The following is a 115343-nucleotide window of genomic DNA, read 5'->3' on the forward strand; positions in this document are numbered from 1 at the left end:
GAGAAACTGATTCAGATGACGCTGTTCGAGAGACTGCGCGGCAGGCTTTACCCCACCGCACAGGGGCTACAGCTGTTTGAAGAAGTGCAGCGTTCTTATTATGGATTGGATCGGATTATCAACGCCGCCAGCGATATTCGCCGTTTTCAGCAAGCGCAGCTTTCCGTTGCCTGTCTGCCCGTGTTTTCACAGTCGCTGCTGCCAGACGTCTGCAAACCGCTGCTGGCGCGCTATCCACGGCTTAATCTGCACATCATTCCGCAGGAATCACCGCTGCTGGAAGAGTGGCTGTCCGCCCAGCGCCACGATTTAGGCTTAACGGAAAACAGCCTCACGCCAGCCGGTACAGAACGGCAAACGCTGATGTTACTCAATGAGGTGTGCGTGCTACCTGCCGGACATCCGCTGGCGCAAAAAGCGGTGCTCACACCGCAGGATTTTGCCGATGAGCCCTTTATCAGCCTGTCGAGTGCCGACAGCTATCGCCAACTGCTGGACAAACTGTTTCAGGAACAGGGCGTGTCGCGTCGAATGGTACTGGAAACCCACAGCGCAGCGTCGGTATGTGCGATGGTACGAGCGGGTGTCGGGCTGTCCATCGTCAACCCGCTTACCGCGTTGGATTATGCCGCCTCCGCCGTGATCGTGCGGCCTTTCAGCATTGATGTGCCCTTTACGGTCAGCCTGATTCGCCCACTGCACCGTCCTGCGTCAGCGCTGGTCGATACTGTAATTGACCAACTCAGGCAGTACGCTGCTGGCGTGACTTCACGTCTGGAGCGGGTCTTGCGGCAGTAATCCTATCGACGTTGATTCGGCTCATTTAACCTGTCACTGCGTCAACGCACGCCAGCGCGGATCGTGAGCAAACCAGTCCACCAGAAAATCCAGCAGGGTACGCAGCGCGGCAGGCATCTGACGGCGTGAAGTGTAAATGCCATAAATCCCCATCGCCTGCGGACGGTATTCCGGCAACAGCGCCACCAGTTGTCCCGTTGCGAGATAAGGCGTCACAGAATAGCGTGGTTGTAGCGCGATCCCCGCCCCTTCCAGCGCGCCCGCCAGCAGCACCAGCGATTCATTGCCGCTCAGGTTACCGCTGACGGGAATCGTAAACTTTTCATCATCGCGGGAAAAATGCCACAGGCTTTTGCCGAAATAGGTATAGGTCAGGCAGTTGTGAATCGAGAGATCGGTCAGCTGTCGCGGAATACCGTGTTCATTCAGATAAGAGGGCGATGCACACAACACCGACTCACAGCGTGCCAGCGGTCGGGCAATCAGATTGGGATCCAGTTCGTTAGTAATGCGCAGCGCCAGATCGATACGCTCCTCGACCAAATTCACCGCGCGGTTATTCATTTGCAGATCGATAGCGACCCGAGGATGGTGCCTTAGAAACGTCGTGATCGCCATGCCGAGCGCCCCCTGCGCCAGCGATTGTGAGCAGCTAAGGCGCAGCAAACCGCTTAACGTGGCATCGTCGGTATCGGCCTCGATACGCATATCCGCCGTCAACGCCAGCATCTCCCGACAGCGCGCCAGCGTTTTTTCCCCGGCATCCGTCAGGCTCAGTTTGCGCGTCGTACGGTGCAATAACCGCGTCCCCGCCCACGCTTCCATCTCTGCCAGATAGCGCGTCACCATTGCCCGAGACATATCCAGCGTCTCTGCCGCCGCGATCATGCTGCCGCGGTCTATAATAGTCACAAATACTTCAGCCGCCGTAATGCGATCCATAGATTAGTCCGTTTTATGCAACAAACAATTGCCAGTTTTGCGGTTTTTCGTACGATTAATGCAACATAACATGAACCCACTTTCTGTCATACCTGTGGAGTATCACCATGTCTAAATCTATCGCTTTTACCGTATCTTTACTCGCTGCATCGCTGGGTCTGGCTTCTGCTGCTAACGCCGCAGAGTTAAAAATCGATGTGTTTAATCCAGGTGAAGCCAGCGTATTCCCAGTTTCCTCCGAAATTATCAGCGGAGATAAAGAAGTTGCTCTGATCGATGCACAGTTCCAGCGTAACGATGCTCAGACGCTGGTTGAACGCATCAAAGCCACCGGAAAAAAACTGACCACCGTTTATATCAGCCATTCCGACCCTGACTATTACTTCGGTCTGGACGTGATCAAAGCCGCTTTCCCGGATGCTAAAATCATTGCTACTCAGGCAACCATCGACGCAATCAACGCCAGCAAAGACGGCAAAGTAGCGCATTGGGGCCCCGTTCTGAAAGAAAACGCGCCGAAAGAGATCGTGGTTCCTCAACCGCTGGAAGGCGATAGCTTCACCGTTGACGGCAAAAAACTGGAAGTAAAAGGGCTGAAAGGGCCAACGCCAGATCGTACCTTCGTCTGGATCCCGTCGCTGAAAGCTGTTGTCGGTGGTATTCCAGTCTCTGCCAACATCCACGTCTGGCTTGCCGATACCCAAACGCCAGAATCTCGCGTTCACTGGCGTGAAACGCTGAAATCCATTGAAGCGCTGAAGCCGACCACCGTCGTACCGGGTCATTTCATCGCACCAACCGATTACACGCTGAAGAATGTGACCTTCACGCTGCAATATCTGGATACCGTGGAGAAAGAGCTGGCAAAAACCAAAAACTCTGCCGAGCTGATCGCTGCAATGAAAAAACACTACCCAACGCTGAAAGAAGAATCTGGTCTTGAACTGAGCGCCCAGGTTCTGAAAGGTGAAATGAAGTGGCCACAGTAAGACTGCATTACATTTACGATCCACTGTGCGGCTGGTGCTACGGCGCCGCCCCACTCGCGCTGGCTGCGCAGGAGATTGAGGGGCTGGATCTGATCCTCCACGGCGGCGGTATGATGACGGGCAGCAATAGCCGCACCATCACCCCCGAGTGGCACGATTATGTGATTCCTCACGATCGCCGCATCGCGCAAATGACTGGGCAGACCTTCGGGGAAAATTATTACGAAGGGTTGCTGCGCGACACCAGCGTCATACTGGATTCCGCGCCGCCGACGGCTGCCGTACTCGCTGCGGAAGCGATGGCTGACAAAGGCATGGAGATGTTGTACCAGATTGAGCAGGCGCACTACGTTTCCGGGCTCAAGATCGTCGACGCCGCCGTGCTACGTCAGTGTGCGGAAGCAATCGGTCTGGATGGCGACGCTTTCTGCACAGAATTCGCCTTTATTCAGGCAGAAGCGCTGTCAAAACACATCAGTGCCAGCCGGGAATTACTGGCGAAAGTACGCGGGCAAGGCTTCCCCACGTTCGCGCTGGAAGATGCCAACGGGAATTTCCAGCAAATTCCCGCAGCAAACTACCTCGGTCAGGTAGATGCATGGCGCAAGGTGCTGACACAGATGGTCAACCACGTCACCGCATAACGTTCTCGTCAACCTTCCAGGGAGCACGCCACGGCCTGCTCCCTTTTTTCGCTCCCGATATCGGCTGTATCTCATCCGCGTAAACCGCTAAAGTATTTCCTTCGTGATAAATCAACGCGCTACCGCGTTTATTCATCAATCTCGTTGAGAAGGAAGCAACATGAACGAACAGTGGTCTGTTTTTGAAATATGGCTGGAAACGCACTGGCCTGAAGGACGAAAAGGGCTCAATCCCCCCGCTACAGAACAAGAAATCGACGCGCTTGAACAGGCACTTGGCACTGCGCTGCCCGACGATTACAAAGCCTGCCTGCGTGTTCATAACGGGCAAGATACCTACTCAGGCGGCCTTTTCGAGAACGCAGAATTCTTATCCACACACGCGGTACTGGAACAATGGGAAATTTGGCAATCGCTGCTTAGCGATGGACAATTTGAGGGCATCCAGTCCAGCCCGGAAGACGGCATCAAAGACGACTGGTGGAACGCGAAGTGGATCCCCTTCACTCACAACGGCGGCGGCGATCACTACTGCCTCGATCTCGATCCGGCGACCGGAGGCCAGCACGGCCAGATTATTACCATGTGGCACGACATGGACGAGAGAGAGAAATTGTCTTCCTCGTTCGCAAACTGGTTCCAGAGCTATGTCTCTGACGTGATTGCCGGAAAGTACGTTTACTCTGATGAATACGGCGGGCTGACACCGATTGATGAGCTATAAATGCGTAAAGCAGTCAATAACAGGAGCGATTTACCATGAAATTAAGCCACAGTTTTAGCAGCGCATTAAGAACGTTTGCCTATTTCATGGCTAGCGGCACCCAAAATACGCTAGAAGGCATTGATTACCTTTCACTGTACGGTGAAGAGCCCAGCGCGTTTGAACAGGTCTTCGCTATCTACGCCAATGTGTTAGAGCTGGATGAAGACGGCAACGTACTGAACGCCAAATATGCCGAAAAACGGGCAACAGACTATTTACGACAATACTGCGACCCCAATTTCACCGTTGACCCTCCTTATGAGGACTGGGAAGTCGAGCTGCATTGATTTACCGACAGGATTGCTTGATCAAAAAAGCCTCGACGAAACGATCGAGGCTTAGAGAAAACCCAAATTAATGATGGATTATAACGAATGTAATCAGTCTGGTTGGCGAGTGAAAACAACGTCCTCAAACGAGAAACGCTGTTGGCCACCGGTAATCGTCGTGTACGAACGGCTACCGCTTAACGTGATCTGCTCGGGGTTATCCGTTGAGGTTCCCACCCAATAATCACGAATGACATAATTATAACCGCCCCCATCATTACGATAGGTACACGCAATGCCAAAATTAATCGTCGCCTGTCCCGCAGTATAAAGCCAGGAACCAACGAAGGATGCGCCCTGATAAATAAAATCCCCTACGGGCGTGTCTTTCGTTGTGAATGAACCTGTGAATTTAGCCCCCAAAAAATCTGGGTCGGTAATAACCAATGTATGTTTACCATCTGCGCTAGAATACGTTCCGGCTGATAACATAATTAACCTCTCTATATTAATTTATTTAGGAAACCGAATTAACTAACTGTCATATTCATAATAAAAAGATCCTGAGAGATTACCTATAATCAACAGTACTCTAAATATAATATGAGATATGCAGTACTTAGATAGTGTATAAAAAACACCGAAGATATTTTATTAAACTGATTTATAAATTCAGCTTAGAACACCAGCAACTAACCCACTCCTGCACTGACGAAAGAGCTCTTTTATTTCTGCCTTTTCGGTAGTGCGCTGCTCACAGATCAGCAATTCATTCAGCCAGAACATTCTAAGCCCTCAGTATCACACCATTTCTGAAACTGGCGGTGAGCAAGGCTTGATAAATCTGTTTCGATGCTGCTTTGTGTATTCCTCTGGCTACCCGTCATTTTTCGCTTTTAGAAATGATCACTATTTATTAATGATCATCACTTTTTGGAACGGTATTTAATTTACAACTCGGAAACATCATCGATTTTTTGCGATAATTTCGTCAGATATTTTATTCTGTGATTTTTATTTATATAAATATAATGAACTAAACAAATAACACCAATCTTATTTATGTTGTTTTTTTTCACCGCTCGTTAATAATGGCGGCATTCAGTTTTTTAGTAAAAAAATGGGTAAACAAGGGTTAAAGGAGAATTAACATGAATAAAGGAAAAGGTCTGCTGGCAGGAATTATTGGCAGTCTTATTATTATGCTGCCGTTTTCATCAGGAATAGCTGAAGAAGAGGTGTCAAGTGCCGCGGTATCGGCAGCTAAAATTGCGACCAAAGCAGATTTTTCTTACACCGCGAGTGTACTCTCCGTCGCATTTGATGGCGGTCTATCTTCTTTTGACCTCGATCGTGCTGGTACTTATCAATGGGATTTTGGTGATGGTGTGACCTCCACTGAAATCAGGCCACAGCATACCTATGCTAAAGACGGAAGCTATACCGTTTCTCTGACGGTGCAGGATATCAATGGCCGTACCAAAACTCTCAGGAAAAAAATATCTGTTCGTTCAGCCAAGACCGGATTCGAGAATGGGTGGCAATTAGGGAGTGAGCGCTCACATGAGGGCGCGATGCAACCCATGCACATGTGTACGACTCAATCTCCGAATTGGGTCAGCGTTGTGGATCTAAAAGATGAAGGGATTAGCACATCTGATATCGTGGGTACTAAGGCCATTAAAAGTTTTTGGACTGAGACAGGCTATGACTACACGACACATCCAAGACTGAGACGTGGTGCGGAAGCCTGCGCAGGACCGGATAATGGTACACAAAAAGAAGCGTGGATCGGGTTTATGGTGTACCTGCCATCGAAAGGTTACCCCATGGATAAAAGTGGCGGTATTTTCCAGTTGTTTAGTGGTAACGGCAGTTGCACATCGTGGGCAGGGATGTTGACTGTGGTCAACAATAGCCTGATGTTTTCACACCGTACTGGATGTGTTCCGCCAACGGAACCCATTCTCGTTAAGGATATTCCTCGAGATCGCTGGATTCCGGTGATTGTTCATGTAGTGGTATCACGTCAGCAGCAAGGTCAGGTCGAGTTATGGTTTGATGGCGCGCCGAAAAATAAGCCGACCTATAGCGCGAAAAACATCAATTTTGGTTTTGGCGTATGGCGTGATGATGACACCATTGAAGGCCGTATGCATTTTACTTTTGGGCAATATGCCTGGGATGACTCTAACTACACGCCCAACGAAACTCGGGTCAACTATTTTGACAATATCCATATTGTCAATGAAGGTCGTGACGATGGCTGGGAGAATGTCAACCCACTGACAGCTCATAACCAGTACACTGGTGCACAGGTATGGGCAAATAGGCAGTGGGAGGGCAGCGGTGTTCAGCGAGCATTTGATGTTGATATCAACACCAAGTATGCGGCAAATGAGAGCAATACACCGCTTTACTTGCAATATCGCTTCCCTAAAGGTGAATCATTACAAGCCGTTAGTTATAAGATCAGCAGCACCTACTCCTCCACAGACAAACGCTATCCGCGAGACTGGACGTTGCTAGGATCGAATGATGGCGTGACCTGGAATACGCTTGACCAACAGATGAAGCAGTACTTTGGTAAACGTGCAACCCGTGAATTTCAGGTTGCGACACCGGGGGAATATTCCTACTATCGATTGCGTATTGACGCCAATAACGGCGCTGATGCTACAGAAGTCGGCGATATTGTTTTTCTGGATAAGTAATTAATCAAACAGTTCATCGTCACCCGGGAAACAGGCCGCGTGACGATGTACTACAACTTGCACCTCATCAGCGTATTCTGTTTTCCTTTGTTGCATGGATGGTTTTTTCCGACAGTGCTTTTTGCTTATTAATAGCATGATGGCTGATCATGGTTATAGATGGACGTCGGCATGACAACATCAGCGTTGGCTCATGAAAAGAACATACATCTGGATAAACCGCTTCCGTCGCGTACTGACTGTTTAAAAGAAAAAGATCTAAATTTACAAAACGATACTACATTCTTCCTGTGCCATTATTGTCTGGAATAAAGTCCTGTTGGGAGCGGCTATTAGCCTTAGGCAAGTTGAGGACATGGTCAGACGGGTATAGTGAACGAAAGGCACACGTCCCCTGACGCAGGGTAAGATAACACTCAGTCACGACCCGTTCCCTGTGCTATAGTCGCCCCGCAACGATAGCCTCAGACCATACCGCCAGACACACACGAAACGATAACTGACAAATCATGACCGACGTAAAATCAGGTACACACCACACGGTATCTACCGACTCTCGCGCTTCTCGCCTTAACCGCTTCTCCATCGCGCCGATGTTGGACTGGACCGATCGTCATTGCCGTTACTTCCTTCGCCAGTTGAGCAGCCAGACGCTGCTGTATACCGAAATGGTGACGACAGGCGCGATTCTTCACGGTAAAGGCGACTATCTAGCTTATAGCGAAGAAGAACATCCGCTGGCGCTACAGCTCGGTGGGAGCGATCCGCAAGCGCTGGCGCAGTGTGCCAAACTGGCAGAACAGCGCGGCTATGATGAAGTTAACCTGAACGTCGGCTGCCCGTCTGACCGTGTACAGAATGGTCGTTTCGGCGCCTGTCTAATGGGCGAAGCAGCACTGGTCGCGGACTGTATCAAGGCGATGAAAGACAGCACCTCAATCCCGATTACGGTGAAAACCCGTATCGGCATTGACGATCAAGACAGCTATGCATTCCTGTGCGACTTTATTCAAACCGTTGCCGAACGCGGCGAATGTGAGACGTTTATCGTCCACGCGCGCAAAGCCTGGCTATCAGGTCTTAGCCCGAAAGAGAATCGGGAAATTCCGCCGCTGGATTATCCGCGCGTTTACCAGCTCAAGCGTGATTTTCCCGCGCTCACCATCGCCATCAACGGCGGTATCAAAACGCTGGAAGAAGCCAAAACGCACTTACAACATCTGGATGGCGTGATGATGGGGCGTGAAGCCTATCAGAACCCCGGTATTCTGGCGCAGGTCGACCGCGAGCTGTTTGGCATCGACGCTGCAACGCCGGATCTGGCTGGCGTGGTACGAACCATGTACCCCTATATCGAGCGCGAACTCTCCGGCGGCGCGGCATTAGGCCACATCACGCGCCACATGCTCGGCATGTTTCAGGGCATTCCCGGCGCGCGTCAATGGCGACGCTATCTCAGTGAAAATGCCCACAAACCCGGTGCCGATGCTGCAGTGGTAGAACGTGCATTAGCGCTGGTTAATCTGGTTTAAAAAACACTAATAGTTAGTCTTTTTCATCAACTTTCCTTCACTCCTTCTCCTGATGTCGCTGGTAAATCAACCACTTACCAGCGGCACATCTTGGCACGATTCTTGTTATAGCTTATGTATCACGCAGACCCACTTTTCCTGCGTCAGATGCGGTTTAACAGCTACAGGAGCGTACCATGTTGGAAATTTTCTTCGTTATTGGCTTTTTTATCATGCTGATGTTGACGGGCGTGTCATTGCTGGGCGTGATTGCAGCACTGTTTGTGGCGTCCCTTTTTATGCTGATTGGCGGGTTGTTTAGCATGGCGATAAAGGTGCTACCGTGGCTGATTTTGGCCGTTGCAGCGGTATGGCTGTGGCGCAAGTTTAGCGGCCGTCCCGTCTACAATTCACACCGCTATACCTATCGAAAATACACTTATCGCCAGCGTAACGGGAATGAGTGGTAATGCCAGACAGGGAAAAATCTGAATTACGCGCAAAAATGACGGGCAAGGCCGTATTTAACACCAACTTGTTTAATTCGGCCTGTCCAAATACGGCCAGCTTTAGTACAAAAGTGTGCGCCAGCAGATATTTTTTCCCTGATGTGGCTGCTAGGATGACGCCACTGTTTGGCACTCGATCGTCTTTTACAGAGTGAACAAACCAGGTAAATAAAACAGGGTGGCAAACAAGCCACACGATTTCATCGTCGTCAGGGAAATAATAGCCGCACAGCGGCACCTTCGTGACGATCACCACGCTGTACCCTACATACAGTCTGATGAAATTTGCGTAATGGCAAGAGCCTCCCACAGGGAGGCTTTTTGCTTTTCAGCGACAAACTAGGGTATGAGCAAACATGAGCCCTGCGTGCTGCGGCTTTCCAGCGCACGATGGGCCGCTTGCGCATCCGACAGCGCGAATTGCTGGTTCTTCGGCACATCTACCGTAATCGCTCCGCTGGCGATCAGTGAAAAGAGTTCATTGCTGGCCTGTTCCAGTTCAGCACGGTTCGTTACGTAACCAAATAAAGACGGGCGTGTGACGTACAGCGAGCCTTTCTGGTTCAGAATCCCCAGATTGACACCAGTAACCGGCCCAGATGCATTGCCGAAACTGACCATCAATCCACGGCGGCGCAGGCTATCGAGCGAGGCTTCCCAGGTATCTTTCCCGACCGAGTCATACACGACGTTGACCTTCTGCCCATCGGTCAACTCCGCAACACGCTGCGCAATATTCTCGGTACGGTAATTGATGGTCGCCCAGGCACCCGCCTGTGTCGCGCGCTCCGCTTTCTCATCAGATCCTACCGTCCCAATCAGCTTCGCCCCCAGCGCTTTCGCCCACTGGCAGGCAATCAGCCCAACGCCACCCGCCGCGGCATGGAACAGGAAGACCTCATTTGGCTTGATTTCATATGTCTGACGCAGAAGGTAATAAACCGTCAGCCCTTTCAGGAAAGAAGCCGCCGCCTGCTCAAAGCTGATGGCGTCCGGCAGCAGCGCAACCTTCTCCGCCACCACGTTATGCACATCGCTATACGCGCCCAGCCCGGACTGCGCATACACGACGCGATCGCCCACTTTCAGCACGCTAACCCCCGCGCCGACTTTGGTTACGACGCCCGCCGCTTCGGTTCCCAGCCCGGAGGGCAAATCAGGCACCGGATACAGGCCGCTACGAATATAGGTATCGATAAAATTAATGCCTATGGCGCGGTTCTCAACCTGAACCTCTCCCGCAGCGGGGTCAGCCGGTGTGAAATCCACATATTGCAGAACCTCTGGGCCACCATAAGCTCGGAACTGAACGCGTTTTGCCATGTTATCTCCTTAATCGTGACAGGTTCATCGTTTCACCATTATAGGTATCCGATTGTGTTATTTCGGACGAGTGGCATATACAATGCCCCCTAATCCAATGGCAAATCAACCGGTAAAGAACCCGTTTCATGGCAGAGAAAAGACCCACCAATAAATCGAATGAACCCCGTGACCGCCAGATGGAAGGTCTGAAACTTCCGCCACATTCGCTGGAAGCGGAGCAATCGGTATTGGGTGGCCTGATGCTCGACAATGAACGCTGGGATAATGTCGCCGAGCGTGTTGTCGCGAACGACTTCTATAACCGCGCCCACCGCCTGATTTTCACCGAGATGCAGCGTCTGCTCGAAATGAGCAAACCGATCGACCTGATTACCCTGTCCGAATCGCTCGAACTGCAAGGCTCGCTGGAATCCGCGGGTGGCTTCGCCTATCTGGCTGAGCTCGCTAAAAACACGCCGAGCGCCGCCAATATCGGTGCCTATGCCGATATCGTGCGCGAGCGTGCCGTGGTGCGTGAAATGATCTCCGTCGCCAATGAGATCGCCGATGCGGGTTACGATCCACAAGGGCGTAGCAGTGAAGATCTGCTCGATCTCGCGGAATCCCGCGTCTTCCAAATCGCCGAAAACCGCGCCAGCAAAGATGAAGGCCCCAAAAGCATCGACCGAATTCTGGAAGATACTGTTTCTCGTATCGAACAACTGTATCAGCGCCCACACGACGGCGTAACCGGTGTGTCTACCGGCTATCAGGATCTGGATAAAAAGACCGCAGGCTTGCAAAAATCTGACCTGATCATCGTCGCGGCGCGTCCATCGATGGGTAAAACCACCTTCGCCATGAACCTGTGTGAAAACGCGGCGATGATGCAGGATAAACCGGTGCTAATCTTCAGTCTGGAGATGCCCGGCGAGCAGATTATGATGCGTATGCTCGCGTCGCTGTCTCGCGTGGATCAGACCCGCATTCGTACCGGTCAGTTGGACGATGAAGACTGGGCGCGTATTTCCAGCACCATGGGGATCCTGCTGGAAAAGCGCAACATGTACATTGATGATTCCTCCGGTCTGACGCCGACCGAAGTGCGATCCCGCGCCCGCCGTGTGTTCCGTGAACATGACGGCCTGAGCCTGATCATGATCGACTACCTGCAATTGATGCGCGTGCCGTCGCTGTCCGATAACCGTACGCTGGAAATTGCCGAAATTTCCCGCTCACTCAAAGCGCTGGCAAAAGAATTGCAGGTTCCGGTCGTCGCTCTGTCGCAGCTTAACCGTAGTCTGGAACAGCGCGCCGATAAGCGCCCGGTTAACTCGGATCTGCGTGAATCCGGCTCCATCGAGCAGGATGCCGACCTGATTATGTTTATCTATCGTGATGAGGTGTATCACGAAAACAGCGATCTGAAAGGCATCGCTGAAATCATTTTGGGGAAACAGCGTAACGGCCCGATTGGTTCCGTTCGTTTGACCTTTAACGGGCAGTGGTCGCGCTTTGATAACTATGCCGGCCCACAATATGACGATGAATAACGCAGCGCTCAGCAATGACAACACTGCACTAAGGAACAAGAATGAAAACGGCAACTGCCGTCATTAACCGGCGTGCTTTGCGCCACAACCTGCAACGTATCCGCCAGCTCGCGCCTGACAGTCAGGTCGTTGCCATCGTGAAAGCCAACGCCTACGGCCACGGCATGATCGAAGCTGCCCATACCTTTTGCGACGCTGACTGCTACGGCGTCGCACGGCTCTCCGAGGCGCTGGCGTTGCGCGCGGCGGGCATCACCAAGCCTATCGTCCTGCTGGAGGGCTTTTTCTCCGCCGACGACCTCCCGCTTCTGGTAGAGCACCAGCTAGAAACCGCCATTCACAGCCCCGAACAGCTTGCCGCGCTGGAGCAGGCTACGCTGTCACAGCCGCTACGCGTGTGGATGAAGCTCGATACCGGTATGCACCGGCTTGGCGTTCTGCCGGAACACGCCGACGCGTTTTGGCAGCGTTTGACCGCATGTCGCAATGTGGTTCAGCCGGTCAATATCATGAGCCACTTTTCCCGCGCCGATGAGCCCGAGGCCGGAACTACCGAGCGCCAGTTGGCCTGCTTCGATGCCTTTACACAGGGTAAACCCGGCGCACAGTCCATCGCGGCTTCCGGCGGTGTTCTGCTGTGGCCGCAGTCGCACCGCGATCGCGTCCGCCCCGGTATCATTCTCTATGGCGTGTCGCCGTTGGATAACGAAGACGCCGCACATTTTGGCTTTCAGCCAGCAATGACCTTTACGTCTCACCTGATCGCCGTGCGTGAACACCACACGGGCGAAGCGGTCGGTTACGGCGGCACCTGGACCAGCCCGCGCAATACCCGTTTGGGCGTCGTGGCCGTCGGCTATGGCGATGGCTATCCGCGCTGCGCACCAGCCGGCACGCCCGTGCTCATCAACGGGCGTGAGGTGCCACTTTCCGGCCGCGTGTCGATGGATATGATTACGGTGGATTTAGGGCCGGATGCGCAGGATAAGGTTGGCGATGAAGTCATCCTGTGGGGACCGACGCTACCGGTTGAACGCATTGCCGCGCATACAGGCGCCAGCGCCTACGAACTGATCACGCGCTTAACGCAGCGCACCGCGTTGGAATACGTCGACGGTGAGTAAAAACGGACTAACGGGTTTTTATCGGCAAGCGCAAGGCTTGCCGACTTTCAGACGGGTTATCTACTATACGGCAAGCTGGCTTGCCGTAGCCGCGATCCTGACGCTGTTTGCCCTCATTAATTACTTTACCCTGAAACCGACGGATGTCGGCGGCACGCTGTTTGGCGGCATGTTTAGCGCGATGTTCGATCTGATTTACTGGTCTTTCGCGGCGTCAGGATTCTGCTTTCTGGCACTCTTTCGACTCTCGGGCTGGCGTGTTGCCTGGATACTCGCAGGACTGCTGCAAATCGGCATCAGCGCCCTGTGGCGGATTCAATATTGGCAAGAGTATGAAAACGACAATTTGATACTCTCCCCCATGCCCGGTGAACTGTATGTTTCCATGCTGGTAGGCGCAGGCATGGCCGCTATCGGCATCGTGAAATATCGACACGCGCGGCGCAACCAGATAGCACCACGCCCAACGTATACTAAAGCCGTCGCCGCATTGCTGCTCATCATGCTTTATCTGGCGCTTCCGCTACATCTCTATCAGCGTGAACCTCTCCCCTACTGCGCCTTTAGCCCCGACGGGCAGCAGCTCAGTATCTGTTTGGGAGACAATGACGAACGGATCATTGTGGAGTGATGCTACCCGGGATTGTGATCACGCGATCCCGATAACCATCATTAAAAGAATAAACATCAGGCACTCCACGACTGGAAGTGCCTTTTGACTTAATTAATAGTCAGTTTTTACTGCCAGCGCCGCCATCGCACTTTTCTTCTTTTTCACCATGTAGCTCACAGCCAACGCCAGAAGCCAGAACGGAATCAACAGCACCGAAATCTGAATACCCGGCGTCATCGCCATGATGACCAAAATCCCCGCCAGAAACAGCAGACAAATCACATTCGTCATCGGGTAACCGAGGCTTTTAAAGCGCGTTTCATGGCCTTCCTGCTTTTTCGCCGCTCGAAATTTCAGGTGAGTGATGCAAATCATCGCCCAGTTAATGACCAAGGCAGAGACCACGAGCGCCATCAGCAGCTCAAAGGCTCTACCCGGCATCAGGTAGTTGATCACGACACACAGCGCCGTCGCAAGTGCCGATACGCCGAGTGCCACCAACGGAATGCCGCGCTTATTGACATTCAGCAACGCACGCGGGGCGTTCCCCTGTTTCGCCAACCCGAATAGCATGCGACTGTTACAGTACACACAGCTGTTATAAACCGACAAAGCGGCAGACAGCACCACCAGATTCAAAACAGTAGCCACAACGTTGCTATCCAGCGCATGAAAAATCATGACGAACGGGCTACCGCCTTCCACAACTTTCCCCCACGGGTACAGCGACAGCAGCACAGCAAGCGCGCCAACGTAAAACAGCAGAATGCGATAAATAACCTGATTCGTCGCGCGTGGGATGCTGTTTTGCGGATCGTCAGCTTCAGCCGCAGTGATCCCTACCAGTTCCAGTCCACCGAAGGAGAACATGACCACCGCCATCGCCATGACCATACCGCTGATGCCGTTCGGGAAGAAACCACCGTGCTGCCATAGATTTGCGACGCTAGCGTCAGGGCCACCCGCCCCACTGAACAACAGATAGCAGCCAAATACAATCATCCCCATGATGGCCGCAACCTTAATGATCGAAAACCAAAATTCCATTTCACCGTACACTTTAACGCTCGTCAGATTGATGGCGTTAATCAGTACAAAGAATGCCCCCGCAGAGACCCAGGTAGGCACATCCGGCCACCAGTACTGAATATATATCCCGACCGCCGTTAACTCGGCCATACTGACCAGAACGTACAACACCCAGTAATTCCAACCGGACATAAACCCGGCGAACTCTCCCCAATATTTATACGCAAAGTGGCTGAACGAGCCAGCAACGGGCTCTTCCACCACCATTTCACCCAACTGGCGCATAATAAAGAATGCGATAACGCCCGCAATCGCATAGCCAAGCAGCACCGATGGCCCCGCCATTTTGATGGTCTGCGCGATGCCTAAAAACAGCCCGGTACCTACCGCGCCTCCCAGTGCGATCAGTTGAATATGGCGATTTTTCAATCCTCTTTTCAACTGCCCTTCTTCTTGTTGTGTCTCCATTTTTCCCCCGTCAGCAATAAAATTCGAATCGGGAGGATGTAGCAACTATCAGGCCAGATAACCCCTCAGCCCTGCCATCATGATCATCATTCACATAACGCAATGAAAAGTTAGAAAATTTATTTCCACTCCAATTTCACACATCACGCATAAATTCAGAAAATACGAACATTAAACGCGCGTTAATGACCAATAATGCACACAGTTGCATCGTATTTTGCCCTGAGATGCATGAATTGAACCATCATAGTGCAAGCTGCGATTGAGCGGCCGTGTAGCGATAAAAAACTCATAGGCAACACAGCCTAAAAAGCTGGTAGTCTGTTTGACTCACTATCTGACACGGTTTAGGGAACGCGATGTACAACATTGATGATTTCGATCTGAAAATCCTGACGCTGCTACAGACCAATGGCCGCCTGACCAATCAGGAATTGAGCGAACTGGTTGGGCTTTCCGCCTCGCAATGCTCTCGTCGCCGAATCGCACTGGAACAGGCACAACTGATCCTCGGTTATCATGCCCGCCTGTCGCCGAATGCCGTTGGATTGGAATGTCTGGGGTTAATTGAAGTACGGTTGATCAACCACACCAGCGAATACGTTGAACGCTTTCACCAGATGCTGGGGGAAGTGGATGCGATTATTGACGCCTATAAAACCACGGGTGATGCCGATTATCTGTTAAAAGTCGCCGTCGCGGATCTGCCCGGACTCAGCACGCTGATTAGCCAGATTCTGTCGCAGAATAAGAGCATCGCGCATCTGAAAACCTCGGTGGTATTAAACCGCCTTAAAGAGAACGGTTTGATCACGCCAGAACTGCCTGCGTTGCCCTGATTTGGGGCAATCGCGTCTATTTGGTGCAAAAAAACGAGAAACTCACGCAACAAATCACGATTTTTCGCACAAGATAACCAAATAAATGATCATTTACGCACAAATCACGCATTATTTTCATTTATATAATTCAATACGTTACTCTTATTACCGTAGGTATTTCACATAAACCAGCCGCTAACCGGCATCATCTGGTGTGATTCTTGCTTTGGTAAGCACATATTTTTACGACAGTCTATTGAGTGCTCACCATGGATAACGTTATTCCCACACAAAAAATATCACACACGCTGCTGGAAGACGTTTTGGCAATAGTGACCGGCACACTGATGGTGTCATTTGGCGTCATCCTGCTACGTCAGGCTGGCGCACTCACCGGCGGCACCGCAGGCATAGCTTTCCTTATCCACTATCTGACAAACGTTTCCTTTGGCGTCGCGTTTTTCCTGCTGAACCTGCCCTTCTACTATCTGGCCGTACGCCGTATGGGATGGGAATTCACGGTGAAAACGTTCTGCGCCGTCGGACTCGTGTCCCTGTTTTCCGATCTACATCCACTGTTCATTCATTTCGATCAGCTCAACCCGTTCTACGCCACGCTGTTCGGCAGTATCATCACCGGAATAGGTTTCATTGTCCTGTTCCGTCATAAGGCTAGCCTCGGCGGCGTGAATATTCTGGCGCTGTACCTTCAGGACAAATACGGCCTGCGGGCGGGAAAACTCCAGATGGGCGTTGACGTTGTGATTGTGCTGACTTCCCTGTTCGTGGTAAGCATACCTATGTTGATTGCTTCGATTCTGGGGGCAACCGTTCTGAACCTGATTATCGCGATGAATCATCGCCCTGGCCGTTATGCGGCCTGATTGCCCCCCACCATCGTCGGGGTTGCGGTACCCATAAAAATGACACACTCAGGAGAGCTACACTGTGTTTCAAAACGTTGATACCTATGCCGGAGATCCTATCCTGTCTCTGATGGAAAAATTCAAACAGGATCCAAGAGCGGATAAGATCAATTTGAGTATCGGGCTCTACTACAACGAGCAGAATATTATCCCGCAGTTGCGATCTGTGAGTGCGGCAGAAAGCAGCCTGAAACAGCCGGCTCAGAGCGCGAGTTCTTATCTGCCGATGGAAGGGTTACAGCCTTACCGTACCGCGATCCAGCAATTGCTGTTTGGTGCAAACCATACGGCGCTGGAAGCCGATCGCATCGCCACCATTCAGACGCTGGGCGGTTCCGGTGCGCTGAAAGTCGGTGCGGATTTCCTGAAACGTTACTTCCCGAATTCAGAAGTGTGGGTCAGCGATCCAACATGGGAAAACCATATTGCGATCTTTGAGGGCGCGGGCTTTAACGTTCACACCTATCCGTATTTCGATGGCGACAGCCTGGGCGTGAAATTTGATGCCATGCTGGCCACGCTGCAAACGCTGCCGGCGCGCAGCATCGTACTGCTGCACCCATGCTGCCACAACCCGACCGGTTCTGACCTCAGCACCGAACAGTGGGATCGCATCATTGAGGTCATCATTCAGCGCGAGCTGATTCCGTTTATGGACATCGCCTATCAGGGTTTTGGCCTCGGGATCGATCAGGATGCCTATGCGATTCGCGCCGTTGCCAGCGCGGGCGTTCCGGCACTCATCGCCAACTCGTTCTCCAAGATTTTCTCACTGTATAGCGAGCGCGTCGGCGGCCTTTCCGTGGTGTGTGACGATGCCGACAGCGCACAGCGCGTGCTGGGTCAGTTAAAAGCGACCGTCCGCCGCAACTACTCTTCCCCACCGAATTTCGGCGCACAGGTGGTCTCTAAAGTCCTGAATGACGCGCAGTTGAATGCTGACTGGAAAGCGGAAGTCGAAGAGATGCGCACCCGCATTCTGAGCATGCGTCAGGAACTGGTGTCGGCACTGAAAAACGCGCTGCCGAACCGTAACTTCGATTACCTGCTCACCCAGCGTGGCATGTTCAGCTACACCGGTTTCAGCCCGGAACAGGTTGATCGTCTGCGTGAAGAATTCGGCGTCTACCTGATCGCCAGCGGCCGTATGTGTATAGCGGGGCTGAACCACAGCAACGTCCAGCGCGTCGCTGCGGCTTTCGCCGCGATTCAGTAAATCGTAAAATAATAAAGCCACTGGCTTAACCGGCTCACCGTTGTGAACTCGCTTAACTCAGTGGCTTGTGTGATAAAAATTTCATGACCCAACTACGCTACCTGAACGGTTACCCTCCGGCGATTGTTGCCCAAGTACAAACGCTCCTCGATCAAGGCAAACTCGGCCCCTGGCTGGAAAAAAGATACCCTGACCGCCATCAGATTCAGAGTGACAAGTCGCTCTATCAGTTCGTCGCCGAGCTGAAACAGCGCTACCTGAAAAATGCCCCGGCAATATCAAAGGTGCTTTACGACAATAAACAGAACCCGATAAAAGGGACGCTAGGCACCAATACGTTTGTGGCGCGTGTGCAAGGTGGAAAATTAAAATCCAACAACGAAATCAGAATAGCGACGCTATTTCGTGACGGGCCAGAAGATTTCCTGCGGATGATCGTGGTACACGAACTCGCCCACCTCAAAGAAAAAGATCACAACAAGGCCTTCTATCAACTCTGCTGCCATATGGATCCTGACTACCATCAGTTGGAATTTGATATGCGCATCTGGCTAAACTGGCGAGAAATAAATTCAGGTTAGGATCTATATTCCCTGCAAAAGGAAAGGCGGATTCGTCAGAAAAACAGAGTAAATCTGATTTTATTTTAATACGTTGATTTTTATTATTTCATATCGCGTAAAAATAACGCTGAGGTGAACGAAACCGCCGGGTGAGCGGCAGGACGCCGCGAAAGTCAGCGCCGCGTCGGGAACGCGTCGCTGTCGGCCCGACAGCGGAGTCGATCGCCGAAGGCACCGCTAAGCGGCGTTATTTCCCGCGAGAAGCCAAGGGCCACGGGGTGATGGCGATTGAACACCCCGTGTCGGGCGCATACGACTCACGTTGCAAATAATCGCATTCGTCAACGCGCACGAAACTCTCTCTTTGCGGGCATAAATCACTATCTCGCTGATCTATATGTTGATGTCACCTTTTATTTTTATCGCGTCAATTCCGCTGGGCAGTTAGAGCTTTATTACGAAGTGACCTTAACCGATGCGAGCATTGTCGACGTCACCTGTGTCTATCCACACGTCATCGATAACAACGACATCATGCCGTATGAAAAAGTCCAGCTGAAATATAAAACCATAGCATGGAACCACAAAATCGCAGGAACATCGGGTTACAGCATTTGGGAGGAAATGAGCCTCTAATATTTATGACCTTTGATAACAGGCACATCTTATTAGTTGTGCTTGTTATTCACCATTAATCACAAAGAGAGATATTTTTCACATACTTATTGGGGTCCATCCAGGAGTGTTTAGGGCAGATTTCATAGCCTTGATCTCTAAAATTCAAAGATATATACATAGATGCAACAAAGCTAACCACCACACCAATAAAAAACAAATAACCACACACACTTGCTAATATGCCATGCATTCCTATAGGTTTGTTTTTTACTGCCATGCAAAACCCTAAATACGAAAAGTAAAATAATATTGGCGCACCAAAAATAAGGATGCCTACCTTCCATGAAAAGATAATGACATCATTTAGCCTAAATAGATTCCAATAACCGTTAAAAGAAAACCATATTCCCCAGCATGTAAGAATAAAAATCAACACTGAGAACACGAAAAATAACGGCCTATTTATTTCAAACACGAACAACCCTCCACAAGCATGAAAAATAAAAACCTATCAGATCATTGTTTACCATTCATCACAAAGAGAAATATCTTTCACATACTTATTAGGAGCTATCCATGAGTTCTTAGGACAGATTTTATAATCTTTATCATTAAGATTATATGATATATAAATTGATGAGAAAAAACTAACGACCGCACCAAATATAGCTATAATAGCTAATGAGTTAGCTAGTTTATTATTCATTTTAGGCACTTCATTCTTTATGGTCGAATAAAATGCCAAATATGAAAAATAAAACAACAAAGGTGATCCAAATACCATTAATCCAAGTTTCCAGGAAAAAATAATCACATCACTTTTTTGTAAAAAACTCAAATATCCATTGAAAGAAATCCAGCTAATAAAACATGATAGAAAAAAAAGGAAAACTGCAAACACGCCAACTAATGGCCTATTTACCTTAACCACGACTGTACCTCCCCCAGGCATGAAAAAGCATTCCCTATCAGACGTTCATTTTTCTTCTTACTCTTTACAAAGAGCGATGTCTTTCACATATTTATTGGGAGCTACCCATGAGCTCTTGGGACAGATTTTATAACCCTGCTCATTAAGACTATAAGAGATATACATAGATGAAAATAAACTCACCACAGTACCAAAAATAGCAAATATAACCAGTACATTTGAAATTTTATTATTCATTTTAATTGGTCTATTTTTTATAGCAGAAAAAAAACCAAAATAAGAAAACTGGAACACTATTGGAACTAGAAAAATCACCACTCCGAGTTTCCATGAAAATGAAATGACATCATTTAGATTAAAGAAATCAATATACCCGTTTAAAGAGAACCATCCTCCCCAGCATGAAAGAATAAAAATAAAAACTGAATATATGAAAAAAAACGGTCTATTTATCTTAACCACGACTGACTCTCCCCCATGCATGAAAGAATTGATCGGGATGGTATGGTGTATATTGTATTTTATGCGATTTCAAATTTTTTATTATCGTCTCACTTATTTTATACTCATTATCCAACCACAGTAATGAAAGACTGACTATCACCCCAATAGCAAAGATGCCAAAAGCAATGCCAATAACACTGAACCCCGTAGCCATAAGTCCAGTCGCTAATGTTTTTGCTCCCCAGGCAACCCCAACCGATACAGCCAGTTTTGCCGCATCCATCGTTAAATTAACAAAGAAATCGGTCAGTGCGTATTCATCTTTCACCATCAACTCAATGGCTCGATAAGCACCTGAAAACACAATGCAGAACCTTGCCCCAGTCGCAATACCACTTTCAATCCCTTTTGTACCTATCCCTATATCGAGTATTTTATGGTTACTGACTAAATATCGGGTGGCATCTAAATACTTTCTTACACCCGGATAGCCAGATAATTTTATGTACTTACTGCCATTTTTCCCGACATATTCCGTTGCCGTTACGCCGAACCCTTTCATCTCCATCACGATTCGGCTCACAGACACGGCTTCTGCGATATTCCCAGCAAATGATGAAACAGGATCGGTACAGGCAAAAATGGCCGTTTTCCACGACTCATTAGGGTTAGGTGTACATAACGTCTTTAAAAAATACGTCGCTTCCTGCGCAGTTAATATGGCATGAATGTTATCGTTATTTATTTCATTGAGTTGAGCATGTAATTTCTGATAGTTAATATCAGCATGCTGCTTTTTAAAATCAAGATGATCTTCTAACCGATAGTCATCATCAACAAGTGTTTTTAAAACCGGATCGTATTTCACAGCCACTCACTCCCTTGAATTTGACTTAAGTCAACACACTATTTCCCTGTAAGGTAACTTTAACGGAAAAATGATGATTTTTAAATATTAATAACGCCAATCTGCAATTTTTCATTCCCCATAAAGAAACCCGTTACTTAAAAATGTTACGAAAAAGTGGAATCAAAGATACGTTATTTAAAGACGATAACGCATCAAACTCTGACGATAGTGTTACTTCGATAATAGCCAGATAATGGCGCTTAAAACTGGGTATAAACTGCCTGTACGGCAGTGAACACGAACCGGAATACTCAGGCTCACTACGTTTCTTTCTAAGCTGCCTATCCGGCAGCTTAGAAAGTAACTGTTATCACCCGCAAATAAACAGAATGGTTCACTGCCGCACAGGCAGCTAAATGCTTATCGGGATGCGTCGCTGGTGCGACGCATTTTGGAGGCTTATTCCCCGTTGAGAGTAACAACCAGCGAGCGGCTGCCGCCGTGGTTGCGGTGCTCGCACAGGTAGATGCCCTGCCAGGTGCCGATGTTCAGGCGTCCATTAGTGATGGGAATCGTCAGGCTGTTGCCCAGCAGGCTGCCTTTCAGATGCGCGGGCATGTCGTCACTACCTTCATAAGTATGGCGGTAGTACGGTTCATCCTCCGGCACTAAGCGATTAAAAAAGCTTTCGAAATCCTGCCGCACCGTGGGGTCGGCATTTTCGTTAATCGTTAGCGCCGCCGAGGTGTGCTTGATGAACACATGCATCAGCCCAACGTTTATCTGGCGCAGTGCAGTAACCTGCGCCAGTATTTCGTCAGTCACCAGATGGAACCCCCTGGCTTTCGGCTTCAGGCGGATTTCATATTGCATCCACATCGCCATCTCCCTGCTATCAGGCTTCGCGTGCCAGAATCGGTCGCAGGAAGCGTGCGGTGTGGGACTGTTCGCACTCTGCCACCGTTTCCGGCGTGCCAGAGACCAGAATTTCTCCGCCGCCGCTGCCGCCTTCCGGTCCTAAGTCGACAATCCAGTCTGCCGTCTTAATCACGTCCAGATTGTGCTCAATCACTACGATGGTATTGCCCTGATCGCGCAACTGATGCAACACAGCCAAAAGCTGCTGAATATCGGCAAAGTGCAGACCGGTTGTCGGTTCATCGAGGATATACAGTGTCTGGCCGGTTCCGCGTTTTGACAGTTCACGCGACAGTTTCACACGCTGCGCTTCCCCGCCGGACAGCGTGGTGGCCGACTGCCCAAGGCGAATGTAGGACAGACCGACGTCGATCAGCGTTTGCAGCTTCCGCGCCAGCGCCGGAATGGCATCAAAGAACTCTCGTGCTTCTTCGATGGTCATATCCAGCACTTCATGAATGCCTTTGCCTTTGTATTGAATTTCCAGCGTTTCGCGGTTGTAGCGCTTGCCTTTACACTGGTCACACGGCACATAAACATCCGGCAGGAAGTGCATTTCGACCTTAATCACGCCGTCGCCCTGGCAGGCTTCGCAGCGCCCGCCGCGCACGTTAAAGCTGAAACGGCCAGGGTTGTAGCCGCGAGTACGCGCTTCCGGCACGCCAGCAAACAGCTCACGAATCGGCGTGAAAATACCGGTGTAGGTCGCCGGATTGGAACGCGGTGTACGGCCAATCGGGCTTTGATCGATATCGATCACCTTATCGAAATGTTCCAATCCCTGAATTTCACGGTGAGCGGCAGGCTCCGCCAGCGTCGCACCGTTCAACTGACGCTGCGCCAGTGGGAACAAGGTATCGTTGATGAGCGTCGATTTACCCGATCCCGACACGCCGGTGATACAGGTAAACAGCCCAACCGGCAGCGTCAGCGTGACATCTTTCAGGTTGTTCCCCTTCGCACCAATCAGCTTCAGCACTTTGGTCGGATCCGCAGGCACGCGCTGTTTCGGGATTTCGATCTTGCGTTTACCGCTGAGGAACTGCCCCGTCAGCGAATCCGGCACCGCCATGATCTCTTCCATCGTGCCTTCAGCGACAATCTGGCCACCATGCACGCCCGCACCGGGGCCGATATCAATCACATGGTCAGCGGCGCGAATCGCGTCTTCATCATGTTCTACCACAATGACGGTATTACCCAGATTACGCAGGTGAATCAGCGTTTCCAGCAAGCGCTCGTTGTCACGCTGATGCAGGCCGATGGACGGTTCATCCAGTACGTACATCACGCCAACCAGCCCGGCACCAATCTGGCTTGCCAGACGAATACGCTGCGCCTCACCGCCGGACAGCGTTTCCGCCGAGCGAGAAAGCGACAAATAGTTCAGCCCGACATTCACCAGAAACTTCAGCCGATCGCCAATCTCTTTCAGCACTTTCTCGGCGATTTGAGCGCGCTGCCCACTGAGCTTCATATTCTGGAAGAACGTCATCGCATGACCGATGCTCATATCGGAAATCTGCGGCAGCGTCGTCTGCTCAACAAATACGTTACGCGCTTCTTCACGCAAGCGTGTGCCGCCGCAGCTGGCGCAGGAACGGTTGCTGATGAATTTCGCCAGCTCTTCGCGCACCGCCGTGGATTCCGTCTCTTTATAACGACGTTCCATGTTGTGCAGCACGCCTTCGAACGGATGGCGACGTACCGAGGTGTCACCGCGATCGTTGATGTATTTGAATTCGACGTTCTCTTTACCAGAGCCGTACAGAATCACTTTCTGCACCGCGGCGCTCAGGCTTTCAAACGGCGCATCGACGTCAAATTTGTAGTGCTCCGCCAGTGAGCGCAGCATCTGGAAATAGTAGAAGTTACGGCGATCCCAGCCGCGAATCGCGCCGCCCGCCAGCGACAGCTCCGCGTTTTGTACCACGCGGGCCGGATCGAAGAATTGCTGCACGCCCAGACCATCACAGCTTGGGCACGCGCCCGCTGGGTTGTTGAACGAGAACATGCGCGGTTCCAGCTCATGCATGCTATAGCCGCACACCGGGCAGGCAAAGTTCGCTGAGAACAGCAGTTCAGGCTGGGTAGGATCGTCCATGTCCGCGACCACCACGCTACCGCCGGAGAGATCCAGCGCGGTTTCAAACGACTCAGCCAATCGCTGCGCCAGATCGTCACGCACTTTAAAGCGATCGACGACAACTTCAATGGTGTGCTTTTTCTGTAATTCCAGCTTCGGCGGATCGGACAGATCGCACACTTCCCCGTCGATACGGGCGCGGATATAGCCCTGTGAAGCTAGGTTTTCCAACGTTTTGCTGTGTTCACCTTTGCGATCTTTCACAATCGGCGCCAGCAGCATCAGGCGTTTGCCTTCCGGCTGCGCCAGCACGTTGTCCACCATCTGGCTGACCGTCTGCGCATCCAGCGGCACATCATGCTCTGGGCAGCGCGGCTCACCTACGCGTGCAAACAGCAAACGCAGGTAGTCATGAATTTCGGTAATCGTCCCGACCGTAGAACGCGGGTTATGCGAGGTGGATTTCTGTTCGATAGAGATGGCGGGCGATAGCCCTTCTATATGATCGACGTCCGGTTTTTCCATCAGCGACAAAAACTGACGGGCGTAAGCAGAGAGGGATTCCACATAGCGCCGCTGCCCTTCGGCATACAGCGTGTCAAACGCCAGCGATGACTTACCCGAACCCGACAAACCGGTGATCACGATCAGCTTGTCACGAGGGATTATCAGGTTGATATTCTTGAGATTATGGGTACGAGCACCACGAACTTCGATCTTATCCATTCACACACTTCCCGGAATAAAAACGGTTTGTCATCGCCTCTCGAAGGGAGAGAACCGGTACGAAACGAGCAATTATGGCACAAAAAAAACTGAATGGATATCCAGTATTAAACCCCTTTACCTTGCAAACGCTGCAAATCTTACTTTCATTTCTGAAGCCATTTCGCAGGTATGATACAAATGTGTATCATGATAAAATTGATCGTTTAGACTTACATAAATTGGTTCATCAGGAGACACGAGCATGGCCAGCAGAGGCGTTAATAAAGTGATTCTTGTCGGGAATCTGGGTCAAGACCCGGAAGTCCGCTATATGCCGAATGGTGGTGCAGTTGCCAACATCACACTGGCGACTTCCGAATCCTGGCGTGATAAACAGACCGGCGAACAGAAAGAGAAGACCGAGTGGCACCGTGTGGTGCTGTTCGGCAAACTGGCTGAAGTCGCGGGCGAATATCTGCGCAAAGGCTCTCAGGTTTACATCGAAGGCGCACTGCAAACCCGTAAATGGGCCGATCAGGCTGGCGTAGAGCGCTACACCACCGAAGTCGTCGTTAACGTCGGCGGCACCATGCAGATGTTAGGCGGACGTCAGGGCGGCGGCGCACCAGCAGGTGGCGGTCAGCAGCAAGGCGGCTGGGGACAACCTCAGCAGCCACAGGGCGGCAACCAGTTCAGCGGCGGCGCACAAGCTCAGCAGCGCCCGGCACAGAACAGCGCTCCAGCGCAAAGCAACGAACCGCCAATGGATTTCGACGACGATATCCCGTTCTAAGAGTTATTCGTCTATCAACGTCGTTGATCAAAAATAATAGTAAGACCCCGATTTATCGGGGTTTTTTATTTTTTCGGCGTGCAGAAAAGGCACCGGTAAACAATCAACTAAAGAAATTATCACCCGATGTGCGTTTAGTGCTCATCGAGATAAGCAGAGCACAATCTGTACAGTTATTTCTCCATCGCTACTAAAAAATAGCAACGCCCCATCAACGGGTATAAACGCTATATATGGAGATATAACGTATGGAAAAAAATAGTGCGCTTCGCGCCGATAACAAAAAGCTATCCCACATCCTCGTCAGCAAGACATCCTCATCCCATTCTGGCAACGCATCTTTCAGGCTCGCAGCACTTGCTATAACCGTCTCTGGTTTGCTTTTTGCCTCACCGACACTCATCGCAGCAGAAACGGCAACGACTGCCGATTTAGTGTTACGTAACGGTAATATCTACACCGCATAAATATCAGGGGCGTCGATGCGGCGCCTCTGCAAACACCGCCCTCACTCCCCCGAATTGGTCTGCCTACCTATCAATAAGTGGCGGGGCATATCCGGCTATTCCGTTGTTATCTTATTGCTATGAAAAGCAGCCTGATTTTCAGCACCCATTCGTAACCACAAAATATTCGCGACAACATGAGAGTAAAAATGATGAATTCAGATCGGGAAATTATAATTAATTCAGTCGAACCAGAAGATTATGAGCAATGGCTACCCTATTGGGAAAGTTATCAGGCGTTCTATAACGTCCAGCTTACCGATGAAGTCACTAAAATAACCTGGGATCGCTTTTTTAAAGCAGAGATTCCCGTTCACTGCGCCGTAGCACGGGAAGGATCACATATTATCGGCTTCGCACATTTTGTTTTTCACGATTCCACCTGGGGTGTAAACCTTTATTGTTACTTGGAAGATCTTTTCGTTGCCCCCACCGCTCGCGGTAAAAACGTTGGCAAAAAACTGATTGAATATGTGAAAGAAAAAGCGCAGGAAAAACACTGCGATCGGCTGTATTGGCATACCCAGGAAACCAATAAAACAGCCCAGCGACTTTATGATTGGGTAGCGGAAAAACCGGGCGTTATAGAATATAGAATGCCGCTTTAACTATAAAAAGATAAGCAGTAGAGTAATGCGGCGAAAACACCGTATATAAATGGATTTAAAATGAACTACCAATCTGCTTCTCTTTTTATCTACACCGTCAGGATCTTTTTTGCGATTTGTCTCTGTGGCGCGCTGGCGCTTGTCGGCATCAGCGCCCCCATTTTCTATCTTCTCGTCATGGGTCTCGTTTACCCCGTCATCCTCTCTCTGCGATTACACAGCCTGAGTGAAAAAGGCATTGTCTTTTTGCCAAAGGAAAAGAGTGAATGGATGGTCTATGTGCACGGCATCCCGGTGCGTGAAACCAGAACGTCATTAACCAACCCATATTTCTTTAGCGCTGAAAGCATGCAGAAATTTTTCCTGCGCGCCTATGTGGGGAAGTTATTGATTCAGATCTGCGCCGTTGTCTTATTAGTGCAGCAGACAATGGCAGTCAACTGGCCGTAATGCCAGTCAGTTAAGCGACTGACTGGCAGTTTATCTACGGGCCTTACTGTATTTTTGGGGCCTTTCTTTTACTATTCGTGGGAAGGCCCTTTCCCTTCTTATCGGTAATTTCACCAGTTGTCCCTGGCTTTCAAGATCACGCATTAGTTCCGGGATGCGGCCCGGTGAAGCACCCTGTAGTGTCATCAGCATTCGCATCACCATTCCGCACGATTCTGAGAAGCTCAGCTGATTTGGCCAGTATCCTTTCAGATGTCCTGCCATTTTAATCATCTGATATCTTACAAGATTATAGGCCAGTAATACTCCCCATAACTCCTGCTCCACGAGCTCAGGTTTCTTACTTCGCAGTGTCAGCCTGCTCAGTTGCATCGTCTGCTTTATCTCACGGTAGCCCAGCTCGATTTCCCACCGGTGGCTGTACAGGTCCGCCATCTCTCCACCAGGGAAGCGCAGCGCATCCGTCATCGACGTCAGCAGATGACAGACCTTTCCTTTGCGGGTCAGTGTCAGTAGCCGTGCTGTGATTTCCTCCCCCAGACCCGGCCACTTTTTACGGGCCTGTGGACTGGTTTTCAATTTTACCAGATGATCACCTTTACCCAGCTTCCTGACCTCTTCATACTGCGCCCCCTTTTTCAGCGGGATCAGCCAGTGCCGGTGTTTCCCCGCCTGATTCCAGGCATTCAGCAAACCCAGTGCGTAATAGCCTTTATCGAGTAAAGTCAGCGTGTTATCACCTGTCTGTGCTATCAACTGTTCTGCAAGCGCATTTTCACTCTCTTTCATCGTGCCAAAGGCTGCTGCCGTCAGCAGATGGCTGGTCAGCTCCATCTGGCAGACCATTTTTACCTGTGGATAGAGTCCCGGTTTTCCGCCATGTGTCTGGCGCGGGAAGGCGGCATCATTTTCTGGTGTATCCGGCGTTCGCCAGACCACGCCATCCACGGCCAGCAGAGTCAGGCCACACCAGTGTGGATGTGGCGTTTCACTATGCCAGAGCTGTGCAGTTTGTGTGAACACACGGCGAACGGCCTCACTTCCCAGGCGCTGGCGAGCCTGAATCACGGCACTCGGGGCGACAAAGGGACGGTTACCCGGCAGCATAATATCCAGACGGTTAACAATCTGGTGAAGGGGCTCTTTACGTTCAAGCGCCATGCCGACAATGCACCAGACCATCATTTCAAGCGGGAGACGCCGCTTGCGTAGCGTGACCGTGCCGGACTCGGCGAGACAACGTGAGACGAGTTCGGGGTCGAGATAATCCCCCAGAGAAGTCAGTGGGTTACGCAAAGAGTCGTAATGGGATACCAGATCAAGAGCCTGTCCAATGTGCATAAAAAAATCCGGAAACGGGTGAGCATTTCCGGATTTTTACACATCCACTGGATCGGTCAACCGATCCTTAACTGATCGGCATTACTGCAAGAAGCAGGCACTTATTTCGATTAGCTCATCCAGCGGTCATTTTTCTTTTTGCGGGGGATGATGTGCGGTAACAGCAGACCCAGCAACAAGCCTATGCCGGCAACTCCGCCGCCATACATAAACCACTGTAGAATAATGGTGCGCTGCTTATCATCAAGCTGGACATTCGCCGCGCTGACTTTCTTCTGCGCAACGATAAGCTGATTTTTCAGATCCTGGTTTTCCTGACGCAATCCGTTAATAACACCATCGCTGGCCGCGACTTTCTGCTGCATATCAGCGGTACGCTGGTTCCAGGTCTGATCGATATTATTCAGTTTGTCCGTCAGGTCTTTAACCTGATTTTCCAGCTCCGGCACCCGCGTGCGCAGGCTTGGCGTATTGCTAAGCTGGTCGAGAGGGATCCAGGTGGTGCGGTTTTTGTCATCACGGATCTGCGCATAGCCTGCGTTTTCATTAACGCTGAGCAACGTGACCTCTGCACCTGCATTCAGTGTGCCGACGATACGATATTGATTGCCCGGCCCGCTGTGGACATACGTCAATAACTCATCGGAAATATAGCGTTTTTCTTCCGCCTGTGCGGTCCAGCTCAGCGTGAGAGAAAATAAAGTAAAACAGAGTAAGCCTAATTTCTGCATAAGATCATCATGTTGCGTTAATGGTGGTCTGATAGTAGAGGCTTAAGTCTGACGAGGCAATGTATAAACCGAAATGAGAACAGTCTTAGAAGGCGGTGCGCGGAGTGTTTAAGCAGGGGAAAGTCGTGTAGCTGATGGCTGGTTTGCATAAGAAATGCGCGCTTGTTCGCAGGTGAAAAAGAGTGTGTGCGGTAAGAGTAGTAAGGTGAAGTAAAATGTTATTTACTGACAGGATAATGAACGTGGTCTTGGTGTTGTGAATGCTATGAGTGAAGAAATTGAGCTGAAATTTATTGTTCATCCCGACAGCGTTGAATCGCTGTTAACGCAGTTGGCTGAATGGGAGAGCGATTATAGTCAGTATGAGCACATGCGCGCCCAGCGCCTGAGCAATGTCTATTATGAAACAGACGATAATTATCTGCGCCGCAACGGTATTGGCCTGCGTATTCGTGGCGAAAATGAACGCTATGAAATGACGGCGAAAACGGCCGGCAAGGTGATTGGTGGGCTGCATCAACACCCAGAATACAACGTGGCCCTGGAGAAAGCCGAGCTGGATCTCAGCCTGTTTCCGGCAGACGTCTGGCCGGAAGATTGCGAGGTTGAAGCGCTGCAATCGTCGCTCAAACCGCTGTTTAGTACTGATTTTACGCGTGAAAAGTGGGTATTTACTTACTACCAAAGCGTGATTGAAGTTGCGTTAGATCGTGGTGAAATTCGTGCTGGCGACCTGAGTGAACCACTGTGCGAATTGGAGATGGAACTTAAGATTGGTCAGACTACCCACCTGCTGGAACTGGCAAAGGAAATCGCAGAATTTGGCGGTATGCGGCAGGGTAGCCTGAGTAAGGCGGCGCGTGGATACCATCTGGCTAAAGGTAATCCAGTTCGTGAGTGTCTGCCTCTCAATCGATTGGTTGTGGATGCAAAAACCAATATCGATCAGGCCATCCGCGCGGCGCTGGAACTGGGGTTGAGTCACTGGCAATACCACGAAGAACTGTGGGTAAGAGGAAATGCCTCTGCCCGTGAAGCCCTGCCAGAAGCCAGTGCGTTAATGCGCGAAATGCTGGTGCTGGTGGGTGGCGTTGTGTTACGCAAGGTCACTACGCTTTTTCGCTCTGCACTCGCCACTTTGGAAGCCCGACTACAAAGCGCCGATGGCGCGGAAGTGTGCTACAGCGTCGACTACCTGCAAAGTAAGTTGGTACTGACTTCTTGGCTGATCGAGTCTGGCTGGCGTGACCATATGGATAATAAAGATCGCATTAAGCTACAGGGATCGTTCAAACGCTTTGCCGATATTATGCTAAGTCGCAGCACGGCGGACTTGAAAAGCGCCTTTTCTTCTAAATTGACAGAAGCGCAGTACGAACAGCAAATCCCTCGTCTACAACGTAATATCTGCGCTTTTCTTCTCTTATCCGGTGCGTATCCGGCGGAACAGGTAGAAGCCTACCTTGAACACTGGCGGATGTTGCTACAGGAACTGGAGCGTCTCGCTGCCGGGAAAGCGCCTTCCGTGTATCTGGAAGCCTATCGTAAAGAGGCCCTGGCCTTGTCGCCGTTCTGGCTACATAGCGGCGGACAGTCACAGTAACCGTTAACTGCCGCTTGTCAGTGAGGATAGGCGGCGCATCAAGGGAACCCCCATGCCGATACTTCCTTTGCCTGCTTTACCTGTGCTTCTGACGGAACAATCTCAACGTGCACTCGCGCGTTTGCGGGAAGCTGCACCGAATGAACCGATAACGGACAGCGATGCCGCTGTTTTGGCATTGAGCGATTTTGTCAGCGATGCGCTTGCGCTGCACCCTGACTGGTGGCAAGGGATTCATCAGCAACCGCCGCAGCCTGAAGAGTGGCAGCACTACGCCGACTGGCTGCGCGACGCCCTGTCCGACGTTAACGATGAAAATGCGTTGATGGCGGAATTGCGTCGGTTTCGCCGCCATATGCTGACGCGGATTGCGTGGTCGCAGGCGCTGCAAACCAGTACCACGGAACATACGCTGCGTCAGCTGAGCGAACTGGCCGAGGTGGTGATTGTGGCGGCCAGAAGCTGGCTATATCAGGCCTGCTGCCGTGAATGGGGCACACCTTGCAATGCGCAGGGCGTGGCTCAGCCTCTGCTGATTCTTGGCATGGGAAAATTGGGTGGGGGAGAGCTTAACTTCTCTTCGGACATCGATCTGATTTTCGTCTATCCCGAAAATGGTCATACACAAGGTGGACGGCGCGAGCTGGATAACGCGCAGTTCTTCACGCGTCTGGGGCAGCGGCTCATTAAGGTGCTGGATCAGCCTACTGTCGACGGTTTTGTTTACCGCGTGGATATGCGACTACGCCCCTTCGGCGACAGTGGACCGCTGGTGCTCAGCTTTGCCGCCATGGAAGATTATTATCAGGAGCAGGGACGAGACTGGGAACGCTATGCGATGGTCAAAGCGCGCCTGATGGGCGGAATGGACGAGGCTTACAGTCAGGAACTGCGTAGCACACTGAAGCCCTTCGTTTTCCGGCGCTATATTGATTTTAGCGTCATCCAGTCGCTGCGAAATATGAAGGGCATGATTGCCCGCGAGGTGCGTCGCCGCGATCTGCGCAACAACATTAAACTGGGCGCTGGCGGGATTCGTGAAATCGAATTTATTACGCAGGTTTTCCAACTGATCCGTGGCGGGCGTGAGCCGGGATTACAGGGACGCTCGCTGCTGCCTACGCTCCAGCATGTAGGGGCACTGGGGTTATTAACGCCACAACAGGTGCTCGATCTCAGTACTTCTTATCTGTTTCTGCGCCGTCTGGAGAACCTGTTACAAGCCATTGCCGATGAGCAGACACAAACGCTGCCAGAGGATGAACTGAACCAGCAGCGTCTGGCATGGGGAATGGGGGTAGATAGTTGGGACACGCTGCAATCGATGCTGTCGGAGCATATGCAGGCGGTGCGCCGCGTATTTGACGATCTGATTGGCGATGATGCGCCAGACAATAATGATATCCCCGAACATGGCAGCTATAGCAGCCTATGGCAGGATACGCTGGATGACGGCGAACTGGCTCCACTGACGCCGCACCTCACGGAAACCGTGCGTGAAAAGCTGATGCGGACGATTGTGGAATTCCGCAACGATGTGGCGAAACGCACAATTGGGCCACGTGGGCGGGATGTGCTGGATCAGCTCATGCCGTGCTTGCTGGCGGAGGTCTGTGCTCGTCAGGAAGCCGATAGCGTGCTGTCTCGTCTGACACCGTTGCTGCTGGGGATCGTCACACGTACGACCTATCTCGAACTGTTGCTGGAGTCCCGTGCTGCGCTCGGTCAGCTGATTCGCCTGTGTGCGGCCTCGCCGATGGTTGCCAGCCAACTGGCGCGCTACCCCCTTCTGTTGGATGAATTGCTCGATGCGGCAACGTTGTATCAGCCGACGGCTCCGGGCGCGTATGTCGATGAGCTACGCCAGTATTTGATGCGCGTACCTGAGGATGATGAAGAACAACAGTTGGAAGCGGTTCGCCAGTTTAAACAGTCGCAGCAACTGCGCATCGCCGCAGGAGATATCGGTGGCGTACTGCCAGTAATGAAAGTGAGCGATCACTTAACGTATCTGGCGGAAGCGATTATCGCGGCAGTCGTTCAGCAGGCGTGGGGACAGATGGTGGCACGCTACGGCCAGCCGTCCCATTTACAGCACCGCGAAGGCCGTGGGTTTGCCGTTATTGCCTATGGCAAGCTCGGCGGTTGGGAACTGGGGTATAGCTCCGATCTGGATCTGGTGTTCTTGCTGGACTGCCCGTCGGACGTGATGACGGATGGCGAACGCAGTATTGATGGCCGCCAGTTCTACCTGCGCCTCGCGCAGCGTGTGATGCACCTGTTTAGCACCCGGACGTCATCAGGCATTTTGTATGAAGTGGATGCTCGTCTGCGGCCATCGGGGGCGGCTGGCATGTTGGTGAGTACGGTAGAAGCCTTTGATGAGTATCAGCGTAAGGAAGCGTGGACGTGGGAACATCAGGCGTTGGTGCGTGCGCGTATGGTGTACGGCGAAAGCGGCGTGCAGCAGACCTTTGAGTCTATTCGACGCAGCATCCTGTGTGCAGAGCGTGACGCAGATACCCTGCGGACTGAAGTGCGAGAAATGCGGGAAAAAATGCGTCAGCATCTGGCGAACAAAGATAAAGCGCTCTTTGACATCAAAACGGATGCGGGCGGCATTACGGATATCGAATTTATTGCCCAATATCTGGTGCTGCGTTATGCCGCTCAGGAACCGCGTTTGACCCGTTGGTCAGACAATGTGCGCATTCTGGAACTGATGGCGCAGTATGGTGTGATGGAAGAGAGCGAAGCCAATGCGCTCAAACTGGCCTACGTCACCATGCGCAATGAGTTGCACCATCTGGCCTTGCAGGAACTGTCCGGCCGGGTCAGCAAGGATCGGTTTGTTGCAGAACGGGAACTGGTGCTGGTGAGTTGGAATAAGTGGTTAGTGGGAGCCTAGGTTCCCCTTAGCTATATGATGATGGGGTATGCGGCCCAATGCTCAGCAAAGAGCCGTGCTGCGGTGACGTGTAATGATTGTGCCTATGATATTATTACGCGCATTATGCGAAATAAGCCTGGAGTAGAGGATGAAAGTGACGCTGCCTGATTTCCGTCAAGCGGGTGTGTTAGTGGTGGGTGATGTCATGCTGGATCGTTACTGGTATGGGCCGACCAGCCGAATTTCACCAGAGGCACCGGTGCCTGTGGTCAAGGTTGATACGATCGAAGAACGCCCTGGCGGCGCGGCGAACGTCGCCATGAACATCGCTGCGTTGGGGGCGGGATCGCGTCTGGTGGGGTTAACGGGCATTGATGATGCCGCTCGCGCGCTGAATGCCAAACTTGGCGAAGTCAACGTGAAGTGCGACTTTGTCTCTGTTCCTACGCACCCGACGATTACCAAACTACGCGTGCTGTCGCGTAATCAGCAGCTGATCCGACTGGATTTTGAGGAAGGCTTTGAGGGAATTGATCCTCAGCCGATTATTGAGCGTATTCAACTGGCGCTGCCAAAAATTGGCGCGCTGGTGCTGTCTGACTATGCAAAAGGCGCATTAGCGCATGTGCAAACCATGATTCAGACGGCAAAAGCAGCGGGTGTTCCAGTGCTGATCGACCCGAAAGGCACGGATTTTGCCCGCTATCGTGGCGCGACGTTGCTGACGCCAAACCTGTCTGAGTTTGAAGCGGTGGCAGGGCGTTGCAAAACGGAAGAAGAGCTGGTTGAGCGCGGCATGCAACTGGTCGCTGATTACGAGTTGTCCGCGTTGCTGATTACGCGTTCCGAACAAGGGATGACACTGCTACAGCCGGGCAAAGCACCGCTGCATTTGCCTACGCAGGCGCAGGAAGTGTACGACGTGACCGGTGCCGGCGATACCGTCATTGGTGTGCTGGCCGCTGCGCTGGCGGCGGGTAATCCGCTGGAAGAGGCCTGTTTCCTGGCGAATGCCGCCGCAGGCGTCGTCGTTGGCAAGCTTGGCACATCAACGGTCACACCGATTGAGCTGGAAAATGCTATCCGTGGCCGTGCCGACACCGGATTTGGCGTGATGACAGAAGAACAGCTGAAAAAGGCCGTTGAACTGGCGCGCCAGCGTGGTGAAAAGATTGTGATGACCAACGGTTGCTTCGATATTCTGCATGCCGGACATGTGTCTTATCTGGCAAATGCCCGCAAACTTGGCGACCGGTTAATCGTTGCAGTCAACAGCGATGCGTCAACCAAACGCCTGAAGGGGCCAACGCGTCCCGTTAACCCGCTGCCACAGCGCATGATCGTGCTGGGTGCACTGGAAGCTGTAGACTGGGTTGTGCCGTTTGAAGAAGATACGCCGCAGCGCCTGATTGCCAGCATTCTGCCGGACATTCTGGTGAAAGGCGGGGACTACCAGCCACATGAAATCGCCGGCAGCGAAGAGGTCTGGGCCAACGGCGGTGAAGTGAAAGTGCTGAACTTTGAGGACGGTTGCTCCACGACGAACATCATCAACACGATTAAAGCTAACGCGTCTAAATCTTAAAAAGCCAAACTGACGGCACTCGAATCATCATGAAGCCGTTCAGACCGCAAGCTAATGATTCTCGCTCTGTCACACCACGAGCGAGAATCATAACAATCATAACGCCGACAGGGCGACACGTCAGATAAAACAGGTATGAAACCAGTGAAGAAAGAACCAGCCGAAGTGAATGTGGTCGCACTGCGGGTAGCGGAGTTGCGCCGGGTCTTACGCCATCACGAATACAAATATCACGTTGAAGATGCGCCCGAAATCCCTGATGTCGAATATGACAAACTCATGCAGGAACTGAAAGCGTTAGAGGCGGATCATCCCGAACTGGTGACCAGCGATTCTCCGACGCAGCGTGTGGGGGCAGCGCCGCTGGCGGCATTCGAACAGGTGCGCCATGAAGTGCCGATGTTATCGCTGGATAACGTCTTTGATGAAGAGAGCTATCTGGCCTTCAGCAAGCGAATTGGCGACAGGCTGAAAAACGGTGACGATCTGACATTCTGCTGCGAGCTGAAGCTGGATGGTTTAGCGGTCAGTCTGTTGTATGAAGACGGCGTTCTGGTGCAGGCGGCCACGCGTGGGGATGGCACGACCGGTGAAAATATCACCAGCAACATTCGTACCGTTGCGGCAATTCCGTTGCGCCTTGAAGGTGAAAATATTCCGCGCCGTGTCGAAGTGCGCGGTGAAGTGTTTATGAAACACAGCGGTTTTGAAAAGCTGAATGAAGAAGCACGCCGTACGGGGAGCAAAGTATTTGCCAACCCGCGTAACGCCGCCGCCGGATCGCTGCGTCAGCTCGACCCACGCATTACAGCTAAGCGTCCGCTGACCTTTTTCTGCTATGGCGTTGGCTTGCTGGAAGGCGGTGAACTGCCCGCCAGTCACTGGGAGCGTCTGATGCAGTTCAAGGCGTGGGGGCTGCCGGTTAGTGACAAAATTAAGTTATGTACCGGTCCGGCCGAAGTACTCGATTTTTATCGTCACGTCGAACAGACCCGCAGTTCGTTAGGCTTTGATATTGACGGCGTCGTTGTCAAAGTTGACTCTCTGGAGCTGCAGGAACGGTTAGGGTTCGTTGCCCGTGCGCCTCGCTGGGCGGTGGCCTTTAAATTCCCGGCGCAGGAACAGCTGACCTGGGTACGCGATGTTGAGTTTCAGGTTGGGCGGACAGGGGCGATTACACCTGTTGCGCGTCTGGAGCCAGTCGCCGTGGCCGGTGTCATCGTCAGCAACGCCACACTGCACAATGCTGATGAAATTGAGCGGCTGGGTTTGCAGATTGGCGATCGCGTGATTGTGCGTCGAGCGGGGGATGTGATCCCGCAGATCGTCGGCATTGTGGAATCTGAACGGCCAGAAACGGTGCAGCCGATTGTTTTCCCTTCGGCCTGCCCCGTGTGTGGTTCGGATGTTGAACGTGTGGAAGGGGAAGCCGTCACGCGTTGTACCGGGGGGTTGATCTGTGGCGCCCAGCGCAAAGAGGCGCTGAAGCATTTTGTTTCTCGTCGCGCATTGGATGTGGAAGGCATGGGCGATAAGATCATCGATCAACTGGTGGAAAAAGAGTACGTCAAGACGCCAGCCGATCTGTTTCGCCTGAGTGCCGGGATCATGACAGGGCTGGATCGCATGGGGCCTAAATCAGCGACGAATCTGGTTAATGCGCTGGAAAAAGCGAAAAGCACCACGCTGGCGCGTTTTCTGTATGCGTTGGGGATCCGCGACGTTGGCGAATCGACGGCTGCCAATCTGGCCGCCCATTTTGGTTCGCTGGAGGCGCTGTTTGCCGCCGATGAAGAGACGCTACTGGCGGTGCCGGATGTCGGTAAAGTCGTTGCCGCACACGTGCGTCATTTTCTGGAAGAAGAGCATAACCAAACCGTTATTCGCGAACTGACCGATCCCGCAGGCATCAACATTCACTGGCCTGAGGTTGTGGTCGTCAAGGCTGAAGAGATCGACAGCCCATTTGCGGGGAAAACGGTGGTATTGACCGGATCGCTGACTATTTTGTCCCGCGACGAAGCCAAAGATCGGCTAACGGCGTTAGGGGCAAAAGTGAGTGGGAGTGTCTCGAAAAAAACCGATATGGTGATCGCTGGTGAAGCCGCTGGCTCCAAGCTGGCGAAGGCTCAGGAACTGGGGATCCCGGTGATCGATGAGGCGGAAATGATCCGGCTGTTGGGAGAGTAAGCGGGTGGAAAAAGAAGACCTGATAGACATTGCCACGATGCAGATGCCCTTTGGTAAATACAAGGGGCGAGCGTTGATTGATTTACCGGAAGAGTACCTGCTGTGGTTCTCCCGCAAGGGCGAATTTCCTAATGGCCGCTTGGGGGAATTGATGCAAATTACGCTGGCAATAAAGATAGAGGGTCTGCAAGGGTTGGTAACACCGCTGAAACGGCCCCGTTCCTGACGATCCGCTTACTGCGGTAATCTATGACGAAAAAAAGGTCGCTTCAATCAAGCGACCTTTTACATTTACCGGCTACCCCATCCCTGACGCAGACTAGACGTAGATATTAATCTGGTTATCTGCTGTCGGGCGGTTGACGCCTTCTTGTTTAGCACTTTGAGCCGAAGAGGTGGAATCAGACTGCTGTTCTGATTTTTCACTCTGCAAGCGGGCAATCTGTGCCTGTAACGCCTGGATCTGTGCTTGAATGGCCTGCTGTTGTTGTTCGATCAGTTTACGTTCATCATCACTTTCTGCGCTGGAAGCTGATTCGGTCAGTTTATTCACTTGTTTGGTAAGTGCCTGAACTTGCTTGGTTAGCTGCGCAATCTGTTGCTCTGAGGTGTTGCTGCTTTTACTGCTGCTTGCTGTTGTTGTCGATACGCTGATACTGCTGATGGTGTTTGACATTTTCCCTCCTGAAAATGAAAAGATGCCGATATACCCGAATTATTCGGGGTACAAGCCGTTATATCGGCAATTTAAGCACTTTCTCGAAGGGGATATTGTTGGCAATGAAGCATGAAATACTCACTTTCCTGACAGCTCATGTAACAAAATGTATCAGCCAGGAAAGAGAGAGAAAAAAAGATGGGAATGTGTCAAATATTGCTGTCAGACGTAGATATTAACTCCGCCCTTTTTTTCTTTATTTTCAGTTTGTTGTGATGTCGTTTTTGATGCAGCCTCGGCCGCTTTCTTTTCTGCTTCTTCTTTTTGGATACGGGCAATTTCGGCATAGAGCGCCTGTATTTGCGCCTGAATCATCTGCTGCTGTTGCTTAATGAGTTTACGTTCATTCTCACTCTGCGCATCGGCAGCTTTAGCACCCAGTTCTTTTAACTTTTTGGTTAGCACTTTGATTTGATTTTGTAATGCAGCAATTTTTTGCTGAGCACCACTACCCGTATCGGCGGTAGAGGCAGCTTTACTCTCTGTATTAGATGAAGCCTTATTCGTTGCAGGCTTATTGGCCGCAGAGGCCGTCGCTGTTACGTTTGACACCGTATTCACTGTAATGGACATCACTTCCTCCTGAAATAAGTCAATTCTCCGATTGTTATCGGCTGTGCCACTCTGTTCTTTACGAAAAGCTTACAAATGGGTGAGGCTATTGTGTCTTTCTGGTGGGAAAAAGGAACTGGCAAGGGCGCTTTCCTGCTCCCTTGCCGCAACCGAGGGGGGGGGGACGTCCGTTAGCTACCGTATACGTTAATCGCGCTATTCAGCCGCCTTGCCTGAAGGTTTAGCCCTTCAGCGGCTTCTGTTGAGTGCGTAACCATATCGGTATTGCGCTGTGTCATTTGTTCTATCTGCGCAATAGAGGTATTGATCAGGCCCAATGCTGAGGTTTGCTCGTGCGTTGCGTTGCTGATCTCTTTGATCATGGTAGAGACCTGCAAGACTTCATCAACAATGTCGCTGATATGTTTGCCCGCGTTTTCTACCATTGTGCTGCCCTGTTTTACGCTTTCAACGTTGGCGTCGATGAGCGCTTTAATCTCTTTGGCTGCGGAGGCTGAATGCTGCGCTAAATTGCGAACTTCGGCGGCCACCACGGCAAATCCTCGCCCCTGAACACCGGCACGCGCTGCTTCAACCGCCGCATTCAGCGCAAGGATGTTAGTCTGGAAGGCAATGCTGTCTATCACGCCAATGATATCAACGATCTTATCACTGGCGCTGGAAATGGAATCCATCATGCCGATGGTTTCCTTCATGATATTGCCACCCTTAAGCGCGGTACTGCTGGCGGCTTCAGCCATTGTGGTGGCCTGTGCCGCCGTTTCAGCACTCTGCTGCACGGCAACGGTAATTTCTTCAATGGCGGCAGCGGTTTGTTGCAGGTTTGCCGATGTTTCTTCTGTACGCGTGTTCAGATCGATATTATTTTCTGCCAGCTTATGGCTAACGTTGGTAATACCGTTTACCTGCGTGCTGACGTCATCAACAAGCGAGTGCAAATTCAGGCCGAACTGGTTAACGGAGCGTAGCAGTAAGCCGATTTCGTCGACCCGATTCAGATGAATATGCTTTACTTTACGGCCCGAGACCACATGCTGAGCCTGTTTCAGTATCATCCTGATTGGCTGGGCAATTTGCTTTTGCAGAAACTGATCCAGAATGACAATCAGTAACAGCGCCAGTGCCAGCAACCACAGCGGATTCATACCGCTGAAAGCAAGCAGCGTGGGAATGAGCCCCGCCGTCAATACCGCGATGCGCAAGCGCCAGCGGACTGACAATTTCTGCAAGATCGACAGGGGAGAAAAGAGTCCGGTGCGAACAACCAACCCTTTGTAGAACTTAATGTTACCTGCCTGCTTTTTCTGCACGGCGCTATACAGCGTTTCGGCAGACTTGATCTCTTCGGCGCTGGGTGTGTTACGCACCGAGATATAGCCCGCGAGATGTTCCTGCTGGTAGACCGGCGTAACGTTGGCGCGAACCCAGTAGTGGTCACCGTTGTTGCGACGGTTTTTAACGAGTCCTGTCCAGCTATCGCCTTGTTTCAACGTAAACCACATGTCGGCGTAGGCTTCAACGGGCATGTCAGGGTGACGCACAATATTGTGGGGTTGGTTGATGAGCTGCTCTTCAGAAAAACCGCTAACCTTAATGAAGGCAGAGTTGGCATAAGTAATGTGGCTATGAATATTTGTCGTGGACATCAATATGGTGTCCATGTCTAACAGATACTCCTGCTGTGTAACAGGTGTATTCACTCTCATTAGAAACCCCGGCGTACGTATCCCGCTCAGTTTCCAGGTTCAGCCATACTGACCGCTTTCCTCGTCTCAGTCGTTCTGATTATTACAGAGGCTGAAACGCTGTGTCGCTGCCGCGTGGTACATCCTGTGAAATCTGTCAGGCATATTGCTGTGTAAATATTCAAGTTATTCAAATGGGTATACTGAATTTTTTTGGGTTACTGACTCGCCGATATAAAATAATGTCGGGCACTATTTATAATGAGCGGGCTATTGACCCTATATTGTGCGTGATGGAGTTTTTGTAACTTTATCCGTCATACTTCAAGTTGCATGTGCGTTGGCTGCGCTCAGTCACCCGAATCACTTACTCAAGTAAGCTCATCGGGACTCCCTCTCTTGCCGCGTTACAAGGCTTATAAATAAGCCTTGCCCTAGCGGGCCAACGCTTTGCGTTGTTCAAACGTTAACGTTTGTCCTGAAACTTGAATTATTTAGGGTATATATTTTTGTAACAAATATGTCATCAGTGTTAGCACGCTTTTTCAGCACGCGTAAATTTATGATGAGGACGATTACCTGTCAATTGATTCATTTTATGGGCAATAAATAATTGGTAAAAAATGATTAAGAATAGGTAAGTCGCGTGGAGGGATTTTTCTTAAACAGTGTTTGTAGAGTGAGTTATATTGACGATAAAAAGAATCATTTGTTAATTTTTTTATATTTTTTCTTTGCGTAAATGAAATTAAATGTTGTTTCGCTGACGTTTATTCCTTTAATTACCGCTTTCCCTCATTTTTTATTGTGGCCTAATTTATTTTAGATCAAATAATGCTATCCGCAGGCCAGAATGAGTCTGGCCTGCGGAGAACGATAATCAGGTTACCGGTGCCGGATTGAAAACGGCCAGTGCGTTATGAAGTCCCCATTGATCGGACCAGGTTTTTTTCTTGCCGCTGGCGATGTCCAGAATGAAGTGGAAAAGCTGCCAGCCCACGTCTTCAATCGTGGCTTCTCCAGTAGCGATGGTACCGGCATCAATATCCATCAGATCGTGCCAGCGGTTAGCCAATGCGGTACGGGTTGCCATCTTGATCACGGGTACAGCCAATAGGCCATACGGTGTACCGCGACCGGTGGTGAAGACCTGCACGGTGATGCCGGAAGCGAGCTGCTGCGTGCCGCACACGAAGTCACTGGCTGGCGTTGCGGCGTAAATCAGCCCGCGTTTGGTGGGGCGCTGGCCGGGAGACAGGACTTCGACAATGGCGCTGGTACCGGATTTGGCGATGGAGCCGAGCGCTTTTTCCACCACGTTCGCCAGCCCCCCTTTTTTGTTGCCCGGCGATGGGTTGGCGCTACGATCGGTCTGGCCGCTGTCGAGGTAATTGTCGTACCAGGCCATTTCTTCCAGCAGACGTTTACCGACTTCTTCATTGATGGCGCGCGGCGTTAACAGATGAATGGCGTCGCGCACTTCGGTCACTTCGGAGAACATCACGGTTGCGCCGCAGCGTACCAGCAGGTCGGATGCAAAACCGACAGCTGGGTTAGCGGTGACGCCAGAGAAAGCATCGCTGCCACCGCACTGCATGCCGACAACCAATTCTGATGCCGGGCAGGTTTCACGCTGACGTTTGTTCAACTGTTGCAGGTGCTTGTCTGCCATCGTCAGAATGTCATCCACCATCGATCGGAAACCAACATGGTGTTCATCCTGCAAGCGGACAATACTGGTGTCGTCGAGGGAGATGGCCTGTACGTCTGACGTCCCTTCCAGCAGGCGTTCTGGCTGTAATTTTTCACAACCCAGACCCACCACCAATATCTCACCGCCAAAATTCGGGTTCAGTGCCAGATTGTGGATAGTGCGGATAGGGACGACCGCCGCAGGCGCATTGATTGCTACGCCGCAGCCATAGAGATGGTTGAGTGCGACAACACCATCCACGTTGGGATAGTTGGGCAATAAATCCCGCTCGATAATTTTGACGACATAGTCCACTACGCCCGCGACACAGTGCACGCTGGTGCTAATGCCCAACAGATTTTTCGTGCCTACGCTGCCATCGGCGTTGCGATAACCTTCAAAGGTGTAGCCTTCCAGTGGAGGAAGGGTGGGCGGGATTTTGGTCGCCAGCGGCAGGGTGTCCAGCGCGGGAGCCAGAGGTAACTCGACTAAGGATTCATCAATCCAGCTTCCTTTAGCAATATCGCGCAGCGCATACCCGATAATTTCACCATAGCGGATGATTGCGCCTGATTTTTCGATATTAACAAGGGCAACTTTGTGCCCCTGTGGAACATGCTCAATTAATTCCAGATGATCATTAAAACGGGTTCCGGCGCGTAAGCCATTATTATTAACAACAATGGCAACATTATCTGAATCGTGGACTTTAATATAAAGTGGCTGCTCTTGTGCAGCATTACTTTCTGATTTATCTGACATGATGCAAGCCTTTATTATTGGTTTATCAGAAACGCCGTGGTAGCGATTACCACGCGATTACTCCATTGCTCGCTAACGAGTATACGTGAGGTTCTCTTCTCGTACATTATGCAATTGACCTAAGCCCGCGCTTTTTACTTATGATTTATCAGGCGAAGCCCCAGTTTTTGGTGAGTTTGATCACATTCTGCCAGCGTGTGATTTTTAACAGAGAAATAAAAATAATGTGTGTGAATGTAAAAAGAGAATGACGGCATTTTTCGTGAAATACCTCGCACTATATAGGGCAAGTGCACCAACATATTCAAAAGGACATTTTTAATGTTGTGCTTTTATCTAGTGAGCGACCAGTAGGTAAAAATTATAATGATCCGGCGAGTTGAAGATGTCAGCTAATTACTCTGAAGCTATATAGCCTGGCTATTCGCAAGAAAAATAAAAATGGGAATTTAACTATACCCTAAATAATTCGAGTTTCAGGTAGGCGGCAAGAGAAGGACAAATTCGTCGGGAACGAATTTGACCAGCCAACGGCTGGCCTTCGGTGAGAGACAGGATGTCTCTCATTTCATCCCGATGAACTTACTTAGGTAAGTGATTCGGGTGAGTGAACGCAGCCAACACACATGTAACTTGAAGTATGACGGGGATATCCACTGATCTTCATTCTGATAACCCTACACGTTATCTGTTATTCGGAATGAATGAGCGAACCGCGATTGAAGCAGGAGTTCATCATGAATACAGTAAGCTCAGCAGCTGGCGCGATACAAAAGAGAACAAACGCCCGCTACTGGATTGTCGTGATGTTGTTTATCGTCACGTCATTTAACTATGGCGACCGTGCCACATTGTCCATCGCTGGCTCTGCTATGTCCAAAGAGATTGGGTTGGATGCGGTAGGGATGGGCTATATCTTCTCAGCGTTCTCATGGGCATATGTTATTGGGCAAATCCCCGGAGGCTGGCTGCTCGATCGCTTCGGCTCAAAGAAAGTTTACTTCTACAGTATCTTCACTTGGTCGGTTTTTACCTTATTACAAGGCTTTGTCGATATCTTCAGCGGTGCTGGCATCGTCATTTCTTTGTTCCTCTTGCGCTTTATGGTCGGGCTGTGTGAATCGCCTTCCTTTCCGGGAAATAGCCGTATTGTCGCTGCCTGGTTCCCTGCACAAGAGCGTGGAACAGCCGTCGCGATCTTCAACTCGGCCCAGTACTTTGCGACTGTGATCTTCGCTCCTATCATGGGCTGGCTGGTACATGAGGTGGGTTGGGCGCATGTGTTCTGGTTCATGGGTGGATTGGGTATCATCCTCAGCTTTGTCTGGCTGAAAGTGATCCACGATCCTAAAGATCATCCTGGCGTGAATCAGGCTGAACTGGATTACATTGAGGCCGGTGGCGCGCTGATTAACATGGATGCCAAAGGAGCGAAGAAAGCGACCGAGAAGGGTGAAAAATGGCATCAGATCAAGCAATTAATGCAGTCCCGTATGATGCTCGGCGTCTATATCGGTCAATACTGTATTAACGCACTGACCTACTTCTTCATCACCTGGTTCCCACTCTATCTGGTTCAGGCGCGTGGCATGTCGATTCTCAAAGCCGGGTTTGTTGCCTCGGTGCCTGCCATCTGCGGTTTTGTCGGCGGCGTTCTGGGCGGCATCATTTCCGATTATCTGATGCGCCGGACCAATTCACTGACCTTTGCCCGTAAAACGCCTATTGTCCTCGGTATGTTGCTCTCCATGTCGATGGTGATTTGTAACTATGTAGAAACCGAATGGGTTGTTATTGCCGTGATGTCTGCGGCCTTCTTCGGCAAAGGCATTGGTGCACTGGGCTGGGCGGTTATGGCCGATACTGCGCCGAAAGAAATCAGTGGGTTGAGCGGTGGTCTGTTCAACATGTTCGGTAATGCGTCTGGTATCGTGACACCGATTGCCATTGGCTACATCATCGGGATGACCGGCTCTTTTAATGGTGGTCTGGTGTATGTCGGGATTCACGCGCTGGTTGCTATCGTTAGCTACCTGTTCATTGTGCAGGATATTAAACGTATCGAATTGAAGCCGTTCGTTAAGAAGTAAAGCCATTCGTTACCGTATTAGTCTGAATATAGGCAATAACACAAAACGCTGTGCCGTCATACTGATGGCGCAGCGTTTTGTCCTTTATTCATGCCATGAAAAGTCGGGATTTACCTATTTGAAATCGGCTGTCAGAACCCCGTATTTCGGTGTTTGTAATGCGGGAATTTGCTTTCCCCGGTTTTCGTGAAACACCTCCCATTACCCTGTGACAATGACATATTTAATCTGCATTTCGACCCGGAATGCTGTGCTATTGCCCAATGAGTTGTGAAATAAGAAAACTTATACTTTTTCCTGAGGTTGGTAAGGCGCTATGGGTTCTGATAACGCTTTTCTGACTGGTTTATTCCGGTATCGAGACAGTTATAACCTGTTTTTATTCTGATAACCCTACAAGCATGGCTTATTTCAAATCAGAGTAAAAACAAGGTCGCGCTAATAAAGTAGGAAAACAACATGAAATCATCTACTGGTGCACCATCTGTTTTTTATTTCTGTATGGCTGAATTATTTTCATCTGCTTCAACGCGTTCCTGCGTTTTGGCAAACATCGGAAACCTAAGCGTAAACCCTGTGCGCTCCATTCGTGACGGGAGCCTGTAATGACAAACTTTTCAGCGACTCCCGTAATTACCGACATGAAAGTCATTCCCGTCGCGGGCTATGACAGCATGCTGTTGAACATCGGGGGGGCACATGGTGCTTACTTCACCCGTAACCTCGTTATTTTAACGGACAGCGCCGGACATACCGGTGTCGGCGAAGCGCCTGGTGGTGAGGTTATTTACAACACGCTGGTTGAAGCGATCCCTCATGTGAAAGGCGAACAAATCGCCCGTATGAACCGTCTGGTTCATGACATTCATGTCGGCAACCAATCTTCTGATTTTGATTCCTTCGGCAAGGGTGCCTGGACGTTTGAGCTGCGAGTGAATGCGGTGGCAGCACTTGAAGCGGCGCTGCTCGATCTGCTGGGGCAATTTATGGGTGTCCCCGTTGCCGAGCTATTGGGGCCGGGGAAACAGCGTGATGACGTCACCGTGCTCGGCTATCTGTTCTATATCGGCGATCGCACAAAGACGGATCTACCTTACTTATCAGGTGAGAAAGTATCAGGTGAGAAAGGCAAGCACGAGTGGTATCACCTGCGTCACCAGCAAGCGATGGACAGCGAAGCGATTGTGCGTTTGGCCGAAGCCACCACTGACCGCTACGGATTTAAAGATTTCAAACTCAAAGGTGGCGTGTTGCCCGGCGAGCAGGAAATCGATGCGGTGAAGGCGCTGAAGAAACGCTTCCCGGATGCCCGCATTACCGTCGATCCAAACGGAGCCTGGCTGCTGGATGAAGCGATTGATTTATGCAAAGACATGAAGGGCATTCTGACCTATGCGGAAGATCCGTGCGGTGCCGAGCAAGGTTTCTCCGGTCGTGAAGTGATGGCGGAATTCCGTCGCGCCACCGGGCTGCCGGTCGCGACTAACATGATTGCCACCAACTGGCGTGAAATGAACCATGCCGTGATGTTGCAGGCAGTCGATATTCCGCTGGCCGATCCGCATTTCTGGACGATGCATGGTGCAGTGCGCGTTGCCCAGATGTGTGATGAATGGGGCCTGACGTGGGGCTGCCATTCCAATAACCACTTCGATATTTCTCTGGCGATGTTCACGCACGTAGGGGCTGCGGCACCGGGTAACCCGACGGCGATTGATACGCACTGGATCTGGCAGGAAGGGCAACACCTGACCAAAGAGCCGCTGCAAATCGTCAACGGCAAAATCAAGGTGCCGGATCGTCCCGGTCTGGGGATTGAATTGGATATGGAACAGGTCATGAAAGCCCACGATCTGTACAAAAAATTACCTAGCGGAGCACGTAATGATGCTGTTGCCATGCAGTACCTGATTTCCGGTTGGAAATTTGACCGCAAACGTCCGGTTTTTGGCCGCTAACCCTACATAAAAAATGAGAGAGAAAGGATAAGAAAATGACATTGCAAAGTTCAACGCCGGTTATTACTCACATGCAGGTTATCCCGGTTGCAGGTCACGACAGTATGCTGCTCAACCTGAGCGGCGCACATGCACCTTATTTCACTCGCAACATTGTGATTCTGAAAGATAACGCCGGGAATACCGGTGTCGGTGAAATACCCGGTGGTGAGAAAATCCGTCAGACGCTGGAAGATGCTGCGGCGCTGGTGGTGGGTAAAACGCTGGGCGAATACAAAAACGTGATGACGGCGGTGCGTGAGCAGTTCGCCGACCGTGATTCCTCCGGGCGCGGCTTGCAGACGTTCGATCTGCGTACCACCATCCATGTCGTCACGGGGATAGAAGCCGCGATGCTCGATCTGCTGGGGCAGTTCCTCAATGTCAGCGTGGCTTCGCTGCTGGGCGACGGTCAACAGCGTGATGCGGTAGAAATGCTGGGCTATCTGTTCTACATCGGCGATCGTAATAAAACCGATCTGCCTTATCAGAGCCAGACGAATGAGAAGTGTGACTGGTATCGTCTGCGTCATGAAGAAGCGTTGTCTCCAGAAACCATCGTACGTCTGGCTGAAGCGGCGTATGAAAAATACGGTTTCAATGATTTCAAACTGAAAGGCGGCGTACTGGCCGGAAGTGAAGAAGCCGAAGCGGTGACCGCGCTGGCTAAACGCTTCCCGCAGGCGCGTATCACGCTGGATCCAAACGGTGCCTGGTCGCTGGATGAAGCTATCGGTCTGGGCAAACAGTTGCGCGGTGTGCTGGCGTATGCGGAAGATCCGTGCGGTGCGGAACAAGGTTTCTCCGGCCGTGAAGTGATGGCGGAGTTCCGCCGTGCGACAGGGCTGCCCACCGCGACCAACATGATCGCCACCGACTGGCGGCAGATGGGTCACACTATTTCGCTGCAATCGGTCGATATTCCGCTGGCCGATCCGCACTTCTGGACGATGCAAGGTTCCGTACGTGTCGCGCAGATGTGCCACGAATGGGGCTTAACCTGGGGTTCTCACTCCAATAACCACTTTGATATTTCACTGGCCATGTTTACCCAAGTCGCTGCGGCGGCGCCGGGCAAGATTACGGCGATTGATACGCACTGGATCTGGCAGGAAGGCAACCAGCGCCTGACGAAAGAACCGTTGCAGATTGTTGGCGGCATGGTGGAAGTGCCGAAGAAACCGGGTCTGGGTATCGAACTGGATATGGATCAGGTGATGAAAGCACACGAACTGTATAAAAGCATGGGATTAGGCGCACGTAACGACGCAATGGGAATGCAGTACCTTATTCCTGAGTGGACATTTGATAATAAACGTCCGTGTCTGGTTCGCTAACGTTCTGATTTTCCGTTTTTTGAGCGCGCCGCTTCAGGCAAGCGGCGCTGGAATGACCGAGGATAAAAAATGAAGACTCCGCTGTTACCTAACCGTTTTCGCCAAGATTTGCAGCAGGGGAAAACGTTGATTGGCTGCTGGTGTGCACTGGGCAACCCGATGTCAACTGAAGTGCTGGGACTGGCGGGATTCGACTGGCTGGTGCTGGATGGCGAGCATGCGCCTAACGATATCGTGACGTTTATTCCTCAACTGATGGCGCTGAAAGGCAGCCACAGCGCGCCCGTCGTCCGTCCGCCGTGCAATGAGCCGATCATCATCAAGCGGCTGTTGGATATTGGGTTCAATAACTTCCTCATTCCCTTTGTGGAAACGGCGGAAGAAGCTGCGCGTGCGGTTGCGTCAACGCGTTATCCGCCTGCGGGTATCCGCGGTGTTTCCGTGGCGCACCGTAGCAACTGCTACGGCACCGAACCGGACTATTTCGCCAAGATTAACGACAGCATTACCGTCGTGGTGCAAATCGAAAGCCAGGACGGCCTTGATAATCTGGATGCGATTATCGCGGTAGACGGCGTAGACGGCGTGTTTGTCGGCCCGAGCGATCTGTCTGCGGCGCTGGGCTATCTCGGTCAGCCTAACCACCCTGACGTGCAGAAAGCGATCCGCCACATCTTCGATCGCGCGGCAGCACATAACAAGCCGTGCGGCATTCTGGCACCGGTTGAAGCCGATGCCCGCCGTTATCTGGAATGGGGCGCAAGCTTTGTCGCGGTCGGGAGCGATCTGGGCGTGTTCCGCAGCGCAACACAGGCGCTGAGCGACAAATACAAGAAGTGATTCAGCGATTCCGCGGCGAATCGAATCTGCCATGAGGCGGGTTCATCGTGAATTGAAGTGATATCTACATCAGACAATGAGGTTAGGGCGATGAAAATTGGTTTTATTGGATTGGGCATCATGGGAAAACCGATGAGTAAAAATCTGCTGAAAGCAGGTTACTCATTAGTCGTGATGGACAGAAATCTGGACGCGGTCGCGGAAGTGGTTGCGGCAGGCGCTACGGCGGCGGGTACGCCGAAACAGGTTGCGGAGCAGTGCGACGTTATCATTACCATGCTGCCTAACTCTCCGCACGTTAAAGAAGTGGTGCTGGGGGAAAACGGCGTCATCGAGGGCGCGCGTGCCGGAAGCATTGTGGTGGACATGAGTTCCATCGCGCCGCTGGCCAGCCGTGAAATTGCTACCGTGCTGGCGGCGAAAGAGATCGCCATGCTGGATGCGCCGGTCAGCGGCGGTGAACCGAAAGCGATCGACGGCACGCTGTCCGTGATGGTGGGCGGCGATAAAGCACAATTTGACCGCTGCTTTGAGGTTCTGAAATCCATGGCGGGTTCTGTTGTACATACCGGTGATATCGGCGCGGGCAACGTGACCAAATTGGCGAATCAGGTGATTGTGGCGCTGAACATTGCCGCTATGTCTGAAGCGCTGGTGCTGGCGACAAAAGCAGGGGTTAACCCGGATCTGGTGTATCAGGCAATCCGCGGCGGGCTGGCGGGCAGCACCGTGTTGGATGCGAAAGCGCCGATGGTGATGGATCGTAACTTTAAGCCGGGTTTCCGCATCGATCTGCATATCAAAGATTTGGCGAACGCGCTGGATACCTCACATGGCGTTGGCGCACAGCTGCCGTTAACAGCGGCGGTGATGGAAATGATGCAGGCGCTGAAAGCGGACGATCTGGGATCGGCGGACCACAGTGCGCTGGCGTGTTACTACGAAAAACTGGCTAAAGTTGAAGTTACACGATAAGCCGTGAAGCGATAGTCACGAGGCTGGCACAGGATGCCAGCCGACTGGCAGAGAATCATTCTGATCTATCCGATAGATTTCAGGACCTGCAGCCCTGAAAGCTGGCGGGTATAAGCGCCGTTTCATGAGCGCGCGGATTATTGATGCAATCGGAACGTTGATGAAATCGGATCGTTTATGAAAATAGTGATCGCACCGGATTCTTATAAAGAAAGCCTGTCTGCACAAGAAGTTGCTACGCAGATTGAAAAGGGATTTCGTGAAATATTTCCCGATGCCTGCTATGTCAAATTGCCCGTTGCAGATGGTGGGGAAGGCACAGTTGAAGCGATGGTCGCTGCGACCGATGGCAAGATTGTGAATGTTAAGGTGACAGGACCGTTAGGCGATAGCATCGACGCATTTTTTGGCCTGTCTGGCGATGAAAAAACGGCTTTTATTGAGATGGCGGCGGCAAGCGGTCTGGAACGGGTACCTTCGCAGTTGCGTAACCCATTAAAGACAACCAGCTACGGCACGGGCGAACTGATTCGCTGCGCATTAGATTACGGCATTCGGCACTGCATCATCGGGATTGGCGGAAGCGCAACCAATGACGGCGGGTCGGGCATGGTGCAGGCGCTGGGCGCCAGGCTGCTGGATAAGCAGGGCGAGCAGATCGGTTTTGGCGGGGGTGAACTCGACAAACTCGCTCGCATTGACATCAGCGAGCTGGATGAGCGTATTAAAGGCTGTCGTTTTGAAGTGGCCTGTGATGTGACCAACCCGCTGACGGGGAAACAGGGCGCATCGGCGATTTTTGGCCCTCAGAAAGGGGCGACGCCGGAGATGATTGAACAGTTGGATAATGCGCTGAAGCATTATGCGGCGGTGATTCGCCACGATCTGGATATGGACGTGGAACACGTTCCCGGTGCGGGGGCGGCAGGCGGTATGGGCGCAGCGCTACAGGCTTTTTGCGGCGCTGAACTGCGTCAGGGCATTGAGATTGTCACGGAAGCGTTGGGGCTGGATGAACTGGTACGGGATGCTACGCTGGTGATTACCGGAGAAGGGCGCATCGATAGCCAGACGATCCACGGTAAGGTGCCGATTGGCGTGGCGCGAGTCGCCAAACAGTATAATAAACCGGTCATTGGTATTGCGGGCAGCCTGACGGCAGATGTCGGCGTGGTACATGAACATGGTCTGGATGCGGTATTCAGCGTGCTTTACAACATTTGTTCACTAGAAGAAGCGCTGGATAATGCGGCAGAAAATGTGCGGATGGCGGCACGCAATATCGCTGCGACGATCCGGCTGGCGCAGTCAATGTCGCGTTGAGCGCTATTGTGATTCGGCAGGGGACTGGGCTCAACGTCGGTTAACTCTTAGCCACATTTTATGTGGCTAAGAGACAGAGCTATGCCGATCATTGATTACGGAAGTAGCGGCTTGATATGCGGCTGAGCGGCTTTGTTGACGTTGTCGATTTCGTCCAGTAGCTCCAGCCATTCGGGTTCCAAATCGCTGGCGTGAACGCCTTTACGCAACTGCTGCTCCAGATAGCGGCAAATGCGTTTCAGACGCGGAACGCCGCTGTAGCTACAACTGCCGTGCAGTTTATGAATCAGTTCGATAATGTCGTCATCCGTCTGACCCTTCAGAACGTTTTCTATCTTCTGCTGAACCTCCGGCAAGAAATCCAGCAGCATTTGCAGCAGGTCACGCGCCAATTCCGGTTTGTTGGCCGCCTGTTGTTGCGCCAGCGCCCAGTCGAGAGACAGATGACTATCGTCATGCTCGTTCAATAAACCTGTTATATCGCCCCGTTCGCGCCTCAGCGGATCCTTCCGCGCATGGCGCGTTAGCACGCTTTTCAGCATCTGTTCGTCTATCGGTTTAGCCAGATAGTCATCCATACCTGAACGTAGCAAATGTTCACGTTCACCCGTCATGGTTTGCGCCGTCACCGCGATGATAGGTGTGGTGGCATGATGAGGGATCTGACGGATCAGCTCGCTGGCGCAAATGCCGTCCATACCCGGCATCTGAATATCCATGAGGATGATGTCGAACTGATGCAGTTTCGCCTGCGCAATCGCATCCTGACCACTTTCGCACAGGATAATTGTCTCGACCTGCTCTTCCAGCAGCGTGCCGATCAGTTTCAGATTAGCCGGATTATCATCCACCGCCATCACACTCAGCGGCAGACGAGCTGGATGGCGTATGGCACTCGGGTGAGACACAGTCTCATCCGGCAGGAAAGAGAGCTGGAACAGCGTGCTGTCCTGTAACAGTGGCAGCAGTCTCGGTGCGGCGAGTGGTTTGCTCAGACAGGCATGTACGCCGAAGGTTTTCAGCTGTTCGGCATCCATTTGCGCCAGGCTGGGCAGCGCCAGAATCACGCAGGGCGCGCGGCGGCAGATGTCGCGCAGTCTGGGCGTGTAGTCGAGCAGTGTGTTGCGATATTGCACGGGAACGCCGAGCAACAGGATATCGAATTCCCCTTCCGGTAGTTGCTCAAACGTCGGGCTGTAGCTCACGATGAGCGGTGTTTGGCTCAGGATATCCAGCGTAGCTTGCGCGGCGATAGGATGGTATTCGACGTAGGCCAGATGTTTGCCTTGCAGCATCGTGTAGGCCGGTTCTGTCGGTATGGCGTGAGGGTTGAGTGGCAGCGTGATATGGAACCAGAAGGTCGATCCCTTGTTGAGCTGGCTCTGGAAGCTGATATCGCCGCCCATCTCTTTGACCAGACGTTGGGTGATGACCAGCCCAAGCCCCGTGCCACCATGACGGCGTGAAATACTGGTGTCAGCCTGACGGAACGCCTGGAACAGTTGAGATTGCTGCAACTCGGCAATGCCGATACCGGTATCGCGTATTTGCACCTCGAGCTGGACCTGATGATGTTCCTGCCGACGCTTCTCTACCCGAATATCAATGTTGCCTTGCTCGGTAAATTTAATCGCGTTGCCCAGCAGGTTGGTGATGATTTGCTGTATCCGTAGCGGATCGCCGACAAACTGCTCGGGCACGTCATTCTGAATACTGAGCGTCAGCTCCAATCCTTTTTCATGTGCCGTGTGCGCCAACAGCATCACAACATCGTCCAGCGCGTTGTGCAGCGAGAATGGAATATCCTCCAGCACCAGTTTTCCGGCTTCCAGTTTCGAAAAATCCAGCACGTCGTTAATGATATTCAGCAGGTTATTGGCGGAGCGTTCGATGGTAAGCAGATAGTCAGTCTGTGTGGTGTTCAGCGGAGTCTTCAACGTCTGGCGCGTGAAACCGATCACGCCATTCAGCGGCGTCCTCAGTTCGTGTGACATATTGGCCAGAAACTCTGATTTGATGCGCGCTGCCTCCTGCGCCCGCTTTTTGGCCAGGTCCAGTTCGACGTTCTGGATCTCCATCTGCTCCAGCGTTTCGCGCAGATCGTAGGTCGCCTGATCGATATTTTGCTGCATCTCTTCGTGGTAGGCGGTCAGCGACATCGCCATTGAGTTGATGCCGTTTTTCAACATATCCAACTCGCCCAGCATGTATCCTTCTACGCGGCTATCCAACTGCCCACGGCGAATGCGATCGACGGTATCAACCATATTACGAATTGGGGTGGTGACATCCCGCATCAGACGATAGGCAAAGAGGACGGCGGCACCCAACGATAGCAGCAGCAAGAGCGTAGCGATGAAGATTTCCTGATACTGTTGAAGCCGAATAGCGCTGGTGTCCAGTTCGATCACCAGATAGCCGAGAGGCGTGGCGGAGCTGGGCAACACCGGCGGCGTCCCACTTGGCATAAATTCGCTGTCATTGACGATCGGCATATGCAGAATCAGCGCGTCATTCGTGTGGTGCAGGTGCAGTTTATTGTAGGAAGGCGCATCGCTGCTGAGTGGTTGCAATGTCACGTTGTTGCGTACGTTGGTGGTAGCCAATAGCTGATTGCGCGCATCGAACACGCTAATGGTACGAATAATCGTGGAGTGCCGACGATGCAGCGTATTGATTAACGCGGGAATCGTGTCCATCTGACGATGGGTAATGGCGTAAGCGCTGATGGTCGCCAGCGGTTCAATGATGCTGGTGCCCGAATCAGCCAACTGCGACTGCAACTGATTGTAACGATGGATAACGAAGAACGAACTGAGCAGCAGCCCGATCATCAGCGTCGGTGCCAAAATCAGTATCAACATCCGTGCACGAAGACTGTATTTGGTCATGGGGTTCCAATGTGGGAGAATTAGAGGATGCCAGGCACCCTATTATTTAATTTAGTTATACCTTAAATAATTCGAGTTGCAGGAAGGCGGCGACACAGTGAATCCCCAGGAGCTTACTCAGGTAAGTGACTAGGGTGGGCGACAAATCAGCGTCTAGCTGATTTGAACGCCGCTTGCGGCGGCCCTTTAGGGCGAGGCCATAAGTTGGCCGAGTAACAAAGCCAACGCACATGCAGCTTGAAGTATGACAGGTATTTGGGTACAGCCGTTCAACTTAAGAGATCAATCGATAGCACATTATGGCGCAATTCTACTCTCCAAACCGGCGTGTGACGACCCGGAAAGCGATTCCTGCTAAGAACCTCACTGTTACGGTCACGTCACTTGACCCGTTTGGGCAGGGAGTGGCGCGTCACGAAGGTAAGACGGTGTTTGTCACGGGTGTACTGCCGGGAGAGCAGGCTGAGGTCCAACTGACGGAAGATAAACGTCAGTTTTCGCATGCAAAGCTTAAACGCCTGCTGACGCACAGCCCACAGCGCGTTGAACCGCGGTGCCCTCACTTTACCCGCTGCGGCGGCTGCCAGCAGCAGCACGCGGACATCACGCTGCAACAGAGCAGCAAAACGGCCGCATTAATGCGTCTGATGACGCGGGAAACAGGCGCTGAGCTGCCTGACGCGTCTCTGATTGCTGGCACACCTTATGCCTATCGGAGGCGCGCGCGGCTTGCGTTATACTTTCAGGCAAAAGAGCAGCGTCTGTTGATGGGCTATCGGCAGTCAAATTCTCACGATTTGGTGGATATCAAAGCTTGTCCGGTGCTGCGCCCTGAGCTTGAAGCGCTGCTGCAACCGCTGCGCGACTGCCTGAGCCGATTAAAGGCGGTGAAGCGTCTTGGGCATGTGGAACTGGTGCAGGCGGAAAACGGTCCGCTGCTGGTGCTGAGGCACCTTGATCCGCTGCATCCAGCGGATGAGCAAGCGCTGCGAGATTTTGCCGAGCAGCAGGGCGTTTCGGTTTATCTGGCGCCGGATGCCGATTCGCTGACGTGTCTGCACGGCGACGAGCCGGTTTATCACGTTGCCGGACTGACGCTGGCCTTTAGCCCGCGCGATTTTATTCAGGTCAATGATGCGGTCAACCAGCAGATGGTTGCTCAGGCGCTGGCGTGGCTGGATGTGCAACCGCAGGATAGAATATTAGATCTGTTTTGCGGTATGGGTAACTTCACGCTACCGCTGGCACAGCGCGCCGCCAGCGTCGTTGGCGTTGAAGGGGTAACCGCGCTGGTAGAGAAAGGGCGCGAGAATGCCCGACGCAATGCGTTGTCCAATGTCACATTTTTTCACCAAAATCTTGAAGATGACGTCACACAGCAGCCGTGGGCGGCCCAGGGTTTTGATAAGATATTACTTGATCCGGCACGTGCGGGCGCGGCAGGCGTGATGGAGCAGATAACCCGACTGGCACCTAAACGGGTGGTGTATGTTTCCTGTAATGCCACGACGCTAGCGCGCGACAGCAAAGTATTACTGGCGGCAGGTTTTACGCTGGTGAATGTCGCGATGCTGGATATGTTTCCACATACCGGGCACCTTGAATCGATGGCACTGTTTTTGCACGATACCGGCACGCGAAAGGCGTAATAGGCTGCAAAGCGGCGTCGTTTGCAAGGTGAAGGGTAACGTAGGGAGAAATTATGGTTGCGGTAAGAAGTGCGCATTTGAATACGGCAGGTGAATTTGTCCCTGACGCGTGGATTGCTTCGCTGGGTATTTCCAGCCAGCAATCATGTGAACGTTTAGCCGAAACCTGGCGTTACTGTGAGCAGCAAACGCAAGATCACCCCGATGCACCGCTACTGCTGTGGCGCGGCATTGAAATGGTGGAAATCCTGTCCACGCTCAGTATGGACAATGACAGCATGCGCGCAGCGCTGCTCTTTCCACTGGCGGATGCAAACGTGGTCGATGAGGCCACGCTGGAAGCCGCATTTGGTAAAAACATCGTTGATTTGGTGCATGGCGTGCGCGATATGGATGCAATTCGCCAGCTCAAAGCAACGCAGAATGACTCTGGCGCGTCTGAGCAGGTCGATAATATCCGTCGCATGTTGCTGGCGATGGTGGAAGATTTCCGCTGCGTGGTCATCAAGCTCGCCGAGCGGATCGCCCACCTGCGTGAAGTGAAAGATGCCCCGGAAGAAGAACGGGTATTGGCGGCCAAAGAGTGTACCAATATCTACGCGCCGTTGGCGAACCGCTTGGGCATCGGGCAGTTGAAGTGGGAACTGGAAGATTTCTGCTTCCGCTACCTGCACCCGGATGAATATAAAAAAATTGCCAAACTGCTGCACGAGCGCCGTATCGATCGTGCGCAGTACATTGATGATTTTGTTAAAACGCTGCGTGATGCGATGAAAGAAGAGGGCGTGCAGGCAGAGATTTACGGCCGTCCCAAGCATATTTACAGCATTTGGCGCAAGATGCAGAAGAAAGCGCTGTCGTTCGATGAGCTGTTTGATGTGCGTGCGGTGCGCATTGTCGTTGAGCGTTTGCAGGACTGCTACGGGGCACTTGGGATCGTACATACCCATTACCGCCATTTGCCGGACGAGTTTGACGACTACGTCGCCAACCCGAAACCGAACGGTTATCAGTCTATCCACACTGTGGTGTTAGGGCCGGGCGGAAAGACGCTCGAAATTCAGATTCGTACGCGCCAGATGCATGAAGATGCCGAGCTGGGCGTCGCGGCACACTGGAAATATAAAGAAGGCACCTCGGTAGGCGGACGTTCCGGCTACGAAGGCCGCATTGCCTGGCTGCGTAAACTGCTTGCCTGGCAGGAAGAGATGGCCGATTCGAACGACGTGCTGGACGAAGTTCGCAGTCAGGTGTTTGACGATCGCGTGTATGTCTTTACGCCGAAAGGCGACGTGGTGGATCTCCCCGCCGGCTCCACACCGTTGGATTTTGCTTACCACATTCACAGCGATATCGGGCACCGCTGCATCGGGGCAAAAATCAGTGGGCGTATTGTGCCGTTTACCTATCAGCTGCAAATGGGCGATCAGATTGAAATCATCACCCAGAAGCAGCCAAATCCGAGCCGTGACTGGCTGAACCCGAATCTGGGGTATATCACCACCAGCCGCGGACGTTCCAAGATCCAGAACTGGTTCCGCAAGCAGGATCGCGACAAGAATATTCTGGCGGGACGGCAGATTCTGGATGACGAACTGGCGCATTTGGGAATTAGCCTGAAAGCGGCGGAGAAATTGCTACTGCCGCGTTACAACGTGAATTCGCTGGATGAATTACTGGCTGCTATCGGCGGCGGCGATGTTCGTCTGAACCAGATGGTGAATTTCCTGCAATCGCAGTTAAAACAGCCGAGCGCGGAAGAACTGGATCGTGAAGCACTGCGCCAGCTGACGCAGAAATCGCAGCAGCCGCCAACGCGTACCCATAAAGATAACGGTCGCGTGGTGGTCGAAGGTGTCGGTAACCTGATGCACCATATCGCGCGCTGCTGCCAGCCGATTCCGGGCGATGAAATCACCGGGTTCATCACACGCGGTCGTGGGATTTCGATTCACCGCGCGGACTGTGAACAACTGGATGAACTGCGCGCCAGCTCGCCAGAGCGGATTGTGGATGCGGTATGGGGCGAAAGCTACTCCAGCGGTTATTCGCTGGTGGTGAGGGTGATTGCCAACGATCGCAGCGGCCTCCTGCGGGATATCACCACGATTCTGGCGAATGAGAAGGTCAATGTACTGGGCGTCGCCAGCCGCAGCGACACCAAACAGCAACTGGCAACGATTGATATGGATATCGAGATCTACAACCTGCAAGTGCTGAGCCGCATTCTGGCGAAGCTCAACCAACTGCCGGATGTGATCGACGCGCGGCGCCAGCAAGGGGCATAAATGATGGTTTTGTGTTTTGTCTCAAGCGTAAAAATTACGCTGAGGAAACACAGCCATCCAGGATGAGTGGCATGGATGCCACGAAAGTCGCTGCCGCGTAGGGAACGCGTCAGCGACGGTCCGCCAGATGACTGTATTTCCGAAGGCACCGCGAAGCGGCGTAATTCCCGCGTAAAAGACTGGGGTCACGGGGCGGCGTCGATTGGACGCCCCGTGTCGGGCGCGACGCAGTTGCGGAAATGAGCGTTGGAATATATCGCGCACGAAACCTCCAGCTTGTCTGCAACCTTCGTAAAAATAATTTTTGATTTTCAGGAATATTATGAACGTATCTTTGACGAATTTATCCTCCGTCGAGCGCCTGCTCGCCATCATGAAAACCCTCCGCGATCCCGAAAATGGCTGTCCGTGGGACAAGAAACAGACTTTTGACACTATCGCGCCCTATACGCTGGAAGAAACGTATGAGGTGCTGGACGCCATCAGCCGTCAGGATTTTGATGATTTGCGCGGTGAGTTAGGGGATTTGCTGTTTCAGGTGGTGTTTTACGCGCAGATGGCACAGGAAAAGGGCTTGTTCGATTTCTCCGATGTGTGTAATACCATCAGCGACAAGCTGGAACGCCGCCACCCGCATATTTTTGGAGATCTGACGCTGACGGACAGCGATGCCGTGCTGGCAAATTGGGAGCAGACAAAAGCGCAGGAGCGAGCGGAGAAAGATCGCCATTCTCAGTTGGATGATATTCCTGATGCGTTGCCTGCCTTGATGAAAGCGCAAAAAATTCAGCAGCGTTGTGCGTCTGTTGGCTTCGATTGGGACAGCCTGGGGCCGGTGCTCGATAAAGTGTATGAAGAGATTGATGAGGTCATGTTTGAGGCGCGGCAAGCCGTTGTCGATGAAGAAAAATTAGGTGAAGAGATTGGTGATTTATTATTCGCCACAGTCAATCTCTCTCGTCATCTGGGACACAAGGCCGAGAATGCGTTACAGGCCGCGAATCGTAAGTTCACGCGCCGTTTTCGTGAGGTAGAACAAATCGTTACGGCATCGGGAAAGACGTTGGAACAGGCAACGCTGGACGAAATGGAAGCCGCGTGGCAGCAGGTGAAAAAACAGGAAATCAGTCATTAATCCCTATTTAGCGATAAAGCCGTTTTTTATTGATTTTAACGTTTTTATTTTATTGTTTTTAAAGGTGATTGTGGGGTGAGGTGAAGGTGGTTTCACCTCGTCTGCGCGTGTGTTGGAATCGTCACATTGTGTAAAACGAACATTTGTGGCGCTCATCAGGTTCAGGTATACTACTTTCCCGTCTTGGTACTTCCATCGTCTTTAAACCTAAACTCTCAGGTTCAGCATGACAACTAATTATATTTTTGTGACCGGCGGGGTCGTTTCCTCTCTGGGTAAAGGCATTGCCGCAGCCTCTCTGGCGGCTATTCTCGAAGCCCGTGGCCTCAACGTTACCATCATGAAACTGGACCCGTACATCAACGTGGATCCGGGCACGATGAGCCCGACGCAACACGGTGAAGTCTTTGTCACCGAAGACGGCGCTGAAACCGATCTGGACTTGGGCCACTACGAGCGTTTCATCCGCACCAAAATGTCGCGCCGCAACAACTTCACCACTGGCCGTATCTACTCTGATGTCCTGCGCAAAGAGCGCCGTGGCGACTATCTGGGCGCGACCATTCAGGTGATCCCACATATCACCAACGCGATTAAAGAGCGCATCATTGAAGGTGGCGAAGGCCACGATGTCGTTCTGGTCGAAATCGGCGGAACTGTCGGTGATATCGAATCCTTACCGTTCCTTGAAGCGATTCGGCAGATGGCGGTACAAGTAGGTCGTGAGCACACGCTGTTTATGCACCTGACGCTGGTGCCGTATCTGGCGGCGGCGGGCGAAGTGAAAACCAAGCCGACACAGCACTCCGTTAAAGAACTGCTTTCCATCGGTATTCAGCCTGATGTGCTGATTTGCCGTTCTGACCGCACCGTGCCTGCCAATGAGCGTGCAAAAATTGCTTTATTCTGTAATGTGCCGGAAAAAGCAGTAATATCCCTTAAAGACATTGATTCGATTTATAAAATCCCGTCGCTATTGAAATCACAAGGGCTGGACGATTATATTTGTAAACGATTCAGCTTGAACTGCCCTGAAGCAAACCTGTCAGAATGGGAACAGGTTGTGTATGAAGAAGCGAATCCGGGCGGTGAAGTCACTATCGGTATGGTCGGCAAATATGTTGCGCTGCCGGATGCTTACAAATCCGTGATTGAAGCGCTGAAACACGGTGGCTTGAAGAATCGCCTGACGGTGAATATCAAGCTGATCGACTCGCAGGATGTCGAAACCCGTGGTGTCGAAGTACTGAAAGATTTAGACGCTATCCTGATTCCGGGCGGTTTTGGCTATCGCGGCGTCGAAGGGAAAATCATGGCGGCGAATTACGCCCGTGAGAACAATGTCCCTTATCTGGGCATCTGCCTGGGGATGCAGGTCGCATTAATGGAATTTGCCCGTAACGTTGCCGGAATGGAAGGGGCAAACTCAACGGAGTTTGTGCCAGACTGTAAGTACCCGGTGGTTGCGCTGATCACGGAATGGCGTGATGAGAACGGCAATGTTGAAGTTCGTGATGAAGCCAGCGATCTGGGCGGCACCATGCGCGTTGGTGGGCAACAATGCCATCTGACCGAAGGCAGTCTGGTGCGTCAGATGTACGGTGAGCAGACGATTATCGAACGTCACCGTCATCGTTATGAAGTGAACAACATGCTGTTGAAACAGATTGAAGCGGCGGGATTACGGGTTGCTGGTCTTTCCGCCGACCGCAAACTGGTGGAGATTGTTGAGTTACCCGATCATCCCTGGTTCGTTGCCTGTCAATTCCACCCGGAATTCACATCAACGCCGCGAGATGGACATCCCCTGTTTGCCGGCTTTGTGAAAGCCGCTGGCGCGTACCAGAAGCGTCAGGTGAAGTAAGAGTTATACGAGCAACGCGCGATCGCTATCGCGCGTTGCTCGTCTAGGGTTTTAGTTCTATCTAAAGTTTTAGTTTAACTTGTACTGAGGAAAATCTAATGTCCAAAATTGTTAAAGTCATCGGCCGTGAAATCATCGACTCGCGTGGAAACCCAACTGTTGAAGCGGAAGTTCATCTGGAAGGTGGTTTTGTAGGTCTGGCTGCTGCGCCATCAGGAGCTTCTACTGGCTCTCGCGAAGCGCTGGAACTGCGTGACGGTGACAAATCCCGTTTTCTGGGCAAAGGCGTAACGAAAGCCGTTGCTGCTGTTAACGGCCCGATTGCTCAGGCTGTTGTGGGTAAAGACGCGAAAGATCAGGCGAACATCGACAAGATCATGATCGACCTGGATGGCACTGACAACAAATCCAAATTCGGCGCTAACGCCATTCTGGCTGTGTCTCTGGCTGCTGCTAAAGCTGCTGCTGCGTCAAAAGGTCTGCCGCTGTATGCTCACATCGCTGAACTGAACGGCACCCCAGGCAAATATTCTATGCCACTGCCAATGATGAACATCATCAACGGCGGCGAGCACGCGGATAACAACGTTGATATCCAAGAGTTCATGATTCAGCCTGTTGGCGCGAAAACACTGAAAGAAGCCATCCGTATGGGTTCTGAAGTGTTCCATACTCTGGCTAAAGTTCTGAAATCCAAAGGTATGGGTACCGCTGTGGGTGACGAAGGCGGCTACGCGCCTAACCTGGGTTCCAACGCCGAAGCGCTGGCTGTTATCGCTGAAGCGGTAAAAGCAGCAGGCTACGAGCTGGGCAAAGACATCACGCTGGCGATGGACTGTGCAGCATCTGAATTCTACAAAGACGGTAAATACGTTCTGGCTGGCGAAGGCAACAAAGCGTTCACCTCTGAAGAATTCACCCACTTCCTAGAAGATCTGACCAAACAGTACCCAATCGTGTCTATCGAAGATGGTCTGGACGAATCTGACTGGGCTGGCTTCGCATACCAGACTAAAGTTCTGGGCGACAAAATCCAGCTGGTTGGTGACGACCTGTTCGTAACCAACACTAAGATCCTGAAAGAAGGTATCGAGAAAGGCATCGCTAACTCCATCCTGATCAAATTCAACCAGATCGGTTCTCTGACCGAAACGCTGGCTGCGATTAAAATGGCGAAAGATGCAGGCTACACGGCTGTTATCTCTCACCGTTCAGGCGAAACTGAAGATGCAACCATCGCTGACCTGGCAGTAGGTACAGCGGCTGGCCAGATCAAAACCGGTTCTATGAGCCGTTCTGACCGTGTTGCTAAATACAACCAGCTGATTCGTATCGAAGAAGCACTGGGTGATTCTGCACCGTTCAACGGTCTGAAAGAAGTTAAAGGTCAGTAATTACGTCTTTGGTGTATCAGGCCACTGAGAAAACGGCCTGATATACGCCAACGTGATTAACCCTAAAAATCCAGAAGCGTGAAAACGTTTCTGGATTTTTTTATGGCGGACATCCTTGTCCGCCACCCTTCGGGCCGTTGCTGCGCAACGTTGAAAAACGTTCCGAACGTTTTTTTATGGCAGACATCCTTGTCTGCCACCTTTCGGGCCTGTTTTTTTAGACACAGACATGAGGGGGGGGCGCGGATTAAGCCAGCTGTTTGAGGATCGCTTTGGCGACGACTTCCGAGCTTGCCGGGTTCTGACCAGTGATCAGCTTGCCGTCTTCAACGAGGTACGGTGCCCAGTCGGGGCCTTTTTCGTATAGTCCACCCAGTTTCTTGAATTCATCTTCAATCAGGAAAGGCACTACGTCCGTCAACTGAACCGCTTCTTCTTCACCGTTGGTGAAGCCCGTCACTTTGCGACCTTTAATCAGGGCGTCGCCATTTTCTGCTTTCACATGAATCAGGACGCCCGGTGCGTGGCAGACAAAACCAGTCGGCTTGTTGGCGCGAACAAAGGCTTCGATGAGCGCGATCGAGACCGGCGATTCTGCCAGATCCCACAGCGGGCCGTGGCCACCGGGATAGAAAACGGCATCGAAATCCTGTTCGCTGACGGTATCGAGTTTTACCGTATTGGCCAGTTCCTTCTGCGCAGCAGGGTCGGCTTTAAAGCGATGCGTTAGCTCGGTTTGAAAATCTTCCAGATCGCTTTTCGGGTCGAGGGGCGGCTGGCCGCCAGCAGGGGAAGCGAGCACCAGCTCGGCGCCTGCATCTTTAAAGGTGTAATAAGGGGCGGCAAACTCTTCCAGCCAGAAGCCGGTTTTATTGCCGGTGTTGCCCAGTTTGTCGTGAGAAGTCAGTACCATTAAAATTTTCATCGTTTTTCTCTCTATGGTTGCAGGATGAATGGGGGAATCGATGCCGATTACCCTTTGAGGGCTGCGACAATCGCGTCTTGTTTCTCATGGTAAGGTGCACGCAACGTCAGGTTAGACGCGCCATCCTCACTCTGTATGACAATCGGTTTAGCGTGGCTGAAACGGCGGAATCCGTGGACGCCGTGGTATGCGCCGATGCCGGATGCGCCAACGCCGCCGAATGGGAGCGTGTCGATAGACACGTGCGTCATCACATCGTTGATGACCAGCGCACCGGATGTGGTTCTGGCGGCGAAGCGCTGCTGCATGGCGTCATCATGGCTGAACAGATACGCTGCCAGCGGACGTGGATGCGCGTTGATATAGGTAATCGGTTCTTCTGCTGTCTGATAGGTTTTAACCGGCAGCAGCGGGCCAAAAATTTCTTCCTGCATGATCGCCATATCGTCATGGACACCGAACACGAGATGCGGTGCAATTTTGCGGCTGTTAGCATCGTAGGGGGCTTCGCCTTCCGGTGCCAGGCTGACGACGGTTGCGCCTTGCTGTTCGGCTTCTTTCAGGATTCGAATCAGGCGATCGTAATGCCTGTCAGCAATGATAGACGTGTAATCCGGGTTCGCCTGTAGCGTTGGGAAACTTTTCTGCATAAAGGCTTTCGCGGCATCGCGGAAGGCCTGCTCCTGGCCTTCGGGCAGCAGAACATAGTCCGGCGACAGGCAGATTTGCCCAGCGTTGAAGGTTTTCACCGTCAGCGTGCGCTCCACGGCTTCGGTGATATCTGCGCTGCTATCGATCACGACTGGTGATTTTCCACCCAATTCTAGCGTGACCGGCACCAGATTCTCTGCCGCCGCGCGCATCACGTGTTTCCCCACGGCAGTGCTGCCGGTGAAGACCAGATGATCGAACGGCAGCTCGCTGAATGCCTGACCGATTTCCGCATCACCCAGTACCACAGCCAATTCCAGCGGGTCGAAATAGTGGGCAATCAGTTCCGCCAGCAGTTCAGACGTACGCGGTGTGAGTTCTGACGGTTTCAGAATCGCGGTATTGCCGGCAGCAAAAATGTCAGCCAGCGGGCCAAATGACAGGTTCACCGGGAAGTTCCACGGGCTGATGACGCCGATCACGCCCAGAGGCTGATGCTGAATCCATGCCTGCATACCGGGAGCGGGTTCATCAACTGGCTCTGGCTGCATCCAGCGTTCAACGTTGTCGATGGCGTTCTGTAGCATCTTCAAGGTGGTGCCGACATCAGCGGCGAAGGAGTGATACAGGCTACGATGGCCGAAATCTTCACTCATGGCCTGTGCAAGCGCCACGTGGTTTTCGCGGATAAGATTGATGCTGCGCTGTAAGCGATCTTTACGCCGTGCGACATCGGCAGGGCCAGATGCAATGTGAGCACGCTTCATCGTATTCAGGATAGCCTGTAAATCCTTTTTGGATTGTTGTGTCGACATGTTTTGTCCTCTTTTATTCGTCGAGTACCAGAGAAAACAGAAGGTTAGCCGGAATTTTTGGGCTACTCAGGATGGGATAAAGGATACGGCAGGGGTTGATACGCTCGCCAACAAGATTATTATTCGAGGGGTATAAATAATTTTATATCTCAGTCTCTATAGGTCTCGTATGTCACTCATCCGGTTACGCACATTTGTGGAAGTCTATCGGCAGCGCTCAATTAGCGGGGCGTCGCGCGCGCTTAATCTGACTCAGCCTGCGGTGTCGCAGCACATTGCCGGGCTGGAGGTGGCGGTGGGGCGGCGTCTCTTTGAACGTCAGGCAAACGGCGTGACGCCAACATCGGCGGCAGACGATCTGGCGGCGGATCTGGGCGATAAGCTTGATGAAGCCGAGGCGGCACTGGCTTCCGCCCGCGCGCGATCAATGGACGTCGCGGGGACGCTGCATATCATTGGCCATGCAGATTTCATGGCCGAAGTGGTGTCGGAGCAGCTATTACCGCTGCTTGAGGCGGGTGTGCGGGTGCATATGCATACTGGCGATGGCGATTTGATTAAACAGATGCTGCTGGAAGGACACTGTGATTTGGGTATCACGGCGCACCCGGTGACGGATAAGCGGCTGAAAAGCGATTTGCTAAAGAGTGCGACGCTACAGGCGGTGGCGGCACCTGCGATTGTCGAACGGCTATTGCAGGCCGGTGACTTGCCACAGGCGCTGGCGCAGGAGCCGATGCTGGCGTATGACCTTGAGCTTCCCCTGATTGATCACTGGCTGAAGAAGAACCGCATGGAGGATAAGGGGCTGCTGCCTGCCGTGGTGAGTCAGGATTTGCGTGCGCTGCGTCGCGTGCTGACCAGCGGATTTGGCTGGACGGTCATGCCAGTGTATTTATGTCAGGATCTGCTGGATGCCGGGAAACTTGCGATTATCCCGCCCCCCGTCAGTACTACACAGCTGGATTACTATCTGGCCTGGGTGCCGGGCGCGCTGCGCCAGCCGCGTTTAGCCCACGCGCGGCAGACCTTCCTGTGGCGATTACAGCACGCGGAGTAACGCCATTCTCTGCTACAGAAAGCACTATTTTTCAAGGTATCACGAGGCAGCGTCCATTGACGACACGGCCTGCCTTCCTCCTGACTTCCCTTCTTCCATCCTGTGATCGCCATAAACGAACTGCGGGTTTCGTTCAGTTAAAATGGCTTTTTATAAAATCTTTGACGCGGATCGCACCAATCTTCCCTGTGCTGCCAGCGCGGGGCGCGTGGTGGCAAAAGCGCAAAGGTTTTCACGATCGCCGGGCGCTAACGTAACTGCGTGACACCTTCATAACTAAAAATGTTCGGGGAAGGATGGCGATGAAAACGCGTAAGATCGGTTTGGCTAACTATTTAGCCTACGGTTCGGGGGACTTTCTTGGTGCTGGTACAACTGCGCTGACGGCCGCCTGGTTACTCTATTTTTACACCACGTTCTGTGGCCTGACGCCGATTGAGGCAACCTTTATTTTTGCGATGGCGCGCGTGCTTGATGCCGTCGTCAGCCCGCTGATGGGCTTCCTGACCGATAACTTCGGTTCCACCTGGCTTGGCAAACGCTTTGGCCGCCGTAAATTCTTTATTCTGCTCGGTATTCCCTGTGTGTTCAGCTACAGCTTCATGTGGGTCGGGGACATGGGCTATTGGTACTATCTGCTGACGTACCTGCTGTTCGATATCGTCTACACCATGGTGCTGGTGCCGTATGAAACGCTGGTGCCGGAAATGACCGACGATTTCAAACAGAAAACCAAGTTCTCCGGCGCACGCATCGCACTGGCGCAGCTTTCCGCCATTTTAGCCGCGTTTCTTCCGGGCATTCTGCTGGGCTACTTTGGCAAAGACAACGCCGTTTCTTTCTTCTATTCGAGCCTGGTGTTCTCCGTTATCTGTGCACTGGTGCTGACGTTGGTCTATTTCTTTACCTGGGAACGCCCGCGGGATCAGATGTCGGAAGCGTCGCTACGGGCGGAGAAAGAACGTCAGTCTCTGACGTTAGGCCAAAGTCTGAAACGGCTGAACGTCGAACTGCTCTCAACGCTGCGCATTCGTATTTTCCGTCAGCATCTGGGTATGTATCTGGGTGGGTATATCGCTCAGGACGTGTTTAACGCCGTGTTCACGTACTACGTGGTCTTTGTGCTGATGCAGAGCCCAACGATGGCGTCTAACCTGATGGGAACGATGGCGATTCTGCAATTCATCGCGGTGATTGGCATGATTCCGCTATGTATCCGCTTTGGACCCGCGCCGTCTTACCGTTTAGTCGTGTGCCTGTTCGGCCTGAGCGCCTTCTCCTACGCGGTTCTGTGGTACAGCGGCCTGCATGACACCTTCTCTCTGCTGTTGTTGATTTCTGCGCTGGCTGGCATCGGGCGCGGCGGGATCAACTACGTGCCGTGGAATACCTACACTTACATCGCTGACGTGGACGAAGTGATCACCGCACAGCGTCGCGAAGGGATCTTCGCCGGGATTATGACGCTGACTCGCAAAGCCTCTCAGGCGGGGGCGGTGATGCTGGTGGGCGTGGTATTGCAGCTATCCGGCTTTGTGTCCGGGCAGAGCGTACAGGCTCCGGGCGTCAGCCACACGATTCTGATGATTTTGAGCGTTGGCACCGTGGGTGTGCTGGCACTGGGTTTCCTGGTTTCTCTGCGCTTTAAACTCAATCTGCAAACGCACAGCGTGCTGCGGGAAGAAACGCTGAAAATGCGCGAAGCCGGACGCCCTGTACCGGAAAAGATTACGCCGCAGGCGCGGGCAACGGTCGAAATGCTGGCTGGTATGCCGTATGAATCGCTGTGGGGCAACAACAACATCGGCTACCTGAACCGCCATAAAGGCGACAAGCCGGTCACGCACGCCACGCAGTCGTAACTGTATTGAATTGTTAACTGATAACTCAATTGGATGAATGACTATGACCGTATTCAGTGTAAAACATAGCCCGCTTTTACGTCAGCCGGAACGCTTCATCTCCCGTGAAGGTCTGAAGGCGCTGATTTGCCGTATCACCGACAATCTGGTGAATATTGAGGATAAAACCGGTGAGTTCTTGTTACGGTTGGACGATGGTCGTGTGATTGATACCAAAGGCTGGGCGGGATGGGAATGGACGCACGGCATCGGGCTGTACGGAATTTACCAGTATTATCAGCAGACGGGTGACGAGCAGATGCGTGCCATCATCGACGACTGGTTTACTGAGCGTCTGGCTGAAGGTACGCCGACGAAGAACGTGAACACCGTATGTCCGTTCCTGACGCTGGCTTATCGCTATGAAGAGACGGGCGACGCGCGCTGGCGGCCGTATCTGGAGCGCTGGGCGGAGTGGGTGATGTATGAAATGCCGCGCACGGACAAGCAGGGTTTGCAGCACATTGTTTATAACAATGAAAACCACCAGCAGCTGTGGGATGACACGCTGATGATGAGCGTGCTGCCGCTGGCGAAAATCGGCAAGCTGTTAAACCGGCCGGAGTTTGTGGAAGAAGCCACGTATCAGTTCTTGCTACACGTGCAATACCTGATGGATCGTGAAAGCGGCCTGTGGTTCCACGGCTGGACGTTTGAAGGGCAGCACAACTATGCCAAAGCGCGCTGGGCCCGTGGTAACAGCTGGCTGACGATCGTGATTCCTGAATTTATCGAACTGCTGGATCTCCCGGAGCATAACGCGACACGCCGCTTCCTGTTGCAGGTGTTGGAAAGCCAGATTGAAGCATTGGCGAAATATCAGGATGACAGTGGCCTGTGGCACACGCTGATTGACGATCCAAACTCGTACCTCGAAAGCTCGGCAACCGCCGGTTTTGCCTACGGTATTTTGAAAGCGGTGCGCAAGCGCTATGTCGATCCGAGCTACGCTGAAGTGGCGGAGAAAGCGATTCGCGGCGTGATTAATCACGTTAATGAGGACGGCGAGCTGACGCAGGTATCATTCGGTACTGCGATGGGCAACGATCTGGATTTCTACCGCAACATCGCGCTGACCTCCATGCCGTACGGTCAGGCAATGGCGATCCTGTGTCTGGCGGAATACCTGCGGGTATATCTATAACAGGTCATCGCAACTCTTATATGCAAATGTTGTGAATTTTTATGGTTTGGCCGTTATCCGGCGTTAAAATTATGCAGCGGTGGGCTTGACCGCCGAGTGAGCGACAGGACGTCGCGAAAGACAGTGCCATGCCGGGAGCATGTCACTGGCGGCTCGACTAGCGGTCAAACGCACCGATGGAACCGCGTAGCGGCATAATTTAGCCGGAAGCCTGGGTTCGTAGGGCGGCGGCGATTGAGCCGCCCTACGTCGGGCGCGTGTACATAGCGCAACATGAATTGCCGCAGTATGGCGCACGAAAGCCTCTCTTAATCTGCATACAAATGTGATTAAGAGACAGGCTAAGCGGTGGGAACCTGCATAGGTTGCGTCTATTTCCCGCCTGCCAGGTCAATAAAATTCCCAGTGACGTAAGAGGCTTCTTCCGATAACTGCCAGCTATCGCCTGCGCGGCCAATGTCGCGCGAACCGCCAGTGATTAACGTAATGAATTCCATTCTGCCCCTTAGTTTTTGAGCCCCGCCATACTGTAATTCGCAGGGAGCCAGCGGTAGCCGTTTGGTTTACCGTTAGCATCATACACGGCTTTAACCTGGCCTAAACCGGGGAAGGAAATGTGCGCCGCACCAATCCATTCATTATTCTGTGCCGCTTCGGCCAGAATCTGTAAGCGAGCTTCTGCGGCTTCATCCATATTGCGATCGAAATCGATCGTGGTCATGGGGCGAGGAAATTGTACGGCTTCTGCATGGATCGTATCGCCCCATAGCGTCAGTTTTTGACCGCCACTTTCGATCTGATAAAGGCTGTGCCCCGGCGTATGCCCCGGTGCTGGTACGGCGGTAATGCCCGGAAAAAGTTGCTGTTTACCCGTGAAGGTTTTTAGTCGCTTAGCGGCAAGCACGGGTTGTAATGAATCTTCAGACTGCCCGAACGTGTGTTTCTCGCTATCCCGCACCTGATTGCTATTAGTCGGATTGAGCCAGAAATCCACATCTTTCTGATTAACGTAAATGGTGGCATTTGGGAAAACCAGCTTGCCGTCACGCGAGACGCCGCCGGAATGGTCGGCATGAATATGGGTCAGCAAAACGGTATCGATCTTCTCAGGTGGGTAGCCTGCGGCGCGCAGATTATCGGGTAATTTCCCTCCTTGTTTGCCGAATAGCGGCCCGGCTCCTGTATCGACCAGTATCAGCTGTTTACCCGTATTAATGAGGTACGCATTAATCGAGGTTTCAACCTGTGGCTGGAGATTCTTTTGCGCCAGCAGGTGCAGCATTTCCTCGTAGGAAATATGGGTGAGCAGCTTATCCAGTGGGATAGTGACTGTACCGTCAGAAAGAGCGGTAATTTCAAACTGGCCTAGCATCATGCGGTAATAACCCGGCGCCTGCGTTCTCAGTTGAGGCACCGATTCTGCCTCGGCGATAAGGGGCGAACCCATCAGCAAAACCGCGGGTAGTAACGTCTGTTTCAGAAGATTCGTTTTCATTGTGCACTCTTGGAAAGTGACCCTGCTCGTCAGGGACTGGAACGATTATTCTGCTGACGCTACTATTGTTCAAATTGATTAATTTGATACTGACTATCATGGAAAATGATTTTCGTGGTGTGGATTTAAACCTGCTGGTGACATTTCTGGTGTTGTATCGTGAAAGAAGTGTCTCTGTGGCGGCGGATAAGCTGCATTTGGGGCAACCCGCCGTGAGCGGTGCGCTGGCACGTTTGCGTACGCTGTTTGACGATCCGCTGTTTATCCGCACGGGACAGGTGATGCGCCCAACGGCACGTGCGGATTATCTGGCGACCCAATTGTCACCTGCGTTTGAACAGTTGCAGTCGGTTCTGGGTGAGCCCGAGAGCTTTGATCCGCTGACCGATTCACGCGCGATCACGCTGGGCATGACCGACTGGGTGGAAATATGGCTGATGCCGCTATTGCTGAAACGGATCAAAGCGAATGCCCCTCATTTGCGCATCAACCTTGTTGCCACCGATCCGTTTTTGGATGTGGAACGGTTGGAAAATGATAGCGTCGATCTGGTCATTTCCGTCGCCAGCCCAAAGGCTGGCTGGTTGAAACAGCGTGCGCTGTTATCGTCAGGGTTCAGGGCGTTGTGGCACCCACAACAGCTCGCGCTGCCGTCTCCTGTTCCTTTGGATGTATACAGCCAGCAGCGCCATTTACTGGTGACCTACCGTGAACGTGCACATGGCATCGTGGACGACATGCTGGAAAAACAGGGAATGACGCGGACGATTTATTACACCACGCCGCATTTCTCCGCTCTGCCGGGCATATTGCAGCACACGCCGTCGGTCGCCACCGTCCCGGAGAAATTAGCGACGCTGTGGTGCCAGCATTATGGCCTGAACGATAGCCCAGTCCCGCTTGATTTACCGACATATACGCTCTCGGCGCTTTGGCATGCAAGGCAGGACAGTAATCCGGCGATCGCGTGGCTGTATGAGCAAATTGCGGAGGCGATTGCGGAGCAGGGGGCGGATTTGCCCCCTGCTTGAGTGACGACGAAGGGATTACTGTGACAATCCCGATACGCTGTAATTCGCTGGCAGCCAGCGATAACCGTTGGTGGTGCCGTTGCGTTCCAGGCGTGTACCCACATGGCCGATGCCGGGGAAGGGGAGGTGGGCGCCTGCAACCCAGTAAGCCTGACTGGCGGCGTCGGCCAGCGCTTTATTACGGGATTCTGTCGCCTGATCCATATTTGAGTCAAAGCTGATGGTGGTGGCGGGTAAGCTCATCTGTACCGCTTCCGCATGAATGATGTCTCCCCATACCAGCAATTTTTTCCCTTCGCTCTCGACCATAAACGAGGTGTGTCCCGGCGTATGTCCTGGGCTTGGGATCGCGGTCACACCGGGCAGCAGTGTTGTCTGCTGAGCCGGGAACGTTTTCAGCTTGTTCTCTTTCTTAATGGTATCAAAGATAGTTTGCACACGTTGAAACGCCGCCTTTCTGTTCTCTGGCGCGCTTTTCAGGTTATCCGGGCTGAGCCAGAAGTCGGTTTCTGGCTGGCTGACATACACGGTAGCGTTCGGGTAGTTCAGCTTGCTGTCCTGTACCAGACCACCAAAATGGTCACCGTGCAGGTGGGTCATCAATATGGTATCGACCTGCTCAGGCTTGTAGCCCGCCGCAATCAGGTTCGGCAGCACTTTCCCGACCGTGGGATTGCTCTGCTTACCGTTCCCTGTATCGATCAGAATCAGGTGTTTGCCGGTATTGACCAAATAGGCGTTGATGGAGGTTTCCACCTGCGGCGTCAGCGCTTTCTCTGCCAGCAGTTCAGTGATTTTTTCCGGTGGTGTCCGCTGCAACAGTTTATCCATCGGCATAGTGTTGGTGCCGTCAGACAGTGCCGTGATTTCGAACTGCCCCAGCATCATGCGGTAATAGCCCGGCTGGGTTTTAACCTGGGCGATATCCTGCGCCTGCGCAAACGCAGGCACAAAGGCACAAGAGGCGAGTAATAAGGCTAATGGTTTCAATAACTTCATTTGTTTTTGTCCTTGTTAATAATGAAACGTAACGAATGCAGGTGAAATCCTAACAACAGATTGATTATTGATGCACACGTCGAATTACTCAACTGTCCTCGGCAAGGGGCCGTCGAATGGGGGCAGTATTGTCGCCGTCCTGCAACGCGGAGGATTTAGGGTATAATGCCTTTTTAAGTGAATGAGACAGTGAAAACCATGCAGTACCCGATTAATGAAATGTTCCAGACGTTACAGGGCGAAGGCTATTTTACCGGTGTGCCGGCGGTGTTTGTGCGCCTGCAAGGGTGCCCGGTCGGCTGTAGCTGGTGCGATACCAAACACACCTGGGACAAACTGGCAGAGCGGGAAACCTCATTGGATCAGGTGCTGGTAAAAACGGAAGAAAGCGATGCCTGGGGCGCGGCGAGTGCGGACGATATTCTGGCGCTGATGACGCAGCAGGGTTACACGGCACGCCACATCGTGATCACCGGCGGTGAGCCGTGTATCCACGATTTGGCACCGCTGACGCTACAGTTGGAAAAGCAGGGCTTTAGTTGCCAGATTGAAACCAGCGGCACCCACGACGTGCGCTGTTCGCCAAAAACCTGGGTGACGGTATCGCCGAAGGTGAATATGCGCGGCGGCATGAAGGTGCTCGATCAGGCACTGCAACGGGCGGATGAGATCAAACACCCGGTGGCGCGTGAACGTGATATTGAAGCGTTGGATGCGCTACTGGCACGGCTTGATGATGATAAGCCGCGCATCGTAGCGCTACAGCCGATCAGCCAGAAAGACGATGCGACCAAACTGTGTATTGCGACCTGCATCGCCCGTAACTGGCGGCTTTCTATGCAGACACATAAATACCTGAATATTGCCTGATATTTATCGACTGATAGCAGCGGCGTGAGAGAGGGAGCTTCACGCCAGACTACATACCACTTCTTCGTTACTCGCCTTTATAGACGCAGCCTGCGGTGCAGGTTTCTTTCACCATCACGGCGCTGAGCAGCGGTAATGTCGGCTTCAACTGGTGCCAGATCCAGTGCGCCAGCACCTCGCTGGTTGGGTTTTCCAGTCCGGGGATCTCATTCAGATAGTGGTGATCCAACCGCTCCCACGTAGGTTTGAACGCGGCTTTCAGCTCAGAGAAATCCATCACCCAGCCGGTATGCGGATCCACTTCACCGGTAATTTCCAGTCTCACCATGAAAGAGTGCCCATGCAGCCGCCCGCATTTGTGGCCTTCCGGCACGTGGGGCAAATGATGCGCGGCTTCAAACTGAAAATCTTTAAATAGCGTAGTGACCATAGCGATGTTCCCGGTTTCGTTCTGAAAAGGGGGCTTTCAGAACATAGTATGCAAAAAACCGTCGCATACTACCCGAAAGTACTTATTCTTCCAACTGCACGATCGTGGCGTGATGCCAGCCTGAAGGGAGCGGATCGGGACGGTGGATCGTCATGTGACTGGTGGTCAGGTTCAGGACGCCGCGAGCAAATAACGCGGGCATGCCGTCTGGGTAGTGCTCAACGCCGAATGCGCGCCCGGTAATGGGATCGACCCGATACGCATTGTCTAACCCCATACCTGTAGGGCGTTCCGGGTTGCAGGGCGGACGCACATCGTACATGCCCTGTTCCGGCGAGTCGCTCTGCCGCTGTTCGAGGTGCACGGCATGGAAATGGATATCACGAATGTAGCCTGCGGGCGTGCTGTGTAGGTTAATCGCTCCCTCGCTGATCCCCGCGATCTGAGAAAATTGTACCGCTTCGATCCGACCCGGTTCGATGGCAGGATCGCGATAGCGTACGGAGATAAAGATCGGATCGGCTTTGCCCCAGTGGCACGGATGTGCGGCGACACACTGGAATGTGATGTTGCTGAACTGCAAACGTCGGAACGTGCCACCATCGCGGGAGATCAGGCCGATCGCGCGGTTGGTATCGTAAATGGCACAGTTGCTGACGGAGATATCTTCAATGTCGGCAAAGGTTTCGGTGCCGACCTTCAGCGCACAGCTCTTGGAGCGCAACAGGCAATTGCTGATAACGACCTGCTGCACCTTACGTTGCAGATGTGGTGGCTTATTGGTGGTTTTGATGCACAGTGCATCGTCGGCGGCGCTCAGCGAGCAGTTGCTGATTTGTACCTGCTGGCAGCTATCGAGATCCAGCGCATCGGTATTCGCCATGCTCAGATCGTTATCAATCGTCAGGCGTTCGACGATGACGTGACGACAACTGACCAAATGCACGGTCCACATTGGCGCGTGTTCAATCGTAAAGTCACACAGGCGGATGTGTTCGCAATCCTCAAAAACCACAATGCGTGGCCGATGTTGCGCAGGCAGGCGATAGCCTTGATCGTCGGGTTCCACCGAGAAATAGGCGTCGGCATTTCCCATGATCTTACCCTGACCGCAGATCGTGATATTGCGCTGTTGGTAAGCATAAAGAAACGCCCGATGTGAAAGCTCGGCCATGCTGATGGTGGTAGCCTGCGTAAACTGCTCATAGTCGCCGCTGACGATTAGCTCAGCCCCCGCCTCCAGTTGCAGGCAAAAATTGGAAGGCAGCAGCAATCCCCCTAACAGATAGCGCCCCGGTTCTACCGTCAGGGTGCCGCCGCCCTGTGCCGCAATCCTGTCGATAGCCTGCTGAAAAATGGCGGTATCCGGTGTGACGCCGTCGGCGGCGGGGGAGTATGACTGAATAGAGTGCTTCATGATGAGATCCAATTTTGCCGTTCATGATCGCATTGCAACATGTTTTGGAGCGTTCGGCAGGATCTGACACGATGAAATCTGCGGAGCTTGGAGCGGGCTTCACAGCCTATGGCGTGTGGCGTAAGAGAATGTGAAAGGCATAACGAAGAGAAGGGTGCGGTGCTTCATGCTGTGTGTGTTTCATCACGTTTTTACACCGTTTTCTCTTTTTTACCACGCACACGGGGTGGTTTTGTTGTTTTTGTGTTTCTTATTTGTGAAATAAATCTCTTTTTGGTGTGGTGTGCCGGTTAATGATGTGAGGCACCTCCCTGCTGCGTCAGATAGGGCTCACGCTGCGTGATTGAAACGTCCACTAACGCGACGCGGCCATCAACATTTCTTCCGTCAGCCCCGCAAATCACGCGTTTTTCCGCCGTGACGGCTGGCGCGATAAAAAAGGTTCTGCCTATCTTGTCAGGGTCGAGAAATGTAGTCATGTACCCTACCTGTTCTCATCCATACGCCACACCAGACACACCACAATAATAATGTCGTTGGGGGAAAAATGAGATTACCTGGACTGATTGTCATCGCCTTCTCTGCGCTCTGTTCGCTCGCGCAGGCTGCTGAACCCGTGGAATTGCGCCTCTCCTGGTGGGGAGGAAATAGTCGTCATCAGGCGACGTTGACCGCACTGGAGGCGTTTCAGAAAAAATATCCGCATATCAGCGTGAAGCCGGAATATACCGGCTGGGACGGGCACTTATCCCGTCTGACGACACAGATTGCCAGCGGTGAAGAACCGGATGTGTTACAGGTCAACTGGAACTGGCTGCCGATTTTTTCCAAGACCGGTACCGGCTTTTATGACCTGAATAAGCTGAGTGATACGCTAAAATTGCAGGATTTCCCAGAAGATGCGCTGAAGCCCGCGACGATTGATGGCAAGGTGAATGCGATTTCCACCTCGCTGAATGCGCTGGTGATGTACTACAACACGGAAACCTGGAAGAAAGCCGGACTGCCGTATCCCACCACCTGGGATGAGCTGTTCCATGCCGGTAAGGTATTTAAAGAAAAACTGGGCGATAACTATTTCCCCATTGCTTCTCCCGCGCAGGACAGCGGTGAAGGCGTGCTGGAATTGATCAACTATTACATGACGCAGAAATATCAGATCGGCATGATCGATGAAAAGAACAAACGCTTTAACTACAGCGAGGCGCAATGGATCGAGGCGTTCCGCTTCTATAAGCGTTTGATCGACGAACATGTGATGCCGTCCTCGAAGTATTACAACGCGTTTGGCAAAGTCGGCATGTATGAAACGCGTCCCTGGATTAACGGCGAATACGGCGGCGCGCATCTGTGGATTTCGGTCGTGAAGAAATACGCCGATCCGCTGGCGGCACCCGGCAAGCTTGAGTTAGGGCCATACATCATGACGCCGGGGTCAGAGAATTCCGGGCAGTTCTTCAAACCCTCCATGCTGTTTGCCATCAGTAAAAATACCAAGCACCCGAAAGAAGCGGCGCTGCTGCTGAATTTCCTGATGAACGACCCTGAGGGAGCGCTGCTGATGGGCACCGAGCGCGGTATTCCGCTCAGCCGCATCGCCAGACAAGCGCTGGAAGAAAAGCAGAAACTGGATACGAACGATCTGTCGGTTGCCGGATTATCGCTGGCGCTGCAAAAGCCGATGCAAACACCCGTTTCTTCCTATCTTGAAGATCCGCAGCTTGCCAGCCTGATCCTGCAAACCATCGAACAGCTGGATTATGGCAAAAAGAGCGTCGAAGAGTCGGCGAAAAACTTCAGCAATTCAGGCGATCGCATTCTGAAACGGGTGATCCGCTAAGCGAATCACCGAATACCGTAGTCAGTGACTGACTACGGTATTTTATTGGCCGGTGCGTTACGCGAGTTCAGCCAACTGCTGTTGCAGGCTATCGGCTAACGCGCGTGGACGCCCGGCGTCAAACATCACATGCATGCTCACCGGGTACTCCCGGTGCTGTAGGCAGAAATCTTCCATCTCATGCCCGATCCCGTACAGCGCCTGAATGTTGGTTTTGGCGATTTCTCGCAGCGTCCAGTTGTTCTCCACCTGTTTGCAGTAGTGCAGCGTAAAGAAGGCTTTTTGCGCGTGAACAAACGCACGGCAATACAGCGTCAGGCCGCGCCATTCCTGCTGCCAGCGCTGGCGGAGCGCTTCCGGCATCGTGTGTTCACGAGAGAATTGCAGTGCGGCCTGCTGGCACTGTTCCGCCAACTGCCACGCGGCATCTTTCTCTTTCGCGATGTGATAGAGGTTTTGCGACGCCAGCTCCGCATGCTGCGGGTCGAACGTAATATCCTGACCGGAGCCCGGTAGCCAGTGGTTACGGTTGAGCTGACCATACAGGCTCCAGATCGCCTGACCAAAACTGGTCGGCAGCAGGCTGTGGCGGTGAAAAACGTGGTGGCGGGCGTACAGTGACAGGGAAATGGCCTGATGCGCCTGATCCAACAAGGTCTGCATCGTGTGCAGTACGCTATCGTCCGGTTGCCACTGATAGCGCGCCATTAACCACTGCGCGAACAGCGTACTTTCGTTTGTCGATGCGGTCTGGTTCATGAGTAAGCGGGAACTGGCGAACAGCGTAAATTCGCTGAGCGTACCGATTACACTGTGATTATCCACGCCTTCCCAACTGATGCGACACAGAGCGCTGACAATCGCGGGATTTTTCTCCCGGCACCACAGCAGTCGCCCCTGCACTTCGGTGTAGCGCAGGAAGGGAAGGTTGCCCCAGCCAACTTCTTCGCCCGCCAGATCCAGTTCAACCCAGACTTCACGCCCGCTGACGTCCAGCAGCGCAGGGTTATTGGGGAACTCAGGCCAGAAGCGTTCCGGCGTGACTTTGATGGCGACAGAAACGGATTCTGGCAGCGTGCGAATAGCGTTCAGCACATTACCGATGTCCTGATGGCTGGCGGGAAAGGCGCGCAATACCAGATGACGCTGGTGGTAGTGCATCACGCGGGCGACGGCGGAAAATAAGCGGTGGTAGATCTGCTCGCTGTCAGCGTTCGTCGGCCAGTGTGTCGTGACGGGAACGACGCCGTTGATCTCATCGCCAGAAGGGGCTGAAAAGCGCAGCAGGCTGTCGCTGTTGGAGATCGCCAGCAGCAGGCCGCTCAGGCGCGGGATCTGCTGCATCAGCAGTTCGACTTTGGCGGCAAGGTAGTCGCACCAAAAATTGGTATCCATGCGGAGGCTATGTTTGTCGTCCAGCAATTCCGGGTGATGAAGCAGTAAATCTGTGGGAAACGACAGCTCTTTGCATTGCAGATACAGCGCCAGCCCCTGTTCACGGCAGTGTGACGCGACCTGATTCAGGTAAATACAGCGGGAACGTTGCTGGCTGCTGATGCGATCGTCAAAACGTGCGTTATTGTAGGCTTCCGGTGTAACCAGTTTATCCAACAAATCCGCAGCGCCCAGCACCAGCGTATTGAAACCCTGTTCTCGGGCGTAATCGGTGACCGAGAGGACCTGTTGCCAGTGCCAAATATCCTGCGTATTGAGTTCCAGCGCGCGCCGTTGCCACATCATTTTTCTCCCGTTGCCACTGGCGTGAGTATCGCATTGATACGCCATTGTAAAAGGATAAATTCCTGTGGCGAACGCCAGAAATGTGAGCCTGTTCGCTAATGTCGATCGTCTAAGAGGTTGTTGGCGGGGCAGCAGAGGCTGAAGATATCGGCTAAAAGCCCTCCAGCAGCCTTAATTGGCTGAATGTGAGTGGCCGATAGAAGATATATCCTTGAATCCCAATGGGGTGGTATTTATTTAACCGGTTCAAATCCGTCGCTTTCTCAACGCCTTCACAGATAATATTTACCCCAAGAGGGATCAGTTTGTTCAATAAGACCTTTAGTTTTTGTGATTTTGTCTCTTCTTTACCGATGCCATCAATAATAGAACGATCGATTTTTATGGTATCGAAGTCAAACAAGCTCAGGCTATCGATTTGTAGATTTCCTGCGCCGAAGTCATCTAACGAAAGCATAAAGCCATATTTTTTGGCCTGATTTAAAAAAGGTATCCCGTCTATTAACTGCTGCCGCGTCGTTTTTTCACTGATCTCTATTTCTATATTCTGTGGGTTAACCTCATGCGTAATACATTTTTGGTATAACTTTTCCAGATAGGCGAAATTATTAAAAAGTAAATGTGAAAGATTGAAAGATATTGTCATGCTGCTTTTGTTTTTTATTACCTGACAGACAACATCAAACATAAAGTCTGTTACTTTATCGATTGCCTTAGATTTCTCTATTCTATCTATGGTTTGTTGCGTTGATATCAGTGTGCCTTCCGAATTATAAAACCTGGCGAGGGCTTCATAGCGGAATATTTTATTGTGAGGGAGATGGATGATAGGCTGGAACTCTGCTGTCAGCCTAAGAATTTTTCCATCAATATTCAATGTTGTTGTATTCATTTTACTGATTACTCACCCTCTCCATAGAAATAGGAATTCCACAGCCTTGCTCGTCTGGATTCTACACAGCAATTTGGAATAGTTGGAAATTGTTTAAAATGATCAATAATTCTTGTTTGATAGTTATTGGCTATTGAATGAAAAATAATGATCGTTTAAATCTATGTTGTCATTGGTGTTTAATTCTGATTTTGTTAATTTTATTGGTGCTTTAAATTGATTGTTTTTGTTTAATTGGTGGTTAAGTTGTTTTTGTTTGAATTTAAATCAATCTGACGGTGGCGTGTGACCGTTGTGACTTCATAGTATCCTTGTTAGGATGATAAGCGACGTTAAGATTGCCGTTTCGTAATCCTATCAAAGGGGAGAAAAACTCAGAATTGAATCTGGGTGATGTTCTACTCAGTAAGAATCAGCATTTAATTCCGTGTGAGCATTCATTTTATTAAAAAGAGAAGTCCTTTTTGGATTTTGGGGTATATCACCATCGCGTTAATAGGTAGATATTATAGTGGAACATTTTTCTCCTCCTCCCGCTAAAGTGATTAGCGCATTGCTGCAACATTCATATGTGATGTCTATCTATGCCAAGGATATGCTATATGCATTAAAGGCTGACGTTGCGGAATTGAATCTGGATAAAAACCGTATTGTGTTGGCAGTAGAATATTCTGGTTCAGATATCGACAGATATCTTGCCGATGGTGGTTTGAATTTTGATCTGGAAGCGCTCAAAGGTACGGAGAACATCGAACGAGAAACTTACAGTCTGTGTAATATTTCTACGCAATTATTCAAGACGGACAGTATGTTTTATCGTCTGGAGTGTCGCTTGCCAGACTCTGTTTTCGTCACTGAAAACAGAGGTGCGATTCGTATTCCTTTTATTCTTGGTATGCAGGCTCGTGCTCGCATCGAAGTTTATATGCACACGCTTAACGTGCCCGGAACGCTGCGTAATTTATCGACCGGTGGGTGTATGGTCGAAATCGATCTGGTTGAAAGCATTGCGATTGATGTGGGGCAGAATATCCCCGGCATTACGCTGGAATTTCCTAACGGGGAAAGCTTTTATGCCGAGGGAAGAATTCGCCATATACGCCCCTTTGGGAATAATGGCTATGCGGCTGTCGGCATCCAGTTTATCAATTTGTCTTCATCCCAGTCTGAAGCCCTGCTTCATTATACCCATGAGTCGGAAAGAGAGGCGGCATATCGAACCGGCGTCACTGGCAGCATGGTGTATTCGTCTCCGCTGTTCATTCCTGGCACTAAGGAGAAAAATATCTTGCTGCGAGAAAGTCAGGAACGCGAGAAACGCACCCGCCAGACGCCTATGGAACGGGGCGTCATGGAGGTTGCCCATCGGCTTCAGATTGGGCTGATGTACATCAAAACGCGCAATCAACTGCCCGTTGAGATCTTTTATGACTGTGTCGATACCCTGATCTATATGGTTAAAAAAGAGAGAAAGGCTTTTCTGTATGCGCTGTCGTTCCTGCGTGATGAAGCGGAGTGGGTCAGGCATGCGGTGCAGGTTGCAGGGAAACTGGCCGATATGCTGTTACTTTCCGATCCGCACGATCCCTGTGTGCGCGAGGCCGTATTAGGCGCATTGCTTCATACTATGGGTAAGCCGCTGCTGGTCAATGCCAGCCTTCCGTCGCTCAAGGTCAACATGAATCCGATGCAGAAAGCGATCCTGATTGGTCACGTAGAAGTACTGCGCGAGAAGTTACGTGAACTGGACTGGGCGATAAGCCCCACTTGCCGCGATGTGATTGAGAATGCTAACGAGCGTTTGGACGGTAGCGGCTATCCGCACGGCAAACGCGCCGAACAATTGTCGCCGTTAGTCCGCTTGGTCTCTGTAATTAAGGCGATTAATAAGCTCAGGCATGCGCGGAATGGTGTTTCGCCCCGTACGCCATTGGCTGCCTACCGCAAAATCTATGAGGCGAACGCCGCGTATGACAAGGCGGTACTGGTTAAATACGTCCAGATTTATGGTCTCTACCCAATAGGCAGTCTGGCGAAATACTCGGGAGGCTTCCTCGGGTGGGTGATGGATATTGATAAAAAGGGGCGACCTATTGCGGTACACCTCGTCAAAAACCTTCGCTTTCCTGACACCAATATCAGCAGCGTCGTCTCTAAAGGCGACTTGTTGCAGGTCGGCCAGCTCGAAAACATCGTGAGTCCAGACGATTTCGGCATGAAAGTCCTGAAAATTTAACTCACATCCTATCTATATGGGGTTGCGTGGCAGCCCCGCTTTCCGAATGCATTCTTACCGATATCGCCATGAAAGGCGCATACCATCGGCTATAACACTTTAAGCAATAAGGACTATCAGAAAAACCATTTAGTCATTTTGGTTATTTAATATTTCCATCATTTCTTTAATTGTTAAGATGCAGATCGTTACCCTTATCCTCCATCCATCTTTTTATTGCATGTTTTTGTATTAGCGTCGTTGGCTAACTGCACAGGCACAAGGAAACAGAAATCACAATGACTACTCCGGTTTCCCCCACTTCATTGCTTCCGCTGAGTGCGGAGCAATTAACGCGTTTACAGGCGGCAACCGGTGATTTCTCATCGACGCAGCTGGCCTGGCTATCCGGCTATTTCTGGGGGCTGGTACAACAGCCTGGGAACGTGCAGTCTGGTACCACGATCGCCGCGGCGGCTACCGCTTCCGCAGTAACGGTGCCGGTACAAACCATCACGCTGATTTCTGCCTCACAGACCGGTAACGCACGTCGGGTCGCGGAACAGCTGCGTGACGACCTGCTGGCAGCCAAGCTGTCCGTTAATCTGGTCAATGCCGGTGATTACAAGTTCAAGCAAATCGGGCAGGAAAAACTGCTGCTGATCGTGACCTCGACGCAGGGGGAAGGCGAGCCGCCGGAAGAAGCGGTCGCGCTGCATAAGTTCCTGCTGTCCAAGAAAGCCCCGGCGCTGAAAGACACCGCGTTTGCCGTGTTTGGTCTGGGTGATACTTCTTACGAATTCTTCAGCAAGGCGGGTAAGGATTTCGATGACCGTCTGGCTGAGCTGGGCGCGGAGCGTCTGCTGGATCGCGTTGATGCCGATGTCGATTATCAGGCGCTAGCTGAACAGTGGCGTCGCCAGCTGGTTGATATTTTGCAGGCGCGAGTGCCGGTTCAGGGTGAAGCCGTCGCACAGATTGCCGCTCAGGGCGCACTGGATGAAATTACCAGCAGCCCGTACAGCAAATCCTCACCGCTGCATGCCACATTTGCGGTGAATCAGAAAGTAACCGGGCGTGGTTCAGAAAAAGATGTACGCCATATCGAGATCGATCTGGGTGATTCCGGTTTACGTTATCAGCCGGGAGACGCGCTGGGCGTGTGGTTTGATAACGATCCGGCACTGGTGCAGGAATTGCTGGAACTGCTGTGGCTGAAAGGCGATGAATCCGTCAGCGTTGACGGTAAGACGCTGCCATTATCGCAGGCGCTGAAAAGCCACTTTGAGCTGACGCAAAACACTGCGCCGATCGTCGAGAAATATGCAGCCCTGTCGCGTAATGAGACGCTGCTGTCGCTGTTGGCCGATAAGCCCGCGCTTCAGCAGTTCGCACAACGGACGCCGCTGGTAGATATGGTGCGACAGGCACCGGCTGAACTGACGGCGGATCAACTGTTGGGTCTGCTGCGTCCGTTGACGCCGCGTCTTTACTCTATTGCTTCCTCGCAGGCAGAAGCTGAAAGCGAAGTGCATATCACCGTTGGCGTGGTGCGCTACGAATACGAAGGTCGTGAGCGTGCCGGTGGCGCATCCAGCTATCTGGCTGACCGACTGAGCGAAGATGATGAAATCCGTGTCTTCATTGAGCACAACGATAACTTCCGTCTGCCTGCCAATTCCGATACGCCGGTCATCATGATCGGGCCGGGCACCGGGATTGCACCGTTCCGCGCGTTTATGCAGCAGCGCGATGCCGAAGGGGCAGAAGGGAAAAACTGGCTGTTCTTTGGTAACCCTCACTTTACGGAAGATTTCCTGTATCAGGTTGAATGGCAGCGCTACGTTAAAGATGGGCTGCTGACCAACATCGATCTGGCGTGGTCACGCGATCAGGCACACAAAATCTATGTGCAGGACAAGCTGCGGGAAAAGGGCGCGGAAGTCTGGCGTTGGATTCAGGACGGTGCGCACCTGTACGTGTGTGGTGATGCCAACCGTATGGCGAAAGACGTCGAGCGGGCGCTGCTGGACGTGATAGTTGAGCATGGCGGCATGGACAGTGAACAAGCCGATGAGTTTTTAAGCGATCTGCGCCTTGAGCGCCGTTATCAGCGAGATGTGTACTAATGAGCGAAAAATACGTTTTCAGTGAAAAACACCCTGGTCCCCTGGTGGTAGAAGGGAAACTCACTGATGCTGAGCGCATGAAGACTGAAAGTAACTTCCTGCGCGGCACAATTGCTGAAGATCTGAACGATGGTCTGACCGGCGGCTTCAAAGGCGACAATTTTCTGCTGATCCGTTTCCACGGTATGTATCAGCAGGATGACCGTGATATTCGCGCCGAGCGTGCCGAGCAGAAACTGGAACCGCGCCATGCCATGCTGCTGCGCTGCCGTTTGCCCGGAGGCGTGATGACGCCGGAGCAGTGGCTGCGGATCGATAAATTTGCTGGCGAAAGCACGATATATGGCAGCATTCGTATCACGAACCGCCAGACGTTCCAGTATCACGGTATTCTCAAATCGAACGTGAAACCGGTACACCAGATGCTGAATAGCATTGGTCTGGATGCGCTGGCGACGGCGAATGACATGAACCGTAACGTGCTGTGTACGTCTAACCCGATCGAATCCGAACTGCACCAGCAGGCATATGAGTGGGCGAAAAAGATCTCTGAACATCTGCTGCCGCGCACGCGTGCCTACGCTGAGATCTGGATGGATCAGGAAAAGGTAGCAACGACAGATGAAGAACCGATTCTGGGTTCGACGTATCTGCCGCGTAAGTTCAAAACCACGGTCGTGGTTCCGCCGCAGAATGATGTGGATCTGCATGCGAACGATCTTAATTTTATTGCGATTGCTGATAATGGCCGTCTGGTGGGCTTCAACGTGCTGGTGGGCGGTGGGTTGTCTATCGCGCACGGTGATAAAGAAACCTATCCGCGTACCGCCAGCGAACTGGGTTACATTTCCATCGAACATACGCTGACCATCGCGGAAGCGGTGGTGACCACGCAGCGCGATTGGGGCAACCGTACTAACCGTAAAAATGCGAAAACCAAATACACGCTGGAGCGCGTAGGTGTAGACAACTTCAAGCAGGAAGTGGAAGCGCGTGCCGGTGTGAAATTTGAAGCGGTGCGTCCGTATGAATTCACCGGACGTGGCGATCGTATTGGCTGGGTAAAAGGCATCGATAACAAATGGCATCTGACGCTGTTTATCGAAAATGGTCGTATTCTGGATTATCCGGGTCGACCGTTGAAAACCGGTTTGGCGGAAATCGCTAAAATCCACAAAGGGGATTTCCGCTTAACGGCGAACCAGAATTTGATCATCGCCGGCGTGCCTGCGCGCAGCAAAGCGAAGATTGATGCGCTGGCGCGTGAACACGGTTTGATTGATGACAGCGTGAGCGAGCAACGCAAGAATTCAATGGCCTGCGTGTCGTTCCCCACCTGTCCGCTGGCGATGGCGGAAGCCGAGCGTTTCCTGCCGGAGTTTGTCACGAAAGTGGAAGATATCATGCAGCAGCACGGTGTGGGTGATGAACACATTGTTCTGCGCGTCACGGGCTGCCCGAACGGCTGCGGCCGTGCGATGCTGGCGGAAATCGGTCTGGTGGGCAAAGCGGTAGGGCGTTATAACCTGCACCTCGGTGGGAATCGCGAAGGGACACGTATTCCTCGTATGTATCGCGAGAACATTAATGAAACCGAGATCCTGGCGGAAATTGATCGGCTTATTGGGCTGTGGGCACAGGATCGCCAGCCAAACGAAGGCTTCGGTGATTTCACTATTCGCACGAACATCATTAGACCGGTGCTGGATCCCGCGCGCGATTTTTATGACTGACAGGAGAGCCTGATGGCCGAATTTAACCTTGAGGCGCTCAACGCGTTACCGAAAGCGGAGCAGGCGGCTGCGTTGGCTGTCGTGAATGGTCAGCTTGAACAGCTGTCTGCACAGGAAAGAGTAAGCTGGGCGCTGGAGAATTTGCCGGGCGATTATGTTTTGTCGTCCAGCTTCGGTATTCAGGCTGCGGTATCGCTGCATCTGGTGACACAACAGCGACCGAATATTCCGGTTATCCTCACGGATACGGGCTATCTGTTCCCTGAAACCTATCAGTTTATTGATGCGCTGACGGATCAGTTGAAACTGAATCTGCAAGTGTATCGCGCCGCTGAATCCGCGGCCTGGCAAGAAGCGCGCTACGGCAAGCTGTGGGAACAGGGCGTGGAAGGCATTGAGCGCTACAACCTGCTGAATAAAGTTGAGCCGATGAATCGGGCGCTGAGCGAGTTAAAGGCAAAAACGTGGTTTGCTGGCCTGCGCCGTGAGCAGTCCGGCAGCCGGGGAGACTTGCCGGTGCTGGCGATTCAGCGTGGCGTCTTCAAATTCCTGCCGATTATCGATTGGGATAACCGGACGGTGTATCAATATCTGAAAGAAAATGGTCTGAGCTACCACCCGCTCTGGGATCAGGGCTATCTGTCTGTTGGCGATACGCACACCACCCGCAAATGGGAACCGGGCATGAGTGAAGAGGAAACCCGTTTCTTCGGCCTGAAACGCGAGTGCGGGCTGCACGAAGGGTAAAGGAGAAAACTGGGTATCGCCTGATACTGGTTACTTAAGCCCGTTATTAGGGGAAACACAGGGGGAGGTTCCCGTAGGGATGCCTCACCCCTGTGGTCGCCCCGTATATCTCAATGCTTCAGCGATAGGCACTAGGGCATTGTCCGGTTTTTTATCACCGTCATTTTTATCGCCGTTATCATCCCAATCTCAGTTGTAAACGTGGTGTTATTCCATTACGGAACTTGTCATTCCAATTCGGCATTTCATAAGTGTTCTGTCCTCACCGTATAGTCGCATTATCTACTTTTTTGCTTAGTTAAGGCGATTGTGAACTATCTCCCTATATTTGCCGATCTTCGTCAGCGCCCGGTACTGGTTGTCGGGGGCGGCGAGGTTGCTACGCGCAAAATCGATCTACTGCAACGCGCGGGTGCGGAGGTAAAAATTGTCGCGCAGGCGCTGGCCGAACCGTTGGCTGTGCAGCATCAGGCCGGGAAGATTGAATGGCTGGCACAGGTTTTTACGCCTGATTTGCTATCTGGCGTATTTCTGGTGATTGCCGCTACGGATGACGCTGAGCTGAACGCGGCCGTATTTGAGGCGGCGAATCAGCGCCATTTGCTGGTGAACGTGGTGGACGATCAGCCGAAGTGCTCGTTTATTTTCCCTTCGATTGTCGATCGCTCTCCGCTGGTGGTGGCGATTTCCTCCGGTGGGCAAGCGCCAGTGCTGGCACGCTTGCTGCGTGAAAAGCTGGAATCATTACTGCCCGCCAGTTTGGGCACGATGGCGGATATCGCCGGAAGCTGGCGCGACAGAATTAAAACCCGACTGCATTCGATGTCGGCACGTCGTCGTTTTTGGGAACGGCTGTTTGTCGGGCGTTTTGCGGCGCTGGTTTCTGCCGGACAACTCGCGCAGGCCGAAGACGAATTGCAACAGCAACTGGTTAATCAGCAAGACGAGCAGCAACTGCCCGCGGCAGCACGCGGTGAAGTGGCGCTGGTTGGCGCAGGCCCCGGCGATGCTGGGTTGCTTACGTTGCGTGGATTACAAGTGATGCAGCAGGCGGACGTGGTGCTGTATGACCATCTGGTCAGTGCCGATGTGTTGGATCTGGTGCGCCGCGATGCTGAACGCATCTGCGTCGGAAAGCGCGCCAGTGAGCATTCGCTCCCGCAGGATGAGATTAATCAGCTACTGGTGACGCTGGCGCAAGAAGGCAAGCGGGTAGTGCGCCTGAAAGGTGGCGATCCCTTCGTTTTTGGCCGCGGCGGCGAAGAGTTGCAGGCGGTAGCGCAGGCTGGCATCACGTTTCAGGTGGTGCCCGGTGTGACGGCCGCTGCGGGCGTCACGGCGTATGCGGGGATTCCGCTGACGCACCGTGATTACGCGCAGAGCGTACTGTTTATTACTGGTCACTGTCGCCCCGATGGCGACGCGCTGGACTGGTCAACGCTGGCGCGCGGGCGTCAGACGCTGGCGATTTATATGGGAACGATGAAGGCCGCTGAAATTTCGCAGCAGCTTATCGCGCATGGCCGTTCAGCGCAGACACCTGTCGCTGTGATCAGCCGCGGCACCCGACACGATCAGCAGGTGCAAATCGGCACGCTGCAAGAGTTAGAACATTTGGCACGGCAAGCGCCGACACCGGCGCTGCTGGTGATTGGCGAGGTGGTGGATTTGCATCACCAGATTGCCTGGTTTGGTCAGACAACGCCGACGGTGCCGCAAGACAGCCGCCCAGCGGTAGTAAACTTGGCTTAAGGAAAGGGTATGGACGAGAAACGACTCACGCATTTACGGCAGCTTGAAGCCGAAAGCATTCACATCATCCGCGAAGTGGCGGCCGAGTTCAGTAACCCGGTGATGATGTACTCCATCGGCAAAGATTCTTCGGTGATGCTGCATTTGGCGCGCAAGGCGTTCTATCCGGGGTCGCTGCCTTTCCCGTTGCTGCACGTCGATACCGGCTGGAAATTTCGTGAAATGTACGAATTCCGCGACCGTACGGCGAAAGCTTACGGCTGTGAACTGCTGGTGCACCGCAACCCACAGGGCGAAGCATTGGGAATTAACCCCTTCGTACACGGTAGCGCCAAGCACACTGACATCATGAAAACCGAAGGGCTGAAGCAGGCGCTGGATAAATACGGTTTTGATGCCGCGTTTGGCGGAGCGCGTCGTGATGAAGAGAAATCGCGAGCTAAAGAACGTATTTACTCCTTCCGCGACCGTTTCCACCGTTGGGATCCGAAGAACCAACGCCCGGAACTGTGGCACAACTACAACGGCCAGATTAACAAAGGCGAGAGTATTCGTGTTTTCCCGCTTTCTAACTGGACCGAGTTGGATATCTGGCAATATATCTATCTGGAAAATATCGATATTGTTCCGCTCTATCTGGCCGCCCCGCGTCCGGTGCTGGAGCGCGATGGCATGCTGCTGATGGTGGATGACGATCGCATCGATCTGCAACCGGGTGAAGTCATTGAACAACGCATGGTGCGCTTCCGCACGCTGGGCTGCTGGCCACTGACGGGCGCGGTGGCATCGGAGGCGCAGACGCTGCCGGAAATCATCGAAGAGATGCTGGTTTCCACCACCAGTGAGCGTCAGGGAAGGGTGATTGACCGCGATCAGGCCGGTTCAATGGAGCTGAAAAAGCGTCAAGGGTATTTCTGAGGAATCGTCGAATGAGCCAAACTTCGTTAAAAGATACAGTTGCGGAAAACGCGGCTGATAAAGATGCCGTCGTCATCAATAATGCCATTGCACAGCAGATTGCCGAGCAAGGCGGTGTGGAAGCCTATTTACATGCGCAGCAGGATAAAACGCTGCTGCGTTTCCTGACCTGCGGTAGCGTCGATGATGGAAAAAGTACGCTGATTGGCCGTTTGCTGCATGATACGCGCCAGATTTATGAAGATCAGCTCAGCACGCTGCACAACGACAGCAAACGTCTGGGGACACAGGGCGAAAAGCTGGATCTGGCACTGCTGGTCGATGGGCTTCAGGCCGAGCGTGAACAGGGCATCACGATTGACGTGGCCTACCGCTATTTTTCGACGGAAAAACGCAAATTTATCATCGCCGATACGCCGGGGCACGAGCAGTACACGCGCAACATGGCGACGGGCGCATCAACCTGCGAGCTGGCGATTCTGCTGATTGATGCTCGTAAAGGCGTCTTGGATCAAACTCGCCGTCACAGCTTTATTGCGACCCTGCTGGGGATTCGCGATCTGGTGGTGGCGGTGAACAAAATGGACTTAGTGGATTATCAGCAAACGGTATTTGAGCAGTTTAAGCAGGATTATCTGGATTTTGCTCAGCAACTGCCTACCGACCTGAATATCACTTTTGTGCCGATTTCCGCATTGGATGGCGACAATGTCGCAACGCCAGGCACGACGATGGACTGGTATACCGGGCCAACGCTGCTGGACGTGCTGGAAACGGTCAATGTGGCACAGCGCACGCTGGAACAGCCGATGCGTTTCCCGGTGCAATACGTCAACCGCCCGAATCTGGATTTTCGCGGTTACGCGGGCACGCTGGCCTCCGGCATTATCCGCGTTGGGCAGCGGGTTAAAGTGCTGCCGTCCGGCGTAGAATCTACCGTCAGCCGTATTGTGACCTTCGACGGTGATTTACCGCAGGCGCAGGCAGGTGAAGCCATTACGCTGGTGCTGGCGGATGAGATTGATATCAGCCGCGGCGATCTGCTGGTCGATAGCGGTGAATCGCTGAAGGCGGTGCAGCATGCGCTGGTGGATGTGGTCTGGATGGCGGAACAGCCGCTGGTGCCGGGACAGAGTTATGACATCAAGATTGGCGGCAAGAAAACGCGCGCTCGGGTCGAGAATATTCAGTATCAGGTTGAGATTAATACGTTGACGCAGCGCGTCGCGGAGAATCTGCCGCTGAATGGCATCGGTTCGGTTGAGCTGATTTTTGATGAACCGCTGGTGTTGGACAACTATCAGCACAACGCGGTAACCGGTGGCATGATCTTTATCGATCGTCTGAGCAACGTCACGGTGGGCGCCGGTCTGGTGCGGGAGCCTATCGAGCAGGTATATCAGGAGCCGGGCGCGTATAGCGCGTTTGAACTGGAACTGAATGCGCTGGTACGTCGTCACTTCCCGCATTGGGGTGCGCGCGATCTGCTGGGAGGCAAATAACGTGTCTTTACGCGATGAACCGACTGACGAGAACGTCGTCTGGCATGCGCACGATGTCACCCGTGAGTCGCGCGAGAAATTGCATGGTCATCAGGGCGTCGTTATCTGGTTTACCGGGCTGTCAGGTTCCGGTAAATCCACGCTGGCAGGGGCGCTAGAGCAGGCGCTGCACCAGCGTGGCGTCAGCACTTACCTGCTGGACGGCGACAACGTCCGGCACGGTTTGTGCCGCGATTTAGGCTTTACCGATGACGATCGGCGCGAGAATATTCGCCGCGTGGGGGAAGTCGCCAAACTGATGGTGGATGCCGGTCTGGTGGTGCTGACCGCGTTTATCTCGCCGCACCGCGCCGAGCGCAAAATGGTGCAGGATTTATTGGGCGAAGGGCAGTTCATCGAAGTCTTCGTCGATACGCCGTTAGCGACCTGTGAAGCGCGCGATCCTAAAGGGTTGTATAAAAAAGCCCGTGCGGGAGAGCTGCGTAATTTTACGGGAATCGACTCGGCGTATGAGGCACCGGAAGCGCCGGATAGCCACCTGGATGGTGAACAATTAGTAACAAATTTGACAGGCCAATTGTTAGATCTGCTTGGCAAGCGAGCTATTATCAAGCTCTGATATCCCCGCTTTTTTCACCGCGCTGTTGGGTGATGCAGGGGAAGAATGGGAAAGATTATGCAAAATGCCACGCAGTTAACGATTAGTAAGACTCGGCCAGCGCAAGAAGAGGATGACGGCGTTTCCTACCTGTTTATGGGGGCGGTGACGGGGTTCTCCTTCTATTGGTTGGCCTTTAGTATCCCTTTTCTGGTATACGGCTCTAATACCACGTTTTTCTTCATGCTCTATACGTGGCCGTTCTTTCTGGCGCTGATGCCGTTTTCGGTGCTGGTGGGGGTCGGGTTTAGCTTTCTGCTGAGAGGCTATCTTTTTTATACGCTTTTTGCGACGGGGCTGACGGTCATCTGCCTGTTTTGGCTGGTATTTTCTTTTCTGACGGGGTGGTGAAAAAAAGCTGCCAGCGTAGGAGATGCTGACAGCTTTGGTTTTACCGTTTGAGAATATTCACAGTACCTTGCTTAGGAAAGCCTGCGTGCGCGGGTTGCTCGGATGAGTAAAAATCGCCTCTGGTGTGCCTTCTTCCTGAATAATCCCCTGATCGATAAAGATCACTCTATCGGCCACTTCTTTTGCGAATGCCATTTCATGGGTCACGATGACCATGGTCATGCCTTCATTAGCCAGCGTTTTCATGACCGCCAGCACTTCGCCAACCAGTTCCGGGTCTAGCGCAGATGTCGGTTCATCAAACAGCATGATCGTCGGTTCCATTGCTAACGCGCGGGCAATTGCGACGCGTTGCTGCTGACCACCGGACAGGCTGTTCGGCCAGGCATCGATTTTATCCAGCAAACCAACCTTGCTGAGCAACGCTTTAGCGCGTTCAACGGCTTGTGCACGGGGTAATTTCTTCACCCCCATCGGCGCCATGATCACATTTTCCAACACCGTCATGTGTGGGAACAGATTGAAACGCTGAAACACCATACCGACGCTTTCACGCATCCGATTGATATCGGTTTTCTGATCGTGAATAGCAAAGCCGTTGACCGTAATCTCGCCGCCTGACAGGGTCTCCAGCGCATTGATACAGCGCAGAAAAGTACTTTTTCCTGAGCCGGATGGACCGATCAGGCAGAGCACTTCCTGAGGCGCGATGTCACAGGAAATACCACGCAGGACATGGGTATCGCCAAACTGTTTTTGCAGGTTATTAACGTGAATCACTTTTGCCAAACCTCGTTTCCATGTGCCGCACCAGCAGCGAGAGCAGGAAAGTAATAACCCAATAGACGATAGAGATCGCCAGATAGGGTTCCCAGTACGTGGCGTAAGCCCCTGATACCGTGCGAGCGGCATAGGCGAGATCCGCCAATCCGATCGCCGAAGCCAGCGAGGAATCTTTCACAATCGCGATGGCGTTGTTACCCAGCGGCGGCAACATACGGCGAAAAGCCTGTGGCAGGATGACTTTCCGCATGGTGCGGCCATAGCTCATGCCGAGCGAGCGAGATGCTTCCATCTGGCCGCGATCGATTGACTGAATACCGGCGCGGAATATCTCAGAGACATAGGCGCCCGCATTCAGCGTAATGGCCACAATGCAGGAGAGGAACGCACCGTAATCTGCGCGTAGCGTGCGGGCAACATCGACCGACATAATATTGCTGGTTACCAGTAATCCATCACGTGGGTTGATGAATAGCGGCACCAGCGCGAAGTGCACCACCATGATTTGTACAAACAGCGGCGTACCGCGAAAGGCGCTAATGTAGATACGCACCGGCCACTGAACGCCATAGTGCAGGATATATTTCCACGGCCCGTGCGGTGCTTGCGCTAAGCGGCCTAACCCGAGCGTTAATCCCCAACAGGTGCCAAGAATGACACAGATAATGGTGCATTTGATGGTCATCCAGGTGCCTTCCATAAATAGCGGGGCATACTCCTGAATGATCTCCCAACGAAATCCCGTCAAGATCGTTTCCTTTTTTGAATAGGCTAACGTAATGATTCTTTTAAATTAAACCGGACAGGCTGGCTGTCCGGTTGGTGCGACGTCTCGCGTGAGGCAATGGAGACCAGAAGCGCGGTGTATTGCAGGCGTTATTCTGCGGGTAAGGTCGGAACGTTGTTATCAAACCAGGTCTGATAGATTTTGGCGTAGGTGCCATCGGCAACGATTTTTTTCAGCCCAGCGTTAATCTTCTCACGCAGTTGATCGTTGCCTTTCGCTACGGCGATCCCAAAATACTGGCGTTCGAATTTGGCATCGGAAACCAGATTGAACTGTTTTTCAGGGTGAGTCTTAATGTAAAACTTCACCACACCCACATCGCCAACCGCGGCGCCCACGCCATCTTCATACAGCTCTTGTAACATTAATGGGGTGTTATCGAAGCGCTTAATCGATGTACTGTTTTTCCCTAATACGTCAGAGACCACGACATCGGCGGTACTGGAGTTCACAACACCGACTTTGTGATCTTTCAATGCGGCAATCGAGTCGATCGTAGAACCTTTAGGCACCACAATAGACTGCTCGGCGGGGAAATAAGGCGCGGAGAAATCGACCATTTGCTTACGCTTGTCGGTAATCGTGATGCCGGAGATGATAATGTCGCGATCGCCGGAGTTAAGGGTTGCGAAGATACCTTCCCACGGCGTATTGACCAGCTTGATATTGAAATTCTCCGCCTTGGCGATCGCTTTAATAATATCAATATCAAAGCCTTCCAGCTCTTTCTGCGCGTTTTCAAACTCAAAGGGACGATAGGTTCCGCCAGAGCCGACCACGTAAGTGGGCTCTGCAGCGAAGGCGCTGGTTGGGAGTACGGTTGTGGATAATGCGGTGGCGCAGAGCGCACCAACGAATAATAGTTTTTTGAACATGGGTTTCTCCTGGTTTAAACGTAAAATTTTCTTTTTTTATGCACTTTGTATGCATAAAAATACACAGATAGCATTAATGGTTCAACTGACGTTTTCCTGTAGCCGGTTTTATCCCGGTATTTCCTATGGGGTTGTGCCTTCTCGTTACGGGGAGACGGCAGAAAGCGCGAAGATAATGAATAGATGGCGAGAATGTGATTTGGTGGCTGATTTGGTACGAATTCCTGCCCGAAATATCCTCATTTAGGCACGCGGCACGGTGAATCTTGCCTTCCACTGCCCGACACAGTGGAGTCGAAACAAAAGTTATGGGATGATTAGGCGGTTTTTCAGGGGGCGGGATGGGAAAGCTTACGCTGTTATTATTGATATTGCTTGGCTGGCTTCAGTACTCACTGTGGCTGGGCAAGAATGGCATTCATGATTATGTTCGGGTGAAAGATGATGTTGTTGTCCAACAGGGAAACAACGCCAAATTAAAAGACCGTAACGAACAACTGTTTGCCGAAATTGACGATCTCAATGGCGGGCAGGAAGCGATTGAAGAACGCGCACGCAATGAGCTGGGTATGATCAAACCCGGTGAAAGCTTCTATCGTCTGGTTCCGGAATCGAACCACCGTAACGTGAATACGGCTCCATCTACTAATACTCCATCCAACAATACACAACGTTGACGCATGCAGACTCCCAGCCTTTCCCCGCCTGATATTGTTGCCGTTTTGCCCGCCGCGGGTAACGGCAGCAGAATGCAAAACGATCGTCCTAAGCAGTATCTGACGATTGGTAATGATGCAACCGGCCATAAAACCATTCTTGAACATACTATCGACGCGCTTTTACGCCATTCACGCGTGCAGCGTGTCGTCGTCGTTATCAGTCCCGATGACGCATTTTTTCATACTCTGGCGATCGCCAGCGATCCCCGTATTTGCACCGTAACGGGCGGGCAGCAGCGTGCCGATTCCGTACTGGCAGGGCTGTCCGCCGTTGCCGACGGCGCGTGGGCGCTGGTGCATGACGCGGCGCGTCCGTGTTTGCATCAGGACGATCTGACGCGCCTGCTGGCGATTGTTGAGCAGAGTGACGTTGGTGGAATTTTGGCCGCCCCGGTTCGTGATACCATGAAGCGCAGTACGGATGGGTTTATCGATCGCACGGTAGAACGTAACGATTTGTGGCATGCGCTGACGCCGCAGCTTTTTCCCGCGGCACTGTTGAAACAGTGCCTGCAACGGGCACTTCAGGATGGCGTGGCCGTCACAGATGAAGCCTCCGCGCTGGAATATTGTGGCTATCGCCCGCAAATTATCAGCGGGCGTTCGGATAATATCAAAGTCACGCGCCCAGAGGATTTGGCATTAGCTGAATTCTATTTAACCAGTTTGCAGTAACCTCATTTTATTCGTTAAATTTATTTGCTAAATACATAAGGAGAACGCGCGATGCGTATCGGTCACGGTTTTGATGTCCATAAGTTCGGTGGAGAAGGTCCGTTGGTGATCGGTGGCGTGCGAATTCCTTATACTCAGGGCCTGCTGGCGCATTCCGATGGGGATGTCGTGCTGCATGCGGTGACAGATGCCCTGTTGGGCGCCGCCGCGCTGGGTGATATTGGCAAGCTGTTCCCTGATACCGATCCGGCTTTTAAAGGGGCGGACAGCCGTGGTCTGCTGCGTGAAGCCTGGCGCCGTATCAATGAAAAAGGCTATCAGTTGGGCAATCTGGACGTCACGATTATTGCGCAGGCACCGAAAATGGCGCCGCATATTCCGCAAATGCGTGTGAATCTGGCTGAAGATCTGCTGTGCCATATGGATGACGTCAATGTGAAAGCCACCACGACAGAACAGCTGGGCTTTACCGGTCGTGGTGAAGGCATTGCCTGTGAAGCCGTTGCCTTGCTGGTGAAAAAAGGAACTGGCGAAATTGTCGCGTGGTAAGCGGTTGTTTTGCAATCAATGTCTTATCAACAAGACCTTATCAATCATAGAAAACTAACAGTATAAGAAACCATGTCATGGCGGTGCATCACCCGGTCATGGTCTTGTAGGATAACGATGGAAAATAGCGAACAACTCGTCTGGCTGCATGGCGAACCACAGGCTACCGGCTCATTGAAGTCCGCTGCGGAAGATTTTGTCGTCGTCGAAGATCTGGGGTTCCAGCCAGACGGTGATGGTGAACAGGTATTAGTGCGCGTACGTAAGCGCGGCTGCAATACGCAATTTGTGGCTGAAATGCTGGCGAAATTCGCTCGCCTGCCGCTACGAGCCGTAAGCTATGCAGGCCTGAAAGATCGTCATGCTGTCACCGAACAGTGGTTTTGTCTGCATATGCCGGGCAAGGACACGCCGGATTTCTCTGCGCTGGCGCTTGAAGGCTGTGATGTTCTTGAAGTGACCCGCCATCGTCGCAAGTTGCGCATTGGTACGCTGCGAGGTAACCATTTTACTCTGGTGCTACGTCAGGTCAGCGATCGACGCGAGGTTGATGCTCGTTTGCTACTGATTGCCGCGAACGGCGTCCCTAATTATTTCGGTTGCCAGCGTTTCGGGCGCAACGGAAATAATCTTGAGCAGGCGCGTCTTTGGGCGAATAACGAGATTCGGGTAAAAGAACGTAATAAACGTAGTTTTTATCTTTCCGCCAGCCGCAGTGCGATGTTTAATCAGGTTGTTAGCGCAAGACTAGCGGGAGAGCAGGCGAAAACCGTTTTATGTGGCGACGCATTGCAGCTAACAGGGCGCGGCAGTTGGTTTGTGGCTAAACCTGACGAACTGGAAACCTTACAGGCGCGCCTTGATGCCGGCGAGCTCCAGATTACTGCGCCGTTGCCCGGTGACGGTGAGCTGGGTACGCAGGATGATGCACGAGCATTTGAAGAGCTGGCTTTAGCGGGACAAGAAACGCTGTGGTCTTTGGTCAAGCGCGAGCGGGTTGAATCGGCGCGGCGCGCGGTACTGTTGTATCCGCAACAGATGTGCTGGGAATGGCAGGATGACACGGCCGTGGAAGTGAAATTTTGGCTACCTGCGGGTAGTTTTGCGACCAGCGTGGTACGTGAATTGTTGCAGTCATTCCAGGATGCTGATATCGGTGTCTGATGTGTTGCGACGCATTTTTTGCAGAAAATAGTTGAAGAGAATACATACCAGTAACCGTGCGGTAGCGGCGGCTGGCTGGCCCTTATGCGGGAACATTGCTGTATTGGTGACGAGGTTAACCAGAGCTGAGGTCGGCGGGGAATGGTAAACAAGCGTATAGAAACGTTGCTGGCACAGTTGCGCCAGCAAGGCATTCAGGACGAACGTCTGCTGAAGGCGATAGAAGCCGTACCCAGAGAACGTTTTGTTGATGAAGCTTTTGAACATAAAGCGTATGAAAACACCGCTCTGCCTATTGGTTCCGGCCAGACTATCTCGCAGCCCTATATGGTCGCGAAGATGACGGAGCTGCTCAGCCTGACGCCCGTATCCCGCGTGCTGGAAATTGGCACGGGATCAGGTTATCAAACGGCGATTTTAGCGCATTTGGTTCAACACGTTTGCTCGGTCGAGCGCATTAAGGGGCTGCAATGGCAGGCCAAGCGCCGCTTAAAGCAGCTTGATTTACATAATGTTTCTACCCGCCATGGCGATGGATGGCAAGGCTGGGCGTCGCGCGGGCCGTTTGACGCTATTATTGTTACCGCGGCACCGCCGGAAATTCCTCGGGCACTGCTGGAACAGCTCGATGAAGGTGGCGTAATGGTGCTGCCCGTCGGGGAACAGTCGCAAATACTGCAAGTTGTACAGCGCCATGCTGGCGAATTTATTATTCAAACGGTTGAAGCTGTTCGGTTTGTTCCTCTGGTCAAAGGGGAGTTAGCCTGATACCGTGGCGTTGGCATGCATTTGTTGTTAAGTCTTTAAAATTTCAACACAACTGTTTTATAGTGCGAACTTGTTGATATTGTTAGCCTCTAATCATCGTGGTGCCTTTCCCGTTTTGCTTATGCGCCAGCGATGGTGAAGTAGCGATCTTTCTCGTTCCAGCTAACGAATACATTACCGGATATCGTTTACGCTACAATCACTTATGCCATTAGTAGTTGGGCTACAGCCAGTAAAACGGCAGCAGATGCGAGGCAAACATGTCCGAATTGGATTCTGAGTATTACTGTTTTTTGAATGTTATATAGCCTAAATAGTTCGAGTTGCAGGCAGGCGGTAATCGCACGAATCCCAGGAGCTTACATCAGTAAGTGACTGGGGAGTAAGAGAGGCCAGCGCACATGCAGCTTGAAATACGACGGATATAGTTACTTTTTTGAACGCTATAGTTATAGGGGAGTAAGGCGCATGGGAAGCCGAATGATGAATTTGCGTCACATTGCTGCTTGTACGGTGATTGTCTTAGGATTGGCTGGATGTACCAACAATAATTCCAAATCCGCACCGATCAGCAGCGTTGACGGAAATACGGGCAGCCGAGGGGGAATGTTATCTGCGCCACCATCACGTATTTCAACGACGAGTGAAAGTGTTGCAACAACGTCCGATGGCCGGATTGTTTATAACCGCAGCTACGGTAATATTCCGAAAGGCAGCTACAGCGGCGGCAATTCCTACACCGTTAAACGTGGCGATACCCTGTTTTATATCGCCTGGATTACCGGCAATGATTACCGAGATCTAGCGCAGCGCAACAATATTCCTGAGCCATACAGCCTGAATGTGGGGCAATCGCTGAATTTAGGCAACGGCTCCGGCAACAACGCTTCCGGTGGCGGCCTGACGAGCGGTGGTGGCATGTTGGCAACAACCGATGCCACCCGAGGTGGCGTACCAACGCCGCCATCAAGTACTCAAATACAAACTACATCGGTTGATTCTCAGTCAACTAATGCGTATTCTGGTAACCAGGGTAAACAGAATGTAGGTAAGATGTTACCTACGGCAGGGGCAACAACAACCGCTCCTGTTTCCGCACCAGCGGCTGTTGCCAGCAGCAATACGGCTGCTGTCGGCAGTTGGCGTTGGCCTACCGATGGGAAAGTCATAGATAGTTTCTCTGCTTCTGAAGGGGGAAATAAAGGGATTGATATCGCCGGCTCACGTGGGCAACCGATCACCGCAACCGCCAGTGGGCGAGTGGTGTACGCGGGCAATGCGCTACGTGGTTACGGAAATCTGATAATCATCAAACATAATGATGACTACCTCAGTGCCTATGCCCATAACGATACGATGCTAGTCCGTGAGCAACAAGATGTCACGGCAGGACAAAAAATCGCTACGATGGGCAGTACGGGCACCAGCTCAGTTCGCTTGCACTTTGAAATTCGTTACAAGGGGAAATCCGTAAACCCGCTGCGTTTTCTGCCGCAGCGATAAATCGGGCAGAATATTTCGGTATTCTGCCAAGGGATCACGGGTAGGAGCCACTTATGAGCCAAAGTACGCTGAAAGTTAACGAGTTACATGAAGATACCGATTTCGACGAAAATGGACTTGACGTTTTTGACGATAAAGCGCTGGTAGAGGAAGATACCAATGATAATGATTCGGCGGAAGACGAGCTGTTATCACAAGGGGTCCCACAGCGTGTCCTGGACGCAACACAGCTTTATTTAGGAGAAATCGGCTATTCGCCGCTTTTGACCGCAGAAGAAGAAGTTTATTTTGCCCGGCGTGCGCTGCGTGGTGATGTCCCATCGCGCCGCCGGATGATCGAGAGTAACCTGCGGTTGGTGGTGAAAATTGCCCGCCGTTACAACAATCGTGGTCTGGCCTTGCTGGATCTGATTGAAGAGGGGAACCTCGGCCTGATCCGTGCGGTTGAAAAATTCGATCCAGAAAGAGGATTCCGTTTTTCAACCTACGCAACCTGGTGGATTCGACAGACGATAGAACGGGCGATCATGAATCAAACCCGTACCATCCGCTTGCCGATTCACATCGTCAAAGAACTCAACGTTTATCTGCGCACCGCGCGCGAACTGTCTCATAAACTGGATCACGAGCCGAGTGCGGAAGAAATTGCCGAACAGCTTGATAAGCCTGTTGATGACGTCAACCGTATGCTGCGCCTGAATGAACGTATAACTTCTGTCGATACTCCGCTGGGCGGTGATTCGGAAAAAGCGCTGCTGGATATTCTGGCAGACGAAAAAGACAACGGACCTGAAGACACCACTCAGGATAACGATATGAAACAGAATATCGTTAAATGGTTGTTTGAGCTTAATGCCAAACAGCGTGAGGTGCTGGCGCGTCGTTTCGGCCTGTTAGGGTATGAAGCGGCTACGCTGGAAGATGTCGGTCGTGAAATTGGCTTAACACGCGAACGTGTTCGTCAGATTCAGGTTGAAGGCTTGCGCCGCCTGCGGGAGATTTTGCAGGTTCAGGGGCTGAGCATTGAAGAACTGTTTCGTGAATAATTCGTGATAGGTTACTGAAGTCTTAAAATAAAAAATGGTGGGGAAACCCACCATTTTTTTATGCCTGTAATTCGCCCTTCATAGGAAAGGGCGGTTCGGCAGCGATTAGCGAACGATATTTGCCAGCAGGAAATCGACGATTTCGTTGGTTTTAATCATCTGCTTTTCACCAATCCGGCGATGCTTATATTCAATCTCTTCGCTATCCAGATTACGATCGCCAATGACGATGGTGTGCGGTACACCAATCAACTCCATATCGGCGAACATTACACCCGGACGCTCTTTGCGGTCATCAAGCAGAACTTCAATGCCTTTAGCGCGCAACTGCTGATAGATATCCTCAGCGACTTCCTTCACACGGAAAGACTTGTGCATGTTCATTGGCAGAATAGCAACGTGGAAAGGTGCAATCGCATCTGGCCAGATGATGCCGCGTTCGTCATGATTCTGCTCAATCGCTGCTGCAACAACACGCGTTACACCGATACCGTAGCAGCCCATCGTCAGCGTCTGGTTACGGCCATCTTCACCTTGAACCGTCGCTTTCAACGCTTCAGAATATTTGCTGCCCAGTTGGAAGATATGGCCCACTTCGATACCGCGTTTAATTTGCAGCGTGCCTTTACCGTCTGGACTGATGTCACCTTCAACCACGTTACGGATATCCGCAACCTGCGGCAGCGCAACGTCACGCTCCCAGTTGATGCCAAAATAGTGTTTGCCATCAATGTTTGCGCCAGCGCTGAAATCGCTCATGGCCGCAACGGTGCGATCGACAACGACTGGAATCGACAGCTTGACCGGGCCAAGTGAACCTGGGCCAGCGCCGATGGTGGCACGAATTTCTTCTTCGGTTGCAAACGTCAGTGGGCTGGCTACCTGAGCAATTTTTTCCGCTTTAATTTCGTTCAGTTCGTGATCGCCACGAACCAGCAGCGCAACCAGCTTATGACCGCTTTCTTCCGTGGCTTTAACCAGCAGCGTTTTCACAGTTTTTTCTACTGGTAACTTAAATTGCTCAACCAGCTCGGCGATGGTTTTTGCGTTCGGCGTATCAACCAGACGCAGCTCTTCTTTCGCTTCTGCTCGGCCTAGCTTTGGCGCAACGGCTTCTGCCAGTTCAATGTTTGCCGCGTAGTCGGATTCCGTTGAGAAAACGATATCGTCTTCACCGCTGGCAGCCAGTACCTGGAACTCATGGGATGCGTTACCGCCGATAGAACCGGTATCTGCCTGAACGGCTCTGAAATCCAGGTCCATACGGCTGAAAATCTGGCTGTAGGCTGCGTACATGGCATCGTAGGTGACCTGCAACGATTCCTGAGAGGTATGGAAAGAGTAGGCATCTTTCATCAGGAATTCACGTGAGCGCATCACGCCAAAACGCGGGCGGACTTCATCGCGGAATTTGGTTTGAATCTGGAAGAAATTCAGCGGCAACTGCTTGTAGGAGCTGATTTCATTACGAATCAGATCGGTAATGACTTCTTCATGCGTTGGGCCGAGTACGAAAGGGCGCTCGCCACGATCGACAAAGCGCAGTAGCTCTGGGCCATATTGCTCCCAACGTCCACTTTCTACCCATAAATCGGCAGGCTGAACAACGGGCATGGAAACTTCAATAGCGCCAGCGTTGTTCATCTCTTCGCGCACGATGTTTTCAACTTTTCTCAAAACACGTAAACCGGTCGGCAACCAAGTGTAAAGGCCAGAGGCCAGTTTACGAATCATTCCTGCCCGGAGCATCAACTGATGGCTGATGACTTCTGCATCGGCTGGCGTCTCCTTGAGAGTGGAGAGCATGTATTGGCTAGTACGCATGGGGTGTTAGTTCCGTTAGAACGACAAATAGCATAGGGCTGCCGCGCAGCCGAAGGCACATAAAAAGTGGTTTAGTTTACCAGCGCGGGCGGCGCGTCAAAAGAGAGCAGGAACAATTTTAGAATATATTGCTGTGGTTAGCGTATTAACACGCGTTTGACGGGTCGAGGCTTAACACTTCGGTTTGTTCTTCGCAGACGCGCCAGCGCACATTGAATTCCAGCAGCAAAACGGCGTATTCACGCGTAGTGCTTTCTCCTTTGCGATAGGCCGGGCGTGGATCTTGCGCCAATACCTGTGTGATAAAGCGCTTTAGCTGGGGATATTTCTTTTGATGCTGGGCTATCTGGTTTTCCGCAAGGGGAGAAAAAAATACCGGCATTGCGGCATCGGGCGCCATTTGGGCAAAGCCTGCTCGTGCCTGAGGATGGCTCTCTGCAAAAGGCAGGTAAGGTTTGATATCGACAACCGGTGTACCATCGACCAGATCAAGGCTACCTAATTCGAGCGTAATGGCATCGCCTTTTACTCGAATCCCTTTTAATTCAACCAGCGACATGCCAACAGGGTTGGGGCGGAAAGTAGAACGCGTAGCGAAAACCCCCGTACGTGTATTTCCGCCCAGACGCGGTGGCCGAACAGTCGGACGCCAGCCACCTTCCATCGTTTGATGAAAAATGAACAATACCCAGATATGGCTGAACGCCTCCAGCCCTCGAACACACTCCGCCTGATTGTACGGCGGGAGTAACTGAAGTTCTCCGCCTCCATCTTCAATCAGACCCGGCTGCCGCGGAATGGCAAATTTTTCTTTATACGGTGAGCGGATAATCCCGATCTGATTGAAAACAAATTGACTCATTGTGCAGAGACTTTCAGCGCCGTGCCCTGGCAAACGACTTGACTGTAGCAACCTGCTACACCACTGACGGTTTGGCATTCATGCAGTAAAACCGCATTGGCTTTCATGGCAGTGGCGCGGTTTTGCATTCTTTTACGTGCATTCGCCGCGTTAGGCGGGGAATCCTGAGCGCTAACCTGACATGAGGAGCCGGAAACTTCGCCCATATCACGGAAAGGCTTACCGACTAATTCTTCTGCGCTTTTATACAATACCGCAGGCGTCGGGCGAACCGCTGGTTTGGGTTTAGGCGCCGGTTCTGCGGTTTTGGTTTCAATAACGGGTTGAGGAGCCGGTGCCGGTGGCTTCTGAAATAAAGAACAGCCTGTCAGCGACATTGCCAACAATATAAAGGGAACAGCACGCATTAAGGATTCCTCTGCTTTTTCTCAAAGAGCGAGTATTGAAGCAAGCTATTGCACAAATAACAAGACGGGCCGTAGCCCGTCTTACAGATATCTTTTAATTAAACGCGTATACACGTCATACTTCAAGTTGCATGTGCGTTGGCTGCGTTACTCGGCCCACTTACGTGGACCTCGCCCCGTTGGGGCCGCTGCAAGCAGCGTTCAAACCTGCCTCTGGCAGATTTGTCACTCACCCGAATCACTTACTTGAGTAAGCTCATCGGGATTCCTTCGCTTGCCGCGTTATTCGGCCTTATGGCCTCTCCCCTCCGGGGTCAGCGCAAGCGCTGTTCAAAAACGCCTTGCCGTTTTTGTCCTGAAACTTGAATTATTTAGCGTATAATTGCCGGATTACCAGCCTTTCACTGCGCCGCCATTAAAGATTTTATTTGCTGCATCGTTTACTTCATCAGACTGGTAGGCCTGAACGAATTTCTTCACGTTTTCAGCGTCTTTGTTGTCTTCGCGTGAAACCAGCAGGTTCACATACGGAGAGTCCTTCTCTTCAACAAACAGGCCATCTTTCGTTGGCGTCAGGTTAATCTGGCTAGCGTAAGTGGTATTAATGACAGCCAGTGCGATTTGCGCGTCATCTAAAGAGCGTGGCAGCTGTGGTGCTTCCAGTTCAACCAGTTTGATATTTTTCGGATTTTCAGTCACATCCAGTACGGTTGGCAGCAGACCAACGTTGTCTTTCAGTTTAATCAAACCGACTTTTTGCAGCAGCAGCAGAGAACGACCCAGGTTGGTCGGGTCGTTTGGCAGCGCAACTTGAGCGCCATCTTGCAGCTCATTCAGTGATTTAATTTTTTTGGAGTAACCTGCAATCGGGTAGACAAAGCTATTGCCGACAGAAACCAGTTTATAACCACGATCTTTGATCTGCTGATCCAGATAAGGCTTGTGCTGGAAGGCATTCAGATCGATGTCACCCTTGCTCAGGGCTTCATTTGGCAACACGTAGTCGTTAAATGTGACTAACTCAACGTCCAGACCGTATTTGTCTTTTGCCACTTTCTGCGCGACTTCCGCAACCTGCTGTTCTGCGCCAACAATAACGCCGACTTTAATGTGATTAGGATTCTTTTCTTCCTGACCACATCCAGCTAACGCCAGAGCACCAATAAGTGCGCTAATGGTCGCAATAGATTTCAGTTTAATCGCCATATCCTTACCCCTAATTAACTATTTTCTTGGCAGATGCCTTCAGGCACATGCGTATTGTGGTGATTACTTGTGTGTGACAGCTTTTACTGCCCTGTCGCCGCAGAATTGAATCAGGTAAACCAAAACAACCAGTAATATTAATACCGTATTCATGACCGTCGCGTTATAACCAATATAGCCATACTGATAACCAATTTGACCTAAGCCGCCTGCACCCACGGCTCCACCCATAGCAGAATAGCCTACGAGCGTGATTAGCGTGATGGTTGCAGCATTAATAAGGCCCGGTAATGCTTCTGGCAGTAGTATCTTTCTGATGATTTGCATTGGCGTTGCGCCCATCGCCCGTGCGGCTTCAATCAGGCCGGTCGGAATTTCAAGCAGCGCGTTTTCCACCATGCGGGCAATAAACGGTGCGGCACCGACGGTGAGAGGAACGATCGCCGCTTGCAGGCCGATGGAGGTTCCAACAATCACGCGAGTAAAAGGAATCATCCATACCAGTAAAATAATGAACGGAATCGAGCGGAAAATGTTTACCAGTGCAGAAACGGTCCGGTAGAGCTTTGGATTAGCGATAATCTGCCCTGGGCGCGTGGTATACAATAAGACTCCCACAGGTAAGCCAAGCACAAAGCCAAAGAAACCAGAAACGAACGTCATCGCGACGGTTTCCCATACTCCCTTAGCCATTAACCACATCATTGCTTCAGACATAACCCAGAACCTCAATTGTTACGTGACTTTCCTGCAGGAATTGGATTGCGGCTTTTATATCCGCATCGTTGCCGTGCATTTCTGCCAGCATGATGCCGAATTTGACGCCACCCGCATAATCCATCTGGGCGCTAATAATGTTGTTGTTGATGTTAAAGCGTCGAGCAACCTCGGAGAGCAGCGGAGCATCTACCGATTTGCCGGTAAATTCCATCCGTAATAACGGCGTGGAATCCGGGCGAGAGTCAGGGGAGAGACGAGCGAGGTAATCGTCAGGGATGTCCAGGTGTAGCGTTGACTGAATGAATTTCTGTGCCAGCGGCGTTTTCGGATGTGAAAAGACTTCGCTAACCGTGTCTTGCTCGATGAGGCGTCCATCGCTGATCACCGCAACCTGATCGCAAATGCGTTTCACCACGTCCATTTCATGTGTAATAAGAAGAATGGTCAAGCCGAGGCGGCGATTGATATCTTTCAGTAACTCAAGGATCGACCGGGTAGTTGCTGGATCCAACGCGCTGGTTGCTTCGTCACACAGCAGAACTTTGGGATTGCTGGCCAACGCCCGGGCGATAGCGACACGTTGCTTTTGTCCGCCAGATAAATTGGCTGGATACACATCATGTTTATCCGCTAGCCCAACCAAATCCAACAACTCATTGACCCGTTTGGTAATGTCAGCTTTTGGCGTGTTATCTAATTCCAGTGGTAGCGCAATATTGCCAAAAACGGTACGTGAAGCGAGCAGGTTGAAATGTTGGAAAATCATGCCGATTTGACGGCGTGCGCGCGTCAACTGGCCATCCGACAGTTGGGTCAGCTCTTGCCCATCTACCAGTACTTTCCCTTCTGTCGGGCGTTCCAATAAATTGACGCAGCGAATGAGTGTACTTTTACCTGCGCCTGATGCGCCGATAACACCATAGATTTGCCCGGTAGGAACATGAAGGCTGACATCAGCCAGTGCGGTAATGGTCCGCCCATTTTGCTGAAAAACCTTAGTAATATTAGAAAGTTCAATCATATATTTTTTATCGTGAGTGCCTATGGCTGGATAAATCCGTTTCTGTATTAACAGAAGATGAAATGGATGTTAGGGCGTCTAGACGTCTAAGTCAATCGGGATTGTCACGGCTCTGCATTCTCCCTATGGGTGAAAACATGCGATACTACCGCGCAATTTAGGCCATTCAGGAGCAAAGTCAGTGGCACAGAGCGTTCCAGCAATTTTTCTTGATCGTGACGGCACGATCAATGTCGATCACGGTTATGTTCATGACATTGACCATTTTCAATTTATTGATGGCGTCATCGATGCCATGCGTGAGTTGAAAAATATGGGTTTCGCGCTGGTTGTGGTGACTAATCAGTCCGGTATCGCCCGCGGTAAGTTTACAGAAGATCAGTTTATGCAACTGACGGAGTGGATGGACTGGTCGTTGGCTGACCGTGGTGTTGATCTGGATGGCATCTATTTTTGTCCGCATCACCCTGAAGCAGGGGAAGATGAATATCGCCAGACTTGTGATTGCCGAAAGCCTGAGCCAGGCATGTTGCTTTCTGCACAGCGCGATCTGCACATTGATATGGCCGCGTCTTATATGGTGGGTGACAAATTAGAGGATATGCAGGCTGCAATTGGCGCAGGGGTAGGAACCAAACTGTTGGTGCGCACGGGTAAACCTGTTACCGAACAAGGCGAAACGCTGGCTGATAGTGTCTTAGAAAGCCTCGCAGACCTGCCAAAATGGATAAAAACGCGCACTTAATCAGCGGAACGAATGAAAGATGCGCAAACAGAAAAAAGTTTACTAGATTTGCTTGCGCTTCTGAATCGGCTGCCTATAATGCGCCTCCATCGACACGGCGCTGTGATTCACAACCGGGTCGGTAAAGAAAGAGAAAACGCTTTAAAATAAGCGTTGACTCTGAAGGTGAAAAGCGTAATATACGCCACCTCGCGAAGCGGTTAAGGCTGCAACGCACTGCTCTTTAACAATTTAATCAGACAATCTGTGTGGGCACTCACAAGACCGTATCTTAACGATATAAAAAGTCTTGAAGAGTGAACAACAGTAAATTCATTACGAATAAACAGTTTTAATTCTTTGAGCATCGCTGACGAGTTCAGCAAATCAAACAAATCTTAAATTGAAGAGTTTGATCATGGCTCAGATTGAACGCTGGCGGCAGGCCTAACACATGCAAGTCGAGCGGTAGCACAGAAGAGCTTGCTCTTCGGGTGACGAGCGGCGGACGGGTGAGTAATGTCTGGGAAACTGCCTGATGGAGGGGGATAACTACTGGAAACGGTAGCTAATACCGCATAACGTCTTCGGACCAAAGAGGGGGACCTTCGGGCCTCTTGCCATCAGATGTGCCCAGATGGGATTAGCTAGTAGGTGAGGTAATGGCTCACCTAGGCGACGATCCCTAGCTGGTCTGAGAGGATGACCAGCCACACTGGAACTGAGACACGGTCCAGACTCCTACGGGAGGCAGCAGTGGGGAATATTGCACAATGGGCGCAAGCCTGATGCAGCCATGCCGCGTGTGTGAAGAAGGCCTTCGGGTTGTAAAGCACTTTCAGCGGGGAGGAAGGCGGTGAGATTAATACTCTCACCGATTGACGTTACCCGCAGAAGAAGCACCGGCTAACTCCGTGCCAGCAGCCGCGGTAATACGGAGGGTGCAAGCGTTAATCGGAATGACTGGGCGTAAAGCGCACGCAGGCGGTTTGTTAAGTCAGATGTGAAATCCCCGAGCTTAACTTGGGAACTGCATTTGAAACTGGCAAGCTAGAGTCTTGTAGAGGGGGGTAGAATTCCAGGTGTAGCGGTGAAATGCGTAGAGATCTGGAGGAATACCGGTGGCGAAGGCGGCCCCCTGGACAAAGACTGACGCTCAGGTGCGAAAGCGTGGGGAGCAAACAGGATTAGATACCCTGGTAGTCCACGCTGTAAACGATGTCGATTTGGAGGTTGTGCCCTTGAGGCGTGGCTTCCGGAGCTAACGCGTTAAATCGACCGCCTGGGGAGTACGGCCGCAAGGTTAAAACTCAAATGAATTGACGGGGGCCCGCACAAGCGGTGGAGCATGTGGTTTAATTCGATGCAACGCGAAGAACCTTACCTACTCTTGACATCCACAGAATTCGGTAGAGATACCTTAGTGCCTTCGGGAACTGTGAGACAGGTGCTGCATGGCTGTCGTCAGCTCGTGTTGTGAAATGTTGGGTTAAGTCCCGCAACGAGCGCAACCCTTATCCTTTGTTGCCAGCGGTTCGGCCGGGAACTCAAAGGAGACTGCCAGTGATAAACTGGAGGAAGGTGGGGATGACGTCAAGTCATCATGGCCCTTACGAGTAGGGCTACACACGTGCTACAATGGCGTATACAAAGAGAAGCGACCTCGCGAGAGCAAGCGGACCTCATAAAGTACGTCGTAGTCCGGATTGGAGTCTGCAACTCGACTCCATGAAGTCGGAATCGCTAGTAATCGTAGATCAGAATGCTACGGTGAATACGTTCCCGGGCCTTGTACACACCGCCCGTCACACCATGGGAGTGGGTTGCAAAAGAAGTAGGTAGCTTAACCTTCGGGAGGGCGCTTACCACTTTGTGATTCATGACTGGGGTGAAGTCGTAACAAGGTAACCGTAGGGGAACCTGCGGTTGGATCACCTCCTTACCAAGAAGATGTGCGTTGAGTGAAGTGCTCACACAGATTGTCTGATGAAAATAATGAGCAAAAGCGTCAACAAAGTACGGTGTCGTGTCCCCTTCGTCTAGAGGCCTAGGACACCGCCCTTTCACGGCGGTAACAGGGGTTCGAATCCCCTAGGGGACGCCAGCGCATCCGACCATTCCGGTGAAAGCGGGGGTCTTCAGTAAGTCAACTACTTACCTCATATCTTAAAACTGATTAGCAATAGTCAGGGTTTAAGATATTGCTCTTTAACAATCTGGAACAAGCTGAAAATTGAAACATGACAGCTGAACGTGCGTTGATACCTTTGGGTGTCGATGGCGATGCAGTCTGTCAATGAGTCTCTCAAATAATCGCAGCGCGACAGTGACTTTGATTTATCAAAGACACCTTCGGGTTGTGAGGTTAAGCGACTAAGCGTACACGGTGGATGCCTAGGCAGTCAGAGGCGATGAAGGGCGTGCTAATCTGCGATAAGCGTCGGTAAGCTGATATGAAGCGTTATACCCGACGATACCCGAATGGGGAAACCCAGTGTGTTTCGACACACTATCATTATGTGAATCCATAGCGTAATGAGGCGAACCGGGGGAACTGAAACATCTCAGTACCCCGAGGAAAAGAAATCAACCGAGATTCCCCCAGTAGCGGCGAGCGAACGGGGAAGAGCCCAGAACCTGAATCAGTTTGTGTGTTAGTGGAAGCGTCTGGAAAGTCGCACAGTAAAGGGTGATAGTCCCGTACACAAAAATGCACAGGCTGTGAGTTCGATGAGTAGGGCGGGACACGTGACATCCTGTCTGAATATGGGGGGACCATCCTCCAAGGCTAAATACTCCTGACTGACCGATAGTGAACCAGTACCGTGAGGGAAAGGCGAAAAGAACCCCGGCGAGGGGAGTGAAATAGAACCTGAAACCGTGTACGTACAAGCAGTGGGAGCATCCTTCGGGGTGTGACTGCGTACCTTTTGTATAATGGGTCAGCGACTTATATTCTGTAGCAAGGTTAACCGAATAGGGGAGCCGCAGGGAAACCGAGTCTTAACTGGGCGTTAAGTTGCAGGGTATAGACCCGAAACCCGGTGATCTAGCCATGGGCAGGTTGAAGGTTGGGTAACACTAACTGGAGGACCGAACCGACTAATGTTGAAAAATTAGCGGATGACTTGTGGCTGGGGGTGAAAGGCCAATCAAACCGGGAGATAGCTGGTTCTCCCCGAAAGCTATTTAGGTAGCGCCTCGTGAATTCATCTTCGGGGGTAGAGCACTGTTTCGGCTAGGGGGTCATCCCGACTTACCAACCCGATGCAAACTACGAATACCGAAGAATGTTATCACGGGAGACACACGGCGGGTGCTAACGTTCGTCGTGAAGAGGGAAACAACCCAGACCGCCAGCTAAGGTCCCAAAGTCATGGTTAAGTGGGAAACGATGTGGGAAGGCATAGACAGCCAGGATGTTGGCTTAGAAGCAGCCATCATTTAAAGAAAGCGTAATAGCTCACTGGTCGAGTCGGCCTGCGCGGAAGATGTAACGGGGCTAAACCATGCACCGAAGCTGCGGCAGCGACACTTAGTGTTGTTGGGTAGGGGAGCGTTCTGTAAGCCTGCGAAGGTGGCCTGTGAGGGTTGCTGGAGGTATCAGAAGTGCGAATGCTGACATAAGTAACGATAATGCGGGTGAAAAACCCGCACGCCGGAAGACCAAGGGTTCCTGTCCAACGTTAATCGGGGCAGGGTGAGTCGACCCCTAAGGCGAGGCTGAAAAGCGTAGTCGATGGGAAACAGGTTAATATTCCTGTACTGGGTGTTACTGCGAAGGGGGGACGGAGAAAGCTAGGTTATCCGGGCGACGGTTGTCCCGGTTTAAGCGTGAAGGTGGGTGACTTTGGTAAATCCGGGTCATCGTTAACACTGAGGCGTGATGACGAGTCACTACGGTGATGAAGTAACTGATGCTACGCTTCCAGGAAAAGCCTCTAAGCTCCAGGTAACACCGAATCGTACCCCAAACCGACACAGGTGGTCAGGTAGAGAATACTCAGGCGCTTGAGAGAACTCGGGTGAAGGAACTAGGCAAAATGGTGCCGTAACTTCGGGAGAAGGCACGCTGATGGTAAGTGAAGTGACTTGCTCATGGAGCTGAAATCAGTCGAAGATACCAGCTGGCTGCAACTGTTTAATAAAAACACAGCACTGTGCAAACACGAAAGTGGACGTATACGGTGTGACGCCTGCCCGGTGCCGGAAGGTTAATTGATGGGGTCAGCCGCAAGGCGAAGCTCTTGATCGAAGCCCCGGTAAACGGCGGCCGTAACTATAACGGTCCTAAGGTAGCGAAATTCCTTGTCGGGTAAGTTCCGACCTGCACGAATGGCGTAATGATGGCCAGGCTGTCTCCACCCGAGACTCAGTGAAATTGAACTCGCTGTGAAGATGCAGTGTACCCGCGGCAAGACGGAAAGACCCCGTGAACCTTTACTATAGCTTGACACTGAACCTTGAGCCTTGATGTGTAGGATAGGTGGGAGGCTTTGAAGTGTGGACGCCAGTCTGCATGGAGCCAACCTTGAAATACCACCCTTTAATGTTTGATGTTCTAACGTAGACCCGTAATCCGGGTTGCGGACAGTGTCTGGTGGGTAGTTTGACTGGGGCGGTCTCCTCCCAAAGCGTAACGGAGGAGCACGAAGGTTAGCTAATCCTGGTCGGACATCAGGAGGTTAGTGCAAAGGCATAAGCTAGCTTGACTGCGAGAGTGACAGCTCGAGCAGGTGCGAAAGCAGGTCTTAGTGATCCGGTGGTTCTGAATGGAAGGGCCATCGCTCAACGGATAAAAGGTACTCCGGGGATAACAGGCTGATACCGCCCAAGAGTTCATATCGACGGCGGTGTTTGGCACCTCGATGTCGGCTCATCACATCCTGGGGCTGAAGTAGGTCCCAAGGGTATGGCTGTTCGCCATTTAAAGTGGTACGCGAGCTGGGTTTAGAACGTCGTGAGACAGTTCGGTCCCTATCTGCCGTGGGCGTTGGAAGATTGAGAGGGGTTGCTCCTAGTACGAGAGGACCGGAGTGAACGCACCACTGGTGTACGGGTTGTGATGCCAATTGCATTGCCCGGTAGCTAAGTGCGGAAGAGATAACCGCTGAAAGCATCTAAGCGGGAAACTTGCCTCGAGATGAGTCTTCCCTGGACACTAGATGTCCCTGAAGGGCCGTTGAAGACGACGACGTAGATAGGCTGGGTGTGTAAGCGTAGCGATACGTTGAGCTAACCAGTACTAATGACCCGAGAGGCTTAACCTTACAACACCGAAGGTGTTTTGTGAGACGACTCATAGAGAACGATGTTCAGCTTGTTCAGAGATTGGTTCTGATGGTTGTACAGATGGGAAGCGAAAGCGACCGGAGTATAACGGTTGGAATGAAACAGAATTTGCCTGGCGGCGATAGCGCGGTGGTCCCACCTGACCCCATGCCGAACTCAGAAGTGAAACGCCGTAGCGCCGATGGTAGTGTGGGGCTTCCCCATGTGAGAGTAGGGAACTGCCAGGCATCAAATTATACAGGTGCGCTGATATGGCTCAGTTGGTAGAGCGCACCCTTGGTAAGGGTGAGGTCCCCAGTTCGACTCTGGGTATCAGCACCAGTTATTTGGGTTAATGTTCGGCTTAAAAAAAGAATTTACCTGGCGGCGATAGCGCGGTGGTCCCACCTGACCCCATGCCGAACTCAGAAGTGAAACGCCGTAGCGCCGATGGTAGTGTGGGGCTTCCCCATGTGAGAGTAGGGAACTGCCAGGTATCAATTAAAACAAAAGGCCATCCTTAACGGGATGGCCTTTTGTTTATTTCTATTTCAGGATATTAGTTCTTTCCTTTTACCTGAATAGACTCCGCTTATCTCCTTATTAACTCATTCAATAATAACTAACTTCATAATAATGTTCTGGTTGTTGCTGCGCTATTTATCCGTATTTCAGCTAAAGATCATTAATGATATTGGGTCAGGTTGTTACATTAATAAATTATTACAATCAGGAACTTTTTGCCTCAAGGTTTAAGTGCTGCTTTACTATAGCGGGCATCGTTTTATGTCCGGAAAAACAGGAGAATAAAATAGGATGACTGATCTAACGGAAAATGCGAAAGATACGCGCCAGCGTATCCGGGCTATAGTTGGCGCTTCATCGGGTAATTTGGTTGAGTGGTTTGATTTTTATGTGTATTCCTTTTGCTCAATCTATTTCGCCCATATCTTTTTTCCTTCGGGAAATACGACCACTCAATTACTACAAACAGCAGGGGTTTTTGCAGCAGGCTTTTTAATGAGACCGATTGGCGGTTGGCTTTTCGGTTACATTGCTGACAAGCATGGTCGTAAAAATTCAATGCTAATTTCGGTTTGCATGATGTGCTTTGGATCTCTGGTTATTGCATGTTTGCCGGGATATGAAACTATTGGCACCTGGGCTCCGTTTTTGCTGCTATTAGCTCGTTTATTTCAGGGGCTTTCTGTCGGTGGGGAATACGGTACCAGTGCAACGTATATGAGTGAGGTTGCCGTTGAAGGAAGAAAGGGATTCTATGCCTCTTTTCAATATGTCACGCTGATTGGTGGTCAACTGCTGGCGCTATTAGTCGTTGTGATATTGCAGCAGATTCTGAGTGATGACGATTTACATGCCTGGGGATGGCGTATTCCTTTTGCTCTCGGCGCTATTTTGGCGATTGTTGCACTTTATTTACGCCGCTCTCTGAATGAAACGTCTGATAAATCAACCCGCGAACATAAAGATGCCGGTTCGCTTGCTGGGTTGTGGAAACATCGCCGCGCTTTTATTACCGTACTGGGTTTTACGGCCGGTGGTTCCTTAGCCTTTTATACGTTTACCACTTACATGCAAAAGTATTTGGTGAATACGGCAGGAATGCATGCGAAAACCGCGAGCGGGTTAATGACCCTCGCACTATTTATCTTTATGCTGCTGCAGCCGTTCTTTGGTGCGTTGTCGGATAGGATTGGTCGTCGTAGCTCAATGCTTTGTTTCGGCGGACTTGCGGCACTGCTGACGGTTCCCATTCTGACGGTACTACAAAGTGTGACGAGCCCTGTTATTGCCTTCTCGTTGGTGATGCTTTCACTGATTATTGTCAGTTTCTACACCTCTATTAGCGGTATTTTAAAAGCAGAAATGTTTCCGCCCGAAGTTCGTGCGTTAGGTGTTGGGTTATCTTATGCCGTGGCTAATGCATTGTTTGGTGGTTCGGCGGAGTATGTTGCGCTTTCGCTGAAATCCTTTGGC

The 115343-nt window shown here is 51.9% G+C and carries 96 protein-coding genes, 2 tRNA genes, 4 rRNA genes and 2 pseudogenes (2 of these 104 cut by a window edge); 68 read left to right on the forward strand and 36 right to left on the reverse strand.

Annotation, left to right across the window (positions count from 1 at the left end):
* A protein-coding gene (locus I2D83_RS04640) for a LysR family transcriptional regulator (RefSeq protein ID WP_205947634.1) crosses the window boundary here: on the forward strand, positions 1 to 798 show its 3' portion. Its footprint begins 126 nt before the window's first position; only the last 798 of its 924 coding nucleotides appear in the window; the start codon falls outside the window, past its left edge; its stop codon occupies positions 796 to 798.
* A 33-nt stretch (positions 799 to 831) separates the two neighbouring features.
* Here I2D83_RS04640 and I2D83_RS04645 read toward each other — a convergent pair whose 3' ends face one another.
* A complete protein-coding gene (locus I2D83_RS04645; protein ID WP_205947635.1) occupies positions 832 to 1740 on the reverse strand; it encodes a LysR family transcriptional regulator in 909 nt (302 codons plus the stop codon).
* Between the two features lie 107 nt (positions 1741 to 1847).
* Between I2D83_RS04645 and I2D83_RS04650 the strand changes: the two genes are divergently transcribed.
* From I2D83_RS04650 to I2D83_RS04665, 4 genes are all read left to right on the forward strand, one after another.
* Positions 1848 to 2729 carry an MBL fold metallo-hydrolase gene (locus tag I2D83_RS04650; RefSeq protein ID WP_015841628.1) on the forward strand — a complete coding sequence of 294 codons (882 nt, stop codon included), beginning with the start codon at positions 1848 to 1850 and terminating at the stop codon, positions 2727 to 2729.
* On the forward strand, positions 2717 to 3373 hold the full coding sequence (locus tag I2D83_RS04655; protein WP_015841629.1) for a DsbA family protein: 657 nt from the start codon (positions 2717 to 2719) through the stop codon (positions 3371 to 3373). The genes I2D83_RS04650 and I2D83_RS04655 overlap by 13 nt, the downstream gene beginning before the upstream one ends.
* Before the next feature lie 160 nt (positions 3374 to 3533).
* Positions 3534 to 4097, forward strand: coding sequence for an SMI1/KNR4 family protein (locus tag I2D83_RS04660; protein ID WP_181847146.1), 564 nt, complete (start codon positions 3534 to 3536; stop codon positions 4095 to 4097).
* A gap of 35 nt (positions 4098 to 4132) precedes the next feature.
* Positions 4133 to 4426: a DUF7677 family protein gene (locus I2D83_RS04665; protein ID WP_015841631.1), complete on the forward strand. Its 294-nt coding sequence runs from the start codon at positions 4133 to 4135 to the stop codon at positions 4424 to 4426.
* A gap of 93 nt (positions 4427 to 4519) precedes the next feature.
* Here the strand turns inward: I2D83_RS04665 and I2D83_RS04670 are convergent, their stop codons facing one another.
* On the reverse strand, positions 4520 to 4900 hold the full coding sequence (locus I2D83_RS04670; protein ID WP_180778609.1) for a hypothetical protein: 381 nt from the start codon (positions 4898 to 4900) through the stop codon (positions 4520 to 4522).
* A gap of 659 nt (positions 4901 to 5559) precedes the next feature.
* Between I2D83_RS04670 and I2D83_RS04675 the strand changes: the two genes are divergently transcribed.
* The 4 genes and pseudogenes from I2D83_RS04675 to pspG all read left to right on the forward strand — a co-directional run bounded on the left by I2D83_RS04675 (position 5560) and on the right by pspG (position 9103).
* Positions 5560 to 7122, forward strand: a complete 1563-nt coding sequence (locus tag I2D83_RS04675) for a heparin lyase I family protein (protein ID WP_181829256.1) — start codon at positions 5560 to 5562, stop codon at positions 7120 to 7122.
* 184 nt (positions 7123 to 7306) lie between these two features.
* Positions 7307 to 7495 (forward strand): annotated as a pseudogene (locus I2D83_RS22315) (hypothetical protein); the annotation flags it as partial.
* A 136-nt stretch (positions 7496 to 7631) separates the two neighbouring features.
* Positions 7632 to 8654 (forward strand): tRNA dihydrouridine(20/20a) synthase DusA, encoded by a 1023-nt coding sequence (gene dusA, locus I2D83_RS04680; protein ID WP_181845929.1) that lies wholly within the window; start codon positions 7632 to 7634, stop codon positions 8652 to 8654.
* A 176-nt stretch (positions 8655 to 8830) separates the two neighbouring features.
* Positions 8831 to 9103 (forward strand): envelope stress response protein PspG, encoded by a 273-nt coding sequence (gene pspG / locus I2D83_RS04685; RefSeq protein ID WP_015841635.1) that lies wholly within the window; start codon positions 8831 to 8833, stop codon positions 9101 to 9103.
* Between the two features lie 378 nt (positions 9104 to 9481).
* Here the strand turns inward: pspG and I2D83_RS04690 are convergent, their stop codons facing one another.
* A complete protein-coding gene (locus I2D83_RS04690; RefSeq protein ID WP_181829258.1) occupies positions 9482 to 10465 on the reverse strand; it encodes a quinone oxidoreductase in 984 nt (327 codons plus the stop codon).
* 128 nt (positions 10466 to 10593) lie between these two features.
* Between I2D83_RS04690 and dnaB the strand changes: the two genes are divergently transcribed.
* Genes dnaB through I2D83_RS04705 form a run of 3 tightly spaced genes read left to right on the forward strand, consistent with a single transcriptional unit; the run spans position 10594 to position 13755 of the window.
* Entirely contained in the window at positions 10594 to 12000 is a 1407-nt protein-coding gene (gene dnaB, locus I2D83_RS04695; RefSeq protein WP_010279223.1) for a replicative DNA helicase, read from the forward strand.
* Between the two features lie 41 nt (positions 12001 to 12041).
* On the forward strand, positions 12042 to 13124 hold the full coding sequence (gene alr / locus I2D83_RS04700) for an alanine racemase (protein WP_181829259.1): 1083 nt from the start codon (positions 12042 to 12044) through the stop codon (positions 13122 to 13124).
* Entirely contained in the window at positions 13117 to 13755 is a 639-nt protein-coding gene (locus I2D83_RS04705) for a hypothetical protein (RefSeq protein ID WP_205947636.1), read from the forward strand. The genes alr and I2D83_RS04705 overlap by 8 nt, the downstream gene beginning before the upstream one ends.
* Before the next feature lie 93 nt (positions 13756 to 13848).
* Here I2D83_RS04705 and I2D83_RS04710 read toward each other — a convergent pair whose 3' ends face one another.
* Positions 13849 to 15234: an amino acid permease gene (locus tag I2D83_RS04710; RefSeq protein WP_205947637.1), complete on the reverse strand. Its 1386-nt coding sequence runs from the start codon at positions 15232 to 15234 to the stop codon at positions 13849 to 13851.
* A 359-nt stretch (positions 15235 to 15593) separates the two neighbouring features.
* Here I2D83_RS04710 and I2D83_RS04715 point away from each other — a divergent pair, with 359 nt between their 5' ends.
* The 5 genes and pseudogenes from I2D83_RS04715 to tssD all read left to right on the forward strand — a co-directional run.
* The gene (locus tag I2D83_RS04715) at positions 15594 to 16073 is read left to right on the forward strand and encodes an Lrp/AsnC family transcriptional regulator (protein WP_015841640.1); all 480 of its coding nucleotides are present in this window, start codon (positions 15594 to 15596) and stop codon (positions 16071 to 16073) included.
* 251 nt (positions 16074 to 16324) lie between these two features.
* On the forward strand, positions 16325 to 16939 hold the full coding sequence (locus tag I2D83_RS04720; protein WP_015841641.1) for a YitT family protein: 615 nt from the start codon (positions 16325 to 16327) through the stop codon (positions 16937 to 16939).
* Positions 16940 to 17003: 64 nt separating this feature from the next.
* Positions 17004 to 18197: an amino acid aminotransferase gene (locus I2D83_RS04725; RefSeq protein ID WP_205947638.1), complete on the forward strand. Its 1194-nt coding sequence runs from the start codon at positions 17004 to 17006 to the stop codon at positions 18195 to 18197.
* Between the two features lie 83 nt (positions 18198 to 18280).
* Entirely contained in the window at positions 18281 to 18778 is a 498-nt protein-coding gene (locus I2D83_RS04730; protein ID WP_205947639.1) for a M48 family metallopeptidase, read from the forward strand.
* Positions 18779 to 19159: 381 nt separating this feature from the next.
* Positions 19160 to 19396, forward strand: a pseudogene (gene tssD, locus I2D83_RS04735) (type VI secretion system tube protein TssD); the annotation flags it as partial.
* A 55-nt stretch (positions 19397 to 19451) separates the two neighbouring features.
* Here tssD and I2D83_RS04740 read toward each other — a convergent pair.
* The 6 genes from I2D83_RS04740 to uvrA all read right to left on the reverse strand — a co-directional run bounded on the left by I2D83_RS04740 (position 19452) and on the right by uvrA (position 25333).
* Positions 19452 to 19853, reverse strand: a complete 402-nt coding sequence (locus I2D83_RS04740) for a DUF1240 domain-containing protein (protein ID WP_205947640.1) — start codon at positions 19851 to 19853, stop codon at positions 19452 to 19454.
* Positions 19854 to 19901: 48 nt separating this feature from the next.
* Complete coding sequence (locus tag I2D83_RS04745; protein WP_205947641.1) at positions 19902 to 20309, reverse strand: DUF1240 domain-containing protein; 408 nt, start codon at positions 20307 to 20309, stop codon at positions 19902 to 19904.
* Positions 20310 to 20366: 57 nt separating this feature from the next.
* Positions 20367 to 20771, reverse strand: coding sequence for a DUF1240 domain-containing protein (locus tag I2D83_RS04750; RefSeq protein ID WP_205947642.1), 405 nt, complete (start codon positions 20769 to 20771; stop codon positions 20367 to 20369).
* A complete protein-coding gene (locus I2D83_RS04755) occupies positions 20764 to 21621 on the reverse strand; it encodes a hypothetical protein (RefSeq protein WP_205947643.1) in 858 nt (285 codons plus the stop codon). Before I2D83_RS04755 ends, I2D83_RS04750 begins: the two co-directional genes overlap by 8 nt.
* 441 nt (positions 21622 to 22062) lie before the next feature.
* The gene (locus tag I2D83_RS04760) at positions 22063 to 22482 is read right to left on the reverse strand and encodes a secondary thiamine-phosphate synthase enzyme YjbQ (protein WP_015841647.1); all 420 of its coding nucleotides are present in this window, start codon (positions 22480 to 22482) and stop codon (positions 22063 to 22065) included.
* Between the two features lie 16 nt (positions 22483 to 22498).
* Positions 22499 to 25333 carry an excinuclease ABC subunit UvrA gene (uvrA, locus tag I2D83_RS04765; RefSeq protein WP_180778596.1) on the reverse strand — a complete coding sequence of 945 codons (2835 nt, stop codon included), beginning with the start codon at positions 25331 to 25333 and terminating at the stop codon, positions 22499 to 22501.
* A gap of 244 nt (positions 25334 to 25577) precedes the next feature.
* Here uvrA and ssb1 point away from each other — a divergent pair, with 244 nt between their 5' ends.
* The 4 genes from ssb1 (at position 25578) to I2D83_RS04785 (ending at position 27672) form a co-directional block, all read left to right on the forward strand.
* Positions 25578 to 26108 (forward strand): single-stranded DNA-binding protein SSB1, encoded by a 531-nt coding sequence (ssb1, locus tag I2D83_RS04770; protein WP_180778595.1) that lies wholly within the window; start codon positions 25578 to 25580, stop codon positions 26106 to 26108.
* Positions 26109 to 26356: 248 nt separating this feature from the next.
* Positions 26357 to 26575 (forward strand): hypothetical protein, encoded by a 219-nt coding sequence (locus tag I2D83_RS04775; protein ID WP_228483946.1) that lies wholly within the window; start codon positions 26357 to 26359, stop codon positions 26573 to 26575.
* A gap of 188 nt (positions 26576 to 26763) precedes the next feature.
* Entirely contained in the window at positions 26764 to 27222 is a 459-nt protein-coding gene (locus I2D83_RS04780; RefSeq protein ID WP_180778593.1) for a GNAT family N-acetyltransferase, read from the forward strand.
* A gap of 60 nt (positions 27223 to 27282) precedes the next feature.
* Positions 27283 to 27672 carry a hypothetical protein gene (locus I2D83_RS04785; protein ID WP_241007271.1) on the forward strand — a complete coding sequence of 130 codons (390 nt, stop codon included), beginning with the start codon at positions 27283 to 27285 and terminating at the stop codon, positions 27670 to 27672.
* Positions 27673 to 27702: 30 nt separating this feature from the next.
* Here the strand turns inward: I2D83_RS04785 and I2D83_RS04790 are convergent, their stop codons facing one another.
* A complete protein-coding gene (locus I2D83_RS04790) occupies positions 27703 to 29013 on the reverse strand; it encodes an IS4 family transposase (RefSeq protein ID WP_182101296.1) in 1311 nt (436 codons plus the stop codon).
* Between the two features lie 110 nt (positions 29014 to 29123).
* The gene (locus I2D83_RS04795) at positions 29124 to 29744 is read right to left on the reverse strand and encodes a TIGR04211 family SH3 domain-containing protein (RefSeq protein WP_015841553.1); all 621 of its coding nucleotides are present in this window, start codon (positions 29742 to 29744) and stop codon (positions 29124 to 29126) included.
* Between the two features lie 265 nt (positions 29745 to 30009).
* Here I2D83_RS04795 and I2D83_RS04800 point away from each other — a divergent pair, with 265 nt between their 5' ends.
* The 5 genes from I2D83_RS04800 to I2D83_RS04820 all read left to right on the forward strand — a co-directional run bounded on the left by I2D83_RS04800 (position 30010) and on the right by I2D83_RS04820 (position 38238).
* Positions 30010 to 31347, forward strand: a complete 1338-nt coding sequence (locus I2D83_RS04800) for a CYTH domain-containing protein (RefSeq protein WP_180778659.1) — start codon at positions 30010 to 30012, stop codon at positions 31345 to 31347.
* A 52-nt stretch (positions 31348 to 31399) separates the two neighbouring features.
* Complete coding sequence (gene glnE / locus I2D83_RS04805; protein WP_205947644.1) at positions 31400 to 34255, forward strand: bifunctional [glutamate--ammonia ligase]-adenylyl-L-tyrosine phosphorylase/[glutamate--ammonia-ligase] adenylyltransferase; 2856 nt, start codon at positions 31400 to 31402, stop codon at positions 34253 to 34255.
* Positions 34256 to 34385: 130 nt separating this feature from the next.
* The gene (gene hldE / locus I2D83_RS04810) at positions 34386 to 35822 is read left to right on the forward strand and encodes a bifunctional D-glycero-beta-D-manno-heptose-7-phosphate kinase/D-glycero-beta-D-manno-heptose 1-phosphate adenylyltransferase HldE (RefSeq protein WP_015841550.1); all 1437 of its coding nucleotides are present in this window, start codon (positions 34386 to 34388) and stop codon (positions 35820 to 35822) included.
* 135 nt (positions 35823 to 35957) lie between these two features.
* Positions 35958 to 38012 (forward strand): NAD-dependent DNA ligase LigA, encoded by a 2055-nt coding sequence (gene ligA / locus I2D83_RS04815; RefSeq protein WP_043881830.1) that lies wholly within the window; start codon positions 35958 to 35960, stop codon positions 38010 to 38012.
* Between the two features lie 4 nt (positions 38013 to 38016).
* Complete coding sequence (locus I2D83_RS04820) at positions 38017 to 38238, forward strand: DUF3820 family protein (RefSeq protein WP_015841548.1); 222 nt, start codon at positions 38017 to 38019, stop codon at positions 38236 to 38238.
* A 93-nt stretch (positions 38239 to 38331) separates the two neighbouring features.
* Here the strand turns inward: I2D83_RS04820 and I2D83_RS04825 are convergent, their stop codons facing one another.
* The 4 genes from I2D83_RS04825 to garD form a co-directional block, all read right to left on the reverse strand.
* On the reverse strand, positions 38332 to 38688 hold the full coding sequence (locus I2D83_RS04825; protein WP_015841547.1) for a FlxA-like family protein: 357 nt from the start codon (positions 38686 to 38688) through the stop codon (positions 38332 to 38334).
* Positions 38689 to 38892: 204 nt separating this feature from the next.
* Positions 38893 to 39303, reverse strand: coding sequence for a FlxA-like family protein (locus I2D83_RS04830; RefSeq protein ID WP_205947645.1), 411 nt, complete (start codon positions 39301 to 39303; stop codon positions 38893 to 38895).
* A 170-nt stretch (positions 39304 to 39473) separates the two neighbouring features.
* Complete coding sequence (locus tag I2D83_RS04835; protein ID WP_015841545.1) at positions 39474 to 41009, reverse strand: methyl-accepting chemotaxis protein; 1536 nt, start codon at positions 41007 to 41009, stop codon at positions 39474 to 39476.
* An 859-nt stretch (positions 41010 to 41868) separates the two neighbouring features.
* Positions 41869 to 43443: a galactarate dehydratase gene (garD, locus tag I2D83_RS04840; protein WP_194430957.1), complete on the reverse strand. Its 1575-nt coding sequence runs from the start codon at positions 43441 to 43443 to the stop codon at positions 41869 to 41871.
* Positions 43444 to 44180: 737 nt separating this feature from the next.
* Between garD and I2D83_RS04845 the strand changes: the two genes are divergently transcribed.
* From I2D83_RS04845 to I2D83_RS04870, 6 genes are all read left to right on the forward strand, one after another.
* The gene (locus tag I2D83_RS04845) at positions 44181 to 45533 is read left to right on the forward strand and encodes an MFS transporter (protein WP_180778665.1); all 1353 of its coding nucleotides are present in this window, start codon (positions 44181 to 44183) and stop codon (positions 45531 to 45533) included.
* 605 nt (positions 45534 to 46138) lie between these two features.
* On the forward strand, positions 46139 to 47491 hold the full coding sequence (locus I2D83_RS04850; RefSeq protein WP_205947646.1) for an enolase C-terminal domain-like protein: 1353 nt from the start codon (positions 46139 to 46141) through the stop codon (positions 47489 to 47491).
* Between the two features lie 35 nt (positions 47492 to 47526).
* Positions 47527 to 48867, forward strand: a complete 1341-nt coding sequence (gudD, locus tag I2D83_RS04855) for a glucarate dehydratase (RefSeq protein ID WP_015841541.1) — start codon at positions 47527 to 47529, stop codon at positions 48865 to 48867.
* 69 nt (positions 48868 to 48936) lie between these two features.
* A complete protein-coding gene (garL, locus tag I2D83_RS04860) occupies positions 48937 to 49707 on the forward strand; it encodes a 2-dehydro-3-deoxyglucarate aldolase (RefSeq protein ID WP_015841540.1) in 771 nt (256 codons plus the stop codon).
* Between the two features lie 90 nt (positions 49708 to 49797).
* Positions 49798 to 50682 carry a 2-hydroxy-3-oxopropionate reductase gene (garR, locus tag I2D83_RS04865; protein WP_205947647.1) on the forward strand — a complete coding sequence of 295 codons (885 nt, stop codon included), beginning with the start codon at positions 49798 to 49800 and terminating at the stop codon, positions 50680 to 50682.
* A 177-nt stretch (positions 50683 to 50859) separates the two neighbouring features.
* A complete protein-coding gene (locus I2D83_RS04870) occupies positions 50860 to 52005 on the forward strand; it encodes a glycerate kinase (RefSeq protein ID WP_015841538.1) in 1146 nt (381 codons plus the stop codon).
* Between the two features lie 95 nt (positions 52006 to 52100).
* Here I2D83_RS04870 and barA read toward each other — a convergent pair whose 3' ends face one another.
* Positions 52101 to 54896 (reverse strand): two-component sensor histidine kinase BarA, encoded by a 2796-nt coding sequence (gene barA, locus I2D83_RS04875; protein WP_205947648.1) that lies wholly within the window; start codon positions 54894 to 54896, stop codon positions 52101 to 52103.
* A 299-nt stretch (positions 54897 to 55195) separates the two neighbouring features.
* Here barA and rlmD point away from each other — a divergent pair, with 299 nt between their 5' ends.
* The 6 genes from rlmD to eno all read left to right on the forward strand — a co-directional run bounded on the left by rlmD (position 55196) and on the right by eno (position 63226).
* A complete protein-coding gene (gene rlmD, locus I2D83_RS04880) occupies positions 55196 to 56545 on the forward strand; it encodes a 23S rRNA (uracil(1939)-C(5))-methyltransferase RlmD (protein ID WP_181848574.1) in 1350 nt (449 codons plus the stop codon).
* A 53-nt stretch (positions 56546 to 56598) separates the two neighbouring features.
* Positions 56599 to 58833, forward strand: a complete 2235-nt coding sequence (gene relA, locus I2D83_RS04885) for a GTP diphosphokinase (protein WP_181829204.1) — start codon at positions 56599 to 56601, stop codon at positions 58831 to 58833.
* A gap of 75 nt (positions 58834 to 58908) precedes the next feature.
* Positions 58909 to 59076, forward strand: coding sequence for a hypothetical protein (locus tag I2D83_RS04890; protein ID WP_161494299.1), 168 nt, complete (start codon positions 58909 to 58911; stop codon positions 59074 to 59076).
* A gap of 79 nt (positions 59077 to 59155) precedes the next feature.
* Positions 59156 to 59968 carry a nucleoside triphosphate pyrophosphohydrolase gene (mazG, locus tag I2D83_RS04895; RefSeq protein WP_205947649.1) on the forward strand — a complete coding sequence of 271 codons (813 nt, stop codon included), beginning with the start codon at positions 59156 to 59158 and terminating at the stop codon, positions 59966 to 59968.
* 226 nt (positions 59969 to 60194) lie between these two features.
* The gene (pyrG, locus tag I2D83_RS04900; protein WP_015841533.1) at positions 60195 to 61832 is read left to right on the forward strand and encodes a glutamine hydrolyzing CTP synthase; all 1638 of its coding nucleotides are present in this window, start codon (positions 60195 to 60197) and stop codon (positions 61830 to 61832) included.
* A gap of 98 nt (positions 61833 to 61930) precedes the next feature.
* Complete coding sequence (gene eno, locus I2D83_RS04905) at positions 61931 to 63226, forward strand: phosphopyruvate hydratase (protein ID WP_015841532.1); 1296 nt, start codon at positions 61931 to 61933, stop codon at positions 63224 to 63226.
* 247 nt (positions 63227 to 63473) lie between these two features.
* Here eno and I2D83_RS04910 read toward each other — a convergent pair whose 3' ends face one another.
* Together I2D83_RS04910 and I2D83_RS04915 are read right to left on the reverse strand one after the other, a co-directional pair.
* Positions 63474 to 64151 carry a type 1 glutamine amidotransferase domain-containing protein gene (locus I2D83_RS04910; protein ID WP_205947650.1) on the reverse strand — a complete coding sequence of 226 codons (678 nt, stop codon included), beginning with the start codon at positions 64149 to 64151 and terminating at the stop codon, positions 63474 to 63476.
* 47 nt (positions 64152 to 64198) lie between these two features.
* Complete coding sequence (locus I2D83_RS04915; RefSeq protein ID WP_205947651.1) at positions 64199 to 65617, reverse strand: coniferyl aldehyde dehydrogenase; 1419 nt, start codon at positions 65615 to 65617, stop codon at positions 64199 to 64201.
* A gap of 169 nt (positions 65618 to 65786) precedes the next feature.
* Between I2D83_RS04915 and I2D83_RS04920 the strand changes: the two genes are divergently transcribed.
* The 3 genes from I2D83_RS04920 to bglB all read left to right on the forward strand — a co-directional run bounded on the left by I2D83_RS04920 (position 65787) and on the right by bglB (position 69722).
* Positions 65787 to 66677 carry a LysR family transcriptional regulator gene (locus I2D83_RS04920; protein WP_205947652.1) on the forward strand — a complete coding sequence of 297 codons (891 nt, stop codon included), beginning with the start codon at positions 65787 to 65789 and terminating at the stop codon, positions 66675 to 66677.
* A gap of 302 nt (positions 66678 to 66979) precedes the next feature.
* Positions 66980 to 68539 carry an MFS transporter gene (locus I2D83_RS04925; protein ID WP_180778674.1) on the forward strand — a complete coding sequence of 520 codons (1560 nt, stop codon included), beginning with the start codon at positions 66980 to 66982 and terminating at the stop codon, positions 68537 to 68539.
* Positions 68540 to 68582: 43 nt separating this feature from the next.
* On the forward strand, positions 68583 to 69722 hold the full coding sequence (gene bglB / locus I2D83_RS04930) for a beta-galactosidase BglB (RefSeq protein WP_015841525.1): 1140 nt from the start codon (positions 68583 to 68585) through the stop codon (positions 69720 to 69722).
* A gap of 371 nt (positions 69723 to 70093) precedes the next feature.
* Here the strand turns inward: bglB and I2D83_RS22470 are convergent, their stop codons facing one another.
* Both I2D83_RS22470 and I2D83_RS04935 read right to left on the reverse strand, forming a co-directional pair.
* Entirely contained in the window at positions 70094 to 70219 is a 126-nt protein-coding gene (locus I2D83_RS22470) for a hypothetical protein (RefSeq protein ID WP_264042984.1), read from the reverse strand.
* An 8-nt stretch (positions 70220 to 70227) separates the two neighbouring features.
* Positions 70228 to 71217, reverse strand: a complete 990-nt coding sequence (locus I2D83_RS04935; RefSeq protein WP_205947653.1) for an MBL fold metallo-hydrolase — start codon at positions 71215 to 71217, stop codon at positions 70228 to 70230.
* 98 nt (positions 71218 to 71315) lie between these two features.
* Here I2D83_RS04935 and I2D83_RS04940 point away from each other — a divergent pair, with 98 nt between their 5' ends.
* The gene (locus I2D83_RS04940; RefSeq protein ID WP_205947654.1) at positions 71316 to 72248 is read left to right on the forward strand and encodes a LysR family transcriptional regulator; all 933 of its coding nucleotides are present in this window, start codon (positions 71316 to 71318) and stop codon (positions 72246 to 72248) included.
* 15 nt (positions 72249 to 72263) lie between these two features.
* Here the strand turns inward: I2D83_RS04940 and I2D83_RS04945 are convergent, their stop codons facing one another.
* A complete protein-coding gene (locus I2D83_RS04945; RefSeq protein ID WP_182101228.1) occupies positions 72264 to 73247 on the reverse strand; it encodes an MBL fold metallo-hydrolase in 984 nt (327 codons plus the stop codon).
* A 198-nt stretch (positions 73248 to 73445) separates the two neighbouring features.
* Between I2D83_RS04945 and queE the strand changes: the two genes are divergently transcribed.
* Positions 73446 to 74117: a 7-carboxy-7-deazaguanine synthase QueE gene (gene queE / locus I2D83_RS04950; RefSeq protein WP_205947655.1), complete on the forward strand. Its 672-nt coding sequence runs from the start codon at positions 73446 to 73448 to the stop codon at positions 74115 to 74117.
* 67 nt (positions 74118 to 74184) lie between these two features.
* Here the strand turns inward: queE and queD are convergent, their stop codons facing one another.
* From queD to I2D83_RS04965, 3 genes are all read right to left on the reverse strand, one after another.
* On the reverse strand, positions 74185 to 74547 hold the full coding sequence (gene queD / locus I2D83_RS04955) for a 6-carboxytetrahydropterin synthase QueD (RefSeq protein WP_015841518.1): 363 nt from the start codon (positions 74545 to 74547) through the stop codon (positions 74185 to 74187).
* A gap of 82 nt (positions 74548 to 74629) precedes the next feature.
* Positions 74630 to 75964 (reverse strand): glycoside hydrolase family 28 protein, encoded by a 1335-nt coding sequence (locus I2D83_RS04960; protein ID WP_194430940.1) that lies wholly within the window; start codon positions 75962 to 75964, stop codon positions 74630 to 74632.
* 290 nt (positions 75965 to 76254) lie between these two features.
* Positions 76255 to 76443, reverse strand: coding sequence for a hypothetical protein (locus I2D83_RS04965; protein ID WP_180778680.1), 189 nt, complete (start codon positions 76441 to 76443; stop codon positions 76255 to 76257).
* 68 nt (positions 76444 to 76511) lie between these two features.
* Here I2D83_RS04965 and I2D83_RS04970 point away from each other — a divergent pair, with 68 nt between their 5' ends.
* The gene (locus tag I2D83_RS04970; protein ID WP_015841515.1) at positions 76512 to 77804 is read left to right on the forward strand and encodes an ABC transporter substrate-binding protein; all 1293 of its coding nucleotides are present in this window, start codon (positions 76512 to 76514) and stop codon (positions 77802 to 77804) included.
* A gap of 57 nt (positions 77805 to 77861) precedes the next feature.
* Here the strand turns inward: I2D83_RS04970 and I2D83_RS04975 are convergent, their stop codons facing one another.
* Positions 77862 to 79541, reverse strand: coding sequence for a hypothetical protein (locus I2D83_RS04975; protein WP_205948141.1), 1680 nt, complete (start codon positions 79539 to 79541; stop codon positions 77862 to 77864).
* Positions 79542 to 79695: 154 nt separating this feature from the next.
* Complete coding sequence (locus I2D83_RS04980; RefSeq protein WP_205947656.1) at positions 79696 to 80436, reverse strand: EAL domain-containing protein; 741 nt, start codon at positions 80434 to 80436, stop codon at positions 79696 to 79698.
* A gap of 511 nt (positions 80437 to 80947) precedes the next feature.
* Here I2D83_RS04980 and I2D83_RS04985 point away from each other — a divergent pair.
* The 9 genes from I2D83_RS04985 to I2D83_RS05025 all read left to right on the forward strand — a co-directional run bounded on the left by I2D83_RS04985 (position 80948) and on the right by I2D83_RS05025 (position 92441).
* Positions 80948 to 82672, forward strand: a complete 1725-nt coding sequence (locus I2D83_RS04985; protein WP_182101222.1) for a PilZ domain-containing protein — start codon at positions 80948 to 80950, stop codon at positions 82670 to 82672.
* A gap of 278 nt (positions 82673 to 82950) precedes the next feature.
* The gene (gene cysJ / locus I2D83_RS04990; RefSeq protein WP_181829191.1) at positions 82951 to 84780 is read left to right on the forward strand and encodes an NADPH-dependent assimilatory sulfite reductase flavoprotein subunit; all 1830 of its coding nucleotides are present in this window, start codon (positions 82951 to 82953) and stop codon (positions 84778 to 84780) included.
* Positions 84780 to 86513, forward strand: coding sequence for an assimilatory sulfite reductase (NADPH) hemoprotein subunit (cysI, locus tag I2D83_RS04995; RefSeq protein ID WP_180778686.1), 1734 nt, complete (start codon positions 84780 to 84782; stop codon positions 86511 to 86513). Before cysJ ends, cysI begins: the two co-directional genes overlap by 1 nt.
* Before the next feature lie 12 nt (positions 86514 to 86525).
* Complete coding sequence (locus I2D83_RS05000; protein ID WP_205947657.1) at positions 86526 to 87260, forward strand: phosphoadenylyl-sulfate reductase; 735 nt, start codon at positions 86526 to 86528, stop codon at positions 87258 to 87260.
* 309 nt (positions 87261 to 87569) lie between these two features.
* Entirely contained in the window at positions 87570 to 89012 is a 1443-nt protein-coding gene (gene cysG, locus I2D83_RS05005) for a siroheme synthase CysG (RefSeq protein ID WP_180778688.1), read from the forward strand.
* Between the two features lie 9 nt (positions 89013 to 89021).
* On the forward strand, positions 89022 to 89930 hold the full coding sequence (gene cysD / locus I2D83_RS05010; protein ID WP_015841507.1) for a sulfate adenylyltransferase subunit CysD: 909 nt from the start codon (positions 89022 to 89024) through the stop codon (positions 89928 to 89930).
* 74 nt (positions 89931 to 90004) lie between these two features.
* Positions 90005 to 91432, forward strand: a complete 1428-nt coding sequence (gene cysN, locus I2D83_RS05015) for a sulfate adenylyltransferase subunit CysN (RefSeq protein ID WP_043881981.1) — start codon at positions 90005 to 90007, stop codon at positions 91430 to 91432.
* Positions 91371 to 92051, forward strand: coding sequence for an adenylyl-sulfate kinase (gene cysC / locus I2D83_RS05020; RefSeq protein WP_196219330.1), 681 nt, complete (start codon positions 91371 to 91373; stop codon positions 92049 to 92051). The genes cysN and cysC overlap by 62 nt, the downstream gene beginning before the upstream one ends.
* 57 nt (positions 92052 to 92108) lie before the next feature.
* A complete protein-coding gene (locus tag I2D83_RS05025) occupies positions 92109 to 92441 on the forward strand; it encodes a DUF3561 family protein (protein WP_180778709.1) in 333 nt (110 codons plus the stop codon).
* 57 nt (positions 92442 to 92498) lie between these two features.
* Here the strand turns inward: I2D83_RS05025 and I2D83_RS05030 are convergent, their stop codons facing one another.
* The 3 genes from I2D83_RS05030 to I2D83_RS05040 form a co-directional block, all read right to left on the reverse strand.
* The gene (locus tag I2D83_RS05030) at positions 92499 to 93221 is read right to left on the reverse strand and encodes an amino acid ABC transporter ATP-binding protein (protein WP_015841503.1); all 723 of its coding nucleotides are present in this window, start codon (positions 93219 to 93221) and stop codon (positions 92499 to 92501) included.
* On the reverse strand, positions 93208 to 93972 hold the full coding sequence (locus I2D83_RS05035) for an amino acid ABC transporter permease (protein ID WP_015841502.1): 765 nt from the start codon (positions 93970 to 93972) through the stop codon (positions 93208 to 93210). The genes I2D83_RS05030 and I2D83_RS05035 overlap by 14 nt, the downstream gene beginning before the upstream one ends.
* A 128-nt stretch (positions 93973 to 94100) precedes the next feature.
* On the reverse strand, positions 94101 to 94886 hold the full coding sequence (locus I2D83_RS05040) for a basic amino acid ABC transporter substrate-binding protein (RefSeq protein WP_015841501.1): 786 nt from the start codon (positions 94884 to 94886) through the stop codon (positions 94101 to 94103).
* Between the two features lie 341 nt (positions 94887 to 95227).
* On the opposite strand from I2D83_RS05040, the gene ftsB reads away from it, so the two are divergent.
* From ftsB to rpoS, 7 genes are all read left to right on the forward strand, one after another.
* Positions 95228 to 95563: a cell division protein FtsB gene (gene ftsB, locus I2D83_RS05045; protein ID WP_181829187.1), complete on the forward strand. Its 336-nt coding sequence runs from the start codon at positions 95228 to 95230 to the stop codon at positions 95561 to 95563.
* Positions 95564 to 95566: 3 nt separating this feature from the next.
* Positions 95567 to 96280, forward strand: coding sequence for a 2-C-methyl-D-erythritol 4-phosphate cytidylyltransferase (ispD, locus tag I2D83_RS05050; RefSeq protein WP_205947658.1), 714 nt, complete (start codon positions 95567 to 95569; stop codon positions 96278 to 96280).
* A gap of 51 nt (positions 96281 to 96331) precedes the next feature.
* Positions 96332 to 96829 (forward strand): 2-C-methyl-D-erythritol 2,4-cyclodiphosphate synthase, encoded by a 498-nt coding sequence (gene ispF, locus I2D83_RS05055; RefSeq protein ID WP_015841498.1) that lies wholly within the window; start codon positions 96332 to 96334, stop codon positions 96827 to 96829.
* Between the two features lie 117 nt (positions 96830 to 96946).
* Entirely contained in the window at positions 96947 to 97993 is a 1047-nt protein-coding gene (gene truD, locus I2D83_RS05060; protein WP_205947659.1) for a tRNA pseudouridine(13) synthase TruD, read from the forward strand.
* Between the two features lie 141 nt (positions 97994 to 98134).
* Positions 98135 to 98761 (forward strand): protein-L-isoaspartate(D-aspartate) O-methyltransferase, encoded by a 627-nt coding sequence (locus tag I2D83_RS05065; RefSeq protein WP_015841496.1) that lies wholly within the window; start codon positions 98135 to 98137, stop codon positions 98759 to 98761.
* 480 nt (positions 98762 to 99241) lie between these two features.
* Positions 99242 to 100264 carry a murein hydrolase activator NlpD gene (gene nlpD, locus I2D83_RS05070; RefSeq protein WP_043881828.1) on the forward strand — a complete coding sequence of 341 codons (1023 nt, stop codon included), beginning with the start codon at positions 99242 to 99244 and terminating at the stop codon, positions 100262 to 100264.
* A 53-nt stretch (positions 100265 to 100317) separates the two neighbouring features.
* The gene (rpoS, locus tag I2D83_RS05075; protein WP_205947660.1) at positions 100318 to 101310 is read left to right on the forward strand and encodes an RNA polymerase sigma factor RpoS; all 993 of its coding nucleotides are present in this window, start codon (positions 100318 to 100320) and stop codon (positions 101308 to 101310) included.
* 105 nt (positions 101311 to 101415) lie between these two features.
* On the opposite strand, the gene proS is transcribed toward rpoS, so the two are convergent.
* The 6 genes from proS to metN form a co-directional block, all read right to left on the reverse strand.
* Positions 101416 to 103134, reverse strand: coding sequence for a proline--tRNA ligase (proS, locus tag I2D83_RS05080; protein ID WP_181829184.1), 1719 nt, complete (start codon positions 103132 to 103134; stop codon positions 101416 to 101418).
* Positions 103135 to 103279: 145 nt separating this feature from the next.
* Positions 103280 to 103996 carry a tRNA (N6-threonylcarbamoyladenosine(37)-N6)-methyltransferase TrmO gene (gene tsaA / locus I2D83_RS05085; RefSeq protein ID WP_205947661.1) on the reverse strand — a complete coding sequence of 239 codons (717 nt, stop codon included), beginning with the start codon at positions 103994 to 103996 and terminating at the stop codon, positions 103280 to 103282.
* Complete coding sequence (gene rcsF, locus I2D83_RS05090; protein WP_015841491.1) at positions 103993 to 104403, reverse strand: Rcs stress response system protein RcsF; 411 nt, start codon at positions 104401 to 104403, stop codon at positions 103993 to 103995. The genes tsaA and rcsF overlap by 4 nt, the downstream gene beginning before the upstream one ends.
* Positions 104404 to 104793: 390 nt before the next feature.
* Positions 104794 to 105609, reverse strand: a complete 816-nt coding sequence (locus tag I2D83_RS05095; RefSeq protein ID WP_180778699.1) for a MetQ/NlpA family lipoprotein — start codon at positions 105607 to 105609, stop codon at positions 104794 to 104796.
* Positions 105610 to 105672: 63 nt separating this feature from the next.
* Entirely contained in the window at positions 105673 to 106326 is a 654-nt protein-coding gene (locus I2D83_RS05100; protein WP_015841490.1) for a methionine ABC transporter permease MetI, read from the reverse strand.
* The gene (metN, locus tag I2D83_RS05105; protein ID WP_181829182.1) at positions 106319 to 107350 is read right to left on the reverse strand and encodes a methionine ABC transporter ATP-binding protein MetN; all 1032 of its coding nucleotides are present in this window, start codon (positions 107348 to 107350) and stop codon (positions 106319 to 106321) included. The genes I2D83_RS05100 and metN overlap by 8 nt, the downstream gene beginning before the upstream one ends.
* A 181-nt stretch (positions 107351 to 107531) precedes the next feature.
* Here metN and gmhB point away from each other — a divergent pair, with 181 nt between their 5' ends.
* The 8 genes from gmhB to I2D83_RS05145 form a co-directional block, all read left to right on the forward strand.
* Positions 107532 to 108095, forward strand: coding sequence for a D-glycero-beta-D-manno-heptose 1,7-bisphosphate 7-phosphatase (gmhB, locus tag I2D83_RS05110; protein WP_015841488.1), 564 nt, complete (start codon positions 107532 to 107534; stop codon positions 108093 to 108095).
* A gap of 379 nt (positions 108096 to 108474) precedes the next feature.
* Positions 108475 to 110016 (forward strand): 16S ribosomal RNA (locus tag I2D83_RS05115).
* 86 nt (positions 110017 to 110102) lie between these two features.
* Positions 110103 to 110178 (forward strand) — tRNA-Glu (locus I2D83_RS05120).
* Positions 110179 to 110437: 259 nt separating this feature from the next.
* Positions 110438 to 113344: ribosomal RNA gene (locus I2D83_RS05125) — 23S ribosomal RNA — on the forward strand.
* Between the two features lie 133 nt (positions 113345 to 113477).
* Positions 113478 to 113593 (forward strand): 5S ribosomal RNA (gene rrf / locus I2D83_RS05130).
* Positions 113594 to 113611: 18 nt separating this feature from the next.
* Positions 113612 to 113687 (forward strand) — tRNA-Thr (locus tag I2D83_RS05135).
* Positions 113688 to 113725: 38 nt separating this feature from the next.
* Positions 113726 to 113841: ribosomal RNA gene (gene rrf, locus I2D83_RS05140) — 5S ribosomal RNA — on the forward strand.
* The 16S, 23S and 5S rRNA genes sit together here with 2 tRNA genes alongside, the layout of an rRNA operon.
* A gap of 320 nt (positions 113842 to 114161) precedes the next feature.
* Positions 114162 to 115343: the 5' portion of an MFS transporter gene (locus I2D83_RS05145; protein WP_181830348.1), read on the forward strand. It continues 99 nt past the right edge of the window; only the first 1182 of its 1281 coding nucleotides appear in the window; the start codon lies at positions 114162 to 114164; its stop codon lies off the right edge, out of view.

The organism is Pectobacterium aroidearum, assembly GCF_015689195.1.
Taxonomy (GTDB): Bacteria; Pseudomonadota; Gammaproteobacteria; order Enterobacterales; family Enterobacteriaceae; genus Pectobacterium; species Pectobacterium aroidearum.

Excerpts from the sequence above, each read along its gene's own strand:
- I2D83_RS04975 (WP_205948141.1), bottom strand. The coding sequence starts at position 79,541 with ATGTGGCAACGGCGCGCGCTGGAACTCAATACGCAGGATATTTGGCAC.
- I2D83_RS04645 (WP_205947635.1), bottom strand. The coding sequence starts at position 1,740 with ATGGATCGCATTACGGCGGCTGAAGTATTTGTGACTATTATAGACCGC.
- I2D83_RS04915 (WP_205947651.1), bottom strand. The coding sequence starts at position 65,617 with ATGTCGACACAACAATCCAAAAAGGATTTACAGGCTATCCTGAATACG.
- bglB (WP_015841525.1), top strand. The coding sequence starts at position 68,583 with ATGACCGTATTCAGTGTAAAACATAGCCCGCTTTTACGTCAGCCGGAA.
- I2D83_RS04890 (WP_161494299.1), top strand. The coding sequence starts at position 58,909 with ATGCCACGAAAGTCGCTGCCGCGTAGGGAACGCGTCAGCGACGGTCCG.
- I2D83_RS04980 (WP_205947656.1), bottom strand. The coding sequence starts at position 80,436 with ATGAATACAACAACATTGAATATTGATGGAAAAATTCTTAGGCTGACA.
- I2D83_RS04660 (WP_181847146.1), top strand. The coding sequence starts at position 3,534 with ATGAACGAACAGTGGTCTGTTTTTGAAATATGGCTGGAAACGCACTGG.
- ligA (WP_043881830.1), top strand. The coding sequence starts at position 35,958 with ATGAAACCAGTGAAGAAAGAACCAGCCGAAGTGAATGTGGTCGCACTG.
- I2D83_RS04665 (WP_015841631.1), top strand. The coding sequence starts at position 4,133 with ATGAAATTAAGCCACAGTTTTAGCAGCGCATTAAGAACGTTTGCCTAT.
- ssb1 (WP_180778595.1), top strand. The coding sequence starts at position 25,578 with ATGGCCAGCAGAGGCGTTAATAAAGTGATTCTTGTCGGGAATCTGGGT.
- proS (WP_181829184.1), bottom strand. The coding sequence starts at position 103,134 with ATGCGTACTAGCCAATACATGCTCTCCACTCTCAAGGAGACGCCAGCC.
- I2D83_RS04920 (WP_205947652.1), top strand. The coding sequence starts at position 65,787 with ATGTCACTCATCCGGTTACGCACATTTGTGGAAGTCTATCGGCAGCGC.
- I2D83_RS04960 (WP_194430940.1), bottom strand. The coding sequence starts at position 75,964 with ATGAAGCACTCTATTCAGTCATACTCCCCCGCCGCCGACGGCGTCACA.
- I2D83_RS04715 (WP_015841640.1), top strand. The coding sequence starts at position 15,594 with ATGTACAACATTGATGATTTCGATCTGAAAATCCTGACGCTGCTACAG.
- cysC (WP_196219330.1), top strand. The coding sequence starts at position 91,371 with ATGCGCTGGTACGTCGTCACTTCCCGCATTGGGGTGCGCGCGATCTGC.
- cysI (WP_180778686.1), top strand. The coding sequence starts at position 84,780 with ATGAGCGAAAAATACGTTTTCAGTGAAAAACACCCTGGTCCCCTGGTG.
- rlmD (WP_181848574.1), top strand. The coding sequence starts at position 55,196 with ATGGCGCAATTCTACTCTCCAAACCGGCGTGTGACGACCCGGAAAGCG.
- alr (WP_181829259.1), top strand. The coding sequence starts at position 12,042 with ATGAAAACGGCAACTGCCGTCATTAACCGGCGTGCTTTGCGCCACAAC.
- I2D83_RS04710 (WP_205947637.1), bottom strand. The coding sequence starts at position 15,234 with ATGGAGACACAACAAGAAGAAGGGCAGTTGAAAAGAGGATTGAAAAAT.
- I2D83_RS05095 (WP_180778699.1), bottom strand. The coding sequence starts at position 105,609 with ATGGCGATTAAACTGAAATCTATTGCGACCATTAGCGCACTTATTGGT.
- mazG (WP_205947649.1), top strand. The coding sequence starts at position 59,156 with ATGAACGTATCTTTGACGAATTTATCCTCCGTCGAGCGCCTGCTCGCC.
- I2D83_RS05040 (WP_015841501.1), bottom strand. The coding sequence starts at position 94,886 with ATGTTCAAAAAACTATTATTCGTTGGTGCGCTCTGCGCCACCGCATTA.
- I2D83_RS04785 (WP_241007271.1), top strand. The coding sequence starts at position 27,283 with ATGAACTACCAATCTGCTTCTCTTTTTATCTACACCGTCAGGATCTTT.
- ispD (WP_205947658.1), top strand. The coding sequence starts at position 95,567 with ATGCAGACTCCCAGCCTTTCCCCGCCTGATATTGTTGCCGTTTTGCCC.
- I2D83_RS04945 (WP_182101228.1), bottom strand. The coding sequence starts at position 73,247 with ATGAAGTTATTGAAACCATTAGCCTTATTACTCGCCTCTTGTGCCTTT.
- metN (WP_181829182.1), bottom strand. The coding sequence starts at position 107,350 with ATGATTGAACTTTCTAATATTACTAAGGTTTTTCAGCAAAATGGGCGG.
- I2D83_RS04850 (WP_205947646.1), top strand. The coding sequence starts at position 46,139 with ATGACAAACTTTTCAGCGACTCCCGTAATTACCGACATGAAAGTCATT.
- garR (WP_205947647.1), top strand. The coding sequence starts at position 49,798 with ATGAAAATTGGTTTTATTGGATTGGGCATCATGGGAAAACCGATGAGT.
- I2D83_RS04825 (WP_015841547.1), bottom strand. The coding sequence starts at position 38,688 with ATGTCAAACACCATCAGCAGTATCAGCGTATCGACAACAACAGCAAGC.
- ftsB (WP_181829187.1), top strand. The coding sequence starts at position 95,228 with ATGGGAAAGCTTACGCTGTTATTATTGATATTGCTTGGCTGGCTTCAG.
- pyrG (WP_015841533.1), top strand. The coding sequence starts at position 60,195 with ATGACAACTAATTATATTTTTGTGACCGGCGGGGTCGTTTCCTCTCTG.
- barA (WP_205947648.1), bottom strand. The coding sequence starts at position 54,896 with ATGACCAAATACAGTCTTCGTGCACGGATGTTGATACTGATTTTGGCA.
- I2D83_RS04730 (WP_205947639.1), top strand. The coding sequence starts at position 18,281 with ATGACCCAACTACGCTACCTGAACGGTTACCCTCCGGCGATTGTTGCC.
- I2D83_RS22470 (WP_264042984.1), bottom strand. The coding sequence starts at position 70,219 with ATGGAATTCATTACGTTAATCACTGGCGGTTCGCGCGACATTGGCCGC.
- dnaB (WP_010279223.1), top strand. The coding sequence starts at position 10,594 with ATGGCAGAGAAAAGACCCACCAATAAATCGAATGAACCCCGTGACCGC.
- relA (WP_181829204.1), top strand. The coding sequence starts at position 56,599 with ATGGTTGCGGTAAGAAGTGCGCATTTGAATACGGCAGGTGAATTTGTC.
- I2D83_RS04970 (WP_015841515.1), top strand. The coding sequence starts at position 76,512 with ATGAGATTACCTGGACTGATTGTCATCGCCTTCTCTGCGCTCTGTTCG.
- I2D83_RS04690 (WP_181829258.1), bottom strand. The coding sequence starts at position 10,465 with ATGGCAAAACGCGTTCAGTTCCGAGCTTATGGTGGCCCAGAGGTTCTG.
- queD (WP_015841518.1), bottom strand. The coding sequence starts at position 74,547 with ATGGTCACTACGCTATTTAAAGATTTTCAGTTTGAAGCCGCGCATCAT.
- tsaA (WP_205947661.1), bottom strand. The coding sequence starts at position 103,996 with ATGAGTCAATTTGTTTTCAATCAGATCGGGATTATCCGCTCACCGTAT.
- I2D83_RS05065 (WP_015841496.1), top strand. The coding sequence starts at position 98,135 with ATGGTAAACAAGCGTATAGAAACGTTGCTGGCACAGTTGCGCCAGCAA.
- I2D83_RS04935 (WP_205947653.1), bottom strand. The coding sequence starts at position 71,217 with ATGAAAACGAATCTTCTGAAACAGACGTTACTACCCGCGGTTTTGCTG.
- I2D83_RS04670 (WP_180778609.1), bottom strand. The coding sequence starts at position 4,900 with ATGTTATCAGCCGGAACGTATTCTAGCGCAGATGGTAAACATACATTG.
- hldE (WP_015841550.1), top strand. The coding sequence starts at position 34,386 with ATGAAAGTGACGCTGCCTGATTTCCGTCAAGCGGGTGTGTTAGTGGTG.
- cysD (WP_015841507.1), top strand. The coding sequence starts at position 89,022 with ATGGACGAGAAACGACTCACGCATTTACGGCAGCTTGAAGCCGAAAGC.
- I2D83_RS05100 (WP_015841490.1), bottom strand. The coding sequence starts at position 106,326 with ATGTCTGAAGCAATGATGTGGTTAATGGCTAAGGGAGTATGGGAAACC.
- I2D83_RS04650 (WP_015841628.1), top strand. The coding sequence starts at position 1,848 with ATGTCTAAATCTATCGCTTTTACCGTATCTTTACTCGCTGCATCGCTG.
- I2D83_RS05025 (WP_180778709.1), top strand. The coding sequence starts at position 92,109 with ATGCAAAATGCCACGCAGTTAACGATTAGTAAGACTCGGCCAGCGCAA.
- I2D83_RS04780 (WP_180778593.1), top strand. The coding sequence starts at position 26,764 with ATGATGAATTCAGATCGGGAAATTATAATTAATTCAGTCGAACCAGAA.
- I2D83_RS04835 (WP_015841545.1), bottom strand. The coding sequence starts at position 41,009 with ATGAGAGTGAATACACCTGTTACACAGCAGGAGTATCTGTTAGACATG.
- uvrA (WP_180778596.1), bottom strand. The coding sequence starts at position 25,333 with ATGGATAAGATCGAAGTTCGTGGTGCTCGTACCCATAATCTCAAGAAT.
- I2D83_RS04675 (WP_181829256.1), top strand. The coding sequence starts at position 5,560 with ATGAATAAAGGAAAAGGTCTGCTGGCAGGAATTATTGGCAGTCTTATT.
- I2D83_RS04925 (WP_180778674.1), top strand. The coding sequence starts at position 66,980 with ATGAAAACGCGTAAGATCGGTTTGGCTAACTATTTAGCCTACGGTTCG.
- queE (WP_205947655.1), top strand. The coding sequence starts at position 73,446 with ATGCAGTACCCGATTAATGAAATGTTCCAGACGTTACAGGGCGAAGGC.
- I2D83_RS04775 (WP_228483946.1), top strand. The coding sequence starts at position 26,357 with ATGGAAAAAAATAGTGCGCTTCGCGCCGATAACAAAAAGCTATCCCAC.
- I2D83_RS04870 (WP_015841538.1), top strand. The coding sequence starts at position 50,860 with ATGAAAATAGTGATCGCACCGGATTCTTATAAAGAAAGCCTGTCTGCA.
- I2D83_RS04845 (WP_180778665.1), top strand. The coding sequence starts at position 44,181 with ATGAATACAGTAAGCTCAGCAGCTGGCGCGATACAAAAGAGAACAAAC.
- I2D83_RS04790 (WP_182101296.1), bottom strand. The coding sequence starts at position 29,013 with ATGCACATTGGACAGGCTCTTGATCTGGTATCCCATTACGACTCTTTG.
- I2D83_RS04720 (WP_015841641.1), top strand. The coding sequence starts at position 16,325 with ATGGATAACGTTATTCCCACACAAAAAATATCACACACGCTGCTGGAA.
- cysJ (WP_181829191.1), top strand. The coding sequence starts at position 82,951 with ATGACTACTCCGGTTTCCCCCACTTCATTGCTTCCGCTGAGTGCGGAG.
- nlpD (WP_043881828.1), top strand. The coding sequence starts at position 99,242 with ATGATGAATTTGCGTCACATTGCTGCTTGTACGGTGATTGTCTTAGGA.
- ispF (WP_015841498.1), top strand. The coding sequence starts at position 96,332 with ATGCGTATCGGTCACGGTTTTGATGTCCATAAGTTCGGTGGAGAAGGT.
- I2D83_RS04830 (WP_205947645.1), bottom strand. The coding sequence starts at position 39,303 with ATGTCCATTACAGTGAATACGGTGTCAAACGTAACAGCGACGGCCTCT.
- eno (WP_015841532.1), top strand. The coding sequence starts at position 61,931 with ATGTCCAAAATTGTTAAAGTCATCGGCCGTGAAATCATCGACTCGCGT.
- dusA (WP_181845929.1), top strand. The coding sequence starts at position 7,632 with ATGACCGACGTAAAATCAGGTACACACCACACGGTATCTACCGACTCT.
- garL (WP_015841540.1), top strand. The coding sequence starts at position 48,937 with ATGAAGACTCCGCTGTTACCTAACCGTTTTCGCCAAGATTTGCAGCAG.
- I2D83_RS04910 (WP_205947650.1), bottom strand. The coding sequence starts at position 64,151 with ATGAAAATTTTAATGGTACTGACTTCTCACGACAAACTGGGCAACACC.
- gudD (WP_015841541.1), top strand. The coding sequence starts at position 47,527 with ATGACATTGCAAAGTTCAACGCCGGTTATTACTCACATGCAGGTTATC.
- garD (WP_194430957.1), bottom strand. The coding sequence starts at position 43,443 with ATGTCAGATAAATCAGAAAGTAATGCTGCACAAGAGCAGCCACTTTAT.
- I2D83_RS04940 (WP_205947654.1), top strand. The coding sequence starts at position 71,316 with ATGGAAAATGATTTTCGTGGTGTGGATTTAAACCTGCTGGTGACATTT.
- glnE (WP_205947644.1), top strand. The coding sequence starts at position 31,400 with ATGCCGATACTTCCTTTGCCTGCTTTACCTGTGCTTCTGACGGAACAA.
- rcsF (WP_015841491.1), bottom strand. The coding sequence starts at position 104,403 with ATGCGTGCTGTTCCCTTTATATTGTTGGCAATGTCGCTGACAGGCTGT.
- I2D83_RS04795 (WP_015841553.1), bottom strand. The coding sequence starts at position 29,744 with ATGCAGAAATTAGGCTTACTCTGTTTTACTTTATTTTCTCTCACGCTG.
- I2D83_RS04760 (WP_015841647.1), bottom strand. The coding sequence starts at position 22,482 with ATGTGGATGCAATATGAAATCCGCCTGAAGCCGAAAGCCAGGGGGTTC.
- I2D83_RS04800 (WP_180778659.1), top strand. The coding sequence starts at position 30,010 with ATGAGTGAAGAAATTGAGCTGAAATTTATTGTTCATCCCGACAGCGTT.
- rpoS (WP_205947660.1), top strand. The coding sequence starts at position 100,318 with ATGAGCCAAAGTACGCTGAAAGTTAACGAGTTACATGAAGATACCGAT.
- pspG (WP_015841635.1), top strand. The coding sequence starts at position 8,831 with ATGTTGGAAATTTTCTTCGTTATTGGCTTTTTTATCATGCTGATGTTG.
- I2D83_RS04965 (WP_180778680.1), bottom strand. The coding sequence starts at position 76,443 with ATGACTACATTTCTCGACCCTGACAAGATAGGCAGAACCTTTTTTATC.
- I2D83_RS05000 (WP_205947657.1), top strand. The coding sequence starts at position 86,526 with ATGGCCGAATTTAACCTTGAGGCGCTCAACGCGTTACCGAAAGCGGAG.
- truD (WP_205947659.1), top strand. The coding sequence starts at position 96,947 with ATGGAAAATAGCGAACAACTCGTCTGGCTGCATGGCGAACCACAGGCT.